We start from the raw sequence: 115,343 nt of genomic DNA on the forward strand, positions 1-115,343 counted from the left end.
AGGGCAGAGGTGGAAGTGCAGTAATGCATGGAGCTGACTGTTACTAATCGGTCGAGGGCTTATCCAGGAAGGTCAAGTGAAGATTCAAAGGTTGATGAAGTTCAATATGTGGTTTTGAAGGTATGTTACCTATGCACGAGTGGCTCAGTGGTGGAGTATCGCCTTGCCAAGGCGAGGGTCGCGGGTTCGAATCCCGTCTCGTGCTCGCTTTTTGAGGATATCCAGTGTGGGTATCCTCTTTTTTTGTGGAAAAAGAGTTTGCGATGCAGATGAAGTGTGGATAAGTAACTAAAATGAAAGGATCATCAAGTGGACAGCAGGTTTCTTGAGTGTTCGAGCCCTGCCGGGTTTGAACGGTTCGAATGTCTACGCTCCGCTCCGGTCGTCGCAACAATTTCAAATACTTGTAAAACATAAGATTGCATGGTATGATAAAATATGTTCGGAAATGCTGGTTGATGGCATAAATCCAATTCTGTTAATGACACGCAGGAAGGTTGGATCATTGCTTACGAGCTGATTAAAGAAAAAACAGACATGAAGAATATATTTGAGACGGATCCGGAAAGTCACTATCGATTTTCATGGGATTTCAAGGTGAGTGTCAATGTCTCCTGGCGGCAGTTTGCACAGGAAAAGTTCATGCAGGATGTGTGTGATATTCTGGAGGAAGAACATTTTCCTGCCTCCAATCTGATCCTGGAATTGACGGAGCATTGCCAGGCGCTGGATCAACAGATCCTGAAATGGCATATTGCGGAATTTCACAAATATGGAGTTGGGATTTCGGCAGATGATTTTGGAAGCGGATATTCCTCTTTCAATCTGATGAAAACTCTGGATTTTGACTGCATCAAGATCGATCAAAGCTTTATCCGAAATATTCTGGTGCAGCCTGCCGATCAGATCATGGTCCAGTCGATCATTAATTGTGCAAAGACACTTGGCGTATCGGTTTGTGTAGAGGGAATCGAAAGCGAAGGAATTTTTCGGTTTATCCGTGAGGCGGATCCGGGGATGTATCAAGGATATCTGTTTGCGCAGCCGTTAACGATCATAGAACTGGAGAAGCTTTTAAAATAAAAAAGAAACTTTTAACATGAATCATGAGAAAGGGGCATAGCTGTTCTAAGGCAGTTGTAAGCGTATGGGAAAACATAGGGATGGCTTTAAGAGCCGGACAGGATTTGTGCTGGCCTGCATTGGGTCAGCAGTCGGTATGGGGAATATCTGGAGATTCCCATATATGGTTTCAGAATGGGGTGGAATGACGTTCCTGCTTCCATATGTTCTGTTTGTCATTCTTATCGCTTCTACCGGAGTGATCGAGGAAATGGCACTTGGACGCGCGGCAAAGAGCGGACCGATCAGGGCATTTGGCAAATGCACGGAGATCCGCACCGGAAATAAGCGGACGGGTGAGGTGATCGGCGTGCTTCCGGTTCTTGGCTCTCTGGCACTGGCGATCGGATATACGGTGGTCGTAGGATGGATTTTTAAATACGCGTTCCTTGCGATCACAGGCGGGCTGTTCCGGATGGGACAGGATATGGACGCAATCGGAGGACTCTTCGATGGAACGGCATCGTCCTTCGGAAACAACCTTTGGCAGGTGGTCGCTATGATCGTGACGGGCGTGATCATGGCTTATGGAATCGCAGGCGGGATCGAAAAAGCGAATAAGGTCATGATGCCCCTGCTGTTTGTATTGTTTCTGGGACTTGGCGCCTACATTTTCACGCTGCCGGGTTCCGGACATGGATACCGGTATATTTTTACATTGAATCCACAGGGGCTGTTGAATCCGAGATTGTGGATCTATGCCTTCGGACAGGCATTTTTCTCCCTGTCCATCGCCGGAAACGGAACCGTTATCTACGGCTCCTATCTGAGTGACGAGGAAAATGTGGTGAGTTCCGCGAAAAATGTAGCGGTTTTCGATACTCTGGCGGCGCTGCTTGCGGCTCTCGTGATCATTCCGGGAATGGCAGCCGGCGGGGCAGAGCTTTCTTCCGGCGGACCGGGGCTCATGTTTATCTATCTTTTAAACGTATTTAACGGAATGCCGGGCGGACGGATCGTGGAGCTGGTATTTTATATCTGCGTCCTGTTTGCCGGTTTAAGCTCTCTGGTCAACCTTTATGAGGCACCGGTGGAAATGATGCAGGAGCGTTTGGGGTTAAACAGAAGAAATGCCGTGATCGTGATCGCCGTGTTCGGAGGCGCGATCGCGCTCATGATCCAGGGAATCGTCTCCGGCTGGATGGATGCAGTGTCGATCTATATTTGCCCGCTTGGTGCAATGCTGGCGGCGATCATGTTCTTCTGGGTTGCCGGAGAGGACTTTGCGCTTACCGCGGTCAATAAAGGAACTAATAAACCGATCGGTGGCTGGTTTATCCCGTTGGGGAAATTTGTGCTGGTCCCGGCGGCTTTTATCGCTCTTGTGGCGGGGGCACTGCTTGGGGGAATTGGCTGATAAGAGATACTTCCGTGTTTCGTCAGTAGAAATCTGAGGACGACATGTGAAAAATTTAGTGGAGGTAACTTACAAATATGAGCAGATTAAACGAATTGCTTCAACAGGCGGGCAATATTGGGCGGAATGAAGATGGTTCGATCACACGGCTGGGATTTTCAGAAAAATATTTCCAGGCACTTGAGTTTTTAAAAGGACGCATGCAGGAGCTGGGAATGCAGGTGGAGACTGACCCGGTGGGAAATCTTCATGGTGTATTGCAGGGGAGTGACCCGAAAGCAAAATCCATTGTGCTCGGTTCTCACATGGATACAGTTATGCAGGGCGGAGTTTATGATGGAATGCTGGGTGTGACCGGTGCGCTGGAAGTTGCAGCCCGCTTAAAGGAAGAAGGACGTACCCTGCGCCATCCATTGGAAATCTGGGGCTTTAATATGGAAGAGTCCAGTATTCTTGGCGGCACATTTGGAAGCAGATGCGTGACAGGGATGCTCGATCCGGACATTCCCGGATATGCGGAAAAATTAGCAAAGTTTGGCTGCAGTCCGGAAAAAGCAAAAGCAGCCAAGAGAGATATCAGCAAGTATGAGTGTTATCTGGAATATCATATCGAACAGGGCGATAAACTCGATCATACGGGAATCGATGTGGGCGTTGTCAGCGGAATCGTCAGCATCATCGACTATAAGGTAACGGCAAAAGGCATGAGCAACCATGCGGGCACAACGATGATGGCTAACAGAAAAGATGCGCTTGTCGGAATGGCAAAGCTGATCGTGGCAGCAGAAGAGCGGGCAAGAGAACTGAACGACACGCTTGTATTTACGGTCGGAAAGATCTCTGTATCACCCGGACAGGAAAATGTAATTCCGGGACAGGCTGTGGCGAACTTTGAGATGCGTCATATGGACAAGGCTGTAACAGATCAGTTCTATGCAGATATTCAGGCACTCGCAAAAGAGATTCCGAACTGTGAGTTTGAATTTGTAAATACCAGTGCCAAATATTCCACACCGTGTGATCCGAGATTGATCAAACTGATCGATGATGTCTGCACGGAAAAGGAAATCAGCCATGTCATCATGCCCAGCGGCGCAGGTCATGACGCAAATGCGATGGCCCACGAAGGAGTTCCGATCGGTATGATCTTTGTCCCGAGTGTCAAGGGCATCAGCCATCAGGGCGACGAATATACAAAACCGGAACATATCGATATGGGAGCGGATGTTCTGTATCAGACAGTGTTAAAACTGGATGAAAATGGATTTTAATTTTATAGATGATTGAATGAATGGCTAAATTTGGAAAACTATATAAACAAAGGGGAATTTAAAGAATATATACGGACGCTTGAGGACGTTATCAGTATTTAACCAGAAAACATCTCCACCGCCAGCTTCGTAAATTCTTCCATAGCCTTTGATACATATCTCTTTTTCTTCCACATAACAGCGATGTCACGGCTTACATCATCAGAGTCCAGCTTGTAAAAAATGACGGGTTCATCGTGGTCAGACATGCGGACAACGGTGTCAGACAGGAGTGTGACGCCGAGACCGGCACCGCAGGAGCGGTAGGCGGTGGCGAGCTGATCTAACTGCAGACGGATATTTGGGGCAAAGCCATTTTGAGAACAGAGCTTCACGGCGCGCTCGTAGGCAATGGTCTCCGGGCGTAGCAGCAGGAACGGAGCCTTTGCGAAGGAAGAGAGGGGGACGGAAGGCGCAGCCGGATCTAAATGAACACCGCGGCGGATCTCATCGGCGGTGAATGCCGCAGGAAGAAGGTCTTTTTTTATTCCCATAGAGGCAAAGAAATTTGGAGCATCTGGGACAGCGAGGAGAAAGTGGTCTTCAAAGAGGATAACAGAGTTGAAGGTGTCACCCTGCTGGTCCACCGGATCCACAAGGATATCGAGCGCCTCATTCGCGAGACGCTTTTGTAATTCGAGAGATGGCGCTTCCTGAACGTCCAGAGAGATTCCGGGATAGCGGCAGCTGTATTCGGCAACGACCGGGAGAACGATGCTGGAGAGGAAGAAGCTGGAGGCGCCGATCCTCAGAGCACCTGTTTTGAGGTTCGAGAGGTCGTTGCAGTAGACCTTCAGATCCTCTTCAATGCGGTGGAGCTTTTCCACGGCATCGATGTAGGCGCGGCCGGCGTCAGTTAAAAGAAGACGGGAGGAAGAACGCTCAAAGATGGGCTGGCCTAACTCCTGCTCTTCTTTTTTTACTGCAATGCTGATTGCGGGCTGGGTGATATAGAGGTTTCTTGCCGCGGCGGAAAAACTTCCGCAGCGGTAGATCTCGTAAATGTAGTCTTTGGATTGGAACATGTGGGGGACTCCTTTTGCACATAAATATATTTAATGAAAAATATCAATATTATAAATTTGATTATATATGAGATCCATGGTATATTCAAGATGATCAAGGGAGGGAATAAAAATTACTGTACACGGGTAGGAATTTTCTGAACTGAAAATTCCGTACAATACAGTGGTGGTAGTGGATTTTGCCGATTCGGAATGCGAAGCATCGGCAAAATCAGTTACTGTTTGCGCAAGGCGTGAACAGTAACGAATAAAAGGATTTATGTGCCGGGAAGAGAGCTTTTGACGGATCAAAATAACAGCAAATACAAACAGCAGCACAGTGGAGACAGTTTCCCGGAGATGATGAAAGAACGTGAGCTGTGCAAAAAGGGAGAAGGAAATGAGTTATTTAAAAACATTGCTTATCATCTGCCCGATCTTCTTTATTTCGGGTATCATTGATTCCATAGGCGGAGGCGGAGGATTGATCGCGTTGCCGACATACTTAATGATTGGATTGCCGGTCCGCTCGGCTTACGGCTGTAATAAGCTGCAGGCAGGTCTTGGAAACCTGGTCTCGGCGATCAAGTATTTTAAAAACAACATGGTCGATCTGAGGATCGCACTGGTCTCAGCCATCACGGCGATGACGGGGGCATGGATCGGAACAAAGATCATCTTTCTCCTTCCGGAGGAGAGCATCCAGAAGGCCATCACGGTGGCACTTCCGGTGATCGCCCTCATTATGGTTCTCAGAAAGACTGACGCGAGAAACGTGATCATGAGAAGCGAGATCTCAAAAAAAACGGTTGTTCAGGCCCTGATCGTCGGCGTGATTATGGGATTTTACAACAGTCTTTTCGGACCGGGGATCGGTACCGTAGCGATCATCGCATTTACGATGATCATGCATTATGATGCGAGATGCGCGTCCGGTAACGGTAAGGTCCTTATCGTACTTACGAACGCCATCGCCCTTGTAAGCTATGTGAAAACGGGAAATGTCGCTTACGAGATCGCGTGTCCGGCAGCACTCTGTGCCATTGCAGGAAACCTCGTCGGCGTCAATCTGGCGATCAGGAAGGGTGAGAAGATCATCAAACCGGTAATGTTAGTCGTAGTGATCCTCACTGTGATCAAATTTGCCTGGCAGAATCATCTGTGGGGTTAAATGCATAAAATTCAATAAGGTTTACCTGTTTTTGTTTACCCATATAAAAGGGCTGGTCTTACTGTGGACCGGCTCTTTTTATGTAACAGGAAATTCCGGGGAATTCTCTGTTACACAAAAGGCATGAACGTGCCAAGGATGCGCACAGGGTAAGACTGCCGGTATATTTGCAAGGGCCGGGTTCCTCAGGGGTTGTTTTTAAGGCAGGAATGAGATAAGATAGTGTTAAAAGAATTTCAGGAAAGAAGTGGAAGAACTATGTATGATGAGTTAACAAAAAATGATATAAAGAAGATGGAAGAGGAGATCGAATACCGGAAACTTGTGGTCCGGAAAGAGGCGATCGAGGCAGTAAAAGAGGCGAGAGCCCAGGGCGACTTAAGTGAAAATTTTGAATATTATGCAGCGAAGAAGGACAAGAACAAGAATGAAAGCCGGATCCGATATCTGGAGAGAATGATCCGGACGGCGAAGGTGGTATCGGATGAGTCGAAAGACGATGAGGTCGGTCTCTACAACACGGTGGACGTGTATTTTGAGGATGACGATGAGACAGAGACCTATAAGATCGTTACGACGATCCGCGGAAATTCCTTAAAGGGACTGATCAGTTCCGAGTCCCCGCTCGGAAGGGCACTTCTGGGGCATAAGGTCGGCGACCGGGTACATGTGCAGGTGAATGACAAAGCGGGATATGATGTGATCATCAAGCGTCTGGAGAAGACGGTAGATGATGGAAGCGATGCGATCCGGAGTTTTTAAAGAAGACAGAGAGAGGTTGAGTATGAAGGATTTTAAAGTGGCGGGGTTTCCGCTGCCATTGTATGTCCTCATTCTGGCACTGACGGCGGCATGCATGTTTACGGGCTGTGTCCCGAAGAGTCTGGTCCCGGCGTTTTTAGTGCTGATGGTATTCGGTGAGGGCTTAAATGCAATTGGAAATAACGTGCCGGTGGTGAAGACGTATCTCGGAGGATCTGTGATCTGTATTCTCGGTTCTGCGATCCTCACGGCAGGCGGACTGATTCCTGAGCAGACGCTTGAGACGCTCGATTATTTTGTCAATGACAGTGGCTTCTTGATCTTTTATATCGCGGCGCTGATCTGCGGCAGTCTCTTTAATATCGACCGGAATCTTCTGCTCAGGGCTACCGTGAAGCTTCTGCCGGTGGCGGTGATCTCTCTTTCTATGGGAATTCTGCTTTCAGGAATTATGGGGATCATCCTTGGGGAAGGTTTCTGGGGCGGGATCCTCTATATCGGAGTGCCTATGACCAGCGGCGGAATGACAGCGGGTACAGTTCCTCTTTCTGCCATGTACTCCCAGGCGCTCGGCGTGGAAGCAGCAGATGTGCTGACAAAGATGGCACCGGCCACGGTGCTTGGAAACTGTGTAGCGATTATTTTTGGCGGTCTTTTAAACAATTTCGGAAAAAAACACCCGGAGACGACCGGAAACGGTGTATTGGTGAATGATGGAAAAACGGTGAAAAAAACACCGCCATTGAAGCCGACATTTGCGTCTTTATGCACCGGGATGATCATTGCGTTCGCCTTTTATCAGCTTGGCGCGATCTTACACAGATTTGTTCCTGTGATTCCTACGTATGCGTGGATGATCATTGCGGTCGTGCTCGTAAAGGGAACCGGCATCATGTCCGAAGAGCTGGAGGATGCGGCAAGAGAGTGGGGGCAGTTTGCCATTAAGAGCTGGACGGCGGCGGCACTTGCGGGGATCGGTTTTACGCTGATCGATCTGAATACAATTTTAAAAACTCTGACACCGTTATATCTGATCACGGTGGTACTCATCGTGGGGATTATTACGCTTACGGCGTCAGTTCTTGGAAAGCTTGTCGGCTTTTTCCCACTGGAATCTGCCATCGCAGCGGGGATGTGTACAACAAATATGGGCGGTTCCGGCAATGTGGCTGTTTTGAGCAGTGCTCATAGAATGGAGCTTCTGCCATTTGCGCAGATCGTTACAAGATCCTGCGGAGCGCTGATGCTGACGCTTGGAGGAATATTAGTGCAGATGGTGGGGTAGAATCTGTATCCTGTATTGTGCGCAGCAGGCTTTTGCACCTGCTGCGCTTGTTTTAGCAAAGTATGGGATTTTTGCCCGTAACTGTGAGGCACTGAACAGTTACATCATGCATTAAAAATGGGGGAGTGGCAAAGATGGAAATATATCAGCTTCGATATTTTGCATATGCGGCGAAATATGAAAATATCACGATGGCGGCGCAGGAATTGAATGTATCCCAACCTTCCATCAGTAAGGCGATCCAATCACTGGAGCGCGAATTAAAAACAGAACTGCTTCGGAAAAACGGAAGATCCTGTGTGCTTACCCATGATGGGTATTTATTGCAGGAAAGGGTGGTTCCTTTGCTTGAGGAAATAGAACGGCTTCCGTTGGAATTCCGTAATAGACAGAAGAAGAAAATGATCCGTTTGAATGTTCTGACCGCAGGACAGCTTGTGCCGGAATTAATTCGTGAATTTCGGGAGGAAAATCCGGATGTATTTTTTCGAGTATTAGATCGCAGAGAGGCAACCCAATGGGATGTCTGTATTCGAAGTACACTGCCGCAGTATGTGTTCAGTAATGCGGTAAAGTTGATGGAAGAGCCATTGTGTCTTGCATTTCATAAAGATTCGTGGCTGAAAAATCTGGAAAAAGTCAAGTTATCGGATATCAGGAATGAAAAATTTGTTATGCTGAGAAGCGGAGGAAGTATCCGGACGATTTCAGATGCAATATTCGAAAAAGAAGGGATCATTCCGGATATTGCATTTGAATGTGATACCGTTGATATTTTGCGACGTATGGTACAGGAGGGGTTAGGGATTACTATCTGGCCAAGGTATTCCTGGAGAGATCACCTGAGAAGTGAGAGAGATTTTGAAAATGTCTGTTATCGGCCGATCGATAACAACGAATTCAAACGATCCCTGTATCTGATCCTGCAGAAAGATCTGAAAATGACAGAAGAATTGGAGAAATTCTGTAAATACACGGAAAAATATTTTAATAGTATCAAAGAAGAATAAATAAAACTGTGCCAAATTCATTCGAAATGAGAATATAAGTCATTCATGAATAATATTTGAACAATATATATAATTATTATATAATTGGCCTATAAAAGAAAGCGCACCTTTTTAAGAATCAGCCATATGCATCTATGGTGAAGGTCTGAGAGACCTTCTTAAAAAGGAGCGCTTTTGTCGTGTTTATATCATTTTTGTTACCAGTAGTTATTGATCACAAATGGAGGATGAAGCATGTATCAGGTATCAGAGCGGGTAAAAAAACAGTTTGAATATACAATGAGTATTCCGTGTGTAAAGGAAGCTATGAAATTTATACAGGAAGACGAGAGGAATACGATTGAAGAGCAGAAAGAACTGGTTCTCATAGAGGCTCCGACGGGAGAGGAAGAAAAACGAGCTGCGGTCATGATGGAAAAATTTAAAGCGCTTGGCCTTGAAAATGTTCACATCGACCGCGGTGGAAATGTCGTTGGCCTTCGAAGAGGAAGCGGCAAAGGGCCGAAAGTATTGATCGAGGGACATCTGGATACAGTCTTTCCGTTTGGAACGGTACATGGTGTAGAGGAGAGAGACGGATTCCTCTACGCACCGGGAATCGGTGATGATACGAGAGCACTGGCAATGCTGTTGGGACTTTTAAGAGCATTGAATAAGAACGAGATCAAGACATTCGGAGACATTATATTTGTGGCAACTACCCGTGAGGAAGGTATGGGCGGCCTCGGCGGAATGAAGGATTTCCTGAATGATAATGATGACATTGATATTTCACTTACAATTGATAACAATGACATGAGCGCACTGATCTTCGAGGCGACGAGCGGAGAGACCTACGAGGTCAACTTTTATGGTATCGGCGGTCATGCGTTTGGAGCGTTTGGTGAGATGGCACAGCCGATCCATGCAGCAGCCAGAGCAGTTGCGAAGATCGCTGATTTTACAGTTCCATCAGATCCGAAGACAAGCTTCTGTGTCTCCAATTTCCACGGTGGAACTGCGGCCGGAGTGCATGCGATCGCATCGCAGGCAACCATCAAATTTAATTTCAGGTCAAATTCACCGGAGGAGCTTGCAAAGCTTCGCACAAAAATCTTTGATGCGATCGAAGAAGCATGCCGGGAAGAAACAGAAAAATGGGGAAAAGATGAGATCACCTGGGATAAAAAACTGATCAGTCAGGTTCCGGGCGGAACTCAGGATTCCCATACACCACTGGTAGAATCAGCGTGGCTTGGTTTGAAGTCTCTGGATATTGAACCGGTATTCCATAAAGGCGGCTGCACAAATGCGAACGTAGCGGTTTCGAAAGGAATTCCATCGATCTGTCTTGGACGCGCGTTTGCACCGGATGAAAATAGAAAAAATGTAATGAATCATAGTGTCCATGAAAAGTTTCCGATCACCGACTCATATAAGGCAGTTCAGCAGGCATTTATGGTATTGATGATGGCAGCAGGAATCGACGGGGAGACTAATTCTGTTGTGGAGGGAAAATAGATTATGAAGAAAATGACACTGATCGCTACAGGAGATGCGTTTATCACAAGAAGATTTCCGGAAGGCGGTTATGAAGGATTTGAGCAGGTCAGAGACGTGATCAGTCAGTATGATGTGAAATTTTCGAATCTGGAGATGACATTCCACAATGAGGAAGGATATCCGGCAGCATTTTCCGGAGGAACCTGGGCAATGGCAGATCCAAGAACCCTTGATGATATGAGATCGTTTGGTTTTAATCTGTTTAATACGGCAAATAATCATTCCTGTGACTACAGTCATGGAGGCGTTCTTGCGACCATCCGGAATCTCGAAGAGAGAGACATGATCTTTGCCGGAACAGGAAAAAATCTTTCCGAGGCATCAAAACCATGCTATCTGGAGACGAAAAACGGACGTGTCGCAATGATTGCGGTCTCTTCAAGCTTCCATGAGTCAGGAATGGCTGGTGGACAGAGCGCGGAATTGATCGGAAGACCTGGATTAAATCCTCTTCGTTATGAAACGATTTACCATGTCACGGAAGAGAATTATAAGAAAGCAGAAGAACTGGCGGCGCTTACAAAGATCAACGCAACGATGGAGCAGTCTGTAAAAAACGGATATAAGAATCCGCCGGCTTCCGGAACACTGCCCTTTGGAACATACAAATTTGTTCTGGATGAAAAAGACTGGATCGAGAGCGTTCCATTCCCGGCTGATATGGAACGTGTCGAGAAGGAGATCATTGAGGCAAAAAAACAGGCAGATATCGTTCTTGTAAGCTTTCATGGGCACGAGACGGATGGGGAGGACACAACGGTTCCATCCATGTTCCTTGAGACATTTTCAAGAAGATGTGTGGATGCGGGAGCTGATGCGGTAATCGGACACGGACCGCATGAACTTCGTGGAATTGAGATCTATCACGGAGCGCCTATCTTCTACAGTCTGGGAAATTTCCTCTTTGAGACAGAAACTGTGGAAAAGCAGCCTTACGATGCATACATAAATAAAAAAATGCCGCTGGATACCAAGGTTGGTGCTTATATGGATGCCCGTAGTAAAAATGGCACAGCCGGATACGGAGTACTTCCGGAGATCTGGCTATCCGTGATGGCAGGCTGGACCATGGAAGATGGACATTTAACAGAAATCAAACTGTATCCGATTTCTCTTGGAATGACAGAAAAAAGGCCGCAAAAAGGAGTTCCGGTGTTGACCGGTGATGAGAACGTACTGTCATACCTGGCAGAGCTTTCAAAACCTTATGGAACTGAGATGGAAATTAAAGACGGCGTAGGAACGATCAGACTTTAAAGAAGATAGAAGGTGAGCGGATATGGAAGAGAGAAAGAGTAAAATCCTGAGCGAAATTGATCGGGACAGGGAAGAACTTGAATAAATCGATCAGAATCGATATAATCAATATGAAGACTGCGCACCTGTGTGAGAATCAGATCACCAGGTGCGCGCAGCGTAAAGGAGAGGAGTACCTATGAACAAAATCACAAATGCGTCAAGATTTCTTTTTGAGGAACTTGTATCCAGAATACAGGAACGTTCCAACGCAGTGGGAATCGCGGTTACGATCGTTGACCGAAATGGAAAGACGCAGTATGAAAAGTTTTTTGGATACCGGGATCAGGAGAAAAAACTGCCGATCGATGAGGATACGATCTTCGGATTAGCGTCCGTCACGAAATCCTTTGTGGCTTTATCGATCATGCAGCTAGTCGAAGCCGGAAAAGTAGATCTGGATGATCCGGTGAGCAAATATATTCCGGAATTTATAAACCGCAATCAGAAACCGATAAAGGTATGGCACTTTTTATGTCACACAGCGGGCTTTTATCCGATGCACCGCACAATCATCAATGAGATCGCGCAGAAGGCAGGACTGGATGAGAATGAGACAGGGGATTTTGCGTTCTGTGAGAAGATCGCATTGGAAGGAACAAAGGCAGTCGCTGAGCTGCTGGATGCCCAGACAAAGGAAAACGGCGGTCTGATCGGAGATCCGGGAAACTACATGAGCTATTGCAATGATGGCTTTGGACTTTTGTCGGAGATCGTGCGTCGTGTCGGCGGGGAGAATAGCTTTGCGGAATATGTGAAAAAACATATTCTTGAGCCTCTTCATATGGAGCGGAGCAGCGGAGAGTATGTAAGACCGGCAGCGGATGCGAACGCGGCAATTCTCTACAAAATGCAAAAAGGGGTTGTGATCTCCGGCAGAGATTACCACGACAATGCATTTTCCCTCGGAGGAGCCGGTTCCCTGAAATCTACGCTTGCAGACATGAAAAAATACATCTGTATGTATCTGAATTATGGAAAGGGGATCGATGGAACAAGGATCCTCTCCCAGGAGGGTGTCCGGACGATGTGCCGCCCAAGAATCGATTATCGCCCGGATAGCCATTATTGCTTTGGCCTTGCGCAGAAGAAGCTGGATGACCTGACGGTTATGGAGCATGGCGGAAGCCTGCCGGGAGTTTCATCGAATTTATCCTGGTCGTATGATGCCGGAGTGGGTGTTATGGTACTGTGCAACACATCAGGTGTACCGGTAAGCACGATCGCGGATGCAGCAATGCGGATGTACCATGGAAGGAATCCGATCGAGGACCGGTCCGTTTATCAGGAGACGGAGTGGGATGCGGAAAAGAGAAAGGCGATGTGCGGCACCTTCCGTTCAGATGAAGATAACAATATCACGATCTTTGAAAAAGATGGAAATCTGGCAGTCAAAGAGGGAGAGACGCTTCTTCGATTTGTGCCGGTGCAGGAATTTTTAGGGATTGTGCGAAATCCGGATAAGGATGGCTACGTTAGATTTTTTGAAAATGAGAATGGTGAGATCTTTGCAATCGGATACGGCGGAAGAATGCTGCCGAGAGTGAAAGACTGATTGGAGCAAGGTTTGAGTATGAAAAAATGCCGGGTGATCGGGAAGACCGATCATCCGGCATTTCGTGATTCTGATAGGAATATGTCAGCTTCGCTGACCAGAATCATGCGTAAAGTCTCACGGACGTTTCGACTTGAGTTTAACCGCCATACGGAATCCATGCAGTGCGTTTTATATGACGATCAATTAGTGGATAAAGCCTTCAGCCCACTTTTTAAAGTTTGCGAAGTCCTCTTCGTTCGGATGGGAGAGACCTTCCTGGTACGTATCGCGAAGAAGCTTTCCCTTTGCGTCCTCCGGGTCCTTTTCGAGCATTGCGGCAAATTTATCTGCGACTGCCGGCTGCATTTTCCCCTGGCAGACGAAGCCTGTCAGAACGGTGTTGTTTACGGGAATATTTGCCTCTGCCTGTTTTAAGATCGAGTGGATGTAATCAGGAGCTGCATATCCGGCTGTGCCGAAAAGAGCGATCTTTGTATTCTGAAGGTTCTTTAAGAAAACACGCGTCCTGTCATCGCAGCTTCCTTTATCGGTCCAGAAGCCGGCGAAGATAAGGTCCGCTCCAAGATCCGGGGAGTAATGGGACGTATCACCGAAATAAACACAGTGCTCATGCGGAAGGATATCATGGAGACGATCTGCAAGTGCTGCGGTATTTCCGGTCTTACTGGAATAAACGATTGCATATTTCATTGGCATTTCCTCCACTTACTGTAATGATGCGGCAATTGCGTCTGCAAGTGCGTCAAGCTCAGCCTCCTGATTGTCTTTCAGGGCAGATTTAATGGTCACATCTGACTCGAGCACATGGATATTTTTCATTGTACCGAGGATTTCCCCCATCTGTTTTGAGGTGGTTGCCGCCCAGGTTCCGTTCTGGATCAGGGCAGCGGTACGGTTTGTAAGACCGTGGGCTGCAAGCTGGTGGAGCAGTGTGTCCATATTGCAGAAGATACCGCCATTGTAGGTGATGGATGCAAAGACAATCGCGGAGGTACGGAACGCGTCTGCAATGATGTAGGACGGATGGGTCTTGGAAACGTCAAAGACGGAAATATGGCGGATGCCGCGGTCGGCAAGCTTTCCGGCAAGGATATCGGCAGCTTTTTCCGTATGACCGTAAACAGATCCGTAGGCGATCGTTACAGATTTCTCTTCCGGCGTATAGGAGCTCCATTTGAGGTATTTATCGATGAGCCATGGGAGATCTTCTCTCCAGATCACGCTGTGGAGCGGGCAGATCATCCGGATCTCGAGCCCGGCAGCCTTCTTTAAGAGACCCTGTACGGACATGCCGAATTTTCCAACGATATTTGTATAATAACGTCTCGCCTCAGAGAGCCAGGCAACCTTATCGTCGATCTCGTCAGCAAAGATATTTCCGTCGACAGCGCCGAAGGAACCGAAGGCATCAGCGGAGAACAGGATCTTTTCTGTCTTTTCATAGGTAACCATGACCTCCGGCCAGTGCACCATCGGGGCCATCACGAAGGTAAGCTCATGGGAGCCGAGAGAGATGGTATCTCCCTCTTTTACCAGAATCGCGCGGCTGTCCACATCAAAATCAAAGAACTGTTTCATCATTCCCACAGCCTTTGCGGTGCATACGATCTTTGCCTCCGGGTAAACGGCGATCACATCGGCGATGGACGCACAGTGGTCCGGCTCCATGTGGTTTACGATCAGATAGTCCAGAGTGCGGCCCTTTAAGGCAGCGGTCACATTTTCGAGAAAATCATGGGTGAAGGACGCGTCCACGGTATCGAAGAGTGCTGTCTTCTCGTCAAGAAGAACGTAAGAGTTATAGGACATTCCTGTAGGAACCGGATAAACATTTTCAAAGAGAGCGATGCGGCGGTCGTTGACGCCGACCCAGAAGAGAGAATCTGTAAGCTTTCTTATGTTATTCATGTTAGAAACCTCCTGATAATAATATTGCTGTGGCGCTTTCGAAATCTGCCAGAACGAGAACGGTAAAATACCGGAAAGGTACTGGCTTTTAAAAGAGTCACAAAAGGTCAAAAAATAAAATTATCTGGCCTTTATATATCTTAATTGTTGGCGAATTTTGAAGATATAAAAAATAAATTCAGACAAGACAGAAATATGGGCGCAGATATACTATCATTCTAAATGGAAAGTCTTTGGAAAGCAAGTAAAACCATCCAGTAAAATCTTAAAAAATTATTAAATACCAGTTGACAAGTGGTGTATGAAGTCATATAATTCATTTGAAATTGATATTCGTTATCAATACGACTGTTCCCACAAATGGTTTGGTGAGAGGTGATAGAAATGCTTACAGATGTAATTGTTTTGTTGCTGGTTGCCATGGCCGTGATCGGTGTGATAAAGAGCATCCGGAAACAGAAGAAGAGCGGTTCCTGCGGAGGTTGCTGCGGTTCCTGCTCCGGGTGCAGCGGATGCGGCAGTGTCCATTACGATACAGCTCCGAAAGCTCACAAAGCCTGAGCGGATGGGAGTGTAAAGAGGAGGAAACATGATGCCAATGACATTTTTACGTGCCGGTGAGACCGGTATGATCCAGCGTGTCGGCGGAGCGGAGGATACAAAGAGATTCCTCGCGAATCTTGGCTTCGTGGACGGAGCGGCAGTGACAGTGATCTCTGAACTCAACGGAAACCTGATCGTAAACATCAAGGATTCCAGAGTCGCGATCAACAAGGAGATGGCAAAGCACGTTATGGTGCAGTAGCTGTGAAAAAGGACAGTAACTGTTCAGCAGTTTGCATTATCCAGCAAGGAAGTGCAGACCGGGAAGAATGGGCAGTTATGGATGATGAAAGTTCAAGTGGGAGATTTCCCACTTTGCTTTTTCCTCAAAGGTTAGTATGCACTAATTAGCATCAACTAATCGGAAACTTTTGGAAAAAATTCACAAAAGGCAGGGGGAATGGATCCGGACCGCAGGAGCGGTTCACAAGGATAGAAAGGAGAAGACATGACATTACGTGAAGTTCCGGTACATACAACGGTTAAAGTTGTAAAGATCAACGGAGAGGGCGCATTCCGCCGCAGAATCATGGACATGGGCATTACCAAAAACAGCGAGATCTACGTTCGTAAAGTAGCGCCGCTCGGTGATCCGGTCGAGATCACGGTCCGTGGATATGAACTGTCTTTGAGAAGAGACGATGCGGAAAGTGTCGAAGTCGTTACAGTCTGATGACGGGATAAATGTTTTACCTGATGTGTATGCAAAACATTGGCAAAACACGGTTGCTGTCCCCGCGGAGTGTGGACAGTGACAACACAAGTGCAGGAAAATAGGAGGATGAAAAATGGCTATTAAAATCGCATTAGCCGGCAACCCGAACTGTGGTAAGACGACCATGTTCAATGCCCTCACAGGCGCGAACCAGTACGTCGGAAACTGGCCGGGTGTAACAGTAGAGAAAAAAGAAGGTAAATTAAAATCTTCAAAGAGCGGTGAAGAGATCATCATCACAGACCTTCCGGGTGTTTACTCCCTTTCTCCATACACACTGGAGGAAGTTGTAAGCCGTGATTATCTCGTTCACGAGAAACCGCAGGCGATCATCAATCTGGTAGACGCAACAAACATTGAGAGAAACTTATATCTGACGACCCAGATCCTCGAGATCGGTATTCCGGTTGTAATCGCGTTAAACATGGCTGACCTGCTTGCAAAGAGCGGGGATAAGATCGATGTGAAGAAGCTTTCCGAGATTTTCGGCTGTGAAGTCGTTGAAACCTCCGCATTAAAGGGCACAGGCCTTAAGGAGGTTGTCGAGAAGGCGATCGAGGCAGCAAAGAAGAATGAGTGGAAAAACCCGGCCGGCATCTTCTCCGGAAGCGTAGAAAACGCGATTGAGAAGGTTGAGGAGGCTGTCGGTGACGCTGTGGACGCAGACCAGAAGAGATGGTTCGCGATCAAGCTTCTTGAGAAGGACAGCAAGGTCATCGAGCAGTTACATCTTCCGGCATCCGCTATGGCAGCGGTCAACACAGAGGTGACCCGTCTTGAGAAAGAGACCGATGACGATACAGAGAGCATCATCACAGACGAGCGTTATACATACATCGGAAGCGTGATCGACAAGGCCGTTAAGAAATCCGGCAAGAAGCTCTCCACATCCGATAAGATCGATAAGATCGTCACAAACCGTATTTTAGGTATCCCGATCTTCGCGGCAGTGATGTGGTTCGTTTACTATATCTGCGTAAGCACACTCGGAACCATGGGTACAGACTGGGCGAATGATACATTCGGCGGCGGCATTCAGGAATGGGCAGGCGCGGCACTCGCGGCAGCAGGCGCAAGCGACTTCATCCAGAGTCTTGTTGTAGACGGCATCCTCGGCGGACTCTTCGCCGTATTCGGATTCCTGCCGCAGATGGCACTCTTATTCTTAATGCTTTCCATCCTTGAGGACTGCGGATACATGGTACGTATCGCATTCGTCATGGACCGTGTATTCCGTCACTTCGGACTTTCCGGTAAGAGCTTCATTCCGCTCCTTATCGCATCCGGCTGCGGTATCCCGGGTATCATGGCTTCCAAGACCATCGAAAACGATAACGACAGACGTCTTACCATTATGACAGCCACATTTATTCCGTGCGGCGCGAAGCTTCCGGTCATCGCTCTTTTAGGCGGCATCATGGTCGGCTGGACATCCGGAGATTACTCCGATGCGGGAAATACAGCATTCTTAATGTACGCGTTAGGTATCGCCTGCGTCCTTGTAGCAGCAATCATGTTAAAGAAGACAAAACCGTTCTCCGGCGAGGCTGCTCCGTTTGTTATGGAGTTACCGGCATACCACATCCCGTCTGCAAAGACCGTTCTCATGCACACCTGGGAGCGTCTGTGGGGCTTCATTAAGAAAGCCGGAACGATCCTGTTCCTTGCCTGCGTGATCATGTGGATCCTCTCCACCTTCGGATTCGAGAATGGTTCCTTCGGCATGGTAGAAGATACAGAGAACTGCCTGATGGCAATCCTCGGAAGCGCTCTTGCATGGATCTTCACTCCTCTCGGATGGGGCAAATGGCAGTGCGTTGCAGCGGCGATCTCCGGATTCTCCGCAAAAGAGGGTATCGTTTCCACAATGGGTGTCCTTGCTAATGTCAGCGAGGATCTCTCCGAGGAGACAGACGTTGTCGCAGCCGCGATCAGAGACTGGTTCCCGACAATGGCAGCAGCCTTCTCCTTCCTTGTATTCAACCTGTTAAACTCCCCGTGTCTGGCGGCTATTTCCACAATGGCCCAGCAGATGCAGTCCAGAAAGTGGTTCTGGTTTGCAATCATCTTCCAGAACGTATTCGCTTACTGTGTAGCACTGATGTTCTACCAGTTCGGACTTCTTATGGAAGGTGGTTCATTCGGAATCGGCACAGCAGCAGCTGTTGTTGTTCTTCTCGGATTCCTCTATATGCTGTTCCGTCCGGATCCTTATAAGAACCAGAAAAAGGCATCCCGCCGCTCTGTAGCAGCATAATTTTGGCAGTATTACTTCATTATTCCATAGAAACTCTATAAAAGATCCAGGTCAGAGGCGGACATCGCTTCGTGACCTGGATCTTTTCAGTTGGAAACCGCATAGCTTATAGAAGGAAGATTGCGAGAGCCGCGCCGGGGTCCGGACGGCCTTCGCGGATCAAAGGAGACAAAAACGATGGAAAATATCGGAAATATTATTCTTGGGATCATGATCCCGTTTGCGGGGACGACACTTGGGGCTGCGTGCGTATATTTTATGAAGAATGGAATCCGTCAGAATGTGGAAAAAGGTCTTCTGGGCTTTGCGTCCGGTGTCATGGTGGCGGCATCCGTGTGGTCACTTCTGATCCCGTCCATGAATCTTTCCGCGGATCTGGGACGTCTGGCGTTTCTGCCTGCGGTGACCGGATTCTTCTGCGGCATCCTGTTCCTGCTGTTCCTTGACGGGCATGTGCCTCATCTTCACATCGGGTGCGATGAACCGGAAGGTCCGTCCTGCACGTTAAAAAAAAATACGATGCTTGTCCTTGCGGTGACCCTTCATAATATTCCGGAAGGAATGGCGGTCGGTGTCATGTTCGCGGGCCTTCTTACGGCAAACAGCGGGATCACTTTAGCCGGTGCGTTTGCCCTGTCCGTCGGGATCGCGATCCAGAACTTCCCGGAGGGCGCGATCATTTCCCTGCCGCTCAAGGGTGAGGGAATGAGCAGCAACCGGGCATTTCTGTATGGAACGCTTTCCGGTGTTGTAGAGCCTGTCGCAGCGCTTTTGACTGTGCTGCTATACAGGGTCCTCGCTCCGGTCCTGCCGTATCTTCTCGCCTTCGCTGCAGGTGCCATGATGTACGTGGTCGTGGAGGAACTGATCCCGGAGACCGCGGAGGGAGAGCACTCGAATATCGGGACCATCGGGTTTGCGGTTGGATTTGCATTGATGATGATGCTGGACGTGGCACTTGGGTGATACAATAGGGACGACTGTGCATTCTCGCGGAGCGTTTAGCTCAGTCGGACCTGATTCCCACTGAGACGAGTTTGTTGTTACTCACTACCTGAAAGAGGTGAGAGTTTTCCCGGCTAAGATAATATTATAGGGAAGGGCGACGCCCCCTTGTCCTCTGTCCGGTGGAAAAAATGCAGAAAAATAAAAAGAAAAGTGGATATCCAGAGTCCATGATGTGACTCTGGGATATCCACTTTTTATTTTGTCAAACAAATTTTTCAACACGGATCAATCAAAGTGTCAAAATTACATCTATTATCGGAAATGTTTATTTAATTAGAATCTCTTCCACGTACCCCGATAGAAAAGCAGCAGCAGCGGGAAGAGCTCCAGACGTCCGGCAAGCATATCAAAGGTCAGGACAAGCTTGGAGAAGTTGGAGAAGAGCCCGAAGTTCTGGGCCGGGCCTACAAGTTCCAATCCCGGTCCGATGTTGTTTAAGGTCGCCGCGACGGCGGTAAAGTTTGTCACAAGATCGAAGTTGTCGATGCCGATGAGCAGCACGGAAATAGCGAAGATCAGGATGTATGCCGCCATGAAGACATTTACGGAGCGGAGGACCACATGATCCACCGCGCGTCCCTCAAAATGGATCTTGCGGACCTGATTCGGATGGAGACTCTGGGAGAGCTCTTTTGTCAGGGACCGGAATAACAGCACGACACGGGACACCTTAATGCCGCCGCCGGTACTTCCCGCGCAGGCACCGATAAACATTAAGAGCACCAGGATCGTTTTCGGGATCGTTGGCCAGAGGTTAAAATCCACGGTGGCGAAGCCGGTGGTCGTGATGATGGAAGCAACCTGAAACGCGACATGGTGGAACGCGAGGAACAGGCTGTCGAAGAAATCCCGGACGAAAAACGTGATGACAAGGATCGACGCGGCAATGATCCCGAGGTACCATCGCGCCTCCTCGCAGCGCAGTGCTTCCTTCGGCTTTTTCATATAGAAGAGGAAGTACACGTTAAAGTTGATGCCAAAAAGGATCATAAACACGGTAACTACGCCCTGCAGGTAGGTGGAATAGCTTCCGAAGCTGTCATTCTTGATACCGAAACCTCCGGTTCCCGCGGTGCCGAAAACGGTACACAGGGAATCAAACACCGGCATCTGTCCCACAAGCAGGAGAACAAACTCCATAACCGTCAGGAACAGATAGAGTCCATAGAGGATCTTTGCGGTGGACTGCACCTTCGGAACCAGCTTTGTGACAGAGGGGCCCGGGCTCTCTGCTTTCATGAGGTTCATATGATAGCCGCTTCCGGTAAGCGGAAGCAGGCAGAGAAGGAACACGAGAACTCCCATACCGCCGATCCAGTGTGTAAAGCTCCTCCAGAACAGGATGCCGTGCTGAAGCGGTTCCACGGCGGGAAGAATACTGGCACCGGTCGTCGTAAATCCGGACACAGTCTCAAACAGGGCATCCACCGGATTTGTGATGGATCCGCTTAAGAGGAACGGGATGGAACCCATGATACTCATGACGATCCAGCTTAAGGCAACCGTCACGGAACCTTCCCTAGCGTAGAATACCTTGTTTTTCGGCTGCTTGCGGACAAGGATCACACCTGGGATCAGGCAGAGGATGATCGTGATGAAGAATGCCAGCGCGCAGCTTTCATGGTAGATCAGGGAGACTGCCAGGGACGGCACGAGAAGCGCCGCCTCCACGTCCAGAATCCAGCCGATAATATAAAAGATCATCGAATAATTCATGGAATCGCTCCTTTATGATTTTAAGATATCCCGGATATCACCGAGACCGCGGTTTGTGGTCACGAGAATTACGGTGTCCCCGACCATGATCATATTCTGACCGCGGGGGGTAAGGATCTGACCGTTGCGGTTGATGCAGCAGATCAGAAGGTTATCCTTTAAGTTTAAGTCCATGAGCGGCACATTCGTGACAGCGGATTCCTCTTTGATGGAGAATTCCAGTGCCTCGGCACGGCCGTCCAGGATCTTATACAGCGTTTCCACGTTGCAGCCGATGGTGTTCTGGCGGGCGCGGACGTACTGTAAGATATAGTCTGCCGTCAGGTACTTCGGGTAGATGATGCTGTCGATACCGAAGCTGTCGATCACGTCATCGAAGGCGATCTTATTGACCTTCGCGATGAGCTTTGCGTTGGAGTGGAGCTTTCCGTAGAGGGCGAGGAAGATATTCTCCTCGTCAAGTCCGGTGAGGGCCACAAGGGAATCAGCGTAGGTCAGGCCTTCTTCCAGAAGAAGATCCCGATCACTTCCGTCCCCGTTTATGATGTCAGCGCCTGGGATCACCTCGCTTAAGTAATCGCAGCGCTCTTTCCGCTGCTCGATGATCCGGACACGGAACCCGATCTTTAAGAGGTCCTGGGCCAGATAGTGGGCGATGGTGCCGCCGCCGATGATCAGGGAATTTTTTACGGATTTTGAGCGGAGACCGATCTTTTCAAAAAACTGGGCTGTATTTTCAAGAGATCCCACGATAGAGAGGATATCCGTATCCTGAAGGACAAAGCTTCCGTTCGGGATCACGACCTCGGATCCGCGCTCAACGGCACAGATCAGGACATCGCATTTTAACTGTCGCATGATATCCATGACAGTTTTTCCGCCGAACCCGATCTCCGGCTTTAAGCGGAAGCGGAGAAGCTCGACACGTCCCTTTGCGAAGGTATCGATCTTGATGGCGGACGGGAATTTTAAGAGCTTTAAGATCTCTCTGGCCGCCGTCAGCTCCGGGTTGATGATCATGGAGAGTCCGAGCTTTTCCTGAATGAAACGGATCTCCTTATTATAGAGCGGATTTCTTACGCGGGCGATGGTGTCACAGTGTCCGGTCTTCTTCGCCATCAGGCAGCAGAGGAGGTTTAATTCGTCCTCGCCGGTGACAGCGATAAAGAGGTCCGCGCTTTCCACTCCAGCCTCCTGCTGGATATTGAAGCTGGCGCCGTTTCCAACGATTCCCAGGGCGTCAAACTGGTTGGAAAGATGTTCCACTTTCTGCGGATTCATATCGACCATAACGAGATCGTGGCCCTCGGCGCTTAAGCGCTCCGCAAGGCTCACGCCGACTTTTCCGCAGCCGACAATGATGATCTTCATATGTTTACCGGTCCTTTCAATTAATTACGCTTCCCAGCGTCCGGAAGCGCCGCACGGGAGTACAAGTTTGGAACTTGTAACCGGAAGTCCGATCTCCTCGGAGCTTACAGTTCCGCCGAACTGCGGAACAACGGCTGTTCCGAGCATATAAGTCAGCACGGCCGGGGCGAGACCGGTGGTGTAGGAGTTGATCAGGTAGAATAACGGCTTGTCGGAGAGGAGCTTTGCACACAGCTTTACTAACGGGTAGATCGCGTCCTCGATCTTCCAGATCTCACCCTTTGGGCCTCTTCCGTAGGAGGGCGGGTCCATGATGATCGCGTCATAGTGGTTTCCGCGGCGGATCTCACGCTCTACAAATTTTACGCAGTCATCCACGATCCAGCGGATCGGCGCGTCCTCAAGGCCGCTGGACTTCGCATTCTCCTTTGCCCAGGCGACCATGCCCTTGGAGGCGTCAACGTGGGTCACGGAAGCTCCGGCTTTCGCGGCTGCCAGTGTCGCTCCGCCGGTGTAGGCGAAGAGGTTTAAGACTTTGACCGGGCGTCCCGCGTTTTTGATCTTTTCGCCAAACCAGTCCCAGTTTGCCGCCTGTTCCGGGAAAAGACCGGTATGCTTAAAACTGAAGGGCTTTAACTGGAAGGTCAGGCCTTTGTAGTTGATGCTCCACTGCTCCGGGAGACTGAAGAATTCCCACTCGCCGCCGCCTTTTGAGCTTCTGTGGTAGTGGCCGTTCATCTTTCTCCACTGTGGTGCCTTTTTATCGGTATCCCAGATAACCTGGGGATCCGGACGGACCAGAATATATTTTCCCCAACGCTCCAGCTTTTCACCGCCGGAACAGTCGATGACTTCATAGTCCTTCCATCCATCTGCTATCCACATAATTGTATTCCATCTCTTTCTTTAGACTTTTTTTGCGTAAAAACGGATCAGGGGCATAAAATGCCTATGATATACCAGTATAATAGATTCGGGGGATACTGTCAAATAGGAGTGGGGATGGAATGCGGGATGTTGGCGGAAATATGGGGAACATGAACGGAAAATGTGTCTTTCTGTGGCGGGAATGCGGCAGAACTGTGGTGGGGACTTAAGAGAATTGACAGGTATTTTCTGTTGAATAATCAGGGAGTTACTGGTAAAATAAAATCAGATGTATTGCGAAATGAAAAATACGGCCGGAAGGCAGAAATCCCATCGGCGAAGCTGATCCGGAATGGATGTTGGCGATAGTTATGCGCCTTTTGGGGTACAGGAAGGAGACGGAGCGAGTGAAGAAAAAAGGGTTAAGAATACTGGCAGCAGCGGCGGTCCTGACTTTCGGATGTCTGACGATGAACGCCTACGCAGCGGAAGGCTGGGCGCTTTCCAATAATATATGGACGTATCTTGATAAAAATGGAAACCGCGTGACGAATGAGTGGAAAAAGGGCGCGGACAATCTCTGGAGATATTTAAACAACAGCGGTGAAATGGCGGTCAACAGCTGGGCCGACAACGATTACTATGTGGATTCCAACGGGATCATGGTGGCGGATAAGTGGATGCAGATCGTGTCCCCGTACAGCAGAGACAGTCAGACCTACTGGTTCTACTTCGGGGCCAGTGGAAAAGTCACAAAGGACACCTGGAAGAAGATCGATGGAAAAAGTTATTACTTTGACGCTGACGGAATCATGCAGACCGGCTGGACCGAAGATGGGGATTACTATTTAAGCTCCAGCGGAGCGATGGTGACAGGATGGAGATATCTGGAGCCGAAGGATGAGGACAGCAGCCTTTACGGAACGGAAAGCGATGATGGAAAGTACTGGTTCTATTTTTCCGCAAGCGGAAAGAAGCAGAGCCCGTCGACCAGCGATGACGGCGGAGATTATAAGGTAACAAAGATCGATGGAAAATACTACTGCTTTGACGCAGACGGACGGATGCGCACCGGCTGGGTGTATTTAGACGGTGATCCGGAAAATTCGAGTAAGAATTCGATCGCGGATTGGAGATATTTCGCGGAGAGCGGGATCCAGAACGCTACGGTCGGCGCGGCGATCCCCGGCTGGCTTTCCTTAAACCCGCCGGAACAGCTTCAGGACAATGTGGATGAGCCGGTGGTATGGTATTATTTTGATAAAAACGGTGAGCCAAAGACCGGACCGGAGGACGGAAAAGCGTCCACGAGCGATTTCGTCCGCATCAATGGAAAGACATATCTCTTCGACCAGAAAGGAAATCCGGTCAAAGGATTAAAGAAGGTACGGATCGGATCGACCAATGAGTATACTTCCTACTACTTTGATAAATCCTCCAGAACCTCCGTTAAGGGAAAAATGACCGTCGAGGAAGGTGACGGAAACAAGACCACGTTTTATTTTAATGAAGGGACCTACGCAGGCCGCGGAACAAACGGCGTGAAGAACGGATATCTTTATTATATGGGAAAACTTCAGCAGGCAGACAGCTCCAGCCGTTATGCTCTGATCAGTATCCCGAATGGAAACGGCGGTTATCAGACGTATGTGGTAAACAGCTCCGGACGTATCTCTAAGAATACGACGGTTAAGGATCGCGATGGAAACAAATATAAAGTGAATTCCAGCGGAATCCTGACGCATATCAATGACGAGGCAGCAAGCTCCACGGAAGATTACGGTGAGCCGACCGAGCCGGTATTTGAGAATGACTGATGTGAATTCAGGGTAAAGATAAAGAATTTTCAGAAAGACCAGGGGCAGAGATGTTCCTGGTCTTTTCTTTTGCATTTTGTGCAGAATTTTGACATCTTGTGTCGAACTGATTGACACGCCTTGTTTTTTAATGATAATCTGGTGACAGAGGCGTGAAGATAAGAGGGAGGCGGATCGCATGAGATATAATTTTAGAAGATGGATGGCAGGATTATTGACGGCAGTGATGGTGGGCTCCACGATCATATCACCAGTCTATGCGGAATCAGCTATGATTCGGCCGGATACTGATTTTGAAGTATATACGGCGAGTGATGCAGTGAAGGAGAAAGCGACACAGTCAGACACGGTGAGAAAACCGCAGAGGGCGAAAAAAGATGAATTATCGAAGCTTAAGGCATCGGACTCCAATGCGCTTCTCAGGACATTGAGTGTCGCAGCGGAGTATGATCTGAAGAATGGGGAAGTGATCATTGATCGGGACGGCGATTACACGATCAGCGGCACATATGAAAAGACGACTGGAACGGCCCATATAACGGATCATGTGATCACGGTGAAGAAGGATGTTTCTGCGACGATCACTTTAAAGGGTGTGTCAATTAAAACCGCAAATGCGAATACAGTTAAAATGTCCTGTATTGAACTTGAAGAGGGAGCGGATGTGACGCTGGTTCTCTCCGGAAAGAATAACCTGTATACAGTCAGCAATTCCGGCGCGGCGATCCATGTGCCGGAAGGAAGCAGCCTGACGATCCGGGCAGGATCTGATAAGGATGTCCTGTATGCGTTTGCGTGCGCTTATGGAGCGGGAATCGGTGGAAACAGCGGAGAGGGACATGGCAAGATCACGATCGAAAGCGGAACGGTGGCAGCTTGTTCCGGAATGAGATTGACAGAAAACGAGCCAGAAAATTCAACGGTATCACACAGTGGAGCCGGAATCGGGTCCGGCGCAGATGGAACTGGCGGCAGCAGGATCGTGATCACTGGTGGTTCGATCTATGCGGCGGCATCTGTCGGTTCCGGAATCGGCGGCGGATCGAATGGAACATCAGGATCGATAGAGATCTCCGGCGGTGAGATTGATGCGTGGGGCGGTAAGGATAATAATACTGTGACGACTGCTGCAATTGGTCCGGATACGGTCGGAGGAAAAAATAACATTTTTACACTCAGGGCCGGAGAGACCCAAAAAGCAACGGCAGAATTTCTTGGAGTTGATCCAACCAAAACATACACGGTCAATATTGGAAATGAGCAGACCATCAAGTATCCGGGAAGACGTGTGAAGATCAGCTATGGAGAACAGACACGAAATGGGAGGCTTACCGTTACTCCGGAAGAAGGTGTTACCTATTCTGGAAGCGGAAGAGTTGAGATCGCCGGAACTGGTCCATATACAGTTACAATGAATGATTCTGGGACAGCGACAAGTGAATTTATTGAGATCAAGAGCAGCTGTACCGTTACTTTGAAACAGCTCAATATTTATCCGAAGGCACCGAAGGTTCCTGCAATTGATATCGATGCAGGACTTGAAAAGGTGACCTTAAAGCTGGAAGATAGAAATATTCTTAAGGGCGCTGAGCTTGCGGCGGCGATCGACAATCATGGGACTCCGCTGGAGATAACAGGAAGCGGAAGTCTGGATGCCACAGCCGGCTCCGGGTCTGCGGCGATCGGTGGCAGCTGCTATGTAAATTCTGTGCCGGTAGGCAAAAATATTACGATCTCCGGCGGTGATCTGACCCTGCGGTCAAATGGAGATGGAACCTGTCTGGGAGCTGGTGCTGCCAGCAGCACAAGTACGGGGAGTGCAGATAACCTGGTCATTTCCGGTGGAAATGTAAACCTGATCAAGAGCGGGGGCGGTTATTGTATTGGATCGACAGACTTTTATGTTAATTCGGAACCGAATATCCGGATCACAGGAGGAAATGTCACAGCGACGGTGTCCGGAGACACAGGAAAAATCTGTCAGAGTCCTATCACGATAGCGCCTGAAAATGGAAAAACAGCGACACTGTATACAGGAAATTCAGCTCCGGGAAGTGCGGCTCTCGGGCTGCGCGGGGAAGGAAAATATGAGCCCGTGTCAGAGAAGTATATGCGTGTAAAGTTTGGAACACCGCATAAGCTTACTGTTACGGGAGGAACGATCACCTCAACAGAGTCCGAATTTGCGGAAGGTGAGAAAGTGCCGGTCAGTGCGAGTGCCGAGATCACGGATGGAGCCGGAGGAACCTTGTATTTTGCAGGATGGACGGTTGAAAATGGAAGCGGAACGTTTGCGGATCCGGTGGCTTCCGGAACAACATTTACGATGTCCGATGTGGATACAGAGATCAAGGCGAACTATACAGGTGGATATTCTGTTACAGTTGCTGACGGAACCATCACCCCGGGACAGGAAAACTATGCGCCGGGCAGCACTGTCACGATCACAGCGAAAGATAAATCTTCGGAAAAATTATGTTTCGATCACTGGGAGATCACGAACGGAAACGGAGAATTCTTAAACGGAACGGCCAGTCAGAAAACGGCACAGCTTAAAGTAAACAGCAGACTGTCCGTAAAGGCGGTCTATGTTTCCGGGCACAGCCTCACAGTAAATAATGGAACTGGAAGCGGAGCTTATAGAACTGGGGATATAATCGAGATCACGGCATTTCTACCGGCGGGATCAGAATTTTCATCATGGACGCTGGATTCTGGCTCAGGAACCTTTGAAAACTGCTACAGCAGCACGACAAAATTCACGATCGGATCAGAAGATGCTGTGGTCACAGCCCAGTATAAGGGCGAAGGACTCACCGGTGACTTCATCGTGAGCGGCGGAACCCTGGGAACAGATTATAAATATGAGAACGAAACACTGACCATAACGGGCAGCGGAAAATACGAGATTTCCCTGAAAGAGGGCATTGAGACGACTGGAAATCAGATCACGGTTCAGGGCGGAAAACCTGCAATTACGCTCCATAGCGTAAAAGTGAATGGAAACTATGCGCTCAGTATCAGGAATGAAGCAAATGTGACGTTGATTCTGGATGGGGAAAATTCCATGTGTTCCAAAGAATCGAACTGTGTGTATGTGCAGGACAATTCTTATCTCACGATCACGAGCATTCAGGGCGATGGAAGCTCTGCGGGAACACTGCGTGCAGAAGGAAATAAGTCTGGCGAGATCAATCATGCCGGAATCAGAGGCGGTTCCATTACTGTAAAAGGCGGAACAGTTATCGCTAAAGGTGAATATGAAGCGGCAGGAATCGGCAAAGACGCGCGTGAACAAAAAACAAATTTCTCCATTTCGATCGAAGGAGGTACCGTGGAAGCTGACGGCGGCTGGGGAGGTGCCGGCATCGGAAGCGCAAGCCGGGCAGGCGGAAATGTCAATATCAATATTTCCGGCGGAACCGTAAAGGCTGTCGGAGGCCAGGGCTCTGCCGGCATCGGAATCGGATATAATAGCTGGGCGAAGAGCAGGATAACGATCACCGGCGGAAGGACAGACGCAAGGGGAGGAAGCAGGAGCTCTGGCGAAAATACGACCAGCGGTGTCGGGACAGGCTCAAAAAATGCTGATGTGGAGTTTTTTATTGATGAGAAAGCGCTGATCATGCACGGACTGAGTTCCGCAGATGAGAAGGTTACAGCGCAGGCGATCAATCAGAAGACCACAAGGATGGGACGCTGCGCGGTCATTTATTTCCAGGCCGATGAGAGCGGAGAGGCCGCTTCGATCTCACTGACGCCGGAGACGGAGGTAATGTATCCAGGAAGTTCAAAACAGTTTACCGCAGATGTTCAAGAAGCAAAAGATCCGACGGTGGACTGGCGGGTATCCGGAAATACCAGCAGCGATACAAAGATCAGTTCTCTGGGAATCCTGACGGTGGGTGCGGATGAGAAAACGGAAACGCTCAGCGTGACAGCGGGCTTAAGGTCATATAATAAAACTGCATCCGCCGTGGTAACAGTGAAACAGATCCAGACAGGTCTTGCGGTTACTTCAGAAGAAATTGAAGTTGGAGATTCTGTTTCGGCTGTGATGACGGTTCCGGAAGGAATGAGTGGACAGATCCGGTTTTATGTAGATAAAGCCGCGGTGGGAAGTCCGATCACATCAACGGGAGGCGAAACATCGTTTAAGATCGAAAAAGAACTTCTCCCGTTGGGAACACATGAGATCTATGCGGAATATTACGGAAACGGATTCCGGGTCAAGAGTGGACAGATCTCAGTGGCTGTAAAAAAACGTAATCCACAGATTGTAAAATGGCCGGAAGCTATAAGGGAGATCCATTATGGTCAACAGGCATCAAGTGCCGGACTGCAGGGCGGAAAATCTGGAGATATACCTGGAGACTTTGGTTTTGATGTCGCATGGCCGGAAGTGGGAACAGATGAAGCTCTGTGCCACTTTACGCCAAAGCCAGAGTACCGCGATACGTATGAGACGATCTACCATGAAGTTAAGATTAAAGTTTTACCGGCAACTCCGAAAGTCGAGGAGAATCCTGCGGTAAATATTCAGTATGGACAGTCCCTGAAAGATGCGGTGATCTCTGGAGGAAAGGTGATCAATCCAAATTATATATTAGGGCAGAAGCGGATGATCGTGGATGGAAAATGGAGCTTTAAGGATCCAGATTCTGTACTTTATCCAGATACATCCTGCGCAGTAGTATTTACCCCGGAGGATACGAAAAACTACACGGGAGCGACTGAAAAAGAAGTTTCGGTTACTGTTTCGGCGGCAAAACCAGATCTCACTATGGAGCTTGACCGGGAGACGCAGGTTGCAGGAAAGCGGATAACTGTTTCGGCAAAAGCGAAAAATGCGTTTTCTCCTGCACTTGAGGATGTACCGGAGATCCGAATTTCTTATCAGATCGGGGATGGAGCTGAGCAGACTGCTTCAGGAAATGAGATCCAGATCCCTATTGGGACCGCTGTCGGGACGATCATCACGATCACGGCGAAAACAGCTGCTGTTGATGGCAGATATATTGAAACTTCCGAGACAAAAACGGTGACAGTGGCAGACAAAACGATCGTGGATAAGCAGATATCTGTGACGGTACCTGATGTGGAATATGGCAGCTCACCAGTTCCGGAGGGAACATTTGCGGGAAATATGGATGGAGATGAGACATGGGCTTACACGTACAGTGTGGATGGTGGAAATACATGGAGTACGGAAGCACCGAAAACAGTGGGAAGTTATCTTGTAAAAGCTTTTTATGAGGATGACTCACAGAAAGGAGAGAATATTTCTTCCTGGAATATTATTCCCAAAACGGTGATTGTGGCGGGCATTGTACTGGAGGAAAAAATCTATGACGGAAGAACTGACGTGAATGTGAGATCAGTAAGCTTTGGCGGTCTTGCAAACGGAGATACTCTGGAGTCAAAGGATTATTCTGCAGCAGCAGAATTTGAAGATGCAAATGCGGGAACAGATAAAAAAGCTTTTGTAGAGGTTTCCTTATCCGATACGGAAAATGCAAAGAATTACGTTTTGGATCAAGCAGGAAAGTTCATTCTTGATGGACAGAGCATCAAAAAAGCCGAAGCGCCCTCTGTTCCGGAGATCTCTGAGGCGTACAGCTATGGAATAAGCGGAGAGCAGGAGATCGTTCTTTCCGGATTCTCGGAAGACTGTGGAGAGATTTCTGGCGGAAATGCCGATATTATATCTGATGAGTCCGGCATCCTGGAAGAGAAAATTGCCGTAGAGGGGACGCAGTTAAAATTCGCGCTGAAGAAGAATGACAGATCACAGATCGGAGCATCAGCAGTGATCCGGGTCAGTGGCGTTCTTACGGAAAACTATGAGATACCGGATATTCAGGTCGTAATCTCTCTGAATGACAAGAATGAGCAGCATCCGATTGCGGGAACGATTACGTTCCAGCTGAATGGTGATGAAAAAACATTCACAGCTGAGATCGGGGCTGTTGAGGGCGCAGAGTACAGTTTTGACGGTACCACCTGGTCAGACAACAACCGGAAAGATGACTGCCAGCCGGATACCCTGTATCACGGATGGATCCGTCTGAAGGAGACGGAGACAGAAAATGCGGGACCTGCGGCGGAGGTTTCCGGAAGAACTCCGAAACTGGCAGAAAAGCCGCCTGTGGACGGACCGGAGAAGCCCGGAGATGGCGGGAATACTGGAGGAGACAACGGCACAAAGCCTGGAGATGGCGGAAATGCTGGAGAAGATAACGGCACAAAGCCTGGAGATGGTGGAAATTCCGGAGAAAACAATGGCTCAAGACCAGGAAGTGGAACTGGTTCATCCAGTTCAGACTATTCCAAACCGGAGATCAGTGAAAGAAAGCCGGATATCAGCCGTGACAGTAAAAAGGGATATATTGATCCTGTAAAGGGAATTATCCCGGGCGCTGCGAACAAAGCGGTAAACGATGGACACAGCCATTGGATGAAGGATAAGAATGGCTGGTGGCTGAGATACAGCGATGGCAGTTATGCGGCAGGAAAGATGATCGTGGGAGAGCACGATAATATGCAGACGGTTGAGCATCAGTGGGAACTGATCAACGGAAGCTGGTATGCATTTAATGAGCAGGGATATCTGCGTGTTGGACTTTTCTATGATGCCGGTTATAGGGGCTGGTTCTATATGGACGAAAATTCCGGAATGCAGACTGGCTGGGTACTCATCAATGAAAGATGGTATTTCTTCAATCCGGTTTCTGATGGAACAAGAGGGATGATGTTTATCGGAAGAAAAACGCCGGATGAGTATTTTGTGACGGAAGATGGCAGCTGGGACGGAAAGACAAAATAATAAATAAGAGAACAGCCAGGTGAAGTGAGAAAACTCCCTCTTTGCAGTTTATGGGATAAACGCGCAGAGAGGGAGTTTTTATCATTTATGAACCTAAAAATTCAGAGAAATAATCAATGAAAGGCAGTCTCATTAAACTTCTTTACCATTGATCAAAACGTGCTGGATCACACCTGTCACATCAAACGGACAGCCGTCAACAATGACAACATCGGCGTCTTTTCCCTCTTCAAGGGAACCGACACGGTCAGCGATACCGATGTGCTCGGCCGGATTGATGGTTACGGCGCGGAGCGCGTCATACTCGTCCATACCGGCTTTGATTGCGAGACCAGCGCAGAGTGGCAGGTAGTGGAGCGGAGTTACCGGAGCGTCCGTGATGATGGAAACATGACATCCGGCTTTTGCGAGAATGCCCGGTGTCTCCCAGGTCTTATTCTGGAGCTCAAATTTGGAGGCATGTCCAAAGGTCGGACCTACCGCGAGCGGGAGATTTTCCTTCGCGAGTTCATCCACGATCATATGGCCCTCTGTCACGTGCTCCAGAGTCAGGCCGACACCGAACTCTTTCGCGATGCGGATCGCAGTGAAGATATCGTTTGCCTGATGGGCATGGGCTTTTAACGGGATCTCATGATTTAATACCGGGATCAGAGCTTCGGATTTCTGGTCGTAAGCCGGAAGCTTGGAGGCGTCATCACCGGCAGCCTCGATTTTTGCCTTGTAAACCTTCGCTTTATTTAAAGCCTCGCGGATCTTTGCGGCATTTGTCATACGGCTGGAGATTCCCTGTTTCTGGTAGCAGCGTTTCGGGTTTTCACCGAAAGCGCATTTCATAGCGACCGGGAATTTAACGATCATATTGTCAACACGGGTTCCAACCGGTTTGATGGCAGCGAAGGTTCCGCCAATGGAGTTGGAGCTGCCTGGGCCGGTTGCGAAGCAGGTAACGCCGGCTTTCGCGGCCATTTCCATACACGGGTCAAACGGGTTGATTCCGTCGATCGCCTGTACCTGTGGCGTTACCGGGTCATTCAGTTCATTGTAGTCATGTCCCTCGTAGCCGATTCCGTAGCCGTCAAGACCGATATGGCAGTGAGCCTCAACAAATCCCGGATAAACATGGAGTCCGGTAGCGTCGATAACCTCAGCGCCGTCAGCAGAGAGACCTTTTCCGATCTTCACGATCTTCCCGCCGTCGATCAGGATGTCAGCGATAAAAGTTTCCTTTGATACCGCTGTGTGAAGTGTTCCGTTCTTGATACAAATCATTGGAATTCCTCCTCTTTTCAAATCATAGTTCCATCATACATGAATTGCGAGAATATTTCAAGGATTCTTTCTGTACAGTAGTTAAAAAACGGTTACGATTCATGCTTTGCGCAAACAGTAACAAAAAAAGGAACTATATCATCTTAAAAGATGAAAAGTTCCTTATATTTGAGTTATGAAACTACATTCACCGGTGTTCCCTCAAGGAATCCCTTTACATTTTCGGCAAGGATGGAAACGAGACGCTGTCTTGTCTCGAGCCCTTTCCAGCCCATATGCGGGGTGAGGATCACGTTGTCGAGGGTGTAGAGCGGGTTGTCGGCTTTCGGCGGCTCAGTTTCCTGAACGTCAAGGCCTGCGCCTGCGATCTGGTGCTTTTCAAGCGCTTCGATCAGAGCCGGTTCATCGATGAGAGCACCGCGGGAAGTGTTGATCAGGAAGGCGGTCGGCTTCATGAGCGCAAGAGTCTCTTTATTGATCATATGCTTTGTCTGCGGAGTTAACGGGCAGTGCAGGGAAACATAGTCACTGTTCTTTAAGACTGTCTCAAGATCTACATAGCGGATGCCGTCCTCGTCGGCTCTCGGTGTTCTTGTATACACGAGAATATTCATATCGAGAGCTTTCGCAATCTTCATAACAGTCTTTCCGATATGTCCGGCGCCGATGATTCCTAAAGTCTTTCCGTTTACCTCAACGTGCGGAACCTGAAGATTTTTCGTAAAGTTATCATGGTTTCCGTTTGCCAGCATCTTCATCTGGACCTGCATGGTGGAGCTTAAATTTAAGATCATCATGACTGCTGTGTGGGCTACGCGCTCAGAGCTGTATGCCGGGATATTGCAGACGGTGATCCCCATCTCCCTTGCGGCATCGAGATCCAGATTGTTGTATCCGGTACCGGCCTCGCAGATCAGCTTCACGGAAGCCGGGAATTTGCGGATCAGGTCACCGTTTACCGGCATCTCCTTAGTGACGATAATATCAGCTCCCTCAATGCGCTCTAAAAGCTGTTCCGGGGTAGTATCATCGTAGACGGTCACATCGGAAGAGAGAACGGAAAAGTCGAGATTTCCGTCGAAGTTCATTTTTTTTGCATTTAACACAATGGTCTTGGCGTTCATGGGTCAATCCTCCTGAGAAATTGATAATAAGAAAATTGTGCGTGCTTTGGCGCTGTATTTATTATATAACGGTTTTTGGAGTGTGACAATGAAGAGTTTGGCAGATTTGAATAATAAAAAAATGAGCCAACAAGGGGGGACTTGTTGGCTCGTCAGGATTGACAGTTTTTTAAATGAGTGATTAGCCTTATGACGTATGGACCGCTGTCCGGTCATGAATTTTACATTTGGAATAGAATTTAAAGTAGTATTGTGCTAAAATAAAGGGAAAAGGAAAGAAAACAGTCATATTTTATCAAAATCTGGATTTTAACGACACTTGCAATAACACAGAAAGAGATGAAGAGCAGGGACCGCTGGCGGTACTATTACGGGAAAGGAAGGGAAGACAATGTCGGAATTAAACCGGGAGATCGGAGGACTTATAAGAAACTACAGAAAAGCGAAGAATCTTACGCAGGACGAACTTTCGGAAAAGATCTGCAAAAGTAAATCAACGATCTCGAAATATGAAAAAGGAGAGATTGCCGTGGACATTGAAACGCTCTACGAGATCGCGGACGCGATCGGTGTCCATGTAGAGCAGCTTCTCTCACAGCGATCATTTGAACGAAAGGAAATGCAGAACGAGTTTTGTCCGGCATTCTTTCGGGGAAGAAACCGTTTTTATGGATATATATTTGATGGAAGGAGCAATCAGTTAATACGCTGTGTATTTGACCTTCTCTCAAAAGACGAAAGAAACCGTGATAAAGTTATGATGTATATGAATTTTAAGGATTACGCGCACTACCAGAAATGTGAAAATACATACTGGGGATACATGGAACATTATAACGCAGTTACTAATATCCACCTTGTAAATCAGGACTCTCCGATGGAGAAGGCAAGCGCCCAGTTACTGGCGTCATATCTTGATTCAGATACAAAATGGGGACTGTTTAATGGGTTTTCATCCAGACCTATGATGCCGATCGCAGCAAAGATGCTGTTCTCAAAAGAAAAACTGAAAGAGGATGATGCACTTTTATCCTCTTTAAAAATATCAAAAGAGGACATCCGGGTGATGAAACTTTACAATATGATGGCGATCACCTGACGGAAAAAACAATGCCGGATAGTATGAAAAATGTAACTGGCAGGTTTCCTAAAAATCATATTCTAAAAAGAATCAGGGGATTTTTTGGTGAGAAGGATATAATTTTGGAGGATTGGTCAAAAAAGTTTATTTTCATTCAAAAATAAATATAAAAAATCCACTCTGAGGAAACAATAGGCGTTTTGACAGAGGGGATGCTGATTGGTACAATGTGTTCATAGCAAAGCATATTGCACAAAAAGAGATCAGCATCCCCTTTTTTTGTGCAAAAAACGACAAGAGGAAAGGAGAAAACGAATGACAAAGCTTTCCATGAAAACGATACATTTCCATATGATCACAGGAGTCTGTATTGGTATGATCTGGATGATATTTTCCCACGACCGGATCGGAGTTATGTACTTTGGAAAGCTTGTAGAGATGGCAGATGCGGATGAGCTGTTCCGTTGCCCGCGGCATCCGTATACACGGTCACTTTTATCAGCGATCCCGGAACCGGATCCGATCAAGGAGAAGAAAAGGGTAAAAATCCATTATGACCCATCGATTCACAATTACAGTGATGAGAACAGACCATCTTACCACGAAGTAAGCCCGGGTCACATGATCTACTGCTCAGACAGTGAGTTTGAAGATTATAAAAAGATCAGACAGGCTGTAATGATCCAGTAGATAAATAGGAATCATTACAGTAAAAATAATGAAATTGCGAGGAAAACGATATGTATAATTTTGATGAGATCATTGACAGACGTCATACGAATGCAATGAACACGGATGGTTTCCGTGACTATATCTTCCATGCGGATGAGACAATGAAATTTCCGTATCAGGATGAAGAGTTTATTCGTATGTGGGTGGCGGATATGGAGTTTGCCACACCGGATGTTGTCATCGACGGAATTAAAAAGAGACTGGAAAAGCGTATTTTCGGTTACACAAGAGTTTTTGAGAAGAGCTATTATGACGCATTCGCGGCATGGTGCAAGAGCAAATACGACTGGACATTCGACCGCAAAGAACTGGTAATGTCCAACGGTATTATCCCGGCTCTGTTTGAGATGGTTGAGTATATCTGCAAACCGGATGAAAAGGTCCTTTTCCTGACCCCATCCTATGCATATTTTAAATATGCGGCAGATGCCAGCCACCGCGAGTCTGTTTGCTCCGATCTGATCAACACAGATGGATACTATACCATTGACTATGAGGATCTTGAAAAGAAAGCGGCAGATGAGAAAACAACGCTCTTTATCCTCTGCAATCCTCACAACCCAAGTGGACGTGTATGGAAGGAAGAGGAGTTAAAGAAAATCGGTGAGATCATTGAAAAGAACGATATGTGGGTGATTTCTGATGAGATCCACTGTGATCTGCTCCGGCTTGATCAGAAGCATATTCCGCTGGGAAAGGTTATGCCGGACTATAAAAAGCTTGTAACATGCATGGCGCCGAGTAAGACATTCAACCTTGCAGGTCTCATGATCTCCAATGTCATGATCCGTGATGAGGGATTAAAAAACATTTGGCTTTCCAAACATTATAACTTTGATAACCCATTGAGCATTGCAGCTGCCCAGGCCGCATACGAGGGCGGAGATGCATGGCTTCAGGAGTTACGTGCTTATCTTGATGGAAACTTTGAATTTACGCAGGAATACTTAAAAGAGCATCTTCCAAAAGCAACCTTCCGTATTTCTGAGGCAACGTATCTTGCCTGGGTAGATCTCAGCAAATATTTTGAACCGGATGAAGTTCTTCCGCTGTTCTTTGCATACAAGGCAGGCGTTCTTCTCGAAGGCGGAAATATGTTTGTACAGCATTCAGATGGATTTATCCGCCTGAACCTTGCATGCCCACGCGCAACTCTTGAGGAAGGTTTAAAGAGGATCTGCGAGGCAGTCAATACGAAACATACAGAGAAGTATCATGGAGAAGAGAAGTAGTTAATACATAAATACAAAAAGCGGTTCTTCCCGCAATGGGACGAGCCGCTTTTTGTGTGATGGGTTTCTATCTGAAATTAAGGATTGTTGATGGGCTGTTTTACTGCGCTTTCCGCTGCATTTTCGCAACGAGGGCGCTGGTCCTCTGACGGTAGTCGTCGAGTTCGGTGACGATTCCCATGAAAGAGGAGATGAGATCTAAGGAGGCGCGCAGAGAACTCTGCTCACCCTGTACGACTGCGCGTTTTGTGAGGCGCATAGCCTGCTGCGGCGCTGCCAGAAGCTTTTCCATATACTGCTCCACAAATGCGTCAAGCTCTGCATCCGGGACGCAGTGGGTAACGAGTCCCATATCCGCGGCTTCTTTTCCCTTTAAGGTCCGGGCTGTCCAGAACAGGTCTAAAGCTTTGTCCCGGCCGACGAGACGGGGCAGGAAATATGCTCCGCCGTCACCAGGTACAATTCCGGCATTAAAATAGCTTTCCGACATGGAAGCATTCTCCCCGGCGATCCGCACATCGCACATGAGAGCCATGTCAAGACCGGCACCGACTGCGGCACCATGGATCTTGGCAACCACCGGTTTATCGATTTCTTCTAAAAGAAGCGGAATTCTTTGGATTCCCTTCCAGAGTGAATTCTTTCTTGCGAGGGCTGTGGAGGAGATATCTTCATGACTTTCGAAGAATCCGTCACCGGCTGCCATTGCCTTGACGTCACCGCCTGCGCAGAACGCTTTTCCGTTTCCGGAAAGCAGAAGCGCATATACATCATCGTTGTCACGGACATCTTCCAGTGCTTCTGTCCAGAGACGGATCATCTCCTCGCTGAAACAGTTGAGCTGTTTCGGACGATTCAGTGTGATGCGTGCAAGGTGGTTGTGTACTTCGTAGATCAAGTCTGCCATAGATTATCTCCTCCCCTATTTACTCTCTCAATATACCATATTGTGGAACTGATTTCATTATATGGAATTTCACACAGAATGTCAAGCCCTTGAAACCGGTTTTAACGTAAAATTTGCAAAAAAATATTGTCCAGAATCAAAAAATCCTGAACAATATCACGAAGCGAAAAAATATTATATTTTATACCACAATATGAAATTGCATTGCAGACGTAACGCTTCAGCCGTCTGCACACTTGCTTTAGAGAGAGATCAGTGCCCACCCCGCCGCGCACAAAATTATGAGAAATACGAGATTGTACAGGGTAAATACCATCATGTACGTTCCAGACTTTGCTTCCGGAATTTCAGCGTAGGCCCGGTAGGAGATCACGCTTGCCATGGATGCGATCAGGGTTCCGAGACCGCCGACATTCACGCCAAAAAGCAGAGGACGTACCGCGTCGGTAAAGCCGGAGAGCAGGATCGCCGCGGGGACATTGCTGATGCACTGGCTCAAGAGAATACCTGCCGGAAATTCATGACCGGAGATCAGCTTTGTGAGAAGTCCGGAGATCGCAGGGATCCGTTCCATATTGCCGATAAAGATAAAGAAGCAGACGAATGTCAGGAGCAGAAAGTAGTCGACCCGGATAAACAGCGAGCGGTCTTTTATGAGAACAGCGGTCAGGATGATGAAAAACATGACCGGCCAGGAATAGATCCGAACGACGCAGCCCAGACAGACAAGAAAGAGTGCCAGGTAGAAGATCAGAGAACTCTTCGTGGGGCAGCCGTCCTGGTGAAGGGAGGTCCGGCTGAGGGTGATGGCTTTATTTTTCATCAGAAAAACGGCAGCTACAAGCAGCAGGGCAGAGAGTACCGTTAACGGCAGCATGTATCCCACAAGCTCTCCGGCAGAGAGGCCAAAGGAAGAGTAGAGATACAGGTTCTGCGGATTCCCGATGGGGGTTGCCATACTGCCGAGGTTCGCGGCGATGGTCTGAAGGACGATCACGGGGATCATGAGCTCCGGAAGTCCAGCCATATTGAGGATCAGTATGGAAAACGGAACGAAGGTGATCAGGGACACATCGTTTGTGATCAGCATGCTGGAGAAAAAGCAGAGCGCTGTCAGGGTGAAGGCAAGCTGGCGTGTGGAATGCATTCCGGCGAGCAGGGATGATCCGAGATAACGGAACAGACCGATCTCCTTCAGCCCTGCGACCACCGTCATCAGGGAGAAGAGGAGGGCCAGAGTGCGGAAGTCAATGTAAGAAAGATACTCCGGTGACGGAGCGACAAAAAACATGGAGAGGACCGCCAGAACCGCTGCCGCGGAAAGGACTGGTTCTTTTTTTATGAATGACATGGATTGATTTCCTTCCTTATATAAATAATATTAATCTTATGCATACGGCAGAAGACTGAAAAATGTATACAAAGTACTGCCCTGTAATTCAAGTCGAACATCCGAGAGAACTGGCGCGTGATTCTGGTCAGCGATGCTGACAAATCCTATCAGAGTCACTGCGTATCCTCGCGGGATAGGAACAACCGTGTTACTGTACACGGGTAGGAATTTTCTGAACTGAAAATTCCGTACAATACAGTGGTGGTAGTGGATTTTGCCGATTTGGAATGCGAAGCATCGGCAAAATCAGTTACTGTTTGCGCAAGGCGTGAACAGTAACCAACCGCAAAACTTCTGTAATTATTATAAACAGTGGCTTTACGAATGTAAAGAAGAAGAGTATACTGTACATGTTTGGTCACTGCGCAAGGCGTAAACAGTAACCATGTTTGGGCTTCTTTCATGCCCGTATAGACAATGATGTCAGAATAATGAAAAGCGGCAGCTCTGGATGAAAATTCCTGGGTGCCGCTAATTTACGCGGAATGGCAGCGCATAAACAGGACCGGGATGTCTGCCGTTTCTGTTTTAGGGAGGAATATTATGGGGAACAACAAGTTTTCAATCGCCAGTGTTGGAAACCGGCGGGCATTCCGGGATGGAGCCCGGGACGGGGTGCCGATCGCGCTCGGGTATTTTGCGGTATCTTTTTCACTGGGAATCGTGGCGCGGAATGTCGGGATGACACCGATTCAGGGAATGATCACAAGCGCACTCTGCAACGCGTCCGCAGGGGAATACGCGGGCTTTACGATGATCGCCGCGGGGGCAGCGTATATTGAGATGGCGATCGTGACACTGATCGCGAATGCGAGATATTTACTGATGAGCTGTGCTATGAGCCAGAGAATGGATCCGGACATGCCGTTTTTCCACAGGCTTCTTATGGCCTTTGACATTACCGATGAGCTGTTTGGAATTACGATCGCAAGACCGGGATACCTGAATCCATGGTATATGTACGGAGCAATCGCCCTGGCACTTCCGGGCTGGGCAGTAGGAACAGCACTTGGAGCACTGGCAGGAAACCTGATGCCGTGGCGTCTCGTGAGCGCCTTCAGTGTGGCACTTTATGGAATGTTCCTGGCAATCATCATTCCGCCGGCGCGAAAGAGCCGGATCCTTGCGGGGCTTATCGCCATCAGCTTTGCGGCGAGCTATCTTGCTGAGAATCTGCCGGGGATCTCATCGATCTCCAGCGGCACGAGAACGATCATTCTGACCGTTGTGCTCTCATCTGCAGCAGCAATTCTTTTCCCGCATCCGGCGGAAGACAGTGAGACGGAAAAAGCCGAAGCAGAGCAGATGGAAAAAAATAACTCTTCTGCAGACGCAACAAAACAGGGAGCTTAACTGTATATATGGTAGAAGGCTGTAAGAGGAAAAGCAGACACAGAAAATATTTTAAAGAAAGTATATATGAAAATCTGAGGTTTGCAGAAAGCAGCTCTACTTGCAAAGAAAAAGAAGTATTTACGAAAACTGTATCGTTAAATTAAGAGGAAATACATAAAAAACATGGAAAAGAATATTTATCTCTATATTGCGGTGATGGCGGGGGTCTCTTACCTGATCCGTGTCCTGCCGCTCACATTGATCCGGAAACCGATCAAAAATCAGTTTATCCAGTCATTCTTATATTACGTCCCATATGTGACGTTAGCTGTTATGACGTTCCCGGCGATCCTCTCCGCCACAAACAGTACGGTGTCGGCGGCGCTGGCGCTGGTCATCGGAATCATCGCGGCGTGGTGCGGAAGAAGTCTCCTGTCCGTTGCGGTGATCTGCTGTGCGGTGGTATTCGTCACAGAATTTTTCTTAGTGTAGTAAAAACACATAAAATTCATAAAACACATATATTTAATAAAACAAAAGTAGCTTCGGCATCTGATCATTCATCAATCATATGACCGTGCTGCTTTTTTACTTTATAGAAGACCGCTTATGGCGTTCTCGCAGGGCGTGAAAAACCAAGAAAAAAAGCAGTACATGGCGCAGAATAACGGAATGCGGCGGTCTGCCAGACCAATGCTTTAACGTCGTAAAACAAATGAGATAAAATCCCATTGTCTGAAATTTCACAATACGAAATATATTCCATTTTGGCAAAAGTGCTGATTTTCTGAGCGGAAATTTGGCAATTATTTGGAAGAATCATACTTGTATTTGTGCGGGAAAGTTGTTATAATCAGTAGCCGTGTTGAGCGAAAAAAAAGAGTAATGGCTCATAAAAGCTGATTACATGGAGGTTTACCCATGAAGAAATTATTTGCATTCTGCGCAGGACTTCTGGCGGTCTTAAACCAGACTTCAGTTACAGCGCTTGCGGCAGAATCAGAGGCTGCCGGGGCGGCAGCACAGACGCCGTTATGGCTTTGTATTCCATTTGCAGGACTCCTGCTCTGCATCGCGGTTCTTCCGCTTGTGAAAGCAGAGTGGTGGGAGGCGCACCAGCCGCACGCGGTCGTGTTCTGGTCCCTGCTGTTCCTGATCCCGTTTGCCGTGAAGTACGGTGTGCCGAAGGCGGCGGAGACGACACTGGAATGTATCATAAACGACTACCTGACATTCATCGTCCTTCTTTTCGGATTGTTCTGTGTGTCCGGTAATATCACCCTGTCAGGTGATCTCGCTGGTTCCCCGAGGATCAATGTGGGACTTCTGGCGCTCGGAACCCTGTTATCCAGCTGGATCGGTACCACCGGTGCCAGTATGCTGATGATCCGTCCGATCATCAAGATGAACGCGTGGAGAAAGAGAAGACGCCACATCGTGATCTTCTTTATCTTTATGGTTTCCAATATGGGCGGCTGCCTGACTCCAATCGGTGACCCGCCTCTGCTCATGGGCTTCATGCGGGGCGTTCCGTTCTTCTGGAGCTTAAAGCTTTTACCGATCCTGCTCTTTAATATGGTGGTTCTTCTGTTTATCTTCTATCATTTTGATATGAAGGCATACAGAAAAGATATCGCGGCAGGATTAAAACCGGATATCAGTAAACCGGGTACTGAGGTGAAGATCCGCGGCGGACACAACCTGATCTTTATCATTATGATCGTGATCGCCGTTATCTTAAGCGGTACACTGCCGTCCATGCCGATGTTTCAGGATGCCGCAGGAAATGTCCTCGGAATCCATGTATTTGGAGAAGTTACATTATCCTATCCGGCGATCATCGAGTGCGTGATCATTCTTGTATCCGCATTCCTGTCCTTTAAGACGACGGATGGATCGATCCGTCGTGAGAACCACTTTACCTGGGGCGCGATCCATGAGGTTGCAGTTCTCTTCGTCGGTATCTTCATTACAATGCAGCCGGCTCTTATGATCTTAAAGGCAAACGGAGCGGAGCTTGGAATCACAGAACCGTTTGAGATGTTCTGGGCGACCGGCCTGTTATCCAGCTTCCTCGACAATACGCCGACCTACCTGGTATTCTTGACAACAGCAGGTGCTCTGGGATTGTCACAGGGAATGGTGACGGCTCTCGGAACCGTTCCGGTCAAGATGCTGGAAGCGATCTCCTGCGGTGCCGTATTTATGGGTGCAAATACCTATATCGGCAACGCACCGAACTTTATGGTCAAATCCATTGCGGATGAGAACGGTATCCGGATGCCTTCGTTCTTCGGATATCTGATCTGGTCCTTTGGAATTCTTATTCCGGTATTCCTTGTGGATATGCTGGTATTCTTTTTATAGGAAGGGGGAGGAAATATGGCTGCAACGAAAGAAGAAATCAAAGAACTGGCAGAACATATCTACGATCTGGACGCGGAGGTCTATGTCCATCTTGGTTCCTCCCTGGGACGTGTTTTCAACCGTGACAGAGAGCGCTGTGTAAACGAACTCACCGAGCTCCTCACAACAAGACCGCAGGGACATTTAGTCCGCAGTGAGCTTGGACTGATCGCGAACATGGCCCGCACCATCGAGGATAAGGAAGAACGCGCGATGTGTATGACCGAGTACAACCGCATCCTCAATGAGGTCATGAGTCTTCCGACAAGCTTTGCCAGCGGCGATGTGATTGATCCGATTCTCGCGAAGTTAAACAGCTTCAACGTAGCGAACCGTTTCTCCAACGACGACCACCTGATCATCTGTATCAGCTGGACATACGGAAGCGGTGGAATCGATGTCGGTTTCAAGCTTGCGGATAAGCTTCATATTAACTATTACGATGCTGATATTTTCGAGGCAGTATTAAAACGTCTCGATGCGGAGAAAGATAAGACGATCCGTGACGCGGCGGGATATGCCCACGTCTCTGAGGAACTGCAGCAGAGTCCGGCGAGCGAGTTTGAGGCAGTGACCCATATGTCCCTGAAGGATCATATCAAATATTTCAGCCGTTACCACGGCCTGAGCCGTCAGGATGCCGTCTTCTTCAACCAGAGCGACCTGATCTGTGATATGGCGAAAAAGGAAGACTTTATTATCATGGGCCGCTGTGCCGATGCGATCCTTACCAATAACGGGATCCCGCACATCAGCATCTATATCACCGCACCGATCGAGCAGAGAATTCACCGCGCGATCGAGGTAAACGCCGGATTAGACCGGAAAAAAGCGCGTCATTTCCTGAAAAAACTTGACAAAAAACACGCGCATTATTACAATTTCTATACCGGTAGAAGCTGGGGAAACGCGAACAACTACGATCTCTGTATCAACAGCGCAAGCTATGGAATTGACGGTACTGTCGATTTTATTCTGAGAATGATCGGGCGTGACCATGAAAAAAAGAACGATAAGAAATCAGAATAGTGACCTGGGCAAAACACCGCCGGTGAATCGACCGGAGGCGGAAAATACAGGTTCCATGCCTGGCTTTCACAGAGCCAGGCATATTCTTTTTACGCGAACAACGAGCCAAAGTCCGCGCTTACGCGAGAACTTGGCGACTGTCGCCTGCAGAAATTTCCCACTGTATGAGTAGGCATGATCTGGCGGAAATAGTATCAGATAAAACCGGAAATGTAACTATGATTAAGAGGAAAGGACCAACAACCATGCAGCTTGATATGACAAAGGGAAGACCATTGCCGGTGATCCTGCGGTTTACGATCCCGCTGGTCATCGGAAATGTTTTCCAGCAGCTTTACAATATGGCGGACACGATCATCGTGGGCAGATATGTCGGCGCGGGAGCGCTGGCGGCGGTCGGCTCAACCGGAACGATCATGTTCCTGACAACGGGATTTGCACAGGGGATCACGGCAGGATTCTCGATCCTGACTGCGCAGAGATATGGTGCCAATGATGCCAGAGGCGTGAAACGCAGTGTGGCAAACGGAATTCTCCTGTCTGTGATCGCAGCGATCATCATGACGGTGTTCTGCGTGTGCATTATGAATCCGCTGCTCCATCTGATGAACACACCGGCAGATATTTTTCGTGATGCCTATACCTATATTATGGGGATCAGCATTGGACTTACGGCGAATATTTTCTATAACCTGTTTTCTTCGTACCTGCGTGCGGTCGGAAACAGTCAGGTCCCGCTGTTTTTCCTGATATTTTCCGCCTGTCTGAACGTGGGACTGGATCTGCTTTTTATCATCCGAGGCGGTATGGGCGTAGCGGGGGCTGCCTGGGCGACGAATCTGTCCCAGGCGATCTCGGCGGTGCTCTGCGTGGGATATATCTGGGTTAAGGTTCCATCCTTAAAGCCTGATAGGGAACACTGGAAGATCCACGGAAATGACACGAGAAACCAGCTTGCGGCCGGGATCCCGATGGCGTTCCAGTTCGCGATCACTGCATCGGGGACTATGATCATGCAGTCCGCCATCAACCTCTTCGGCTCCGTGGCGGTTGCGGCCTATACGGCTGCGGCGAAGCTCCAGAGTCTTGTGATCCAGGGCATGATTGCCATGGGACAGACGATGGCGACCTACGGTGGTCAGAATTATGGAAGCGGAGATGTCAAGCGGATCAAGTCAGGCGTGCGATCTGCGCTCCTCGCGGAATTTGTCTACTCCGTTGCCGCAGCGGCACTGATGTGCGCACTCTTAAAGCCGTGTCTCGGGCTCTTCTTTACAGGAGATGTAGACCTTGGGGCTATGATGCCGTGGGCAAAAACATACTGCTACATGACGGCGGTCTTTTTCCTGCCGCTCTGCACGATCTTTATTTTCCGCAACATTATGCAGGGCTGCGGTTACGGATTTCTTCCGATGATGGGCGGTGTGTCGGAACTGATCGCGAGACTGCTGGTCTCAATGGCGGCGATCCGGCTTCTGAGTTATCCGCTGGCGTGCTTCGCAGATCCGGCGGCATGGATCGCAGCAGCTTTATTTACAGGAATTTCTTATTTATTTGTTATAAAGAAGATCGAAAAAGAACTTTCGTGACAGCTACAGTTTTGAAGAAATTAAGAAGACCGGATCCGGATGCTCCAAAGACGGGAGATGAAACATACCGGAATTTCTGGTTCCTGATGATGGGGATCTCGGCTGCGGGAATCCTCTTTATGACCAGGAAAAAAGAACAAGAGTGAGGAGTCTGCAGGACCGTGGATATCCAGGACTGCAGGTGGATCAGAACATGGGGAGCTAAGAAATGAAAAGAAAGAAAAATCCGTTGTGGTATCGGATCGGAGTCCTTATTTTCGGCGGGATCTTCTGTTTCTCCTCCTATATGGCAGGTCGTGATATCTTCGAGGCACGAAAGGAGGCGGCGGCATTCAGGAAACTGAGTGAAGCCGCTTCTGACTATATGGAGACTGCGGAACAGAAGGACTCCATCGTGGATCCGGTGGATGATCACACGACAGAAGTGGAAAATGCGGCGGAGGCAGAAGAAAAACAGGAACTCCTGAGGGAGGCCGCCGGTTATGCGTCTCTGGCGGAGCAGAACCCGGACTATGTCGGATGGCTGAAAATCCCGGGAACGCGGATCGATTATCCGGTAATGAGCAGAGCATCCGATCCGGAATATTACCTGCATAGAGCGTTTGACGGATCCCGCTCGTCGGGTGGAACCCCGTTCCTTGGGCAGTTGTCGGATAAGGACAGCACCTGTATGATCGTGTATGGACACAACATGAAAAATGGTTCCATGTTTGGGACCCTGGATGACTACAAGTCGGAGAAATGGCAGACGGAACATCCGGTCATTGAGTTTTTTGTGGATGGTGAAGTGCGGGAGTATGAGGTGTTTGCAGCTGCGGAGAGCAGAGTCCTCTACGAAGATGAGGAAGGATTCCGCTATTACCGGTCCGGAGGGGATCTTTCAGAGGAGGAATACGGGAAGCTGATCACATGGCTTCAGGAAAATTCTGACTATGAAACGGGGATCATCCCGGAATACGGGGAGCAGATCCTGATGTTGTCCACATGCAGTTATCACACGAAGGATGGTCGGTTTGTGGTGGCAGCCAGGAGAATCAGTGAACCGTGAGAAATCTCCATAATAGTAGATTGGAAGAAAGAAAATGCTTTTTGGGAGAATGCCCGGAAAGCATTTTTTGATCAGGGGATCGTCGGGAGAAAATGGCTTGACATGCCGGGTGATCTGGGGTATCCTCAGAATCAGATAGATCCGGATTCGGAGAAAGGAAAGGGAGTTATGGCAGAAAAAATTTTGATCGTTGTGGACATGCAGAAGGATTTTGTGAATGGAAGTCTCGGCAGTAAGGATGCGGAGGCAATCGTTCCGGCTGTTGTCAAAAAGGCGGAAACGTTTGACGGGGAAGTGATCTTTACGAAGGACACACATTTCGAGAACTATATGGATACTCAGGAGGGACATTTTCTTCCGGTTCCTCACTGTATTAAGGGGACAGACGGCTGGGACCTGATCCCGGAGCTTGAGAAGATCGCCATAGAGCGTGACGCAGCGACTTACGAGAAGATCACCTTCGGATGTCCGGAGCTGGCGGAAGATCTTCTTGAGAGAAATAAGAAGACACCGATCGAGTCCATCGAGCTTGTGGGACTCTGCACGGATATCTGTGTGGTTTCAAACGCGCTCCTGATCAAAGCGTTCCTTCCGGAGACACCGGTCTTTGTGGATTCCGCATGTGCGGCAGGCGTTACGAGGGAAAGACATGAGGCGGCTCTGGAGACTATGAGAAGCTGCCAGATCGTTGTGAAGTAAGAAGAGCAAAAATCCTATCGGCAAAGCCGATTTGGACTGGATTTTTGCTCGTAACTGTGAGGCACTGAACAGTTACGAAGTAAGAATAATACAGACGGAAAAGGTATGTGCAGATCTGAGTTCTTTACGGAAAGTTCTCGGGTCTGCACATTTGTTTTTTTCGAAACAGGAAATTCCGGGGAATGATACACATCCGCGCGTATAAATTTTCATCTCCTGTAATAAGATGGTAAAAATATCATCGAGGGGCAACCCCTATGAAGGAATATATTGAAGAGCGGGCGATTCAGATCGCGAACTATATTATTGATGAGAATGCGACGGTGAGACAGACAGCGAAAAGGTTTGGAATCAGTAAAAGTACGGTGCACAAGGACGTTGCCGATCGTCTGCTCCATATCGATCCTGATCTTGCAGCTCGGGCTAGGGTCGTTCTTGATATCAACAAGGCGGAGCGCCATATTCGCGGCGGACTTGCGACGAAAGAGAAGTACGAGCATGAACATCTTCTTCAGGCATGCAGCCAGCCAGATGAATGATATGGATCTGCCAGGCTACATTCGCTTATATTCTGTTGAATAATTGCGAAAGTTTTTTTTACTCATGAAGAAAATTCTGAAAATGAAAAAAATATAATTGAATTTATATAAGGTCTGCGATAAAATGGGAACAGAATTGCTGATTTCAAGGCATGACTGGTTTACAGTTAAAAACGAACGGAGGAAAGAATGATGAGCAAGACAGATACAATGATCGAAAAAGTAAAAGCGCTTGTAAATTCGCCGTCCTGCTGTGCGGAGGCAAAAGAAGCAGGAAATAACTGGCTGGAGGCAGTCAATACCGAGAAGCGGGACGAGGCTGCAGAGAAACTGATCGCTGAGATCGAGGCAGATATCATCCCGATCGACGGGCTGATCAAATTCGCAGGATCTGAGGACGGACTGAAGGTCTTCGGTGCAGAGAAGGCAGCCGGGATTGAGGATCACGCGAAAAAGATCAAGTCAGAAGGCGCAAAGTACTGTGACTGCCCGGCATGCACAGCAGTTGCAGCGATCTTAGCGGATAAGGAAGATTTATACGCTCCGACCTACAGCCTGACATGGACAGTCACTGATGATATGACTGCAAAGCGTATCGGCAGCGCCGGTTCGAAGATCCTTTCCACCCCGAATATGGTAGCTCTGATGGAGGATGCGGCTCTGGAACTCGCAAAGTCTTACCTTGAAGAAGGACAGACAACCGTCGGCGCGGAGATCCGCTGCCGCCACCTTGCACCGACACCGGTCGGTATGAAAGTGACAGCAACTGCAAAACTCCGCAGCATCGAGAGAAGAAAACTCTGGTTTGACATCGAAGTGAACGATGAAAAGGGCAAATGTGGAGAAGGTTCCCACCTTCGCGTGATCGTAAATTCGAAAGCGATGAGTGAGAAAGCGGAGAAAAAGGCAGAATAAAGCGGCGGGATGTGAAGAAAACAGCCCGGATCAGCATAAATGCTGACAGACACAGCAGGCTGCTGCATGAAACATCATACAGCCCGAATGACAGCAAAAGGAGGAGAGACACATGGAAAAACACACGATTGATCCAATGGTCAGTGCGGAGCATCTCGCAGGAGCGGTGCGCTTTGCGACGGTATCCAACGCAGACAATTCACTGACAGATTATACAAAATTTGACGCATTTCATGAGTATTTACAGGAGACATATCCGCTGGTACATAAACACCTGACACTGGAACATACGGATCAGGCAGGACTTCTTTTCCACTGGAAAGGAACCGGGAAATCAGGAGCGGCTCCACTTCTCCTTATGGCACATCAGGACGTTGTCCCGGAAGGTGACCCTGAAAAGTGGACATATCCGCCGTATTCCGGAACTATTGCAGATGGAAAGATCTGGGGACGCGGTTCCAGCGACTGTAAGAGCAATCTGATCGGGCAGCTGGAGGCTGTTGAGGCACTTCTGGAAAAAGGCTATGAGCCGGATTATGATCTGTATCTTTCTTACGGATATATGGAAGAGGTCGCAGGCGGAAAGATCCCTGCGGAGACCCTCAGAGGGACCGGAATCCGCTTCGGTGCTGTTCTCGATGAAGGCGGCGGAGTCCGCCCGGGAAGCGACTACGGGATCGATGACAAGGCACTCTGCACGATCGGGCTCTGCGAAAAAGGTTACGTCGATTTTGAACTTTCCTACACAGCAAAGGGCGGTCATTCCAGCCGTCCGGGTGAGAATTTCGCAACGACCATGATCGCGAAGGCACTGATCGCGATCCAGGAACATCCGATGCCGTACCGTGTAACTGATACGATCCGACGCCGGTTCGAAGTTCTTGCCTCGTACATGGCGAAGGAGAATCCGGAACTTGCGGAGCTGTTAAAGAACCCGGATGAGAATCTGGAAAAGCTGGTTCCGTATCTGAAAAAGGATCCGGCGCTGGATGCCATGTTCCACACGACGGTTGTTCCGACGATGCTTTCCGGATCTGCCCAGGCGAATATTCTTCCTGCAAAGGTGACTGCTGTTGTGAACAGCCGTGTCCTTGAAGGAGATACGGTTGAGAGCGTAAAGAAACATCTGGAAGAGATCGTGCCGGATGAGGTGGAGGTTCGTGTACTGAAGGGCAGCGATGCGTCACCGACATCTCTGTATGACGGCGCAATGAAGGATCTGCTTGTCGAGATCGGCGGTAAGATCTATGGGGATGTGATCCCGTGTCCGGAGATGATGCTCGGAGGAACGGATGCGCGCTTCGTCTATGATATGAGTGACCGCGTTTATCGTTTTTCCACAATCTATGCGAGAGAAGACCACCATGTCCATGCAGCCAATGAGTTTACGGGAGTAGAAGAGTTGGCGGACAGCATCGATTTTTACATGGAACTTCTGACAAGATACGGGGAGACTGCGAAATAAAGGCGAAGATTGCAAAAAACGCTTCTGAGGGAGATTCTCATGTTGGAATCTTCTCAGAAGCGTTTTTTCACTTGTTTAGGCATCCTGACACTTCCGGACCTGTTCCTGATACTGCTCACCCCACGTCCACATGGCATCCATGATCGGTTTCAGGCTGCAGCCGAGGTCGGTCAGGGTATATTCCACGCGCGGCGGGACCTCCGCGTACACTTTACTTCCTGGTAAGCAAAAAGATGATACCAACTGAATTTCAACACAGATAATTTCTCATAGACTTCAGCGCATTCTTCTCAAGTCTCGACACCTGCGCCTGGCTGATCCCGATCTCGCAGGCAACTTCGGTCTGGGTTTTCCCCTCAAAAAAGCGCATATCGATAATGTGGCGTTCTCTGGTCGGAAGATGTTTCATCGCCTCGCTCAGCGAGAGCTGTTCGACCCAGTTTTCCTCCCTGTTTTTTTTATCACTGATCTGGTCCATGACGCAGAGCGGGTCGCCGCCGTCGGTGTAGACAGGTTCATAGAGGCTCACAGGGCTCTGGATCGCGTCCATTGCGTAAGTGATCTCTTCTTTGCTGATCCCGACCTCATCGGCGATCTCCATGATCGTCGGTTCCCGTAAATTTTTCTTTGTGAGAAGTTCTCTTGCTGACAACGCTTTGTAGGCGGTATCCCGGAGCGAGCGGCTGACCCGGATGGAATTGTTGTCCCTGAGGTATCGTCTTACCTCGCCGAGTATCATTGGAACCGCATACGTGGAAAATTTTACATTCTGCGACAGATCGAAATTGTCGATTGCTTTGATCAGACCGATGCACCCGATCTGGAACAGGTCATCCACGTTCTCACTGCTGCTCGAAAATCGCTGGATCACACTCAGGACAAGTCTCAGATTTCCCTTAATATATGTTTCTCTTGCGTCCGTATCTCCATTCTGGATCCGTCTGAAAAGGTCGGTTTTTTCCTCATTCGTCAGAAGCGGGAGTTTAGAAGTATTTACCCCGCAGATTTCAACCTTATATCCTGCCATGATAAGAACCTCCGCAATTTGTTTTCATAGAAAAATGATTCACGAAAACAGGCCAGTTTATACATGAAAAAAACGGGAGTTATTTCCTGAGAATCATTCCTGATTTCGACATCTTATGCGGAAATTTGACATCTTGTGCAGAAAGAATTGCGGGTGGAACAGCAAAGCCGTATAATAAAACCAACTATGAACCGTGGAATGGTCTGAAATTTTGCAAGTATAATCCGAAAAAAACCTGTCATAAAGGGGGAAATGAATATGAGAAAGAGAAAATGGTATGAACGTATGTCCGCAGCAGTCCTGATTGCGGTCCTTCTGGTCAATCATGGCGATATGGGAATTATGGCGACAGCAGAGACGATCCCTGCGCTGGAAGAAAATCTGGAAGAAGAGAATAAAAAAATCGAGGCCGAGACAGCCAGCGCGTCCAATGCGGACGAGAAGCGGGATACAACTGTGGATTCAAACGAGACGACCGAGTCCGACCTTGAGAAGGAGACCGCGACAGCATCAAATGGGAAAGAGACCCCGGAGACGAAGAGGAAAATGGCTAAGCGTGCGATGAATGCGGAGCCGGTTACGGAAGGAACGTATACGATCAGCCAGACAACAGAAGGGAAGTTTAAGGTTGTCGGTGGAAGTCTGACAGAAGACGTGGGGGATATAAATAGTCTGACAGAAGTGTTCGACAAGATTTTGAGTTCCGGTACAGATACGAACATAAATATTAATTTTGATAATGTCAATATTAGTAGCGGAGCGCCGAAACTTACGAAAGGCTGTGAGTTGACTTTGAAAGGCAAATATACGAGTGCAGCTGAAGCATTTATTATTGGCTCAAATGACACATTTATTATACACAATGAGGCTGATATAACAACAAGTTCGTACGTTATTCTTAGGTCGTCGAATGCTAAGAATTCTACAGTTATTTTTGAACAAAATGACGGTACTGTTGAGTCTGAAGATGGCTTTTTTATGTATGAAAATGATGTGATTTCTCTAAAAGAAGGCACAATTAATGGAAATGTCTTTGGAAACAGAAAGGGTCGTGTTGAAATAAAAGGCGGTACATGGAATGGACAACTGGCACATATAAAAGATATAGATATATATGGGGGAAAACTCAACAATATAAAAGATGATATGAGTACGATTGCTGCAATTAAAGAATGTGAAGAGGTCTCTATCAGCGGAGGAAGTGTTTTCGCAGAAAATACAAAAGGAAAAGCTTTTGCAATTTATATGATAAAAAATACGCAGCTGACTTTAGCTGGAAATATTGATGTATCCGCATCAGGAACAACAAGTGGTTCTATTTATTACGGAGGGGCTTCGACATATCCAGTTATCAATGCGGAAAATGTACAAAGCATTGGAGAAAATTTTTTAGTAGTTCCAAGTGATGCAACTATGGTAGTGAATCCTGTGTCTAACTGGATTAAGGGATCGAAAACCAATATTGAATATTTGTGTAATAAAATAAAATTAAAGGTTGTTAATGCGTATGATAATGGTAATGGTAGTGCAGATAAGTATACAAATTATATTCTGAAAGCAGTAGGTAATTATATTCGCTTTGTTGATGAAAATGCACCTGCAAGTCCGCTTAAATCTGGGGCGATTAAACGCGCGGATATTACATTGTCTCCGGATGGAACAAGCTATAATGTCTATTATAAGGTAATAACAGACGAAGGAGAGTATGAAGGAACAGTTACATATTCTGCTCAAAATCAGAAGGTATCCGATATTTTAAACGATATTGTTTCAGTAAATACAGGTACTACAGGTCCAGAGATTACAATAGGAAGTATAGAAACACCAATTGATGAAGACATAACGATTGATACTGGAAGTGCGGATGAAAATAAGACAACGACTTTAAAGGGTGCAATTACTGGAAAAGTTAATGTAACAGGAAGCGGAACCTTGCAGTCAGAGATTAACTGCAGTGGATTTTATGGACGAACTAACAGTGAGATCCATATTACGGATGGACAGATCACTGGGAAGGAAGATGCAAAAGATGCTGTAATTGTAGTGGATGCTGCTAACCTTACAGTAGAGGGTGAAAACACAAAAATTTGGGATAAATCAGCGTCTGGAGGTGATCGTTATGCAATCCAGGCAATAGGTGGTGTATCAGTAACAATTAAGGGCGGTGAAATCAAATCAGATAATAATACGGCTGTGTATATATATAGAAGTAGCGGGCTAAAGAAAGACCATGCAACGTTCACGATGGAAGGTGGAACGATTACAGGCGGAGTGAATGGTTTAAGACACGCTCACCTTAATGAAATCAACTTGTCAGGCGGAACAATCAAAGGTGGCGAAAATCAGCCAGATATTTATATGGCGGGAGAAGTAAATAGTGTCAGCGGGACTGCAAAATTTACGGTTGAAGGAAACTTCCCGTTCACATCTGTGCAGATCGAAAGTGCATATTCGAAAAATGAAATCGATTTTACAAAGGCAGCGGTAACAGGAGATAAAAAGATTCTGATCAGCTCTCCGCTGGATGCCAATACCAAAGAGTCGTATGTGAAGCTTTTTAAGGCATCGACCTCAAATTATCAGAATCTCATCAAACATATTGAGCTGACTGGCGGATCTAATCCAATCTGCGTAGTTTATAATGCAAATCCGGTCTCTGCAGATCCAACAACCACTGAGATTTATGCATTCAGCGCACCGAATCTTTATACAGTTCATGTGAAGTATTATACTGGAAAAGATGAAAATAATCCATTTTACGAGGAATATCTTCTGAATCTCAATGATGGCAATCGGAGCTACTTAGGCAATATCAGTTTACCGGATGGCGAAGATTATAAGGTATGGAGATATAAAGAAAATTCAAACAGGAATGGCACTGCGGCAGATGTTACAAAAAAGGTTAATGAACTTGTTAATGGAGAACTGTATCCAATGAGCATGGTCTCTGAAATTGAACTTTACGCAGGTTATAGTGTTTCTATCGATGCGTCAGTATCCGAAGAAGATATTACTAAGGAATCAGCTATCATAAAAGGAAATACAGCCGGAACAACTGTATATTACACAAATAAATCTGGCTACCAGATATATACAGGTGAAGAACTCAGAAACGCAGCCAAAAGTAGAGAAAAACAGAGTGATTTCACGCCGGTTAAAGTAGAGAAAGATGGTACATTTTCAATTCCACTCACAGGCCTCGATCCGCTGAAGAAATATACCTATTATTTAGTCGCAGAAAATTCCAATATGGATGTTTCTGATAGCTGTGCAGTAACATTCACCACAAAAGCCCGTGTTCTGACGGCAGCTGATTTTCAGATTGTAGGTGATAAAAAATTTACATATGACGGCACTGTACATAGTGTGGAAGTAATACCGAAATCGGAGAATACAGGATTATTTGGAATTGATGGTGGTGTTGCTCAATACAAAAAGAAAAAAGGCGAGGTGTACACTGATGAGTTCGTTCAGCCGCATTGGGCGGGAACATATGGGGTATATGTGTCCACCAATTCAGAATATCCAGGTATTAAGCGTGCTGAACAATTATGGATTGATGATATTACAATCGAAAAAGCAGATTTTAATCCGAAGTGGTTTATCACAAAGTCAAGTATTAAGTATGGTGAGGACGATAATGAAACATTAAGTCCGATTATAAAAACTGAGTACAGTACCGCAGGCAGTAATACAATCATTACCGGTTACGGAAAAATAGAATTTGAGTTTTATAAAGACAAAAATTTGACAGAAGTTGTTTCACGAAATATCTTTGGCCATTATGATGTGCCGGAAGCAGCCGAGAATGGTCAGAGTATCTATTATATTGGAATCACCTGCACGGAAGGCGAAAATATTAAGGCACAGACAGATCCAGTACTTCTGTCTGAGATAAATGTCTCTCGCGCACAGTATACCAGTGTGGATGTTACCTGTGATAATATTCGATATGGTGAGACTCCGAGTCCGAACGCATCACTGAAAAACATTGATAGTACAAATGAATACATAGCAGATGGTAACCCGGTCAAATTTGTTTACAGCCAGGATCCTAATGGTACATTTGAAGAGTGGAAAAATACGAACAAACCTGGAAAATGGTATGTAAAGGCAATCGTAAACCAGAGCCAAAACTACAATGAGGCAACAAGTGATTCGGTTGAATTTGAGGTATCCAAAGCAAAGCTTGTTCCTTCTGTAAGTGCGGTTAAATCAAAGATCTATGACGGCAATACAGATGCAGAGGGAACGCTCACGCTCAGCTCCACTGACGGAAACCCGATCCTCTCAGAGGATGCGGCGGCATTAGAGGCAAAGGGAACCTTCACATGGATATCCAAGGACGCTGGAACAAACACTGTGAATGTTACAGACATTGCGTTGGATTCCAAATTTGAGGATCGCTATGAACTTACAACGAGTGAGCTTTCCAATGTCTCCTGCAGCGGTGCAAAGATCGAAAATGCCAAAATTCAGAACGTTTCTGTACGGCAGCTGATGGAATTGATCTACATTGGAAAGGAACAGCAGCCGGAAGTCGCGGCAACGGGAAGTACGATCGGTGGCACGGCTATCACCTTCCGCTACGGCCTCACCGCAGAACAGGCCGCGGACGAAACGCAGGCATTAAAAAATGCTCCTGCCTTCACCGACGCCGGCATCTATACGGTATATTACACTGCGTCTGCAGCAAATCATGATTCCGTATCCGGCAGCTTTGAAATCAAGATCAAAAATGCCTCGATCACAGGCGTCGACGCAGCCGGATATACAGGAATCTACGACGGGCACTCTCACGGAATTAAAATCACCCTTACCGGAAAAGCTGAAAACGGTAAGATCCTTTATGGTGAGTCCGAAGATAACTGCACGCTCACAGAAAGCCCTGTATACAAGAACACAGGCAGCTATACCGTCTACTACACGGTGACAAAGAAAAACTTTGACACTATAAGCGGCTCCGCAACCGTTGCGATCACCCCGGCACAGCTCACTGTGACGGCAGAGTCCAAAAACGTGACCTATAAGGACGAACCGCCGGTATACAGCAGCACGTTCGAAGGTTTCGTAAACGGAGAAAACACAGAAGTCCTCGGCGGAACACTCTCCTACGAGTGCGATTATGCGGCCGGCAGCGATGTGGCTGAGTACGAGATCATTCCGTCGGGACTTACCGCTGAAAACGGAAATTATAAGATCACATATCTGCCGGGCAGATTGACTGTAGTTCAGGCGAAACCGAACTTCGAGCTTCGGAATCTGGCTGAGTTAAACCGCGCCTATGACGCGAAGAACACCGCGCCGGAGGTATGGACGGACAGCGATGGAAACATGACCGTGACGATCAAAAAGGGCAGTGAGATCTTAACGGAAGCGCCGATGAATGCCGGAATCTACACGGTGGAAGTTCATACGGAAGCCGGAAAGAACTACGAGGCTGGAAGCCAGACATTCTCCTTTGAGATCAAAAAAGCTCCGCTCAGCGTAAAAGCAGTGGATCAGAATGTCACAGTCGGAGATGCGATTCCGGAGTACACAGTCCTCTATGAAGGATTTGCAGGAACAGATACCGCGGATGTGCTGAACGGCAGCCTGCAGTTTACCTGTGAATATGCGCCAGACAGCGCGGCGGGTGATTACGCGATACAGCCGTCCGGTCTGACATCTGGAAATTACGAGATCTTTTTTGAGAACGGAACACTTCACGCAGTCCGCAGAGCAAGCAGCGGATCCGACAATTCCGACAATTCCGGCGGTTCCGGCAGCACAAAGAACCCGGCGGCAACGAACTTCGGAAAGAATGTTTCTAACAGCAGCTCTTCCGAAAACGATGCACAGGGAACCTGGAAACGCGATGAAAAGGGCTGGTGGTTCGAATTCAGGGACGGCACCTATCCGGCAGGAGAAAAGACCAGTGATCAGAACGGTGAAAAGCTGGGCTGGATCCAGAAAGACGGAAAATGGTGGGCCTTCGGTTCTGACGGCTATCTGAAGAGCGGATGGGCGCAGGATAACGCCAGCGGAAAGTGGTATCTGATCGACGAGAATACCGGAATGAAGAAAGGCTGGCATTACGATGAGTCAGACCAGCATTGGTACTATCTCGATCCGGCGAGCGGAACTATGCTCACAGGATGGCAGTTCATCAATGGAAAATGGTACTATTTGTCAAAGACATCCGGAGCTGTGCCGCTTGGCTCCATGTACAGAGAAATCATGACACCGGATGGATATTATGTCGACAAAGACGGTGCATGGGATGGACTTGAAACAAAAGAAAAATAAGACATGAACAAAAAAGATCCGCAGGATCCTGAAAATGGGAACCTGCGGATCTTCATGTTTATACGGATAATACGTAAAACGGAACGCGGAAGCCTTAACCAAAGATCCGGAAAACTCCGATAAAGGAAAGCACAACGCTCATCACAATAAAGCTGACAGCCGCAAGCAGCAGCTGGTTGTAAAGCTTGTCCTTATCAACAGACTCCGGCGCGCAGCCGACACAGATGCCGCCGACCGTGGACAGCGGACTGATGACGACGCCGTTGGTTCCGACGATGACACCGCAGGTATTGACGACGCTGATCGGGACGGACATGCCGCAGATCAGGATGATTAAAGACGCAACTGCAATCATGATGTTAGAACCTCCTTTTTCTGCAATCGAAATTGCCCGGAAACATTTTATTATTTCTATCATGACTCCGCAGACGGAATTAAGATCACCGATGCGTAGAACATCCCGTTCTTCCATTCAAACCGTGCATCTCCACGGTGCCGTTCAGCGATGAGACGGATAGACTGGGTGCCTATGCCGGGGCCACTGTGCTTTGTGGAGAGAAAACGCTTTCCTTCAAGAACTGGCGGCTTCCGGCAAGGATTGTCCACTGTGATGGCTATGAGGGAGGTGCCGGTCTGGCGGATGTGGACCTTAATAGCGCCGCTTTCATCGTTTTCCCGACATGCGTCCACCGCGTTTTCCAGTAAATTTCCCAAAAGGACGCAGAATTCCGGCTCCGGGACCGGTATTTTCTTTTCCATCTGTGCCTGGATCTCCAGAGCAGTTCCGGCTTTTTCTGCAATCTGCGCGTAGTAGCCAAGGATCGTGTTGACGGCCTGATTTTCACAGTAAGCAGGCAGCCATTCCGGCATCATATGTTTCCGGAAGGACGCGAGATAGTCTGAGATCGCGTTAAGATCTTTGTTCGCTGCGTATCCTGAGAGAACCGTGAGATGCTGACGGAGGTCATGGCGGGCGATCCGTGTCTCGTCGATGGAGCGCTGGAGATTGCGGTACTGGGCGCTCTGGAGCTGCAAAAGCTCATTTTCCCTCAAAAGTCTCGTGTTCTGGTTCATCTCCGATGCCATCAGGTAGAACATAAAATAGAAGAGCAGGAGGAATGTCAGGAGCGCCAGAATTAAAATCGGGTAAAACTTCATGACCCGGTTCGTGTAGAGCGTCTCATAGTAGCGCGGACGAATCAGGCGGTTCAGCAGAAAGAATGCCGCCGGGAATACCCAGAATATATACCAGGTCTTCGCCATTTCGATATCGTCCACCAGCCATTTTGCGGCATGGGTTGCCGGATACCATACGATGGCCACGATGAGAACGGAGAGCAACAGGTGGATCCCCGAACCCGGAAGCGTGAACAGACCGGAGGTGTTCGTCCGGTCAATGAGGGCATCCGCGAAGAGCGTCAGGTTTGTGATGCAGGAGAAGACCGCGCAGACGGAGAGCAGGATACTGAACGGCTTCCAGAGGGCAAGATCACAGACCCGATGGAAGAATACTGCAAACAGGATAAAGGACGGCAGGATCCAGAAGTCCATGGAAATCCCGAAGTCTGTGCAGACGAGGCCTCCGGCGAAAGCCCAGAGGAGCGAGAGCGGGATACCAGTGAGAAAAAGGTTCAGCGGTTTTCTGCGAAGCCGGTCCTGGACCGGAAGAAAGCAGAGAACCGCGCAGGGCACCATGGAAAAAAACTCCAGAAAATACCGCATGACAAGGGACCAGAATGAGTTGTTCATACTCAACATTCTCCTCTCGTTTCTATATGATCCATTATAACAAAGTTTTCCTGTTCTGAAAGTACAACTCATGCAGGATTTTGACATCTTGTGCAGGATGAGAAGTTTTAGGATATACTGAAAAAAGGTATTCTTTTTCACATCGCGGGAATTTTTGTTAAGAAGGAGAATAGACATGATCATGGTGAGCGGCAGAAATCTGGTGAGTGGAATATCATCGGATTCTGCCGCAGATTTTTTTCAACATGAAATTTTTATTTCTTAGTGAAACGCCTCTTTCGCATACTGCTCCAGCTCATCCCTGAAATCCGGGTGCGCGATCGCGATCATGGCTTCGGCGCGCTCTCTTAAGGTCTTTCCGGAGAGGTCTGCAATGCCGTACTCGGTCGCAACGCTCTGGATCATGGTACGCGGAGCGGATACGGTGGAGCCGCCCGGGATGAACGGAACGATGTTGGATTTTAAGGTGCCGTCCTTTGCCTTTCTCGCGGAGTTGATGCAGATGTAGCCTTTTCCTCCGACGGAACGATAAGCGCCCTCAAGGAAGTCCATCTGACCGCCGATGCCGGAGAGCTGGCGGGTTCCCGCGGACTCGGCATTCTCCTGTCCCATCAGGTCAAGCTGTACACCGCCGTTGATGCTGATGACGTTCTTCATGGTTCCGATGCGCTGCGGATCATGGACATAGTCAAGATCAGCCGGGTGGAAAAGCTTCGGATTTTCCACGATCCAGTCATAGAACTCCTGGGAGCCCATCGCGAGGTTCCAGGTGGAGAGACCGGTGTCAAATTCTTTCTTTGCATTTGTGAGCTTTCCGGCTTTCCAGAGATTTAAGTAGGCATCGCTGATCGTACCGGTGTGGCAGCCGAGATCCTTGAGATCGGATTCCGCCAACATGTTCGCGACAGTGAACGGAACGCCGCCGACGCCGAGAGAGAGAACCGCGCCGTCCGGAATCTCGTTTACGACGAGCTTTGCGATCTGGATATCTGTCTCAGACGGAGCCTTGTAGGTTCTTACCGGAAGCGGCTCATGAGCGCCCTCTACGATATAATCCGCCTCAGAGAGATGGACACGGTGGGAACCGTCCACACCCTGAAGCTTTGGATAATGCTCATTGATCTCAAAGATCACAGTTCTTGCACTCTCAAACATGGTTCTCCATGCGAAGTTTGAGATGCCGAGACCACAGTAGCCGTTTTCATCCGGAGCAGATACCGGGACGAAGGCAACATCTGTCCGGATATAGCGCTGGCGGTAGAGCGTCGGGAGAAGGCGGAGTACTACAGGCATGAATTTTACGAGACCGCGGGTCTGAAGCTTGCGCTCATAGTCGCCGATATGCCAGCTGTAGTAGGAGAAGCTCTCCTGCTCCGGATCAGCCTCAACGACCTCGATGCGCGGGCGGATCACAAGACCGCCGCGGACTTTCACATCTTTTAAATGACCTTTTCTTGCGGCGAGCGCCTTGTCAAGAAGCTCCGGATATCCGCCGCCGAATCCATAGTCGACCCAGTCACCGTCTTTTACAGCAGCCGCAACGGCAGCTTCTGCAGTCACAAATTTACTTTTAAAATTTTCCATATGTAATCCCTCACTATATATAATATTTTCGGTAAAACATGAACGATACCATATATGTTCATTATAGGAGTTTTTTCGGTATGAAACAAGTAGATTATTGAGAGTTATGATATTGAATGGATATGGATCATATCAGAAAAAAATATATTTTATTCTGAATGCATGATCCGATCCTTCACATTTCGGATCGGAAACAACTTTATTTTTCGTCCAAGATGTAATATAATAAATTTATATTGCAGGCGGCAGAAATTACCGTTTCTGCCAAAAGAAAATAATGCATGAGGGGAGTCAAAACATGAAGGATTACATGAAGATCTACCAGGAATGGCTTGCCAATCCGTACTTTGACGAAAAGACGAAAGAAGAGCTTCGCGCAATTGCGAACGATGAAAACGAGATCAAAGAACGTTTCTATATGGACCTGGAGTTTGGTACCGCAGGACTTCGCGGAATCATCGGAGCAGGGATCAATCGTATGAATATCTATACGGTGCGCCGTGCGACCCAGGGACTTGCCAACTATATTATCAAACAGGGCGGAGCAGACAAGGGCGTTGCGATCGCGTTTGACTCCCGTCATATGTCTCCGGAATTTGCCATGGAGGCGGCAATGACTCTGGCAGCTAACGGCATCAAGGCGTATAAATTTGAATCCCTGCGTCCAACACCGGAGCTGTCCTTCGCAGTCCGTGAGTTAGGCTGCATCGCCGGCATCAACATCACCGCGAGCCATAACCCGCCGGAATATAATGGATACAAAGTATACTGGGAGGACGGCGCGCAGTTTACACCGCCGCACGACAAAGGTGTGACAGCCGAAGTTCTTGCGATCGAGGATCTCTCCACCGTGAAAACGACGACCGAGGAAGAGGCGTTAAAGAGCGGAAAATTCCAGGTGATCGGAAAAGAGATCGATGACAGATATATCGCCCAGGTAAAAGCCCAGGTAGTCAACCAGGAAGCGATCAACCGCATGCAGAAGGACATCACGATCGTCTACACACCGCTTCACGGAACCGGAAATATCCCGGCCCGCCGCGTGATGAAGGAGATCGGCTTCGAGAATGTCTATGTGGTTCCGGAGCAGGAACTTCCGAACGGAGATTTCCCGACTGTCAGCTATCCGAACCCGGAAGCTGCCGAGGCATTTGAACTCGGATTAAAGCTTGCAAAAGAGAAGAACGCGGACCTTGTTCTTGCAACGGACCCGGATGCAGACCGTCTCGGTGTTTATGTAAAAGATACAAAGTCTGGTGAATATATCCCGCTTACCGGAAATATGTCCGGCTCCCTGTTATGTGACTATGTGTTAAGCCAGAAACAGGCAGCAGGAAAGATCCCATCTGACGGCGAGGTCGTAAAGTCCATCGTTACCACAAATCTGGTTGACGCCGTTGCGAAACACTATGGCTGCAAGCTTGTCGAGGTTCTGACCGGCTTCAAGTATATCGGTCAGCAGATCTTAAAAGAAGAGACAACCGGTAAGGGCACCTATATGTTCGGAATGGAGGAGAGCTACGGTTGCCTGATCGGCACATATGCCCGTGATAAGGACGCGATCTCCGCAACAGCTGCCCTCTGTGAGGCTGCTGCTTACTATAAGGAAAAAGGAATGACCTTATGGGATGCGATGGTCGCCATGTACGAGAAGTACGGTTACTATAAGGATACCGTAAAATCCATCGGCTTAAAGGGCATTGATGGACTCGCAAAGATCCAGGAAATTATGGAGAACTTCCGCAAGAACCCGCCGAAGGCACTTGGCGGTTACGAGGTAACTTCTGTCCGTGACTACAAGAAGAACACGATCACAGATGTCGCAACAGGCGAAGTAAAGGAGACAGGTCTTCCGGAGTCCAATGTTCTCTACTACGATATGAACGACGGCGCATGGCTCTGCATCCGTCCGTCCGGAACTGAGCCGAAGATCAAATTCTACTATGGCGTTAAGGGAACCTCCCTTGATGATGCTGAGGCGAAGTCCAAAGCCGTCGGTGATGAGCTGATGGGCATGGTGGATAAGATGATGTAAGATCCCATAGTGTGGGGATAAGCGCAGGGAAGATGCTGCGAAACAATTAAGATCGAGTGCCTGAGGATCTGGCTGTGAAAAGCAGTGAGACTTGGGCAGAAAGGAAAAGCTCCCGGATGGGAACCGCATGTTATAGATATGATGTGGTTCTTTTCGGGAGCTTTTTTATCGCAAACGACTGCACCCGGTACGCGAAGGTGCCAGGCTTTGTTTCCTTTACAGGCGGGAGAGTTCAGCAAGGTACATCTGGGCTGCCGGGGAGAGGCGTACACGATTGCGGAAGATGCAGGAAGCAACAAGCTCACGATCGTGCCTGCTCTCGGGCCACAACCACTCCGGAACCGGGAGCGCGGTGATCTCAGGGGGATTTTCACGGTCATGAAGCGGAGCAATGCCGATCCCGATCGAATCCGTCTGCTCGACGATGCTGTAAAAAGAAGCACGGCTGTTCACATAGGTAATCCCGGAGAGCTGATCCTGACGGATAAGAGACTGGATTCCGTTCAGAATGCTGCTTTCTGCAGAAATCTGGGATGCCGCTTCGGCGGAATGCAGAACAAAACTGTATTGATCGAAAAGCTCCGGAGTCAGTGCATTTGGATCCTTCAGAACCGGATGGGCATTCCGGCAGAAAAGCTGAAGGGGAGAGTGAAACAGGATCTGTTCTTCCAGACTGTGAAGAGCCAGAAGCTCCTGTACCTTTTCGGTTTGGGATTCCGGATACACGATGAAACCGATATCTGCATGTCCGGCATCGAGTTCCCGGATGACTTCGTGTCCTGCCAGCTCGCGGTAAAAAAGGCGGAATGTCCGATCGTGCTGATCAGAAAAGGCATGGATCGTCTTACTCAGGGCATCATTCTCGGGAAAACAGCAGTCTGCAGCAATCCGAAGACGGCAGGAGTCCAGGTGCTCCCGGAATGTCTGGCGGAACTGCTCTGCATGTTCAAGGAGATCCCGGCTCATATCGAGAAACAGACGTCCGGATTCCGTCGGGATGATCCCTGTTTTTCCGCGGGTAAAGATCGTGATCCCGTATTCTTTTTCTGTCTCACGGAGAACTTTACTCAGGTACGGCTGGGTCACAGACAGCCGCTTTGCGGCCGCCGACAGAGAGCCGGAGTCGGAGATCTCGAGGAGATATTGCATGTTTTGAAGGTTCATTTGGAGATAGCTCCTTTGTTGTAAAAAAATCATAAAAATAGTATAATTAAGTCTATACGAAAACAATGAATCTGTCAAACAGGAGAGATGTGGAAAGTCAGCAGTAAAGTCTGCTGCTACCGCTGCAACAGATGGAAATACGACTTGAAAAATTTTTGCTCGTGAAGAGCAGTCAGACAAAAAACAATGAAAGGAAGATCCGGATCCCGGACAGAAGCGATGGATAAAAAAGAATTTGTTTTAAAAGCAGTTGCGGACAAAAAAGACCTGATCGTCGAGGTGAGTGACAAAATTTTTGATTATGCGGAGACAGGCTTTCATGAATTTAAGACCGCAAAACTCTACGAGGATGTTCTGAAAAAAGAAGGATTCCAGGTGGAAATGGGAGTCGGCGGCATGCCGACGGCATTTAAAGCTACATATGGAACAGAAAAGCCGGTGATCGGATTTTTAGCGGAATATGACGCTCTTCCGGAGCTGTCCCAGGAAGGCGGCTGCACGATGAGAAAGAAAGCCGAAGGGGAGAACCCGGACGGACATGGCTGCGGCCACAACCTGCTCGGTGCGGGAGCCATGGCGGCAGCGCTTGCAGTGAAAGCGTATCTTGAGGAGCATCCGGAAGCGGGAAGCGTGGTCCTTTTTGGATGCCCGAGCGAGGAAAAAGGCGACGGCAAGGCGATCATGGCAAGAGAGGGAATCTTTGACGGCGTGGATGCGGCGTTCACCTGGCATCCGGGCGATAAGAACGAAATCTGGTCGGAGTCCACTCTGGCGAATGTCAGCGTCTTCTTTAACTTCAAAGGTGTGACCTCCCATGCAGCGGCAGCTCCGGAACTCGGGAGATCTGCGCTGGATGCGGCGGAACTCATGAGCGTCGGCGTCAATTATCTTCGGGAACATATCATCTCTGACGCGAGGATCCACTACGCGTACCGTGATGTCGGAGGAATCGCCCCGAATGTTGTCCAGGGACACAGCCGCGTCCACTATTTCATCCGCGCGCCAAAGTCCTGGCAGGTAAAGGAAATCTACAGGCGTGTGGTTGATGTGGCAGAAGGCGCCGCAAAGATGACAGGGACTGAGATGACATATGAGCTCTATGCAGGTCTTTCCGATTACATCCCGAACCATGTACTCTCGGAAGTTCTTCATGAGTCCATGGAGGAGATCGGCGCTCCGGCTTACGATGAGGCGGATTTTGCGCTGGCATCCAGATTCTTCCATGAGACCGCGACGCCGGAGGAACTGGAGGCAAAGCGAGCGTCCCTGCGGAAACTCTTCGGTGCAGATCATCTGGATGAGATCGAAGCCCGCCCGCTCCACACCCGGATCTCTCCGCTTGTATGGACTGGAAAGGTCCAGGCGGGGTCCACCGACGTCGGCGATGCCAGCTATGTGATCCCAACGGCGATGTGTACCACGGCGACAGCGACTCTCGGCACTGCCGCCCACACCTGGCAGATGACCGCACACGGCAACACGGAGATCGCCCACAAGGCAATGTTAAATGCGGGTGAGGCTATAGCATTGGCTGCCTTAAAGACCATGGAAAGCCCGGAAATCTTAAAGAAAGCCCACGACGAATGGCTGGCCGAGACAAACGGCATCTACGAATGCCCGATCCCGAAGGAGATCGGACCGAGGCTGGAGGATTAAGGGAGCTGCGTGCACAATCGAAAATAGAGGAGCAATACAATGAGACAGGAAACCATAGACAGGATCCGAAAATTCACCGATGACCGCGACTGGGACCAGTTCCATTCTGCTGCCAATCTGGCAAAATCTATTGTCATTGAGGCAGCAGAACTTCTGGAATGCTTTCAGTGGAGTGATGAGGAGTATGATCTTCAGCATGTGAAAGAAGAGCTGGCAGATGTGATCGTCTACTCACAGAACCTTTTAGACAAGCTGGGGCTGGATGCAGATGAGATCGTGAATATGAAAATGGGGATGAATGAGAAAAAGTATCCGGTGGAAAAGGCGCGGGGGAAGTCTGCGAAGTATGATCAGTTGTAGGGACTAGAGAAGAATGCTGCAGGGCAGCCATACAGCGTGGATTGGCTGCCGGCGGATCTTGGAGTTGTGGGGAAGATTGAGAAGTGGATGGAGAAAGAAATCTGATAAATTTTTGTGCTTTCGATATGCAAGACCAAATTATAGGACACCTAATGTGATATACTGTGTCTCAAAGAGGTACAGAAAGTCAAACATATGGAAAATAGGAGGACTATGAAATGGAAAAAGACAAAACATGCAGGGATATTTATTTTGAAATGCGATCCATGAACCGGCATCTGCAGAGAGTGGGAAATATTGGGATGCTGGCGTTGCTCTTAAAGTTGTCGGAGGGCCTGGAAGATGACAAAAACGGAAAGCGTCTTTTAAAGGCGGCTGCGATTCTTGTCGGTGTTGTGGAAGTGCTGCTCTTTCAGGAGGCAGTAACGGATTGTATAAAAAAGAGGAATGGCGAAGCAGACGACTGAGTGCCAATGGAAAAATATCCATAGGATCCTGCGAATCTGCGGATAACCCGATCGGGCAGATGGTGATGGATTCAGAAAATATGGAAAGAAAAATGCAAAGGAATCTCTGAATGAAGAAACACAAAGTATACCTGCAGGACCTGCTCAATGAGTATCCGGAGTCGGAAGACTATCAGAAATTCTATACATATGTGATGGAGCTGATCAGGAGAGACGAGCTTGTTCCGATGAAAAATGCGAAGAGCAACGGCCGGAGACCGGCGCTTCCGCTCAGCTTCTGGAAATATGAAGACAAACCGGATTATACGGATATCTATGAGGAACTGAAGTATAAGTATCATCCTCTGATCAATACTTCCTATTACAGGAACCATCCGGAATGCTATGAGACGGACAAGGAGAAACTGCAGATTCTGAGTGATTATCTGAAAGATCATTCCAAACTGCTTGATACCGAGGAGACGATGAATGAGCGGAGCTTCGAGATCTTCCGTCGGGAAAAGTTTTTCCAGAGAGAGGGCGGTCTCGAATTTTGCAGGAAAATTGGGATCAGTCGGGAACAGCTGGCATTTTATGAGACTTCTGAGCCGCTTTCTTATTATTCCCGGTCCAAACAGACCCCTCAGAACATTCTGATCGTGGAGAATAAAGACACATTTTTTGATATCCGGCGCTGTATGAATGCGGGGCATGACCGGATCCTTGGAAAACAGTTTGGTACTGTGATCTACGGGGCAGGAAAAGGAATCTGGAAGACGTTTGCGGATTATGTGAATGGGGCAGAATCCTATTTCCTTGGGGATAATGAATTGTTCTATTTCGGAGATCTTGATTATGAGGGGATTCTGATCTATGAACATCTTCTGGAGCAGAAAGAGTACCAATGGGACAGGCAGGGAAATGGCAGTGCCGGAATGATCCAACTTTTCCGGAAAGCATACGAGGCGATGCTGGATAAGGCGCTTCAGATCGGTTTTTCAACTCTTCCTGACATGAAGGAAAAGCAGAATTCGAATATTGGAACGGTATTTCTGGATGTGTTTGATGAGGAGAGAAGGAGACAGATCCATGAAATCCTGTCAGCAGGAAAATATATTCCACAGGAAATTCTAAATGAGCATGACTGGTAGCCAACCGACAGAAGAGATACGGAAAGGTTATGATAAATGAACAAAACTGGTGATAAAAGATGATCGAGAAAGATTTTTTAAAGAATTTTGAGCAGCGAATGAAATTTGTCGGGAGGTATGCGTTGCTCTGCAGCAACAGCTTTGGAAAGCAGCAGTGGAAGGATTACGGCATAGAGACGCGGGATGAGCAGATGAATATGTTGTTTACACTGCTGCTTTTTATCATGGAGTATTCTTTGCGGGAAGAAAACTGCACGATGGACGATATTGCGGCGTTCGTGGAGGACATCAGTTACGAGTACCATGCGAAAAAGTTGAGCTTTGAGCAGAGTCGGGACTTTGCGAGATTTATGGTGGAGGATATCCTTGGAAACAGCGGTTCTTCCATGTATTTTAAGGCTTTTGACTATGAAAAACGGACATATAAGGAAATCAACATCCGTTATATCGACAACAAGGTCGTGTATCTGGAGAGTGGCGTCAGAAGAACATCCTATTACCTGACGGACGAGGGTTACAATATGATGCTCTCCACGATGGAAATGGAAAATAATCTGAAACTTTCGGTCCATGAAATGCTCTTTAAGCTGCATCTGGAAAAGGCAGATTATAACAGGGCTGTGGAAGATATCAAAAATATCTTCAGTCAGCTTAGAAAACAGAGCCAGAAGATCGAGGAGGCAATCCTGTCGGTCCGGAGAAATGCGTTGGCTTATTCAGTAGAAGAATATGGGCAGCTGGTGGAGGACAACATCAACACTGTAGTCGAGACAAGAGAAAAATTCAATCTTCACAGGCAGTTTATCGACGAGAAAATTGAAGAATTTGAAGAAAAACAAATGAATGCGGAAACATTCACGGAAAAAGAAAAGGGCAACCTGAACAATCTTCGTGTGATCGGAAGATATCTGACGCAGACTCTGGATGAACACCAGAGAATCCTCGGTCAGCATTTTGATCTGAAGAAATTATATGATGAAGAGCTGGAAAATTACTCGAACATGACACTGGTCCAGCGGTTTCCGTTCCGGAGCGATGTGTATGATAAGGTATTAAAAGATGTCTCGCTCCTGAAAAATGTTGATAAAATTTTTAGTCCGTTATTTACCGGACGGGTGGGGAAGATCTTTAATCCGGAGAAAATGCTGGAATATCAGAAAAAGTTAAAAAAAGCGGATGTGGAAGACGAGACCGTGGAGCTGGATTTTGATGAAGAGGAGTACAACCGGGAGAAAGAAGAGCGCAGGAAAGAACGGATGAAAAAATATGAGGGCTGTGTGAAGGGAATCCTGGAACAGCTTCTCAAATATAAAGAAATGACGCTGGAAATCTTAAATACGGTGTGTACAGAAGAAGAACGGACACAGCTTCTTCCGACTGCAGAGATTTTTCGCGAGGTGATCATCGAATTCCTGACAGCGGGCACAATCGATATCGGAGCACTTCAAAATGAACAATCGGATTATCTCATGGATGCGTCAGATGGGTTTGTACTGAATGAGATGTTACTTGGTCTGATGGAAGACCGGGAATTCCGGAAAATCGGAAAGATGTTTATTTTCCCGATGGAAGACAGTGCGCATGTGTACTTTAAGAATGTAATGGATGAAAACGGAAACAGAAGAAATTTCAGATGTTCCAACGTGGGATTCCGGTATGAGGAGAGATAGAAGATGGCATACGAAGCAGAGATGATCACATACAGCCAGAAAATATTTTATTATCTTCTGTGCCACGGGGCACTGAGTGACCTGGATGCGGGAGTCAATGATCTGTACCGCGCGTATGTGGAACATGAAGAGGTCATGAATCTCGTGAAAAATCAGGCGGAAATTGCAGACTGCAGAATCGAGCGGTACGGGACGACGATCTATCTGATGCCGGATATCGACAATAAATACCTCGGTTTTACGAAGGCAGACCTGAAAAAAGAATTATGTAAACCGAATGCTACAGACCGGGATTATTATCTGGCACAGTTTGTAATCCTGACGCTGTTGGTGGAATTTTATGACGGACAGGGAAGTACCAGTAAATCCAGGGAATTTTTAAAACTCGGGGAGCTGCAGAATCTTGTATCAGAGCGTCTGAAAGCTGGACTTGCGCTTGAACAGGAGCGGGAACAGGATGGAACAAATCTTTACACGGAAATGTATGAAAATGTCCTGGATTACAAGAGTATGAGCGAGGCCTATGAGTCCTTAAAAAGCGCGGAAACGGGAAGTCGGTCAAAGTATACAAAGGAAGGCTATGTGAGCATTATCTGTGAGTTTCTCGATCGGCAAGGGTTGATCGTTTTCGTCCGGGAAGATGAGATGATCAAGACGACGGCAAAGCTGGACAACGTGATGGAGTATAAGATCCTGAATAAAGAAAACTATGCAAGGATCATGGAGGCATTGGGGGAAACATATGAGTAAGATAGCGAGGATCCGTATTTTAAACCTGAACTATAACAATAACACCATCAAAATTGATGACGAGATGTTTGACTTCAATGGTCAGAACACACTCATCTCCCTGAGAAACGGCGGAGGAAAAAGCGTGCTGGTACAGATGATTGTGAGCCTTTTTGTCAACCGCTCATATCGTGATTTCGGAGACCGGCCGTTTAAGAGCTATTTTACGACGAACCGGCCGACATTTATCATGACAGAATGGATCCTGGATAATAAAGCCGATCGTTTCCTGGCAGGTATGATGGTCAGGAAAAGCCAGCGGGAAGACAATGACGCGGAAGAGCTGGAAATGTACACTTTTACCGGCAATTATTCAAAAGCCTGCAGCTATGATATTGAGAATCTTCCGGTCATCAGACAGGAAGGTAGCAAAAAGATCCTGAGGGGATTTTCTGAATGCAAAAACCTGTTGGAGGAGATCAGTAAAAGTGAGTCGAGAAACTTTCGGCTGTATGACATGACCAGCTCCTATGGAAGAGGCCAGTATTTTAATAAACTTCGCGAGTATCAGGTCAACAATAAAGAATGGGAGAGCATCATCCGAAAGGTAAACCAGAAGGAGTCGGGACTTTCAGAGCTTTTCCAGAATGCCAAAGATGAGAAGAATCTGGTGGAAAACTGGTTCCTTCGCCCTATTGAAGATAAATTAAACCAGGAAAAGAATAAGACGGATGAGTTCCGGAAACTTGCGTTCCAGTTTATTGAACAATACAAGAGTAATCAGTCGAAAATTCAGCGAAAAGGGATCATTGAACGGTATTTTGAGGACACGAAGCCATTGAAAGTCCAGATCGATGATTATGTTCAGAAAGATCATGATGCAGCGGCTCTCAGAACAGAGATGATCCTTTATGTGAAGGCGCTGCAGAGAGAATTGAAGCGGCTGGAGACGGAAATTGCTGCCGGACAGGAGAAAATAGACCAGATCAAAAGGGAACAGAGACGGATCGTTTATGAGAAGCTCTCATATGGAATTTACATTGATGAGGACCGGAAGACAGCACTCCTTGCGAAGAGAACACAGCAGGAGACGGCGATCACAGAGCTGACCTATCGGAAAAATCAGTTGACACGGGAGATCGACCGGTATGATCTTCATAAGCTCTATCAGGAATTAAAGGATTTTGAACGTCAGAAGGCCGAGGTAGATGCAAAGCTGCAGGTGCTTTTACAGAAGACGGAAGAATCAAAGGATGAGATCGGAAAGATCGGAAGTCAGCTGTATGCGCTGTATTCCGGGAAGGCAGAGAAGCTGGAGAAACAGAAGAAGCGGGAAGAAGAAAATCGTGTCGAGACTGAAAATACGAAAAAGGAAGTAGAGAAGGAATTCGGTGAAAATGAGCAGAAGATCCGAAAATTAGGCGTAGATATCGGTGCATTGACTTCAAGAGTGAAAAGCTTTGATGAGGTGGAAGACACCTTTAACAGAGAATTCAGTGCAGATCTGAGACGAAATATCGTAGGTCTTTATGTGGATGGTGCACTGGAGATTTTTCGGAAAGAAATGGAAGCAGGGCTTCAGGAAAAGAAAAATGAATCGGCAAAATATGCCGGAAAACTTCTCGAGCAGGAACAGACACAAAAAAGACTTTCCCGGGAAATAGTGGATGGAAATTTAAGAGCCAACGATCTCGCACATCAGCTGGACAGTCTTTCTAAGAAACTTCTGGATCTGGAGAAACAGAAGAATGAACGCCTGAGAATCATGAAGTATGTCGGCATGGATGAAGCCCATATGGATCAGAAAAATCTGATTCTGGATCAGCTGGACGGAAAGATGAAAGAGCTGGACATGGAAAGAGACAGTCTGATCCAGAAAAAAGCTGCTCAGGAGAAACAGTTCCGGCAGCTGAAGGAAGGAAAAACGACAGAGCTTCCGGAAAATATCAGGATCTACCTGGAACAGAACGGAATCGACCCGGTATACGGAATGGAATGGTTCACGAAAAACGGACGGACGGCGGCAGAGAATGTGGAGCTTGTAAAGAAAAATCCGTTTATTCCGTATTCTGTTGTGATGGAGCGGGCGGATTTTGAACGGTTCAGAAAGAATGAGGAGAAACTGTATACGAGCTTTCCGATCCCGATCATCATAAAAGACGAACTGGAACAGGAGCGGCAATCTGTGGATGCGAGATTTGCAGTCTATGGAAATGTGCATTTTTATGTCATGTTCAATACACATCTTCTTGATCGGGAGGAGCTGGAAAAGATTCTGGAGACGATCAGGAGGAAGATTGAAAGTCTGAAAAAGTCAATCGGGGACAAGGAATCGGACCTGGAAACTTACCGAAACTACAGGAGTACAATTGAAAGTCAGACGTTCAGTACCACTTTGTATCAGCAGACAGAAAAAGAGATTACGGATCAGAAAAAAGAGAGTGAATCAGTGAAAGAACGTCTCCAGGAGATCCGGCGGGAGCAGGGCAGACTGGATGAAGAAAAAGAAGAGACGAAAAAGCTTGCGGAGACGGTGGAACGGCAGATCGATAAGCTGAACAGGGAGAAGCACCAGTTTGATATTCTCTGCAAAAAATATGAGCAGTACGAGACAGAGCGGACGAGTCTGGAACGCCTGAACAAAGAAAATACAGAATTGACGGCGAAAGAAAGTGCTCTTAAGATCAGAATGATAGAGCTTCAGGAACAGGAGATTGGACTCCGGGCGCTGGTGAAGGAAATTTCGGAGCAGATCGACCGTGTGCAGAAACAAAAAGAAAAATTTGAAACTTTTGCTGAAACAGCCGGAAATCATGAACGTACCGGTCAGGAATCTGCGGATCCGGCAGAACTGGAAGCGAGATATTATGCACTGACGAAAGAAATATCGGATAGTGTCGATGAACTTCGAAAAGCGCAGAATGACTGGATCGGAAGAATCCAGGGGAAAAAGAAAGATATTCAAAAGAAAAATGAGGACAGCCGGATTCCGGAGGAGGAGTACCGGGAACTGATCTGCCCGGAAGAACAGTATGACAGCTGGAAACGTCAGAAAAAGCAGACAGAAAAAGAGCTGAATCAGGCAGTTGAAAAGAATGTCAGTCTGGGAGAACAACTGGGTGTTTTGAAACATCAGATCGAGACCAATATGAAAAACCTGAAAAAGGAAACGGGATTTGATCAGCCGGTCGATCGAAAGACGATTACAGACATAAACTTTGAAGAACGCTGGAATTTACAAGAATATGATCTCAGGACAGAGCTGCAGAAGCAGTCGCGTCTTCAGGAGAGAAATATCCAGCTGTCTGCACAGGTTGCGGTTGTAGCGGAATATGAGGATGAGATGCTTCCGGAAGCTGAAATGCTCACGCAGACAGAAGAGGGGCAAGAGGATGCCTTGACGGCCATCCAGGCACAGATTCCGGATATCCGAAATGCGGAGATCGAGGCTGTTAAAACGTATCAGAAAGAGATTCGCAGAAAAATGGCGGAGATTTCCAAAGCTCTGGATCAATGCAGACTCAGCATGTCAGAAATGATCCGCGAGATTGCGTCCGGTAAAGAGTACGCGGATGATTATTTCAGGAAAACGTTTGACAGCCTGCTCTCGCAGACTGCCAGTCCGCAGAATCTGTCCCGCCAGTTTGAGCTGAACCGCCAGGCATACGAAAATCAGCTGGAAAAACTGAAGATCGACCTTGCGCATATCGATGATGAGCAGAAAAATCTGGAAATGATGTTCCTGGAATACATTGAGCAGATCAATGTGAATATCGGCATGATTGACAAAAATTCTACGATCTCTGTGCGCGGCAGAAGTCTCAAAATGCTGCGAATCCAGGTACCGGACTGGGAGACGGAAAAAGAGCATTTCCGCCTGAAGCTGCATGATTATTTTGAACATGTGGTGAAAATGGGAATCGAGACGATCGAGAAGAATGAAAATCTGACGGAGTTCCTGGGACGGGTGATCACGACGAAAAAGCTGTATGATGACATCGTAGGAATCCAGAATGTGAAGATCCGGTTGTATAAAATCGAGGCGGAACGGGAGGTTGCGATCTCCTGGTCCGAGGTATCGGCAAACTCCGGCGGCGAAGGTTTCCTGTCCGCATTTGTGATCCTGACCTGTCTCTTAAGCTATATGAGGCGGGATGAGACCGACATCTTTAATTCCGGCGAGGAAGGAAAGGTCCTAATCATGGACAACCCGTTTGCGCAGACAAACGCGGAACATCTTCTGAAACCGCTGATCGAGATGGCGAAAAAGACGAATACGCAGCTGATCTGCCTTTCCGGTCTCGGAGGCGATTCCATCTATAACCGGTTTGACAACATCTATGTACTGAAACTCATCGAATCCAGCATCCGAAATGGAGTGCAGAGAGTTGACGTGACCCACGTGAAAGGCGATGATCCCAAAAGGATGGTATTATCGGACTTCAAGATGGAACAGATAAGTATGTTTGATATGGATTTTGAAGGGTAGGGATTTTCTGCACTGAAAATTCCGTATGATACTGTCGCGGCAGCAGATTTTTCCGATTCAGGATGCGAAGCATCGGCAAAATCCAGTTCCAGTACACAGGCGAAAAGGGCGTGTGTGCTGGAACTGTTTGATATGGAGGCTGAGGAGTAGGAAACAGCGCGTTGCTTTCCGTAGTATCGGTTTTCTGTTATGATACTGGTAACGGAGGTGCACGAAATGGAGACAAGATGTTGGAAGCATAGATAGCTTTCTTATGCAAAGCATGTCAAAAGAAAGAAGCACCAGAACCGGTGATATGCCGGAAATGGTGCTTCAAGTCTATTTTGAGGTTTATACTTCCCTGTCGTTAAGATATTCTGCAAGGCTGTAATACAACTCTCCCTCTCTTCCGCGTGTCTGTTTTGCAGCCGTCATGGAATTTAGGATCGCTTCCTGTTCGGCTTCCGCTGCAGCGAGAAAAGCCCGGTTGATCACATGCTCCGGGATTGCTGATAACTGGAGAAGTTCCTCCTCGCGACCGGACGGGATACGATTTGCGGTTGTAAAGCCGATCATGACTTCTCCGCTTCCATGTCCCGTATAACCGCCGGTTCGTGCGATGCCAACCCCTGTTCTTTTCAGAATCCGTTTGAGCTGACGGCTTGTCAATGGGAGATCGGTAGCCAGAATGCTCATGATCGAACCTTTATCTTCTTCGGATGCAGCCATATCATTCTTTTCTTGCTTCCATTCCAGAATTTTTGGACCAACAGCCTCTCCGTTCAGTACAAAGTCTTCGGTTGCACCAAAGTTTGACTGAACCAGAACGCCGATGGTGTATTCCTTTTCACCAATACAGATCACGCGGGATGAAGATCCGATTCCACCCTTCATGCCGTAGCAGATGGTACCGGCACCGGCACCGACATCCCCCTCTTCGAACTCCTCGGCAGCAGTCTCAAAAGCCTGCCGCACTTCTTTTTCACCAACTGCACGTTTCTGAATCTGGTTGATCCGGCAGTCATTACACTCACCAACGACCGGATTGATGCTCATGGGTTCCAGCCCATCGTTCTGGCACTGTTCGATCACGATACCGGCAAGTGCATCCCAAACCTTTCCGACATTTAACGTATTTGTAAGGGCAATCGGTGTTTCAAGAGTCCCAAGCTCTTCTACCTGTACCAGACCGGCACTTTTCCCAAAGCCATTGTGGACATAGGCTGCTGCCGTATAGTGATTTGCAAATGCATTATCCGGTCCAGGGACGATCACGGTCACACCGGTATGATTTTCTTCCGTGTTCACAGTACAGTGTCCTACCAGTACACCAGGCACATCCGTAATCGCATTTCTTTTTCCTGTTTTCACTCTTCCGGGTACAATTCCGAAGTCCCGAATCCGTTTTTTCTCCACGTTAATTTCCTCCTTGGATTTTGTCGGCTATTTTTAATGATTGTATCATAGTTTTTGAGAAATAAAAACAGGATGGGGGAAATTTGCGATTACAGCAAGAATGGCAAGCGAAATGGCAGCACAAGCCAATAGTATAAAAGCTATGTGTAAAATGCCTGCAATCGAAACATAATCATGCAGAGGAAACTGTGTTGAACGAATTGATTTATAGATAATTGACAATGCAGTACGTACCTGTTACACTCCGTGCAACAGGTACGTACTGCAAGAAATAGTGGAAGCTTGTATTCTTTTTTCGAAAAGGAATCTTGACAGCCACAATAAAAGCTGTATAATGATAGTAACAGAACCCACCACGCCTCTGATTTTTCATGCGCAACCCGGTGGGACTTTTTCATTTATGGGGTGCTTTATGTATCAATATCCAAAACAAATTTTAACAATAGCACAGCAGGTACAATCATATATTGATGCAGGAATGGTAATTACTTCTCGTGCGGACGTAGAAAAGTCATTAAAGTCCGTTGGATTTTATCGTTTGCGTGGATACTCGTTCCACTTATATGATAATGCTACAAAGAAGTATGTTCCAGGAACAAAGTTTGAAGATATTTTAAAGTTGTATCAATTTGATCAGGAATTATCTGCTTTGATTTTTTCAATGATTTCCAAGATTGAAGTGGCTTTGAGAGTACGATTGGTGGAAGCGTTACTAATACACGGAGAGCCACTTGTTTTGCAGGATTCATCGATTTTTAAAGAGAAAAAACTGTATTGGCAGAATATGTCTGCTGTAGCGTCAGAAATTGCTCGCTCTAATGATGTGTTTATCAAACATAATTTTGACAATCATGATGGAGAGGTGCCTGTATGGGCAGCTGTTGAAGTTCTTTCATTTGGTACGCTATCGAAGATAATTAAGAATTTGAAAACAGGTACGGGAAGTTCGTATTCTATATTGGCCACTAATTACCAGTATAAATCGAAAAAAGGGAATTTGGTAAATCCATCACAGAAAATGCTTGCTTCATGGATACAGGGCGTTTCAGTATTGCGTAATATGTGCGCTCATAATTCCAGAATTTACAATCGCACAATACATACGACACCGGAAATTCTGGATGCAGATAAGGTCACACCACCGCCAGCACATAACGGTTTGTATCAAATCCTACTGGCAATGAAGTATCTGCGTTCATCCGATGAGGAGTGGACAGTATTTGTTGATGCTTTTGATAAGCTGATTCAAAATAATATTGGTGTAGTCAGTCTTACAGCAATGAATTTTCCGGCGGATTGGAAAGCACATCTAAGTGTATAAATGAAGCAGAGCTGCATAAAATAGTAAAGCAGACCTAACCAAGCATTTTTTGCTCAAACCGGTTAGGCTTTCGGCGGAGTGTTACGATAAGCACTTCGCCATTTTTATTTTGATAAAAACATTCAAAAAAGCAATCGTAAAAAAATACGATTGCTTTTTTGCGTATTTCTGCATATAATATATTCAATAAGAGCAAAATGGAGGCGATTGATATGCGTGAAACAAGAATATTGGAGTTCAAGGAAACGATTACGAACACATTTTTAAAAACAGTCAGTGCCTTTTCAAATTATGATGGCGGAACCATTCTTTTTGGTGTAGATGATGATGGAAATATAAAAGGTTTGCCGGATGTCAAGCAAGCTTGTCTGGATATTGAAAATAAAATCAATGACAGCATTACACCGCAGCCGGACTATACGCTTGAAATACAGAATAATGACCAGACGATAAAACTTACTGTGAAAAGTGGACTTCAGAAGCCGTATCTATATAAATCGAAAGCCTACAAGCGGAATGATACAGCAACGATAGAAGTAGACACTCTGGAGTTTTCAAGGCTGGTACTGGATGGAAAAAACATTCGATTTGAAGAATTGACTTGCAAAGATCAGGAACTGTCCTTTGAAATTTTACATCGTAAACTGAAAGAAACTGTCCGGATTGAAAATTTTGATAAGGATACGCTGAAAACATTGAACTTATATGACGATGTAAATGGATTCAATAATGCGGCCGGACTTTTGGCAGATAAAAATCATTTCCCCGGAATTGATATTGTCAAATTCGGAGAAAACATCAGTATCATTCAAAAGAGATCAACCTTTGATAATATATCGGTTTTAGAGGTATATGAAAAGGCAATCGAGGTATTCAGAGACTATTATCAATACGAAGTAATACAAGGTGCTGATCGAAAGAAAATGGAGAAAATACCGGAAGCTGCTTTTCGAGAAGCAATCGCCGATGCTCTGATTCATAGAGTATGGGATGTGGATTCACAAATCAGAGTTTCGATGTTTGATGATCGAATCGATATTGTTTCTCCTGGTGGATTACCGTCCGGAATCACAGAGGAAGAATATCTGTCTGGAAAGCTTTCTGTTTTAAGAAATAGAAATCTTGCCAATGTATTTTATAGATTAGGATTCGTAGAGATATTTGGAACGGGAATTACAAGAATAAAACAACTCTATGCGGAAGCTTTGATAAAACCGGATTTTGAAGTTTCGGAAAATGCTATAAAAATTGTGCTTCCGATATTTGAAAAAAATGCTGATCTGACAGAAGATGAAATTGTAGTTTATAAGCTTTTGAGCAAGACGATGCTGAAGCCGATCAGAGAAGTTGCACCGTATGTACCTTTTGGTAAATCAAAGACAACAAAGCTACTGAAAGAAATGTGTCAAAAAGGTGTGATCACAGTGGAAGGAAAAGGCAAGGGTACAAAATATATTATTAGTTAAGACATGGGTTCCTGAAACAGTGTTTCGGAAATTCAAAGAAAGCAACAGGTAGTAACAACTTGCTCAATCTTGCTCTGATTTGCCACAATCTGTAATTTCAGACCATATCACCATAATCCCCGAAATCCCTTGCAAAACAGGACATTCCGGGGTAAAACAAGGAGAAACAAAACTATGATAAAAGTATTATTCATCTGCCTCGGCAACATCTGCCGAAGCCCACTCGCCGAGTTCTACTTTAAAGACCTCGTAGCAAAACACAACCTTTCCGCTGAATTTTATATCGAATCCGCGGCGACCTCCTATGAGGAGACCGGAAACCCGGTACATCCCGGAACAAGAAAGAAGCTGGCAGCGGCAGGCATCTCCTGCGCGGGGAAGACTGCGAGATGTATGGAGAGGGAGGATTACCGGAAATTCGATTATCTGATCGGGATGGATCAGGCAAATATCCGGAATATAACACAGATCGCGGGCGGTGATCCGGAGAAGAAGATCTATAAGATGCTGGAATTTGCCGGAGATGGCTGGAAGGAGCTTAAAGCAGGAAAGCGGAACCTGGACAAGGTGCCGGATGTGGCGGACCCGTGGTATACGGGGAATTTTGATGATACCTGGCGGGATGTGACGGCCGGGTGTGAGGGATTATTAAAGTTTTTGGATTAGTTATTGAAACGGGTTTTCATCTGCAAAATCCTGTTGTGGTGCATGGGAAAGGAGTGACCATGTACTGTAACTCGATGAGAGGCAGAATGGTGTACTCGATATGGAAAACGATAAAGGATGGTATAGTGTAGCCAGCTGTTAGTATGTAGATCAGACTCTGCGGAACAGCTAATCGTGAATCGTAATAAGAAAGGAAAAACATATGGTAAAAAAGATCATTCATGACCCCATGTTCCTCAGGCAGAAGTCTGTGGACGCGACCGAAGCCGATAAGCAGGTGGTGACAGACCTTTTAGACACCCTGCGGGCGAATCTGGACCGGTGTGTCGGGATGGCGGCGAATATGATTGGGGTGAAGAAGAATATTATTGTTGTGGCAGTGGGACCGTTTCAGTTTGCAATGATCAATCCGGTGATCACAAGGAAGAGCGGACCGTACGAAACGGAAGAGGGATGTCTTTCGCTGAGCGGTGTGAGATCGTGCACGAGGTACCAGGAGATCGAGGTGGATTACCTGGATCAGAATTTTGTCAAGAGGCATGGAAAATATTCCGAATGGACAGCGCAGATCATTCAGCATGAGATCGACCACTGCAATGGGATCCTCATATAAACATATAATCGAGAAAGAACCTGGCGGCTGCCAGGTTCTTGTTTTCCCTCCCTTACTTCTCAACCTCCGGATCCGTCGGATCCCAGTTCTGCTCAGCCGGAATCTTTTCTGCCGCCGGGCGCTCAAACGGGGCGGCGAGGTTGTCGCCAACGGTGACGACTGTTCCGGATGCGCAGTGATCGTAGATCCATTTGCAGTCAGCTACGGTCATGCGGATGCAGCCGTGGGAGGCAGGTTCCCCGAGCTTGTTGTATTCCTCTGCCGGAATATTATAGATGCTGGTGGTCTTTCCAGGAACGCTGTGGAAAAGAATGCTGGTATTTCCGAGTCTTGAGCAGTACTGTCCGTAAGTGGATTCTACCAGAGCATGCCAGAGGTACTTGTTCGTGAGTTTAAAGGTTCCGACCGGAGTCGGAGTGCTCGATTTTCCCGGGGAGCAGATAAAGGTGCGGTACGGGATAATGTAACCGTTGTCTCCATCCGGTGCATATACGGTAACCTGGCAGCGGGAACGGTCAACAGTGATCCGGAAGGACGGTGCGGCGAGAATTCCTTCAAGATCCTGGATCAGTGAGCAGGAAGTTTCGTCAAAATAAAATTTGTATCCATCGATATACTGCCAGCCCTTGACGGCATATCCGTCGGAATCAAAGTAGTACCAGTTGTTGTTTGCATTCTGCCAGCCATTTTTCGTGAGCTCACCGCTTTCATTCCGGTAGATCAGACCGTCAGCCGTCTCATGAATCCCGGTCGTAAGGTCCTCCGGCGGAGTCTCCCGCTGTTTCACCATGCCGTTTACAGTCCAGCGGCCATCGGAATCGACCTGGAAGCCGTCCGGAGTTCTTGTTCCGGCCAGCAGCTGGCCTTTTTTATCAAAGTAGTAGCATTCTTCCATGCCGTCCTGGTCGGAATCGATCCAGTACCAGCCGTCTGCGGCGTAGGAGCCGTCTCCTAGATCGTATTTCCACTGGTTCGGCCCTCCCTGATTGGACCATGTTCCTGCATAGGAGGCCAACGGGTTGATGAGCAGTGCTGCGAAGGCTGCGCCGAGGCAGGTGCGGAGTGTATATTTTGTTTTCTGATTCATAATGGGGTTCTCCTGAAGGTAAAAATAAAATTCTTTTTCACATGAATATAGCTGCCTCGCGTTCCACACAGAGGAACCGAAACAGCTTCGCTTTTTATTCTAAGTATATCACTGAAAAAAATCAATCCTTTTTCTGAAAATCCTGTTACATCCTGTTACATGGACCTCATGCAGTCCCCATTCGTTCGAAAATCTTTACTTTTCGAAAAAAATGACTATAATAGATCAGGGCTCAAAATCCGGGGATCCGATATCTGTTTACAGATGCCGGATCCCTGAATTCCCAGCCTCGATAAAACATGAATAAGCAGCCATTTTTATTAACAAAATGGTAACAGTTACGCAAAGTGAGCGGATTATGAATGTTCTGCAAAATGCAGTTCATCAGATAAAAGACAGCGGGTAAGATTCAGGACCCGAACAACAAGACATCAAAGGAAGTGAACTACAATGAATATCGTAGACAAATTCGGAAATATCGTGGGAACAGAGGCCATGAAGGATCCGGAGAAAGCACGGCGACTCCTCCTCACCGGTTACCGCATGCAGGAGAAAAAGCTGCAGCTTTTCCCGGACCGCGCACTGCCGGAATCCGGACAGTATGTGGCGAAGATTGTCATGAAGAACATCATTGAAGCGCTTGCAAAACCGGAGCAGGCGGCGATGGTCAGCATTTTTGTCCCGGGCGAGCTCGTGACGGCAGCAGGCCTTACCCCGTACTCGGTGGAGGCGCTGTCCTGCTTTATCGCCGGAACGAAATGCGAGCAGGCATTTTTGAGAAGAACGGAGGAAGAGGGATTCCCGGAGACCATGTGCTCGTACCATAGGGTGTTCCTCGGAGCGGCGCTCAGCGGACTTCTTCCGAAACCGAAATGCACGGTCTACACGAACCTTGCGTGTGACGGCAATATGATGACATTTCCGTATCTGAAAGATAACTTCGGATGCGAGGGCTTTTATATCGATGTTCCGTATGAGAAAAATGAGGACTCCGTAAAATATGTTGCGGACCAGCTGAGAAAGCTGAAGGGATTCCTGGAGGAAGTGACAGGAAAGAAGATCACAGAGGAAGCAGTCGCAAAGGCGGTCGCGAACAGCAGGAAGGCATCTGAAAACTATCGGGCGCAGCTTGCCCTGAGAAAGGACCACGATCCTGTCACATCCCTGACGAATGAATTGTATGCACTCTTCATGTGCCATCTGATGGCCGGATCGGAAGAGGCAGTGAAATACACGAAACTTCTCCTTGAGGATGTGAAGAAAGCCCCGAAGGGCGAAGGACTCCATGTTCTCTGGATGCACATCATGCCGTTTTTGCAGGAGCCGGTGAAGGAAGTATTCAACTACAATCAGAAGATGCACATCCGCGCCTGCGATTTCATCGCCGATGGATTCCAGGAGATGCATCATGAGGATCCGTACGAGGCGATGGCGGAGAAGATGGTAAACTGCATCTATAACGGGAATGTGAACCAGAGGATCGAGGCCGCAAAGAACCTCGCAAGGGAGACGGATGTGGACGGCGCGGTCCTGTTTGCCCACTGGGGATGCAAGGGAACGATCGGCGCGTCGAGCCTGATCAAGAGCTCCCTGGAGAAAGACGGACTGCCGACCATGATCCTCGACGGGGACGGATGCAATCCGGCCAACACCAGCGACGGTCAGGTTTCAACGAGACTTCAGGCATTCATTGAAATGCTGGAGAAGGCGAAAAGTGAGTAATCGATTCTGAATGAAACACACATTTGACAAGATCAGACAAGCAGCGAAAGAGGATTGCGAACATCCTTTGACTTGCAAAAAACGAATTGATTACAAAAAGGAGAAAATTTCATGATACATTATGTCTGTAAATACACCCCGATCGAGCTGTTTGCGGGCTTCGGGGAAACATGCGCGGTCCTGGAGGAGATGCCGGAGAACTTCGAGATGTCGGACCAGATCGCCCATGCAAATCTCTGCGGATTCGGAAAATCCGTGATCCAGGCAGTTCTGCAGGGAAAAGCGGATGAGCTTGTCATGGTGAACTGCTGTGACTCCATGCGCCGCGTGTACGATATCGTTGCGAGCACAGGAAAATGCAAATTTCTGTATATGCTGGATCTCCCGCATGACGACAATGAGTGCGAGAAGGAAAAGTTTGCGGCAGCGATCCGCCGCCTGAAAGAGGCGTATGAGAAGTATTCCGGGAAAACATTTGATAAAGCTGCATTTTTCCATTCTTTCGCGAAACTTCGCACAGAGACGAAACCATATATTGGCGTTCTCGGCGTGCGTGTCAGCGGTGTCCTGGAAGACATGATCCGGGAAAACATCCGGATGGATGTGGATAACCTCACCTGTACCGGAGGAAGACGGTTGACAGTGACTCCGGAGGAACTGGAAAAGATGGATGAGGACGCGATGTTCCTCGCCTATGCGGACGGACTTTTGGGGCAGATGCCGTGCTTCCGCATGAACCAGAGTTCAAGGAGAACAGCTCTCTATCTGGACCCGAATTTAAAGGGGATCATTTATCACACGATCAAATTCTGCGATTACTATGGATTTGAGTACGCGAGCATCAAGAAAAACATCAAAGTCCCGCTTTTGAAGATCGAGACGGACTTTACGAGCCAGAGTGCCGGACAGCTTCTGACGAGGATCCAGGCATTCTCGGAGACGATCGAAGGTTCGGAGGACATGGACCCGGGAAAAGGAATCAGCGAGGAGGCAAGAGAGAAGATGGCATCAGGAGTTTATTATGTAGCGGGAATTGACAGCGGATCTACAAGTACCGATGTTGTGATCCTGGATCAGGACGGAAAGATCAAGTCCACGATGATCATCCCGACCGGCGGCGGAGCGACCATGAGCGCGGAGAAGAGCCTGGAGCTGGCCGTGGAGAAAGCGGGAATTAAAAAGGAAGAGATCGTCCGCATTGATACGACAGGATACGGACGTGCCTACATCGACAGTGGTGACGACAGCATCACGGAGATCACCTGCCATGCGAAAGGCGCCCATTATCTGAATCCGAATGTCCGCACTGTCATCGACATCGGCGGACAGGACATCAAGGCGATCAGCATCGATGAGAACGGCGCGGTCAAGAACTTCCTGATGAACGATAAATGTGCGGCCGGAACGGGACGTTTCCTGGAGATGATGGCGAGAACACTGGGACTTTCCCTGGAGGAGATGAGCACGAGAGGTCTGAAATGGAAGAATAACGTGGTAATCTCCAGCATGTGTACCGTGTTCGCGGAGTCGGAGGTCGTATCGCTCGTTGCACAGAATAAAGATGTGGCAGATATCATTCACGGTCTGAATGTGTCCGTTGCGTCCAAGGTCGGTGCGCTGGCAGCCCGCCTCGGACAGAACAATCCTGGCGAGTACATGATGACCGGCGGCGTTGCGCAGAACCAGGGAATCGTTGAGGCACTGGAGGAGAAACTCGGCGCGAAACTCTATATCTGCGATGAGGCGCAGCTCTGCGGAGCACTCGGTGCGGCATTGTTTGCGTATGAGAAGTGCCAGGCTGCGAAGTAAGGAGAAAGAGTAAAAAATCCGTCATTCCGTCATGAAAACTAATTTCATGGCGGAATGGCGGATTTTGTCTCAGCCAGATAAGCTTTTTGTGGGAGTAGCTGCAAGCGCATCTCAGATGTAATTTATGAATGTGATAAATGGTCTGTGCGGATGCTCGTCCCCCGGAACAATGGATTTATCATTGGAATGTAATTCTTTTACCCGATCTTCTTATCTTCCTGAACCGGCTCGCATGTAACATCGATGCCGAGTTTCTTAAAGATATTTTTATCAACATTGGAGAGCATAACGGTCGTGTGGACCTGGCAGCCGCGGAGTTTCGGGAGCTGCTCTAACGCGATCCGGGCGTTGTCATCAGTAGCGGCACAGGTGGAGAGTGCGATCAGCACCTCGTCAGTGTGCAGTCTCGGGTTGACGCTGCCGAGATAGCGGACCTTTAACTCCTGGATCGGAGCGATGGACTCCGGGGAGATCAGGTCGATGGAGTGGTCGATCCCGCCGAGTTCTTTCACAGCGTTTAAGAGAACAGCTGCGGAAGCACCGAGGAGTTCCTTTGTCTTTCCGAGAACGATCTTTCCGTTCGGAAGCTCCATTGCAACTGCCGGAGCGCCGGTTTCCTTCGCAAGTTCGATGGCAGCCGGAACAACCGGGCGGTCATTCGGGGAGATCTTTGCCTGCTTCATGATGAGCTCGATCTTGTATGCTTCGTTCTGGCAGGAATCGTCTTTTACGACTTTTTCAAGCGCCTGGTAGTAGCGGCGGATGATCTCCTGGCAGGAAGCTTCCCGGCACGCATCATCATCAAAGATGCAGAGTCCGGCCATGTTGACGCCCATATCGGTCGGGGACTTGTACGGGCATTCGCCGAAGATCCCTTCAAAGATCGCGCTCAGCACTGGATAGATCTCAACGTCACGGTTGTAGTTGACGGTAGTCTTTCCGTAAGCTTCCAGATGGAACGGATCGATCATGTTTACGTCGTTTAAGTCAGCGGTAGCGGCCTCGTAAGCTAAGTTTACCGGATGCTTTAACGGGAGGTTCCAGATCGGGAAAGTCTCGAATTTTGCGTATCCGGCCTTTACGCCGCGTTTGTTTTCATGGTAGAGCTGGGAAAGGCAGGTTGCCATCTTTCCGCTTCCCGGTCCCGGAGCTGTGACAACGACGAGCGGACGTGTTGTCTCGACATAATCGTTCTTTCCGTACCCTTCATCGCTGACGATGAGCGGGATATTGCTCGGGTAGCCGTCAATCTCGTAGTGGCGGTAAACCTTAAGACCGAGCTTTTCCAGTTTGTGTTTGAACTGCTGGATCGCCGGTGTGTCAACGTAGCGGGTGATCACGACGCTGCTGACATAGAGTCCGCGGTCGGTGAATACTCGGATCAGGCGCAGCACGTCGAGGTCGTATGTAATGCCCAGATCGTAGCGCACTTTGTTCTTTGTGATATCAGCGGCGTTGATCGCGATGACGATCTCCGCCTGGTCAGCGAGCTGCATCAGCATGCGGAGTTTGCTGTCCGGTTCAAAACCCGGAAGCACGCGGGATGCATGGTAATCATCATACAGCTTGCCGCCGAACTCCAGATATAATTTATCGCCGAATTTGCTGATTCTCTCACGGATATGGTCAGACTGCATGGCGAGGTATTTATCGTTGTCGAAACCCTGCTTAATCATTTGTTCTCTTCTCCTCTTAATCATGATAAATGAAAGATCCGGTTCAGGGCATTCCTGAAAGACATCCGGGCGGACAAAGCCGTCATGGGGTGGACGTCTGGATCGGTTTCATATTGTTTTATCGTACCCGTCTATCTATTATCCACCAAAAACATCATTTTGAACAGTAGTTTTTTAATTTTTCTTTTCAAAATCCATATACTTATGCTATGATGATGGTAACTATGGGAGAAGAACAGGAAGGACAAATATGAAAAAAATGCTATTTGCGTTCTCCATGGCGGGGATCCTGCTGTTATCAGCATGCGGAAGACCGGCAGCGGAGGAGACAGAGGCGGCAGAGACAACAGCGGAAGCGGAACGTGCGCAGGAGACCAGCGGTGTCCTGGTGATCGAGGATGCCGGAGAAGATAAGAACAAAACAATCTCCGTGCGGATCGTGGATTCCTCGAACCCGGCGCTTCCCGGGCGTGAGGCGAAGAAAGTCCGCGGCATCTACATCACAGGTCCTGTGGCCGGAAATGAGGAAGTCTTAAACGGAGTTCTGGACGGCGCCCTGGCGGCTGGGATCAACGCGGTGGTCATCGACTTTAAGGAGGACCAGGGGAGGATCACATGCCCGGTGAGCGCTGTGACCGTGAATGAGATCGGTGCCAGCATTCCTTACGTCCGTGATATGAAAAGCCTGATCGAAGGCCTGAAGGAACGGGATCTCTATGTGATCGCGAGAGTTGCGGCTTTCCGGGATTCTTACCTTGCGGAGAAGAAGCCGGAGTGGAGTCTGACACTGCCGGACGGAAGTCTGTACCGGGATCGCCAGGGGATGGCCTGGGTGGATCCGTACCGCCACGAAGTCTGGGATTATCTTCTGGAAGTTGGGAATGAGGCGAAGGAACTTGGCTTTGATGAGGTCCAGTTCGATTATCTGAGATTCCCGAATGAGGCATCGGCCGGACAGGTCGTCTACGATGATGCGGTGATCCGGGGACGTTCCAAGACGGATACGATCCTGGAGTGTGCCAATTATTTATATGAAAATCTCGCATCCCAGGGACTTTTCGTGTCGGCGGATGTGTTCGGCACGATCATCGGGAGCGGAGTGGATTCCAGCGCTGTCGGCCAGGATTATACGGAGATGGCGAAGATCCTCGATTATATCTGTCCGATGATCTATCCGTCCCACTACAGCTCCGGAAACTTCGGGCTGGAGCATCCGGATATGGAACCTTATAAGACGATCTTCGGAGCGCTCCAGAAGTCCGGAAAAGTCCTGCTGGACGCGTCGAGAGCTGATAACCATGAGAGCCGCCAGGCAATTGTGCGCCCGTGGCTTCAGGACTTTACGGCGACATACCTCGGAGAGGGCAATTATATCACCTACGGGGCCGCTGAGGTCGCAGAGGAAGTCCGCGCGGTGCAGGATGCCGGATATGAGGAATGGATGCTGTGGAGCGCTGCGAATAAATACCACTTAGAGGGACTTTCTACGGACGGAAGCAGCGCGGCTGCGGCGGAAGTTTCGACAGAAACTTCTGAAGAAGGCGAGACAGCGGCTGAAGATGCAGACGGGACTTCTGAGGCTGAGTCCGCGGCAGAAACCGCGCAGCAATAGAAAAGAAAAGTATAAGAGTAAAGTCATAGAACCTTATGCCAAAGGAGACACCGTCCTGAAAGGGGCGGCCGGACCCGGCAGAATGGAGAAAAAAATGGAACAGATTCGTAAAACACCAGTGCCGGGAGAATTCTACCGGCACTTTAAAAATAAGTTATACCAGATCGTTGCGGTCGCAACTCATTCGGAGACCGGAGAGGAGATGGTCGTCTACCAGGCTCTGTACGGGGATTTCAAGGTGTGGGTGCGCCCGTTATCGATGTTTTTGGAGGAGGTCGACCGGGAGAAATACCCGGATGCGGCGCAGAAATACAGGTTTGAGAGAGTACGTCTCGTGAAACCGAAAGATGCGGGTCAGTCCGGAACGAAATCAGCTCTTGAAAATGCCCAGCCGGAAAAAAATGATGCGAAAACCATTGATCAGGACGCAAAAAATCCGGCAGCGAAACAGTCAGCAGCGGCCAGCGAAAGCGGGAACGTGCAGATGACAGCCGGACAGGCGCCGGAGGAAGAACCGACGGTCAGCCAGGACCTTCTGGACTTCTTTGATGCGATGGACGAGAAGAATTACGACCGGATGCTGGAATGTCTGACGAAGCTTTCCGCGCATGCGACCCGGAAGGAACTCGATGATATCTGTCTGGTCCTGGACATCAATCCGCCGGCGGGCTGTGATGATATCTTGTCTCAGATCATGTTCATCAAGCGCCATCTGGCGATGATCAGAAAGTTTGACGGGGAGAGATTACGTTGACAGAAAAGGAAAATTCTTATGAGCGCCCGACCTTTAATATAGAAGAAGAGCTGAAAAAACTCCCAGCATCGCCGGGAGTTTATCTCATGCATGATAAGCACGATGAGATCATATATGTAGGAAAAGCGATCAGCTTAAAGAACCGTGTGCGCCAGTACTTCCAGAGCAGCCGCAACAAGACTGCGAAGATCGAAAAGATGGTCTCGAGGATCGCCCGGTTTGAGTACATCATCACAGATTCGGAGCTGGAGGCACTCGTTCTGGAGTGCAACCTGATCAAGGAACACAGACCTCGTTATAATACGATGTTAAAGGATGACAAGACGTATCCTTATATCAAGGTCACGACGGACGAGCCGTTCCCGAGAGTCCTGTTCTCCAGAACGATGAAGAAGGACAAATGCCGGTATTTCGGACCGTACACCAGCGCCGGGGCGGTAAAGGACACGATCGATCTGATCCACAAGCTCTGGAAGATCCGGACATGCAGCAGGAACCTTCCGAAAGATATTGGAAAGGACCGCCCGTGTCTGAATTACCACATTAAACAGTGCTCGGCACCCTGCCAGGGCTATATCTCCGAGGCAGAATATAAAAAGTCCGTCTCCGAGGTCATCGAGTTCCTGGACGGAAAATATACGCCGGTCTTGACGATGCTGGAGGAGAAGATGATGGCGTCCTCCGATGCGATGGAGTATGAGCAGGCCATCGAGTACCGGGAACTCTTAAACAGTGTGAAGCAGGTTGCCCAGAAGCAGAAGATCACGAGCCAGAGCATGGAGGACCGCGATGTGATCGCCATGGCGCGGGATGAGGCGGATGCGGTGGTCCAGGTATTTTTTGTCCGCGACGGAAAGATGATCGGACGGGAACATTTCCGTGTCTCCGCGTCTACGGCGGACAATAATTATCAGATCATCGGAAGCTTCGTAAAGCAGTTCTACGCGGGAACTCCGTTTATCCCGAGAGAGATCTGGGTTCAGGAAAAGTTCCCGGAGATGGACCTGATCGCGGAATGGCTCACGAAGCGCCGCGGACAGGCAGTAAAATTCCTGGTCCCGAAAAAAGGGCAGAAAGAGCGCCTGGTGGAGCTTGCGGAGAAGAACGCGAAGCTTGTGCTCGATCAGGATAAAGATAAGATCAAGCGGGAGGAGCTCCGGACCATCGGCGCCATGAACCAGGTGGGCGAGTGGCTGGGACTTGGAAAAGTCCGCCGGATGGAGGCCTACGATATCTCCAACATCAGCGGGTTTGAGTCGGTCGGCTCCATGGTGGTGTTTGAGGATGGAAGACCGAAGAGGAATGACTACCGGAAATTTAAGATCAGGACGGTCCAGGGCCCGAACGATTACGCGTCCATGGAGGAGGTCCTGACGCGCCGGTTTACCCACGGGATGGAGGAGCTGGAAGAAGAAAGGAAGAACCGGGAAGACGGAGAGGAAGCACTGGACGGAAGATTCGGAAGCTTTACGAGATTCCCGGATCTGATCCTCATGGACGGCGGACGCGGACAGGTGAATATCGCACTGAAGGTCCTCGATGAGCTGCGGCTCGATATCCCGGTCTGCGGCATGGTAAAGGACGACAACCACCGGACGAGAGGTCTCTATTATAATAATGTGGAGATCCCAATCGACCGCCATTCCGAGGGATTCAAGCTTGTGACGAGGATCCAGGATGAGGCCCACCGGTTTGCGATCGAATATCACAGGAGTCTGCGAAGCAAAGCACAGGTCCATTCGATCCTGGATGATATTGAAGGAATCGGTCCGGCGAGAAGAAAGGCGCTGATGCGGAGATTTAAGTCACTGGAAGCGGTGCGGGACGCCTCCCTGGAGGAACTTGAGAGTACAGAGGGAATGAATAAGCGCGCGGCGGAGAGTGTGTATACGTATTTCCGTGAAAAAGACCGTATGCCTCAGATCTCAGAGTAGATGAAAATTTCGTGCCCCCAAAACTGTATCATACGGAATTTTCAGTGCAGAAAATTCCTACCCGTGAGAAGTAACAATTTCGTGACATTCTGCCTGTGATATGATAGGATGAAGATAACTGTGCGCAGAGAGAAAAAGACTGGAGAGAAGTGTTCAAAGTCAGCACGATGCGAAGCCGTCAGACTCTGCGGGACTGCCGGTTTGGAGTTAAAACAGGAACAAAAAGAACAATCGCAGGTTATGTATGTCAGCAGACAGATACAGAAAGGAGAACTTCATCATGTACGGAGTTACCATAGCCGAATTAATAGAAAAAATGGATTTCAAAAACCTGACACCGGAGCTGGATTCCGAAAAGATCGTCGTTTCCCACCCGGATGTCAATCGTCCGGCGCTTCAGCTCACCGGATTTTACGCGCATTTTGACAACGAGCGCGTGCAGATGATCGGAAATGTGGAGATCGCATATCTCTCCGGACTTTCCAGAGAGCGCAGGATTGCGATGTATGACAAGCTGATCTCCAGCAAGATCCCGTGCCTCGTATTTTGCAGAAATCAGATTCCGGAGCCGGAGGTTACAGAACTCTGCAGCCACTACGGTGTTCCATGTCTTCTCTCCTCGAAACCGACATCCGACACGATGGCGGAGGTCATCCGCTGGTTAAAGGCAAAGCTTGCTCCGTGCATCAGTATCCACGGAGTCCTTGTCGATGTATTCGGCGAAGGCGTCCTGATCACAGGTGAGAGCGGGATCGGTAAGAGTGAGGCGGCTCTGGAGCTGATCAAACGAGGTCACCGTCTCGTCAGCGACGATGTGGTGGAGATCCGCAAGGTCAGCGATGAAACACTTGTCGGCTCTGCCCCGGATATCACAAGATACCTGATCGAGGTGCGCGGGATCGGCATCATCGATGTAAAGACCCTGTTTGGCGTCGAGAGCGTCAAGGACACCCAGTCCATCGACATGGTCATCAAACTCGAAGAGTGGGATAAGAATAAGGAATATGACCGCCTCGGTCTTGAAGACCAGTACACGGAATTCCTTGGAAATAAAGTGATCTGCCACAACATTCCGGTCCGTCCGGGACGTAACCTGGCAGTCATCGTAGAGTCCGCAGCGGTCAACTACCGTCAGAAAAAGATGGGATACAATGCGGCCCAGGAACTCTACAACCGCGTGCAGGCGAACATCGCGAAACGCAGCGAATGATCGTACAGCCTGCTCTGGATAAAAGTGCAGGTGGAATTATATAAGAAGGAGAAACATTCATGGAAATCAGAACAAATGAGCCGATGGCGCGGCACACATCGTTCCGCGTCGGTGGCCCGGCAGACCGGTTCATGATTCCGGAATCAGAGGAAGAACTCCGCGAGGCAGTCCTGGACTGTAAAGCGTCCGGAAAGCCGTGGTACATGGTCGGAAACGGGAGCAACCTTCTCGTGGGAGATAAAGGTTTTCGAGGCACGATCATCAGCACGGAGCGGCTTACGGAGCTGGAAGTTCAGAAAAACGAAAACAGTATCATCGCCGGAGCCGGTGTGATGCTCTCAAAGCTTGCGAACACGGCGGCGAGAGAGAAGCTTACCGGTCTGGAATTTGCAGCGGGCATTCCCGGGACCGTCGGCGGCGCAGTCATGATGAACGCGGGCGCATACGGTTCCGAGATGAAGAACGTGCTCCTGTGGGCGGACGTGATGGACCGGGACGGGACGGTAAAGCGGCTGAAGAATGAGGAGCTGGAGCTCGGATACAGAACGAGTGCGCTGGAGCGCCGTGGGCTCTTCACAGTGCGCGCAGCGTTTAGCCTGACAACGGGGGATCCGGGCGCGATCCGGGCAAAGATGGAAGAACTCGCGGCAAAGCGAAAAGAAAAACAGCCGTTAGAGTATCCGAGTGCCGGAAGCACCTTTAAGCGGCCGGAGGGATATTTTGCCGGAAAGCTGATCGAGGATGCCGGATTGAAGGGATTTTCTGTCGGAGGCGCAGCAGTTTCCGAAAAACACGCAGGTTTCGTGATCAATAAGGATCATGGAACGGCGGCGGATATCCTGGAACTCTGCAATGAGGTGAAACGACGGGTGAAGGAAAATTCCGGCGTGGATCTGGAGATGGAAGTAAAATTATTAGGGGATTTCTAGGAGAGTTTACGGGTAGGAGTTTTCCGAATGGAAAATCCTGCGGGATATAGTTGCGTTCGCAGATTCTGTGTACAGCAGCTTTCTAAGAATACAGGGAGGAAGATCTCGTTGAGACTTGTAATCGTGACCGGAATGTCGGGAGCCGGAAAGACAACGGCATTAAAAACACTGGAAGACATGGGCTTTTACTGTGCCGACAACCTGCCGGTCCTTTTGATCGAAAAATTCGCGGAGCTGGTCATGAACGGACAGAGCGAAAAACAGGATATCGCCCTCGGGGTAGACGTGCGCAGCGGTGAGGAACTGCCGTATCTTGAGACGATCATCCGGAAATGGAGAGAGAACAAATATCCGTTCTCGATCCTGTTTCTGGACTCCTCCGATGAAGTCCTGATCAAGCGTTTTAAGGAGACGAGACGGAGCCATCCGCTCTCAAGGACGGGGCGCGTGGAAAAAGGGATCGAGCTGGAGCGGGAAAAACTCGCTTTCCTGAAAAAAGAGGCCGACCAGGTCATCGACACCAGCAGACTTCTGACAAAGGAGCTGCGCCATGAGCTGGAGAATCTTTACCGGGGAAACGACGGACACAGCAGCATGTTTATCACGGTCCTGAGCTTCGGCTTCAAATACGGGATCCCGGCGGACGCGGACCTCGTGTTTGATGTGCGGTTCCTCCCGAATCCTTACTATGTGGAAGAACTGCGGTTTCACACGGGAACAGAAAAAGCGGTGCAGGACTATGTGATGCAGGGCGGTACCGGGGAAGAATTCCTGAAGAAACTGAATGACCTTCTGGAATTTGTGATCCCGAAGTATGAACAGGAAGGAAAAACGCAGCTTGTGATCGCGATCGGGTGCACCGGCGGACGTCATCGTTCGGTGACGATCGCAGGAGAAGTATTTAAGCGTCTGACGGAGTCCGGGCGGTATGAGATCCGGCTGGAACACAGAGACGCGGGGAAGGATGGAGGAAAGTAGTCATGTCTTTCTCTTCCAGGATCAAGGAAGAACTTTCCAGGCATATGAGCGCAGCAAGGCACTGCCAGATCGCTGAGATCGCGGCGATCTTAAGTCTTTGCGGTCGGATCCAGATCTCCGGAGACGATCATTACAGCATCAAGATCCATACAGAAAATGTGACGGTTGCCAGAAAGTGCTTTACATTATTGAGAAAAACATTTAATATAGAAACTGACATTTCTATACGGAGGAACGCGCATCTTGGGAAAAACAGGATCTATTCAGTCTGTGTCAAACAGCATGAGGACGCGCTCCGTGTATTGAAAGCCACAAAACTTCTATCGGAAGACGGAGAGATTGGGGAGAATCTTTCTGTGGTGGGAAATGTGGTCGTCCAGAACCCCTGCTGCCGCAGGGCATTTTTGCGCGGCGCTTTTCTCGCATCAGGATCGATCAGTGATCCGGAGAAGTTTTACCATTTTGAGATCGTCTGCGCGACAGAGCCCAAAGCGCGCCAGATCCAGTCCATTATGGCGACGTTTGATATCGATGCAAAAATTGTCATCCGCAAACGCTACTATGTGGTATATATTAAAGAGGGAAGCCAGATCGTAGATATCCTGAATGTGATGGAAGCCCATCTGTCACTGATGGAGCTGGAGAACATCCGCATTTTAAAAGAAATGCGCGGAAATGTAAACCGCCAGGTCAACTGCGAGACGGCAAATATTAACAAGACAGTGTCTGCTGCCGTGAAACAGATCGAGGATATCGAATTTATCCGCGACACGGTGGGATTTGAAAGTCTCCCGGATGGTCTTGCGCAGATCGCGCGGGCAAGACTTCTGAAACCTGAGGCGACACTGAAGGAACTGGGCGAAGACCTGGAACCGCCGGTTGGAAAATCCGGTGTCAATCACCGCCTGAGAAAGCTTGGTGAGATGGCGGAAAAACTGCGGGACCAGGGGACAGATAGCTGAATGGAAATTGGTTACTTCCATTCTTTTGTGCAATTGAGGAGGATTATTATGATAAAACGTACGGTGACCATTGAACTTGCTTCTGGTCTGGAGGCTCGTCCGATCGCAATGTTAGTACAGCTTGCGAGCAGCTACGAGAGCACGATCTACGTCCAGAGCGATAACAAAAAGATCAATGCGAAGAGCATTATGGGCATGATGACCCTTGATCTTCCGGTCGGCGAGCAGGTGATCGTGACAGCGGACGGAGTGGACGAAGAAAAAGCAGTAAACGATATTGAAAAATATCTGAGTAATAACTAAGGAATAAGTCAGGACATGCACTGGTTTGTAATAAAAAACGCGTTGCAAGATTGCTTGCATAAGAGTTTTTTGTTACAAACCAGTATACGGACGACGTCCGTGCTTCTTGTACGCTTGAAAGGCGGACAAGAAGATGCATGTCAATGAAGAGATATATCCAAACAACGGGACTGCCGCCTTTCGGGGCGGCGGTCTTTTTCTGATAAATGAGAAAGAAACGGAGGAGACAGATGGCATTTACACACTTGCACGTCCATACAGAGTACAGTCTTCTGGACGGATCCAGTAAAATCGGAGAGCTGGCGGCCCGGGCGAAGGAACTCGGCATGGACAGCATGGCGATCACTGATCACGGTGTCATGTACGGTGTGATCGATTTTTACCGTGCGGCCCGCGCGGCGGGGATCAAACCGATCATCGGCTGCGAGGTGTACGTCTCCCCCGGATCGAGATTTGACCGGGAGACCGTTCACGGTGAGGACCGGTATTACCATCTGGTCCTTCTCGCGGAAAACAATACCGGTTACCAGAACCTGATGAAGATCGTCTCCAAAGGCTTTGTGGACGGCTTCTACTACAAACCGCGGATTGATGAGGAGGTCATGCGGGAGTATCACGAAGGGATCATCGCGCTGAGCGCCTGCCTGGCCGGTGAAGTTCCGAGATATCTGGAAAAAGGACTTTACGAGGAGGCGAAGGAGGCGGCAAAACGTCACCTGGAGATTTTCGGTGAGGGAAACTATTTCCTGGAACTCCAGGACCACGGTATCCCGCTGCAGCGCCAGGTCAACCAGGGGATCATGCGCCTCTCAAAAGAACTGAACATCCCGTTAGTGGCGACAAACGACTGCCACTATATCAACGCCGATGACTGGGAGGCCCACGACATCCTGCTCTGCATCCAGACGGGAAAGAAAGTCTCCGATGAGAACCGTATGCGCTACGAGGGCGGACAGTACTATGTAAAATCCGAGGAGGAGATGCGACAGCTCTTCCCGTATGCCCCGGAAGCGATCGAGAACACCCATAAGATCGCGGAACGCTGCAACGTGGAGATCGAGTTCGGCGTCACAAAACTGCCGCGGTTTGATGTGCCGGATGGATACGATTCCTGGGGCTATTTAAACCACCTCTGCGATGAAGGATTTGCACTGCGCTACCCGGATGATGACGGGACACTCCGAGCCCGCCTCGACTATGAACTCGGAACCATCAAGAGCATGGGATATGTGGACTACTTCCTGATCGTGTGGGACTTCATCAACTTCGCGAAATCCCACGGGATCGCGGTGGGACCGGGACGAGGTTCCGCGGCGGGAAGTATCGTGGCATACTGCTTAAAGATCACGGACATCGATCCGATCCGCTACCAGCTTCTCTTTGAACGTTTCTTAAACCCGGAACGAGTCTCCATGCCTGATATCGACGTGGATTTCTGCTACGAGCGCCGTCAGGAAGTCATCGACTATGTCGTGGAAAAGTACGGAAAAGACCAGGTGGCTCAGATCGTGACCTTCGGTACCCTGGCGGCCCGCGGTGTGATCCGCGATGTGGGCCGTGTCATGGACCTTCCGTACAGCCTGTGTGACCAGGTGTCGAAGATGGTGCCGGCAGAGCTCAACATCACGCTCGATCTGGCGCTGCAGAAGAATCCGGAGCTGAAAGCGCTCTATGAGTCGGATGAGCAGGTGAAAAAGCTCATCGATATGAGTAAGCGGCTGGAAGGACTCCCGCGCCACACCTCGATGCACGCGGCTGGCGTCGTGATCTCAAGGACCTCCATCGATGAGTACGTCCCGTTATCGCGAGGCGCCGACGGAACGATCGTGACCCAGTTTACAATGACGACGCTGGAAGAACTGGGACTTTTAAAGATGGACTTCCTGGGACTGCGCACGCTCACCGTGATCCAGGATGCTGTGAAGATGATCGAGAAAGACTATGGTGTGAAACTTGATCTGGAACACATCGATTATGATGATAAAAAAGTCATGGATTCTCTCGGGACCGGAAAGAACGAGGGCGTGTTCCAGCTGGAAAGCGGCGGCTTCAAGACCTTCATGAAGGAACTGAAGCCGACAACACTGGAAGATATCATCGCCGGAATCTCCCTCTACCGTCCGGGCCCAATGGATTTCATCCCGAAGTATTTAAAGGGAAAAAATGACCCGGCATCCATCACCTACACCTGCCCGCAGCTGGAGCCGATCTTAAAGCCGACCTACGGCTGTATCGTCTACCAGGAGCAGGTTATGCAGATCGTAAGGGACCTGGCCGGATATACGCTCGGTCGAAGTGACCTTGTGCGCCGTGCCATGTCGAAGAAAAAAGCGGCAGTCATGGCGAAGGAGCGCCAGAACTTCGTCTACGGAAACGCCGAGGAGGGCGTAAAGGGCTGTATCGCGAACGGCATCGATGAGAAGACCGCGAACCAGATCTACGATGACATGACGGACTTCGCGAAATACGCCTTCAATAAGTCCCATGCAGCAGCTTACGCGGTGGTCGCTTATCAGACGGCATTTTTGAAATTCTACTATCCGAAGGAATTTATGGCAGCGCTCATGACCTCCGTGATGGACAACACGACGAAGGTCTCCGAGTATATCCTTGCCTGCCGGAACATGGGAATTCCGATCCTGCCGCCGGATATCAACGAGGGATACAGCGGGTTCTCCGTATCGGGGAACGGCATCCGCTATGGCCTCTCCGCGATCAAGAGCGTGGGGCGCGCCGTTGTGGACGTGATCATTGCCGAGCGTGAGAATGGAGGACTTTTTAAGAGTCTTGACGATTTTGTGTCGAGAATGTCGAACAAGGAAGTCAATAAGAGAACACTTGAGAGCTTCATAAAATCGGGTGCGCTGGATACGCTTCCGGGAACGAGAAAACAGAAGCTCATCGTCTCAGGCGACCTGCTGGAGAGCAAAGCCAGGGAGAAAAAGACGGTCATGGAAGGTCAGCTGAGCTTCTTTGATCTCGCTGCGGAGGAAGAAAAGGACAATTTCCAGATCACATTCCCGAACGTGGGAGAGTACGACAAGCAGACGCTGTTAGCCTTCGAAAAAGAGACGATCGGCATCTATGTCAGCGGCCATCCGATGGAAGAGTACCGGGAACTCTGGGAGAAAAATGTGACGGCAAAAACCTCCGATTTTGTCGTTGACGAGGATGGAAAGACCGTTGTGGAGGATAATTCCAATGTGGTCATCGGCGGAATGATCACGTCAAAAAAGGTAAAGACTACAAAGACAAACCAGCTCATGGCATTCATCACGATCGAGGATCTTGTGGGCACAGTGGAAGTCCTCGTGTTTCCGAAGATCTACGAGAAGAACCGTCCGTCATTTACCGAGGAAAACAAGGTATTTGTCCGCGGCCGGGCATCCATCGGCGACGATCCGGTCGGAAAGCTCATCTGCGAGGAAGTGATCCCGTTTACGGACATCCCGAATGAACTCTGGCTCCAGTTTGAGAACCAGGCATTCTACGAGAGCCATATCGATGATGTCATGGCGGCGCTCCGGGATTCCGATGGAAAAGACAGAGTGATCATGTATCTGAAGGAAGAGCGGAAGATGCGGAGACTTTCCGAAAACTGGGCAGTTCTTGCAGGGCCGGATCTCCTCGGCCGCCTGTACCGGATTCTTGGTGAAAAAAATGTCAAGGTTGTGCAAAAGGTCATTGAAAAGAAGGGGAAAGTGTATTAAAATATGTACGTATATGGCGAATGATCGACAGAATCTTTTTTGGAGGAAAACCAGTATGGCAAAGAAAGAAGTCAGAACGATCGGAGTATTGACCAGCGGCGGCGATGCCCCTGGAATGAACGCGGCAATTCGTGCGGTTGTAAGAACCGCTATCAATAAAGGACTGAAGGTAAAGGGGATCATGCGTGGTTACGCCGGACTCCTTCAGGAAGAAATTGTAGATATGGACAGTGTGAGCGTTGCGGATACGATCAACCGCGGCGGTACGATCCTCTACACGGCCCGCTGTGAGGAATTCACGACCGAGGAAGGTCAGAAGCGCGGCGCCGAAGTCTGCAGAAAACATGGAATTGACGGGATCGTCGTGATCGGAGGAGACGGTTCCTTCCGCGGTGCCGGAAAGCTTTCCGCCCTCGGGATCAACACCATCGGTCTTCCGGGAACGATCGACCTCGATATTGCCTGTACCGACTATACGATCGGTTTCGACACCGCGGTGAATACGGCGATGGAAGCGATCGATAAAGTCCGTGATACATCCACATCCCATGAACGATGCAGTATCATCGAGGTTATGGGAAGAAATGCCGGATATATCGCTCTCTGGTGCGGTATTGCAAACGGTGCGGAGGATATTCTTCTTCCGGAGCGCTATGACGGAAACGAGCAGTACCTGATCAACCGGATCATCGAGAACAGAAAGCGCGGCAAAAAACACCACATTATCATCAACGCTGAGGGAATCGGACACTCCACTTCCATGGCGAGAAGGATCGAAGCGGCAACCGGGATTGAGACGAGAGCTACGATCATCGGACATATCCAGAGAGGCGGAACCCCGACCTGTAAGGACCGTGTGTACGCATCGATCATGGGAGCCCGCGCGGCGGAGCTTCTCGCGGAAGGAAAGAGCAACCGGATCGTTGCCTACAAAGACGGAAAATTTGTAGATTTCGATATCCAGGAAGCGTTAAATATGAAGAAAGACATCCCGGAGGAGCAGTACGAGGTGAGCAAACTTCTCGTGCGCTGATCACTGCGGGAGATGACTGCCGGCTGCGGGATGCGGGCGGCAGCAGTAAAGGAGCAGGAACATGAGTATCAGAGAGGACGAAAAGATCGCCCCGCACTGTGAGTTTATTCATGTCCACGACAAGGTGGTAAAACAGGTGATGGACGTGATGCCGGAAGGCGAGGAACTCCAGAATCTTGCGGAATTTTTCCGGATCTTCGGAGATTCCACGAGGATCAGGATCCTGTATGCGCTCAGCCAGTCGGAGTTATGTGTGTGTGACATCGCAAGTCTTCTCGGAATGGGACAGTCCGCGATCTCCCACCAGCTTCGGATCCTGAAACAGATGCGCCTTGTCAAGTTCCGCAGGGAAGGAAAGAGTGTTCTCTACTCTCTTGCGGACGGTCACATCCAGACGATCCTCGCGCAGGGTATGGAGCACATAGGAGAATAAGATATGAAATTCACAAAGATGCAGGGCATCGGAAATGATTATGTATATGTAAACTGTTTTGAAGAGACAGTGGAAGATCCCTGTGAGACGGCAAAGATGGTCAGCGACCGTCACTTCGGGATCGGTTCAGATGGTCTGATCCTGATCAAACCGTCAGATGTAGCGGACTGCCAGATGGATATGTATAATCTGGACGGATCCCGTGGTGCCATGTGCGGAAACGGGATCCGCTGTGTAGGAAAATATGCCTATGATCACGGGATCGTAGATAAACCGGAGATCGACGTGGAGACTCCGTCCGGGATCAAGCACCTGTCCATGAAAGTAAAGGATGGAAAGGTGGAACTTGTGACGGTGGATATGGGACGTCCGGTTCCGACGTCTGAAATCGGAGAACCGATCACGGTCGACGGAAAAGAGTACCGCTTTACCGGCGTTTCCATGGGAAATCCGCATGCGGTAGTATTTATGGACGGGATCAAGGATCTGGAGATCGAAAAGATCGGTCCGGCCTTTGAGAGTCATGAGAGATTCCCGGACCGCACCAATACAGAATTTGTGGAGGTTGTGGACCGCGGACATGTCAATATGCGTGTCTGGGAGCGCGGCTCCGGAGAGACTCTGGCATGCGGAACAGGTGCATGTGCGACTGTGGTCGCGTGCATCTTAAATGGTCTTACCGATGACGAAGTCCGCGTGACTCTGCTCGGCGGCGATCTTCTGATCCGCTGGGACAGAGAAAAAGACACGGTATTTATGACAGGACCGGCAACGGAAGTATTTCACGGAGAGATCTGAGTACGCTCGTGCCTGCAAAGACGCGCACGGTAAGCGCGGATAAAACACGAACCCAGTAATTGAACGGTGGTCATATACCGCAGCAACGCGGAGCCGCTGGGCGGTTATCTGTATATAGAGAAGAAGTTCCGGACATGTGACACAATACAAAAACCTGAAAACCGGGACAAAGGAGAGAATTATGGATCATATTGATCGCGAAATTCTGCAGATCCTGCAGCACAATGCGAGAGCATCCCTGAAAATGATCGCGGAGAAGACGTTTCTTTCTTCCCCTGCGGTTTCGGCGCGAATTGAAAAACTGGAGAAAGATGGGATCATCACGTCCTACCAGGCACAGATCGACCCGATGAAACTCGGATATCACATCCTTGCGTTCATCAACCTCAATGTGCTTCCGGAGGATAAGCAGAAATTCTATCACTATGCGGAAGGGATTCCAAATATTCTGGAATGCAGCAGCGTGACGGGAGAATTTTCTGTGATCATGAAAGTTGCTTTTGAGAGTACGATGCAGCTTGACAGCTTCCTTGGTCAGCTCCAGAAATTCGGAAAGACCAGCACACAGGTGGTATTCGCCACCCACGTAGGTCCGAGAGGCGTGCAAGTACAGGAATAGGAATACATACGAAAGAATAAAAAAAGACATCCGGATGGGAGATACCATGTGTATTTCTCATTCGGATGTCTTTTTGGCTGTCGTATATTACAGGACTGCGACCAGCGCTGCCACGACAGGGATCGAGATCATGGAAAGCAGAGTGGAGATGCAGATTCCTTTTGAAACAAGAGTTACATCCCGGTTGTATTCCATACAGAGCATCGACACGTTTCCGGCGATCGGGCAGCCGGAGAGAATCGTGGAAATCGCTAAGAGCGTGCGGTCCTTGATGAAGAATCTCAGGACAAAGAACGTGATCAGCGGAAGGACCAGGAGTTTCAGGAAGGAAAAAAGGTATAATTCCTTGTCGGTAAATACCGTGGAAAACTTTACCCCTGCCAGCGTGGAACCGATGACGATCATCGCGAGCGGTGTCGTTGTGGCGCCGACGGTGGAAAAGAGGCTCACTGCATGCTGCGGGAGGCGGATATCCAGAAGATAGATGCCGATCGCGAGAAATGCAGAGAGGATTCCGGGGGAGAGCAGCTTTTTGACACTGAAACCGGATGTTTTTTGACCGGATTCTGAAGCGGAATCTGGACTCTGCGAGAGTACTTTTCCTGAAGCTGCAGCGGCAGGAATGGATCTGTTTTCGGAGGCATCTCTTGATAACAGATATACCCCGTAGCTGAACAGGCTCAGATTGAAGGTCATCATGAAGATCGATACATGAAGCACATATTCCCCACCGTAGAGTGTGGAGATGATCGGGATTCCCATGAAGCCGAGGTTGCTGTAGTTCAGCATGAGCTCATAGGTCGGATTCCAGCGGATGATCTTCTGGATAAAATGGCAGACCACATGGGCCACCAGGAAGATGGAGACCGCTGCAATAAAGATCGGCAGCATCTCCTGATCATGGGGCATGTCTGATCCGGTAACCGCGTTTAAGATTGTTGCAGGCAGGGAGATATTGACGATAAAACGGGAAACCTTCGACTCAAAGGTCTTATCGATCACGTCGAAGCGATTGGCAAGATAGCCGGTGAGCATTAAGAGAAAGAGACTTATCATCTGGTTGAATACGATTAGCATAGTAATGAGATCCTTTCGTGAGATTGCCAGAAAAAGTTTTAAGACATGGATGGCGCAGGTCTGGTAATTTATGAATATGATATCATAAATCCATGAAAAAGGGAGAATAATTTTGGCAAAGCAGAACAGTGTCATTATTGATCCGGGACATGGCGGAAGTGATCCGGGAGCGGTATATGGGAACAGACGGGAGAAAGACGATACGCTGGCATTGGCCTATGATATCGGAAATGCTCTGGAACAGCGCGGAATCCGGGTGGAGTACACGAGGATCGGTGATATATACAACAGTCCATATGAGAAGGCGGAAATCGGGAACAGGTCTGCGGCAGATTTGTTTTTATCCATTCACCGGAATGCCATGCCGGTGCCGGGAACAGGTTCCGGGACGATGAGTCTGATCTTCGGGAGGGGCGGCGATGCAGAGACGTTTGCGAGGAATATCAATAAGGAACTTGCAAAGACAGGCTGGAAAGACCTGGGGATCAGCGAGCGGCCAAATCTCGTAGTCCTCAGGGACACGGCGCTTCCGGCGGTTCTCGTGGAGGTTGGATTTATCGATAATGAGAACGACAATGATTTCTTCGATGCAAATATGAGACAGACCGCAGATGCGATCGCGGATGGAATCGTGCGGACGTTTGCGGAGCAGGAAAAGCAGACGTCAGATGTAGAGGAACCGGGATTCTATATGGTGCAGACCGGCATCTACCGGGTGCGGACCAACGCGGAAAGGGAGATGGAACGGCTGAAAGCTCAGGGATTCCCTGCGTTCATGACTTTTAAGGATGGATTTTACTATGTCCGCGCAGGGGCATTCCGGAACATGGAAAACGCTGTGCGGCAGGAGCAGGAGCTTCGAAAGCTGGGATATCCGACATTACTTGTTAAAACTTGAAAAACACTGAAAACATCGCAAAAAAGACTTAAAATTCCTGCGGAGATATGTTAAAATACAGATAGAATAAAAAGTATTCCCGCGTTTTTTTAGGTACAACTGCCGAAAGGCAGAAGGGGAAGAAGGAGGCATCTATGGCTGAGAATAAAAAATTTGTGATCACGGTCGGAAGACAGTACGGAAGCGGCGGAGCGGAGATGGCGAAGCGTCTCGGTGAGCGTCTTGGGCTCCATGTTTACGATAAGGAGATCTTAAAGATGACCTCCGAGGAGAGCGGGATCCGCGAGAGCTATTTCCACCTTGCTGATGAAAAAGCCGGAAATAAGCTGTTATACCGGATCATCCACTCCCTGATTCCGGAAAACGGAACCCCGTCTCTGGGATCTGACCTGATCTCCTCCGACAACCTGTTCCGGTTTCAGTCATCGGTCATCCGAAAACTGGCGCAGGAGGAATCCTGCATTATTATCGGTCGGTGCGCCGACTATGTTCTCGACGGGACGGAAAATCTTGTCCGAATCTTCGTGTACGCAGAGATCGAGGAGAGGATCAACAAGGTCCGTGAAAAGGGATATTTCCCGGAGGAAGATATCTTAAAGAATATCAAACGGATCGACCGGGAACGCCGTGATTACTACCGTTATTATACCGGAAAGAGCTGGGAGAATCTGGAAAACTATGATCTGATGATCAATACCACAAAACTTTCCTACGATGAGATGGTGGAGTGCGTGATCGACTATCTGAAAATGCGCGGACTTATTGCAAAATAGAGGGAAATACGATAGAATATAGGCGGCTTGATCGTAGGCCGCCTTTTTCTTTTCTGTGCCATGTATCTGCAGGGAACTGCCGGTGGCGGGTTCTGCAGGTAATCATGCGTTGGAGATAAACGGTTGAAAAATTGCTCCGGAAATGAGAAAAGGGCAGACATTTGAAAAAAGCAGGATCCACAGGCGGAATTGTTTGATACGGAGCTTTCGAATTGGAAAATCTGATTTGTGGAATGTAACAGGAGAGGAACAATAAATGAAGATCACACGCCCGATCCGCGCCGTCCTTTTTGATATGGACGGTGTCATGGTAGACAGTGAATTTGTATATATGAAGTATCTGCTGGAATTCGCGAAGGAGAAGAATCCGGCGGTGAAAATGGAAGATATCAACCCGATGGTGGGACGGAGCAGACAGGACAGCTGGACTGTCATGGAGCAGGCCGTCAATAACGGGGAAAACTGGGAAAAGCTGATCAGAGAGTGGGCGGACCGGGATATCTACAGCCAGATCGATTACCGGAAGATCTTTCGCCCGGAGATGAAGACAACGGTGCAGGAATTAAAACGCAGGGGATATATTGTCGCACTTGTATCGTCGACCGGACCAAAGCTGATCTCCAGGATTGTTGAAGAGGTTGGCATGCGCCCGGAATTTGACCTCATCGTCAGCGGAAAACAGTTTAAACAGAGCAAACCGAATCCGGAGATCTATCACTATACAGCGGATACTCTGGGAATCCGTGAGGACGAGTGCTTTGTTGTGGAGGATTCTACCGTGGGCATCGAGGCGGCATACCGCGCCGGAATGTCGATCGCAGGCCTTAAAGATGACCGGTTCGGATTCGACCAGAGTAAGGCGGATTATCATATCGATTCGATATCTGATATTTTAAAATACCTGTAAGTTTCGCGAAACAACTAAGCTTAAAAAAGACTGGACAGGTAATATAACAATATAAAAATCACACTATATGACAGGAAACGGAGCAAACATATATCATGGCAGAAAACAATAATAAACAGGAAAACATCATCCTCTGCGGCGCAAACTCATACCAGCAGAAATATTACTTCAACGAAAAATTCAAACTTCTCCCGGAAAACATCAAAAAGGAACTTCAGATCATGTGCGTCCTCTTTACTGAGGATGTGGGCGGTATCCTCTTCCTCGAATTCACCCCGGAAGGAAACCTCGAGTTCCGTGTGGAAGCGGAGGACCAGGATTATCTCTTCGATGAGATCGGCAGCGGCCTTAAGATCCGCCAGTACCAGAGAGAAAAAAAAGAACTTTTAGAATCCCTGGAGTTATTCTACCGCGTGGTATTTCGCGGCGATAAGCTGGAAGACCAGCTGGAAAAAGAGGGAGAATAAAATTTGTATTTGCTTTCGAATCCCCACGGCAACTGTTAATGGTTGGTTTTACTGGTGTAGAAGCGAAACAAATATCCCGTATCGGAGGACACGGTATGAGAAGAATGGATCGAAAAAACAGAATAAATAAGATCAGAAACAATACAGCATGTCTGAATCATAAAAACGCGTGGAAAGATATGAAGACAGCGGTTATCAAGAATGTCGGCGCCGCGCTTTTCGGCATAACAGTTCTGAGTGCTGCGAGAATGACTCCCTATGCTTTCAACATTGGTCCGGGCATGGAGGATCATGATATCATATATTATCATGAGCAGCCGGAAAACAACCCGGCCTACAACAACGGCTGGACTTCCAATGTCGGTCCCGGAGCGTCCGGTTCCAATCCGGGCGGCGGTCTTGACAGCGAGAAAGATTACGTGTACTCGAAAGGCCCGGGAAACGAGGCGGCACAGCAGTACGCAAAAACAGAAAACAGCACGATCTACATCCACAATACCTACCGCGGCGGCAGCTGGAGACAGCGCGCTGACGGGAAATGGGCCTTATATAAGCCGGACGGAAATCCGGTCTCGAGTCAGTGGGGCTATGTAGATGGAAAGACATATCTGCTGGATATGTATGGAATCATGCAGACCGGCTGGCAAAATGTCAATGGAAACTGGTACTATTTAAACAGCAAAGGAGCTATGCAGACGGGCTGGCTCTTGAAAGAAGGAAAATATTATTTCCTGAACACGGACGGAACGATGGCATACGGATGGGTCAACTCTCAGGGCAGCTGGTATTACTTCCAGAAACCAGACGGAGACATGTTAACCAACGCTTATGCGCCGGACGGACGGTACGTAAACGCAGAGGGAGTTTTGATTCAATGACGTTAAAAATCGGAAATGTGGAACTTGAAAACAATGTGATCCTCGCCCCGATGGCGGGCGTGACGGATATGCCGTACCGGATCCTCTGCAGGGAGCAGGGAGCAGGTCTGGTGTGCATGGAGATGGTGAGCGCGAAGGCGATCCTCTACAAGAATAAAAATACTCAGGAGCTCTTAAAGGTGGATGAGCGGGAACGTCCCGTGTCCCTGCAGCTTTTTGGCTCTGATCCGGATATTGTAGCGGATATCGCGGCGAGCCTGGAGGATGGTCCATACGATATTTTTGATATCAACATGGGCTGCCCGGTGCCGAAGATCGTTAAGAATGGTGAAGGCTCTGCCCTCATGAGAAATCCGAAGCTGGTGGAGGAAATCCTTACGAAACTCGTGAAAGCGGTGAAAAAGCCGGTGACTGTGAAATTCCGCAAGGGCTTTGACGATACCTGCATCAACGCCGTGGAGATCGCAAAGATCGCCGAGAGTGCCGGTGTGGCGGCGGTGGCTGTCCATGGTAGAACGAGAGAGCAGTATTACTCTGGAAAAGCTGACTGGAATATCATCCGCGAGGTCAAAAAAGCTGTGAAGATCCCGGTGATCGGAAACGGAGATGTCTTTACACCGCAGGATGCGAAGCGCCTTGTGGAGGAGACGGGCTGTGACGGGATCATGGTGGCCCGGGGTGCGAAGGGAAATCCGTGGATCTTTAAGCAGATCACCCACTATCTCGAAACGGGCGAGCTTCTCCCGAGACCTTCCGTGGAGGAGCTGAAAGCCATGATCCTGCGCCATGGCCAGATGATGATGGAGTTTAAAGGCGAGTTGGCGGGAATGCGGGAGATGCGGAAGCACGTCGCCTGGTATACCGCCGGGTATCCGAATTCTGCGGCATTAAGAAATGAGATCAATTCGGTTGCGACACTGGAGGAGCTGACGGAGCTGATCGGGACGAGACTATAAAATCCTACTAAAGTAATTTCAACCTGTTTACATGACATACGGACAATAAAAACAGTTGTCATCACAGCAAATTTTGAAAGAACAAAGAAAATCCGAATCTGGTTCCTCAGAAGATACCAGATCCGGATTTTGTGGTTTTGAGTGTTTAAAGAGTCATACGGTGTGCGAGGTTGTTTGTCTCGGCGTTTGCAACAAGACGGAACGCGGAAGCTTTTGATTGTTCAAGGTGGTAGATGAGCTGCTCTTTTGCCTTTTCCCAGTCACCTTTCAGGCACGGTTCTACGATTGCCATGTGTTCCTTGAAGGTCGCCTCCAGACGGAAATTCGAAACATTTCCGGTCATATATCGGAAACGCTCATTCTGTGTCTGGATCGTATCGTAGCTTCTGTTGATAAATTCATTCGGGCAGGCGGACATGATCAACGCATGGAAGCGATAATCGAGGTCGTAGAAGGAATCCTTGTCCCGATAGATTTCTTTGTTAGGATCCCATTTCTTGAAAATATCATAGAATTCATTCAAAGCGGAGACGGAAAGATTTGCTCCGTAATGGGTCAGGACATAAGGCTCATACATCATTCGGACTTCAAAGATCATATCAATGTCATTTAATGTCAGAGGACGAACGAGAATTCCGCATTTCGGGCGGATTTCCAGAAGACCTTCCTGTTCGAGACGTCCAAGCGCGTCCCGCACCGGGGTACGGCTTAGAGATAATTCAGTGGTAAGCTGTTCTTCATTCAAAAAAGTACCCGGCGCATATTGACAAGTGACGATCTTGGAACGGATCGCATTGTACGCCAGGGTTTTCAGGTTAATTTTAGGCATAATGGACTCCTGTCTTTTTCTTCTCAATAAAAGAATATATAGATTCATACTAACACAAAACAAAATCGTTTTCAAGCAGATGTCGACGGTTTTTGCTAAAAACGTCAATTGGCGTTTTGCACAAGCCAAAAAGCTCGATTTTGTTGAAAAAGTCAAAAGTGGTGCAAATTTCTTAACACTTATTGACATTGGTGTAAAAAGTACTATAATCTGTTGTATACAACAAAGAATACAACAGATTTGATTTTAGAAAATTATACAGAAGGCAAAAATCGTAAAATTAAGGAGGAAACAACGATGAAAGCAATGTATATTGACGCACCGGGTCAGGTTTCTATTAAAGATGTAGAGATGCCGGTAAGAAAAGAAGGAGAAGTTTTATTAAAGATCCTTTACGGTGGAATCTGCGGAAGCGATCTTGGTTCCTACCGTGGAACATTTGCATATTTTGATTACCCGAGAATCCCGGGTCACGAGTTCTCCGCTGAGGTTATCGAGGCAGATGAGAACAACGCGTACGGCATCAAGCCGGGAATGATAGTAACATGCAACCCGTACTTCAACTGCGGACACTGCTATTCCTGCGAGCACGGTATCGTAAACGCATGTATGGACAACCAGACAATGGGATGTCAGAGAGACGGTGCTTTCCAGGAGTACATTACAATGCCGATCGAGCGCGTATATGACGGTAAGGGAATGGACGCAAAGACTCTTGCAGCAATCGAGCCGTTCTGCATCAGCTACCATGGTGTAAGCCGTGCAAACGTAAAAGAGGGAGACAAAGTCCTCGTAGTCGGCGCTGGTACCATCGGTGTTCTCGCAGCGATCGCAGCGAAAGCGAAGGGCGCTACCGTTTACATCTCCGATGTATCCGCAGGTAAGCTTGAGATGGCAAAAGACTTCGGTGTTGATGGAACCTTATTAAATGATTCTCCGGAAAACTTCGAGAAAGGTGTTGCTGAGATCACAAACGGAAACGGCTTTGATGTAACGATCGAGGCAGTTGGTCTTCCGTCCACATTCCAGAACTGTATCGATGCATGCTGCTTTGGCGGCCGCATGGTCCTGATCGGAGTCGGCAAGAAGAACCTTGACTTCAACTTCACACTGATTCAGAAGAAGGAATTAAATGTATTCGGTTCCAGAAACGCATTAAAGAAGGACTTCTTAGAGCTGATCGATATCGTGAACGCAGGCAAGGCACCGCTTCACAAGATCATCACAAATACATATGCATTTGATGATGCTGCAAAGGCATTCGATGACTTTGCTCACAACCCGGGCGATATGTTAAAGGTTGTATTTGATTTTTCCAAGATTTCCAAATAATCAAAAATCATGAAGCTTTCCCCGGGAAACGGGGTGCGAGGTCTTCTGTCAGATGGGGATCGGGCAGAGGACCGGATAAATGTTTTTAAAACAAAAACGGAGGGAAACATTATGAAACTCAAAAAAGTTATGGCATTAACCATGGCAGGTGCTATGGCAGCAACAACACTTACCGCTTGCGGAAGCAGCTCTTCCACAACAGAGACAACAAAGGCAGCCGAGACAACAGCAGCTGCAGCAGCAGATACAACAGCAGCCGCAGCAGATAACGGTTCTTCCGATGCTGAGACAGTTCTCCAGGTTGCTTTCGAGAACTCCATTTCCGAGCCGGTTGGACAGGGCTGGGAGAAAGCTCAGGAGATCATCAAAGAGAAATCCGGCGGCAAGATGGCAATCGAGATCTACCCGGATTCCCAGCTTGGCGATAAGTCTTCCTTAATCGATTCCATGCTTCTCGGCGAGAATGTCTGCACACTTGCAGACGGTGCTTTCTACGCTGACTACGGTGTACCGGATTTCGGTATCGTATTCGGACCGTTCCTGTTTGATTCCTGGGATCAGGTTTGGAAACTGGTTGATTCCGACTGGTACAAAGAGCAGTGCGGCAAGCTTGAAGAAAAAGGCTTAAAGATCATCGCTTCCAACTGGATCTACGGTGAGAGACATACTCTTACAAACGTTCCGGTCAACACAGTTGATGACTTAAAGGGATTAAAGATCCGTGTTCCGTCCAACGAGATCCAGTCCAAGGGCTTCGATGTACTTGGCGCAACATCCACAGGTATGGCACTTGGTGATGTTTATCAGGCTCTTCAGACAAAGACTATCGACGGTGCTGAGAACCCGCTTGCAACTCTGTACGGCAGAAAGCTTCACGAGGTTGCAAAATACTTAATCCTTGACGGACATGTAAAGAACTTCACAACATGGGTTGTATCCGCTGACTGGTTCAACAGCCTTCCGGAAGAGCAGCAGACATGGTTACTTGAGACAGCAGAAGAAGCTGGTGAGTACAACAACGAAGTTCAGCAGGCTGCTGACGCTGAGTACCTTCAGAAGATGAAAGACGAAGGCGTAACTGTTGTTGAGCCGTCTGAGGAAGTTCTTGCCGGATTCAAGGAGAAAGCACAGCCGTTCTATGAGATGGGTGCTGACTTTGGCTGGAGCGATGGCCTCTATGACACAGTTAAAAAGGCTATGGGTGCTGAATAATCCATTTTGCAGTAAATGCATAAAGTAGCTGTTCCCGGCGGATTTATCCGCCGGGGCAGTTTCCCTGATAGGAGTCTGAAAATCTATGGAGAAGAAAGAAAATAAAGCTTCAGCGATCCTGATGAATCTTGATATCGTTGTTGCTTCCATTATTCTTGCGATTCTGATCGTCCTGACATTCCTTGGCGTTGTATGGAGATATATCTTCAACGCACCATTTACATGGCTTGAGGAGGTTCAGACCTCATGTATGGTCTGGATCGTATTTGCAGGCGCAGGCGCAGCATTCCGCTCCGGCAACCATGTTGCGATCGAGATGATCGTTGACCTGATGCCGAAGAGCATGCAGAAGATCATGGAAATCCTGATTTCCATCGTAGTTGTAGTCGTAATCGGATATCTGTTCATGCAGAGCATCGGTTTCATCCAGGTGTTCGTAAAGAGCGGACGTTCCACAAGTATGTTAAAGATCCCGTATTCCTGGGTATACGGTATTGCGATCGTATCCTATTTCGATATGATCATCAGCTATTTCTACGCCCTGTTCCACGGCGTAAAATCTGAGGCAAAGGAGGCAGCAAGCAGCAATGAGTAATGTGTTAATGTTATCTGCAATTGTGATGCTGGTCCTTCTTTTCTTTAAGGTTCCGGTATTCATCGCTGTCCTCGGCGGTTCCATGGTTTATTTCGTTATGAACCCGGGAATCAATACCGTTATCTTTGCCCAGCAGGCAATCATTGGTACTGAGAAAATTTCCCTTATGGCGATCCCGTTCTTCGTCTGTGCCGGTATCTTCATGAACTACACCGGTGTTACAAAGAGGATCATGGATTTCTGTGAGGTTGTAACAGGACGTCTTCCTGGCGGTCTCGCACAGGTAAACGTACTTTTATCCACCGTTATGGGCGGACTTTCCGGATCCAACATCGCCGATGCAGCGATGGAGTCCAAAATGATGGTTCCGGAGATGACGAAGAAGGGCTTCTCTCTGGAGTTTTCCAGCGTTGTAACAGCCGCTTCCTCCATGATCACACCGCTGATCCCGCCGGGAATCGCAATGATTCTTTACGGATGTATCGCAAATGTTTCCATCGGTAAGCTGTTTATTTCCGGTCTTGGTGTCGGAGGTCTCCTCTGCGTTTCTATGATGATCCTTGTAGGCGTTGTCTCCAAGAAACGTGGATATGGTATCTTAACAACAGAGAAATTAACCTGGTCCAAGTTCTGGACCGCTTTAAAACCAGCAATTCTGCCGCTGCTCCTTCCGATCATCATCATCGGCGGTATCCGTATCGGTATCTTCACAGCTACCGAGGCCGGAGCAGTTGCAATTCTTTACGCTGCATTTCTGGGAATTATCTACCATGAGATGCACGTCAAGGATATGATCCAGGGCTTAAAGGAGACTGTCTGCACGACAGCTTCCATCATGCTCATCGTATCCGCTGCGTCCGTATTCTCCTGGATCCTCACAAAAGAGAGAATCCCGCAGGCGCTGACAGCATGGATGCTTGCAAACATCCACAGCAAATATGTATTCCTGATCGTTGTAAACATCTTCTTACTGATCGTAGGTATGTTCATCGAAGGTAACGCTTCCATGATCATTCTGGTTCCGCTTCTTGCGCCGATCGCTGCACAGTACGGAATCAACGAGATCCAGTTCGCAATGATCTACATCTTCAATAACGCCATCGGCGCATTATCACCGCCTATGGGAACCCTGATGTTCGTAACCTGCTCTATTACAAAGTGTAAGACCGCGGCATTCATCAAAGAAGCAGTACCGTTCTACATCCTGCTTATTATCAACCTGATGCTCCTTACCTGGGTCGAGCCGTTTACCACATTCCTTGTAAATCTGTTCTATTAGGGTAAACTTGCTGCCAGATGGGGATCGGTATGATGCCCCGTCTGGCAGTTTTGATTTATATACCATGAATTCTTTTATATGAAGAAAGGAAATTATTATGGAACGCTTAAATTATGATGTTCTCAAAAAATCTGGTTATGATGGATATGTATTAAAGGACGCACCGGAGAAGGTTCTTCAGTTCGGAGAAGGAAACTTCCTTCGTGCTTTCGTAGATTACTGGTTCGACCTTGCAAATGAGAAAGCAGGCTGGAATGGAAAATGCTGTCTGGTACAGCCGATCGCTCCGGGTCTTGCAAAGATGATCAACGAGCAGGAAGGTCTCTACACACTGTACCTTCGCGGAAGCGAGAACGGACAGAAGGTAGACGCAAAGAGAGTGATCTCCAGCGTAAACCGCTGCTTAAATCCGTATGAAAAAGAAGATTACGAGAAAATGATGGAAGTTGCTGCAAGCGACGACCTTGAGATCATCGTTTCCAATACAACAGAGGCTGGTATCCAGTATGATCCGTCCTGCAAACAGGATGACTGCCCGCCGTCCAGCTTCCCGGCAAAATTAACTCAGGTTCTCTATCATCGTTACAAAGCAGGTAAGAAAGGCATCATCATGCTTGCCTGCGAGCTGATCGACAACAACGGTAAAGAGCTCTTAAAGTGCGTAAACCAGTACATCGAGCAGTGGGGACTTGAGGACGGCTTCAAGAAGTACGTAAACGAAGACTGCACCTTCTGCGGTTCCTTAGTAGACCGTATCGTTCCGGGCCGCATCAAAGACGCAAACGAGGTTGCTGAGCTTGAGCAGAAGAATGGCTACGCTGACCCGCTTACCGATGTCGGCGAGGTATTCGGCGTCTGGGTCATCGAAGGCGATGAGAAGTTAAACGACATTCTTCCATTCAAGAAAGCAGGACTTCTCGACAAAGTATTCGTAACACCGGATATGAGCCCGTACAAGAAGAGAAAAGTTAGAATCTTAAACGGCGCTCACACAGGTTTCGTACTCGGCGCTTACCTTGCAGGCGAGAACATCGTTCGTGACTGCATGCATGACGAGGTCATCAAGGGCTTCATGAACAAGATGCTCTACGATGAGGTTATCCCGACACTTCCGCTTGACAAGAACGACTTAATGCAGTTTGCTTCCGCAGTACAGGATCGTTTCAACAACCCGTTCGTTGACCATGAGTTAATGAGCATCTCCTTAAACTCCACATCTAAGTGGAAAGCAAGAAATATGCCGTCCTTCCTTGAGTACATCAAAGAGACAGGCAAGCTTCCGGAGTGCCTGACCATGTCCTTAGCTGCATATATCGCATTCTACAGCAATGACATTCAGGCTTTGACAGACGCAGGTCTTGTTTGCAAGCGTCCGGCCGGCAACGAGTACACGGTAAGCGATGACAGATGGGCACTTGAGTTCTACTATGCGCACAAGGATGACTCCGCAGAGGCTCTTGTAAACGCAGTTCTCACAAACGAGAAGATGTG

The 115,343-nt window shown here is 48.4% G+C and carries 90 protein-coding genes, 1 tRNA gene and 1 pseudogene (1 of these 92 running past the window's edge); 71 read left to right on the forward strand and 21 right to left on the reverse strand.

Annotated features, from left to right (window positions below; translation table 11 throughout):
- Window positions 1–133: 133 nt before the first annotated feature.
- The 4 genes from FN001_RS15320 to FN001_RS15335 all read left to right on the forward strand — a co-directional run bounded on the left by FN001_RS15320 (window position 134) and on the right by FN001_RS15335 (window position 3,750).
- A tRNA-Gly gene (locus FN001_RS15320) sits at window positions 134–205 on the forward strand.
- A 332-nt stretch (window positions 206–537) separates the two neighbouring features.
- Window positions 538–1,083, forward strand: a complete 546-nt coding sequence (locus FN001_RS15325) for an EAL domain-containing protein (protein ID WP_142412416.1) — start codon at window positions 538–540, stop codon at window positions 1,081–1,083.
- Window positions 1,084–1,147: 64 nt separating this feature from the next.
- Window positions 1,148–2,479, forward strand: coding sequence for a sodium-dependent transporter (locus tag FN001_RS15330; RefSeq protein ID WP_142412417.1), 1,332 nt, complete (start codon window positions 1,148–1,150; stop codon window positions 2,477–2,479).
- Window positions 2,480–2,556: 77 nt separating this feature from the next.
- Window positions 2,557–3,750, forward strand: a complete 1,194-nt coding sequence (locus FN001_RS15335; protein ID WP_142412418.1) for a Zn-dependent hydrolase — start codon at window positions 2,557–2,559, stop codon at window positions 3,748–3,750.
- Between the two features lie 98 nt (window positions 3,751–3,848).
- Here the strand turns inward: FN001_RS15335 and FN001_RS15340 are convergent, their stop codons facing one another.
- Window positions 3,849–4,814, reverse strand: coding sequence for a LysR family transcriptional regulator (locus tag FN001_RS15340; protein WP_142412419.1), 966 nt, complete (start codon window positions 4,812–4,814; stop codon window positions 3,849–3,851).
- Window positions 4,815–5,193: 379 nt separating this feature from the next.
- On the opposite strand from FN001_RS15340, the gene FN001_RS15345 reads away from it, so the two are divergent.
- The 7 genes from FN001_RS15345 to FN001_RS15375 all read left to right on the forward strand — a co-directional run bounded on the left by FN001_RS15345 (window position 5,194) and on the right by FN001_RS15375 (window position 13,414).
- Window positions 5,194–5,964: a sulfite exporter TauE/SafE family protein gene (locus FN001_RS15345; RefSeq protein ID WP_021905198.1), complete on the forward strand. Its 771-nt coding sequence runs from the start codon at window positions 5,194–5,196 to the stop codon at window positions 5,962–5,964.
- Between the two features lie 258 nt (window positions 5,965–6,222).
- Window positions 6,223–6,726 carry a transcription elongation factor GreA gene (gene greA, locus FN001_RS15350; RefSeq protein ID WP_117503379.1) on the forward strand — a complete coding sequence of 168 codons (504 nt, stop codon included), beginning with the start codon at window positions 6,223–6,225 and terminating at the stop codon, window positions 6,724–6,726.
- Window positions 6,727–6,748: 22 nt separating this feature from the next.
- Entirely contained in the window at window positions 6,749–8,011 is a 1,263-nt protein-coding gene (locus tag FN001_RS15355; protein WP_142412420.1) for a 2-hydroxycarboxylate transporter family protein, read from the forward strand.
- A gap of 134 nt (window positions 8,012–8,145) precedes the next feature.
- Complete coding sequence (locus FN001_RS15360; RefSeq protein ID WP_142412421.1) at window positions 8,146–9,021, forward strand: LysR family transcriptional regulator; 876 nt, start codon at window positions 8,146–8,148, stop codon at window positions 9,019–9,021.
- Window positions 9,022–9,255: 234 nt separating this feature from the next.
- On the forward strand, window positions 9,256–10,521 hold the full coding sequence (locus tag FN001_RS15365; protein ID WP_142412422.1) for a M20/M25/M40 family metallo-hydrolase: 1,266 nt from the start codon (window positions 9,256–9,258) through the stop codon (window positions 10,519–10,521).
- A 3-nt stretch (window positions 10,522–10,524) separates the two neighbouring features.
- Window positions 10,525–11,820, forward strand: coding sequence for a CapA family protein (locus FN001_RS15370; RefSeq protein WP_142412423.1), 1,296 nt, complete (start codon window positions 10,525–10,527; stop codon window positions 11,818–11,820).
- 178 nt (window positions 11,821–11,998) lie between these two features.
- Entirely contained in the window at window positions 11,999–13,414 is a 1,416-nt protein-coding gene (locus tag FN001_RS15375; RefSeq protein WP_142412424.1) for a serine hydrolase domain-containing protein, read from the forward strand.
- Window positions 13,415–13,600: 186 nt separating this feature from the next.
- On the opposite strand, the gene bilS is transcribed toward FN001_RS15375, so the two are convergent.
- A complete protein-coding gene (gene bilS / locus FN001_RS15380) occupies window positions 13,601–14,107 on the reverse strand; it encodes a flavodoxin family protein BilS (protein WP_158553017.1) in 507 nt (168 codons plus the stop codon).
- A gap of 15 nt (window positions 14,108–14,122) precedes the next feature.
- Window positions 14,123–15,325, reverse strand: coding sequence for an FprA family A-type flavoprotein (locus FN001_RS15385; RefSeq protein WP_142412425.1), 1,203 nt, complete (start codon window positions 15,323–15,325; stop codon window positions 14,123–14,125).
- Window positions 15,326–15,709: 384 nt separating this feature from the next.
- Here FN001_RS15385 and FN001_RS15390 point away from each other — a divergent pair, with 384 nt between their 5' ends.
- The 5 genes from FN001_RS15390 (at window position 15,710) to FN001_RS15410 (ending at window position 19,866) form a co-directional block, all read left to right on the forward strand.
- A complete protein-coding gene (locus FN001_RS15390; protein WP_015552721.1) occupies window positions 15,710–15,886 on the forward strand; it encodes a FeoB-associated Cys-rich membrane protein in 177 nt (58 codons plus the stop codon).
- A gap of 28 nt (window positions 15,887–15,914) precedes the next feature.
- A complete protein-coding gene (locus FN001_RS15395; protein WP_117470097.1) occupies window positions 15,915–16,130 on the forward strand; it encodes a FeoA family protein in 216 nt (71 codons plus the stop codon).
- A gap of 246 nt (window positions 16,131–16,376) precedes the next feature.
- Window positions 16,377–16,601, forward strand: coding sequence for a FeoA family protein (locus FN001_RS15400; RefSeq protein ID WP_015552719.1), 225 nt, complete (start codon window positions 16,377–16,379; stop codon window positions 16,599–16,601).
- Between the two features lie 115 nt (window positions 16,602–16,716).
- Window positions 16,717–18,900 carry a ferrous iron transport protein B gene (gene feoB / locus FN001_RS15405; RefSeq protein ID WP_142412426.1) on the forward strand — a complete coding sequence of 728 codons (2,184 nt, stop codon included), beginning with the start codon at window positions 16,717–16,719 and terminating at the stop codon, window positions 18,898–18,900.
- A 177-nt stretch (window positions 18,901–19,077) separates the two neighbouring features.
- Complete coding sequence (locus FN001_RS15410; RefSeq protein WP_142412427.1) at window positions 19,078–19,866, forward strand: ZIP family metal transporter; 789 nt, start codon at window positions 19,078–19,080, stop codon at window positions 19,864–19,866.
- Window positions 19,867–20,181: 315 nt separating this feature from the next.
- Here FN001_RS15410 and FN001_RS15415 read toward each other — a convergent pair whose 3' ends face one another.
- From FN001_RS15415 to FN001_RS15425, 3 genes are read right to left on the reverse strand one after another with little or no spacing between them, the layout of a single operon-like run.
- A complete protein-coding gene (locus tag FN001_RS15415) occupies window positions 20,182–21,624 on the reverse strand; it encodes a TrkH family potassium uptake protein (RefSeq protein WP_142412428.1) in 1,443 nt (480 codons plus the stop codon).
- A gap of 12 nt (window positions 21,625–21,636) precedes the next feature.
- Window positions 21,637–22,995, reverse strand: coding sequence for a Trk system potassium transporter TrkA (trkA, locus tag FN001_RS15420; RefSeq protein WP_142412429.1), 1,359 nt, complete (start codon window positions 22,993–22,995; stop codon window positions 21,637–21,639).
- Window positions 22,996–23,019: 24 nt separating this feature from the next.
- Entirely contained in the window at window positions 23,020–23,880 is an 861-nt protein-coding gene (locus tag FN001_RS15425; protein WP_015552713.1) for a class I SAM-dependent methyltransferase, read from the reverse strand.
- Between the two features lie 389 nt (window positions 23,881–24,269).
- Between FN001_RS15425 and FN001_RS15430 the strand changes: the two genes are divergently transcribed.
- Window positions 24,270–25,679: an N-acetylmuramoyl-L-alanine amidase family protein gene (locus FN001_RS15430; RefSeq protein WP_142412430.1), complete on the forward strand. Its 1,410-nt coding sequence runs from the start codon at window positions 24,270–24,272 to the stop codon at window positions 25,677–25,679.
- Window positions 25,680–25,857: 178 nt separating this feature from the next.
- Window positions 25,858–32,505, forward strand: a complete 6,648-nt coding sequence (locus tag FN001_RS15435; RefSeq protein WP_142412431.1) for an InlB B-repeat-containing protein — start codon at window positions 25,858–25,860, stop codon at window positions 32,503–32,505.
- A 132-nt stretch (window positions 32,506–32,637) separates the two neighbouring features.
- Here the strand turns inward: FN001_RS15435 and FN001_RS15440 are convergent, their stop codons facing one another.
- Both FN001_RS15440 and FN001_RS15445 read right to left on the reverse strand, forming a co-directional pair.
- Window positions 32,638–33,777 carry an amidohydrolase gene (locus FN001_RS15440; protein WP_185911964.1) on the reverse strand — a complete coding sequence of 380 codons (1,140 nt, stop codon included), beginning with the start codon at window positions 33,775–33,777 and terminating at the stop codon, window positions 32,638–32,640.
- Window positions 33,778–33,950: 173 nt separating this feature from the next.
- Complete coding sequence (locus FN001_RS15445; RefSeq protein WP_142412432.1) at window positions 33,951–34,901, reverse strand: 2-hydroxyacid dehydrogenase; 951 nt, start codon at window positions 34,899–34,901, stop codon at window positions 33,951–33,953.
- Between the two features lie 391 nt (window positions 34,902–35,292).
- Here FN001_RS15445 and FN001_RS15450 point away from each other — a divergent pair, with 391 nt between their 5' ends.
- From FN001_RS15450 to FN001_RS15460, 3 genes are all read left to right on the forward strand, one after another.
- Window positions 35,293–36,000 carry a helix-turn-helix domain-containing protein gene (locus FN001_RS15450; RefSeq protein ID WP_117552781.1) on the forward strand — a complete coding sequence of 236 codons (708 nt, stop codon included), beginning with the start codon at window positions 35,293–35,295 and terminating at the stop codon, window positions 35,998–36,000.
- A gap of 297 nt (window positions 36,001–36,297) precedes the next feature.
- Complete coding sequence (locus tag FN001_RS15455; RefSeq protein WP_142412433.1) at window positions 36,298–36,672, forward strand: ABC transporter ATP-binding protein; 375 nt, start codon at window positions 36,298–36,300, stop codon at window positions 36,670–36,672.
- 50 nt (window positions 36,673–36,722) lie between these two features.
- Window positions 36,723–37,946, forward strand: a complete 1,224-nt coding sequence (locus tag FN001_RS15460; protein ID WP_118532367.1) for a MalY/PatB family protein — start codon at window positions 36,723–36,725, stop codon at window positions 37,944–37,946.
- Window positions 37,947–38,046: 100 nt separating this feature from the next.
- Here FN001_RS15460 and FN001_RS15465 read toward each other — a convergent pair whose 3' ends face one another.
- Window positions 38,047–38,853, reverse strand: a complete 807-nt coding sequence (locus FN001_RS15465) for an enoyl-CoA hydratase/isomerase family protein (protein WP_117552777.1) — start codon at window positions 38,851–38,853, stop codon at window positions 38,047–38,049.
- A gap of 241 nt (window positions 38,854–39,094) precedes the next feature.
- Window positions 39,095–40,204 (reverse strand): SLC13 family permease, encoded by a 1,110-nt coding sequence (locus FN001_RS15470; RefSeq protein ID WP_142412434.1) that lies wholly within the window; start codon window positions 40,202–40,204, stop codon window positions 39,095–39,097.
- A 585-nt stretch (window positions 40,205–40,789) separates the two neighbouring features.
- Between FN001_RS15470 and FN001_RS15475 the strand changes: the two genes are divergently transcribed.
- The 11 genes from FN001_RS15475 (at window position 40,790) to FN001_RS15530 (ending at window position 51,271) form a co-directional block, all read left to right on the forward strand.
- Window positions 40,790–41,599, forward strand: coding sequence for an AzlC family ABC transporter permease (locus FN001_RS15475; RefSeq protein ID WP_142412435.1), 810 nt, complete (start codon window positions 40,790–40,792; stop codon window positions 41,597–41,599).
- 165 nt (window positions 41,600–41,764) lie between these two features.
- Window positions 41,765–42,073 (forward strand): AzlD domain-containing protein, encoded by a 309-nt coding sequence (locus FN001_RS15480; RefSeq protein ID WP_117484723.1) that lies wholly within the window; start codon window positions 41,765–41,767, stop codon window positions 42,071–42,073.
- A gap of 429 nt (window positions 42,074–42,502) precedes the next feature.
- A complete protein-coding gene (locus FN001_RS15485) occupies window positions 42,503–43,948 on the forward strand; it encodes a sodium:proton antiporter (protein ID WP_142412436.1) in 1,446 nt (481 codons plus the stop codon).
- 15 nt (window positions 43,949–43,963) lie between these two features.
- Complete coding sequence (locus FN001_RS15490; protein ID WP_142412437.1) at window positions 43,964–45,016, forward strand: cytidylate kinase-like family protein; 1,053 nt, start codon at window positions 43,964–43,966, stop codon at window positions 45,014–45,016.
- 218 nt (window positions 45,017–45,234) lie between these two features.
- Window positions 45,235–46,605, forward strand: a complete 1,371-nt coding sequence (locus tag FN001_RS15495; RefSeq protein WP_486463528.1) for an MATE family efflux transporter — start codon at window positions 45,235–45,237, stop codon at window positions 46,603–46,605.
- The gene (locus FN001_RS15500) at window positions 46,602–46,751 is read left to right on the forward strand and encodes an LPXTG cell wall anchor domain-containing protein (protein WP_142412438.1); all 150 of its coding nucleotides are present in this window, start codon (window positions 46,602–46,604) and stop codon (window positions 46,749–46,751) included. The genes FN001_RS15495 and FN001_RS15500 overlap by 4 nt, the downstream gene beginning before the upstream one ends.
- A gap of 62 nt (window positions 46,752–46,813) precedes the next feature.
- The gene (locus tag FN001_RS15505) at window positions 46,814–47,653 is read left to right on the forward strand and encodes a class B sortase (RefSeq protein ID WP_142412439.1); all 840 of its coding nucleotides are present in this window, start codon (window positions 46,814–46,816) and stop codon (window positions 47,651–47,653) included.
- A gap of 168 nt (window positions 47,654–47,821) precedes the next feature.
- Window positions 47,822–48,352, forward strand: coding sequence for a cysteine hydrolase family protein (locus FN001_RS15510; protein WP_142412440.1), 531 nt, complete (start codon window positions 47,822–47,824; stop codon window positions 48,350–48,352).
- A 257-nt stretch (window positions 48,353–48,609) separates the two neighbouring features.
- Window positions 48,610–48,891, forward strand: coding sequence for a sporulation transcriptional regulator SpoIIID (spoIIID, locus tag FN001_RS15515; protein ID WP_142412441.1), 282 nt, complete (start codon window positions 48,610–48,612; stop codon window positions 48,889–48,891).
- Between the two features lie 189 nt (window positions 48,892–49,080).
- The gene (locus FN001_RS18795; protein ID WP_486463529.1) at window positions 49,081–49,806 is read left to right on the forward strand and encodes a thioesterase family protein; all 726 of its coding nucleotides are present in this window, start codon (window positions 49,081–49,083) and stop codon (window positions 49,804–49,806) included.
- 112 nt (window positions 49,807–49,918) lie between these two features.
- A complete protein-coding gene (locus FN001_RS15530) occupies window positions 49,919–51,271 on the forward strand; it encodes a M20/M25/M40 family metallo-hydrolase (protein ID WP_142412442.1) in 1,353 nt (450 codons plus the stop codon).
- A 75-nt stretch (window positions 51,272–51,346) separates the two neighbouring features.
- Here FN001_RS15530 and FN001_RS15535 read toward each other — a convergent pair.
- Window positions 51,347–51,487: pseudogene (locus FN001_RS15535) on the reverse strand (winged helix-turn-helix transcriptional regulator); the annotation flags it as partial.
- 34 nt (window positions 51,488–51,521) lie between these two features.
- Window positions 51,522–52,298, reverse strand: coding sequence for an RNA polymerase sporulation sigma factor SigG (gene sigG, locus FN001_RS15540; protein ID WP_118298917.1), 777 nt, complete (start codon window positions 52,296–52,298; stop codon window positions 51,522–51,524).
- A 258-nt stretch (window positions 52,299–52,556) separates the two neighbouring features.
- Between sigG and FN001_RS15545 the strand changes: the two genes are divergently transcribed.
- The gene (locus tag FN001_RS15545) at window positions 52,557–58,586 is read left to right on the forward strand and encodes an MBG domain-containing protein (protein WP_142412444.1); all 6,030 of its coding nucleotides are present in this window, start codon (window positions 52,557–52,559) and stop codon (window positions 58,584–58,586) included.
- Window positions 58,587–58,680: 94 nt separating this feature from the next.
- Here FN001_RS15545 and FN001_RS15550 read toward each other — a convergent pair whose 3' ends face one another.
- The 3 genes from FN001_RS15550 to FN001_RS15560 all read right to left on the reverse strand — a co-directional run bounded on the left by FN001_RS15550 (window position 58,681) and on the right by FN001_RS15560 (window position 61,919).
- A complete protein-coding gene (locus FN001_RS15550) occupies window positions 58,681–58,941 on the reverse strand; it encodes a hypothetical protein (protein ID WP_142412445.1) in 261 nt (86 codons plus the stop codon).
- A gap of 59 nt (window positions 58,942–59,000) precedes the next feature.
- On the reverse strand, window positions 59,001–60,335 hold the full coding sequence (locus FN001_RS15555; RefSeq protein ID WP_185911965.1) for a sensor histidine kinase: 1,335 nt from the start codon (window positions 60,333–60,335) through the stop codon (window positions 59,001–59,003).
- A gap of 261 nt (window positions 60,336–60,596) precedes the next feature.
- Window positions 60,597–61,919, reverse strand: a complete 1,323-nt coding sequence (locus tag FN001_RS15560) for an acetyl-CoA hydrolase/transferase family protein (RefSeq protein WP_142412447.1) — start codon at window positions 61,917–61,919, stop codon at window positions 60,597–60,599.
- A gap of 298 nt (window positions 61,920–62,217) precedes the next feature.
- On the opposite strand from FN001_RS15560, the gene FN001_RS15565 reads away from it, so the two are divergent.
- Window positions 62,218–63,954, forward strand: coding sequence for a phospho-sugar mutase (locus FN001_RS15565; protein WP_142412448.1), 1,737 nt, complete (start codon window positions 62,218–62,220; stop codon window positions 63,952–63,954).
- 216 nt (window positions 63,955–64,170) lie between these two features.
- Here FN001_RS15565 and FN001_RS15570 read toward each other — a convergent pair whose 3' ends face one another.
- A complete protein-coding gene (locus FN001_RS15570; RefSeq protein WP_185911966.1) occupies window positions 64,171–65,118 on the reverse strand; it encodes a LysR family transcriptional regulator in 948 nt (315 codons plus the stop codon).
- 219 nt (window positions 65,119–65,337) lie between these two features.
- Here FN001_RS15570 and FN001_RS15575 point away from each other — a divergent pair, with 219 nt between their 5' ends.
- From FN001_RS15575 to FN001_RS15605, 7 genes are all read left to right on the forward strand, one after another.
- Complete coding sequence (locus tag FN001_RS15575) at window positions 65,338–66,774, forward strand: amidohydrolase (protein WP_118298961.1); 1,437 nt, start codon at window positions 65,338–65,340, stop codon at window positions 66,772–66,774.
- A gap of 39 nt (window positions 66,775–66,813) precedes the next feature.
- Window positions 66,814–67,134, forward strand: a complete 321-nt coding sequence (locus tag FN001_RS15580) for a nucleotide pyrophosphohydrolase (RefSeq protein WP_118298923.1) — start codon at window positions 66,814–66,816, stop codon at window positions 67,132–67,134.
- A 218-nt stretch (window positions 67,135–67,352) separates the two neighbouring features.
- Entirely contained in the window at window positions 67,353–67,601 is a 249-nt protein-coding gene (locus tag FN001_RS15585) for a hypothetical protein (protein WP_118298924.1), read from the forward strand.
- A 110-nt stretch (window positions 67,602–67,711) separates the two neighbouring features.
- On the forward strand, window positions 67,712–68,731 hold the full coding sequence (locus tag FN001_RS15590; RefSeq protein WP_142412450.1) for a Wadjet anti-phage system protein JetD domain-containing protein: 1,020 nt from the start codon (window positions 67,712–67,714) through the stop codon (window positions 68,729–68,731).
- Between the two features lie 59 nt (window positions 68,732–68,790).
- Window positions 68,791–70,401 carry a hypothetical protein gene (locus tag FN001_RS15595; protein WP_118606767.1) on the forward strand — a complete coding sequence of 537 codons (1,611 nt, stop codon included), beginning with the start codon at window positions 68,791–68,793 and terminating at the stop codon, window positions 70,399–70,401.
- Window positions 70,402–70,404: 3 nt separating this feature from the next.
- The gene (locus FN001_RS15600; protein ID WP_118298927.1) at window positions 70,405–71,151 is read left to right on the forward strand and encodes a DUF6063 family protein; all 747 of its coding nucleotides are present in this window, start codon (window positions 70,405–70,407) and stop codon (window positions 71,149–71,151) included.
- The gene (locus tag FN001_RS15605) at window positions 71,144–75,619 is read left to right on the forward strand and encodes a coiled-coil domain-containing protein (protein WP_142412451.1); all 4,476 of its coding nucleotides are present in this window, start codon (window positions 71,144–71,146) and stop codon (window positions 75,617–75,619) included. Before FN001_RS15600 ends, FN001_RS15605 begins: the two co-directional genes overlap by 8 nt.
- A 330-nt stretch (window positions 75,620–75,949) precedes the next feature.
- Here the strand turns inward: FN001_RS15605 and FN001_RS15610 are convergent, their stop codons facing one another.
- The gene (locus FN001_RS15610) at window positions 75,950–77,014 is read right to left on the reverse strand and encodes a P1 family peptidase (RefSeq protein ID WP_142412452.1); all 1,065 of its coding nucleotides are present in this window, start codon (window positions 77,012–77,014) and stop codon (window positions 75,950–75,952) included.
- Between the two features lie 334 nt (window positions 77,015–77,348).
- Between FN001_RS15610 and FN001_RS15615 the strand changes: the two genes are divergently transcribed.
- From FN001_RS15615 to FN001_RS15630, 4 genes are all read left to right on the forward strand, one after another.
- Window positions 77,349–78,335 carry an Abi family protein gene (locus FN001_RS15615; RefSeq protein ID WP_243016225.1) on the forward strand — a complete coding sequence of 329 codons (987 nt, stop codon included), beginning with the start codon at window positions 77,349–77,351 and terminating at the stop codon, window positions 78,333–78,335.
- Between the two features lie 212 nt (window positions 78,336–78,547).
- Window positions 78,548–79,801 carry an ATP-binding protein gene (locus FN001_RS15620; RefSeq protein ID WP_142412453.1) on the forward strand — a complete coding sequence of 418 codons (1,254 nt, stop codon included), beginning with the start codon at window positions 78,548–78,550 and terminating at the stop codon, window positions 79,799–79,801.
- 174 nt (window positions 79,802–79,975) lie between these two features.
- Complete coding sequence (locus tag FN001_RS15625; RefSeq protein ID WP_118298931.1) at window positions 79,976–80,467, forward strand: low molecular weight protein-tyrosine-phosphatase; 492 nt, start codon at window positions 79,976–79,978, stop codon at window positions 80,465–80,467.
- Between the two features lie 202 nt (window positions 80,468–80,669).
- Window positions 80,670–81,080, forward strand: a complete 411-nt coding sequence (locus FN001_RS15630) for a peptide deformylase (protein ID WP_142412454.1) — start codon at window positions 80,670–80,672, stop codon at window positions 81,078–81,080.
- Window positions 81,081–81,132: 52 nt separating this feature from the next.
- Here the strand turns inward: FN001_RS15630 and FN001_RS15635 are convergent, their stop codons facing one another.
- Window positions 81,133–82,167, reverse strand: a complete 1,035-nt coding sequence (locus FN001_RS15635; protein ID WP_142412455.1) for a L,D-transpeptidase — start codon at window positions 82,165–82,167, stop codon at window positions 81,133–81,135.
- A 450-nt stretch (window positions 82,168–82,617) separates the two neighbouring features.
- Here FN001_RS15635 and FN001_RS15640 point away from each other — a divergent pair, with 450 nt between their 5' ends.
- Together FN001_RS15640 and FN001_RS15645 are read left to right on the forward strand one after the other, a co-directional pair.
- Window positions 82,618–83,889, forward strand: coding sequence for a 2-hydroxyacyl-CoA dehydratase subunit D (locus FN001_RS15640; RefSeq protein WP_142412456.1), 1,272 nt, complete (start codon window positions 82,618–82,620; stop codon window positions 83,887–83,889).
- A 111-nt stretch (window positions 83,890–84,000) separates the two neighbouring features.
- Entirely contained in the window at window positions 84,001–85,698 is a 1,698-nt protein-coding gene (locus tag FN001_RS15645) for an acyl-CoA dehydratase activase (RefSeq protein ID WP_142412457.1), read from the forward strand.
- 197 nt (window positions 85,699–85,895) lie between these two features.
- Here FN001_RS15645 and FN001_RS15650 read toward each other — a convergent pair whose 3' ends face one another.
- The gene (locus FN001_RS15650) at window positions 85,896–87,374 is read right to left on the reverse strand and encodes a DUF1846 domain-containing protein (RefSeq protein WP_486463530.1); all 1,479 of its coding nucleotides are present in this window, start codon (window positions 87,372–87,374) and stop codon (window positions 85,896–85,898) included.
- Window positions 87,375–87,624: 250 nt separating this feature from the next.
- On the opposite strand from FN001_RS15650, the gene FN001_RS15655 reads away from it, so the two are divergent.
- The 13 genes from FN001_RS15655 to FN001_RS15715 all read left to right on the forward strand — a co-directional run bounded on the left by FN001_RS15655 (window position 87,625) and on the right by FN001_RS15715 (window position 102,649).
- On the forward strand, window positions 87,625–88,986 hold the full coding sequence (locus tag FN001_RS15655; RefSeq protein WP_142412458.1) for a putative glycoside hydrolase: 1,362 nt from the start codon (window positions 87,625–87,627) through the stop codon (window positions 88,984–88,986).
- A gap of 94 nt (window positions 88,987–89,080) precedes the next feature.
- A complete protein-coding gene (locus FN001_RS15660; protein WP_142412459.1) occupies window positions 89,081–89,740 on the forward strand; it encodes a DUF1653 domain-containing protein in 660 nt (219 codons plus the stop codon).
- Complete coding sequence (uvrC, locus tag FN001_RS15665; RefSeq protein ID WP_118532314.1) at window positions 89,737–91,674, forward strand: excinuclease ABC subunit UvrC; 1,938 nt, start codon at window positions 89,737–89,739, stop codon at window positions 91,672–91,674. The genes FN001_RS15660 and uvrC overlap by 4 nt, the downstream gene beginning before the upstream one ends.
- 280 nt (window positions 91,675–91,954) lie before the next feature.
- Window positions 91,955–92,884 (forward strand): HPr(Ser) kinase/phosphatase, encoded by a 930-nt coding sequence (hprK, locus tag FN001_RS15670; RefSeq protein ID WP_118532421.1) that lies wholly within the window; start codon window positions 91,955–91,957, stop codon window positions 92,882–92,884.
- Window positions 92,885–92,943: 59 nt separating this feature from the next.
- Entirely contained in the window at window positions 92,944–93,813 is an 870-nt protein-coding gene (gene murB, locus FN001_RS15675) for a UDP-N-acetylmuramate dehydrogenase (protein WP_142412460.1), read from the forward strand.
- Window positions 93,814–93,921: 108 nt separating this feature from the next.
- Window positions 93,922–94,791, forward strand: coding sequence for an RNase adapter RapZ (gene rapZ, locus FN001_RS15680; RefSeq protein WP_118298941.1), 870 nt, complete (start codon window positions 93,922–93,924; stop codon window positions 94,789–94,791).
- A 2-nt stretch (window positions 94,792–94,793) separates the two neighbouring features.
- Window positions 94,794–95,753, forward strand: a complete 960-nt coding sequence (gene whiA / locus FN001_RS15685) for a DNA-binding protein WhiA (RefSeq protein WP_118298942.1) — start codon at window positions 94,794–94,796, stop codon at window positions 95,751–95,753.
- A 48-nt stretch (window positions 95,754–95,801) separates the two neighbouring features.
- Window positions 95,802–96,056, forward strand: coding sequence for an HPr family phosphocarrier protein (locus FN001_RS15690; protein WP_142412461.1), 255 nt, complete (start codon window positions 95,802–95,804; stop codon window positions 96,054–96,056).
- Window positions 96,057–96,286: 230 nt separating this feature from the next.
- Window positions 96,287–99,766, forward strand: a complete 3,480-nt coding sequence (locus FN001_RS15695; protein ID WP_142412462.1) for a DNA polymerase III subunit alpha — start codon at window positions 96,287–96,289, stop codon at window positions 99,764–99,766.
- A gap of 55 nt (window positions 99,767–99,821) precedes the next feature.
- Window positions 99,822–100,799: a 6-phosphofructokinase gene (gene pfkA, locus FN001_RS15700; RefSeq protein ID WP_118532310.1), complete on the forward strand. Its 978-nt coding sequence runs from the start codon at window positions 99,822–99,824 to the stop codon at window positions 100,797–100,799.
- 61 nt (window positions 100,800–100,860) lie between these two features.
- Window positions 100,861–101,232, forward strand: coding sequence for an ArsR/SmtB family transcription factor (locus FN001_RS15705; RefSeq protein ID WP_118298946.1), 372 nt, complete (start codon window positions 100,861–100,863; stop codon window positions 101,230–101,232).
- A 3-nt stretch (window positions 101,233–101,235) separates the two neighbouring features.
- The gene (gene dapF, locus FN001_RS15710) at window positions 101,236–102,030 is read left to right on the forward strand and encodes a diaminopimelate epimerase (RefSeq protein ID WP_142412463.1); all 795 of its coding nucleotides are present in this window, start codon (window positions 101,236–101,238) and stop codon (window positions 102,028–102,030) included.
- A 181-nt stretch (window positions 102,031–102,211) separates the two neighbouring features.
- Window positions 102,212–102,649: an Lrp/AsnC family transcriptional regulator gene (locus FN001_RS15715; protein WP_118532306.1), complete on the forward strand. Its 438-nt coding sequence runs from the start codon at window positions 102,212–102,214 to the stop codon at window positions 102,647–102,649.
- Between the two features lie 87 nt (window positions 102,650–102,736).
- On the opposite strand, the gene FN001_RS15720 is transcribed toward FN001_RS15715, so the two are convergent.
- Complete coding sequence (locus FN001_RS15720; protein ID WP_185911967.1) at window positions 102,737–103,726, reverse strand: AEC family transporter; 990 nt, start codon at window positions 103,724–103,726, stop codon at window positions 102,737–102,739.
- Between the two features lie 112 nt (window positions 103,727–103,838).
- Between FN001_RS15720 and FN001_RS15725 the strand changes: the two genes are divergently transcribed.
- The 6 genes from FN001_RS15725 (at window position 103,839) to dusB (ending at window position 108,605) form a co-directional block, all read left to right on the forward strand.
- Complete coding sequence (locus tag FN001_RS15725; RefSeq protein ID WP_142412465.1) at window positions 103,839–104,624, forward strand: N-acetylmuramoyl-L-alanine amidase; 786 nt, start codon at window positions 103,839–103,841, stop codon at window positions 104,622–104,624.
- 134 nt (window positions 104,625–104,758) lie between these two features.
- A complete protein-coding gene (locus FN001_RS15730) occupies window positions 104,759–105,397 on the forward strand; it encodes a cytidylate kinase-like family protein (RefSeq protein WP_118298951.1) in 639 nt (212 codons plus the stop codon).
- 256 nt (window positions 105,398–105,653) lie between these two features.
- The gene (locus FN001_RS15735; protein ID WP_142412466.1) at window positions 105,654–106,304 is read left to right on the forward strand and encodes an HAD family hydrolase; all 651 of its coding nucleotides are present in this window, start codon (window positions 105,654–105,656) and stop codon (window positions 106,302–106,304) included.
- 95 nt (window positions 106,305–106,399) lie between these two features.
- Window positions 106,400–106,771, forward strand: a complete 372-nt coding sequence (locus FN001_RS15740) for a DUF6145 family protein (protein WP_142412467.1) — start codon at window positions 106,400–106,402, stop codon at window positions 106,769–106,771.
- A 95-nt stretch (window positions 106,772–106,866) separates the two neighbouring features.
- Window positions 106,867–107,649 (forward strand): hypothetical protein, encoded by a 783-nt coding sequence (locus tag FN001_RS15745; protein ID WP_185911968.1) that lies wholly within the window; start codon window positions 106,867–106,869, stop codon window positions 107,647–107,649.
- Entirely contained in the window at window positions 107,646–108,605 is a 960-nt protein-coding gene (gene dusB, locus FN001_RS15750; RefSeq protein ID WP_015552585.1) for a tRNA dihydrouridine synthase DusB, read from the forward strand. The genes FN001_RS15745 and dusB overlap by 4 nt, the downstream gene beginning before the upstream one ends.
- A gap of 145 nt (window positions 108,606–108,750) precedes the next feature.
- On the opposite strand, the gene FN001_RS15755 is transcribed toward dusB, so the two are convergent.
- Window positions 108,751–109,434, reverse strand: coding sequence for a GntR family transcriptional regulator (locus FN001_RS15755; RefSeq protein ID WP_142412469.1), 684 nt, complete (start codon window positions 109,432–109,434; stop codon window positions 108,751–108,753).
- Window positions 109,435–109,731: 297 nt separating this feature from the next.
- On the opposite strand from FN001_RS15755, the gene FN001_RS15760 reads away from it, so the two are divergent.
- The 5 genes from FN001_RS15760 to FN001_RS15780 form a co-directional block, all read left to right on the forward strand.
- A complete protein-coding gene (locus FN001_RS15760) occupies window positions 109,732–110,766 on the forward strand; it encodes a zinc-binding alcohol dehydrogenase family protein (protein WP_021905262.1) in 1,035 nt (344 codons plus the stop codon).
- 111 nt (window positions 110,767–110,877) lie between these two features.
- A complete protein-coding gene (locus FN001_RS15765; protein ID WP_142412470.1) occupies window positions 110,878–111,978 on the forward strand; it encodes a C4-dicarboxylate TRAP transporter substrate-binding protein in 1,101 nt (366 codons plus the stop codon).
- An 85-nt stretch (window positions 111,979–112,063) separates the two neighbouring features.
- Window positions 112,064–112,573 (forward strand): TRAP transporter small permease, encoded by a 510-nt coding sequence (locus tag FN001_RS15770; RefSeq protein WP_142412471.1) that lies wholly within the window; start codon window positions 112,064–112,066, stop codon window positions 112,571–112,573.
- Window positions 112,566–113,852, forward strand: a complete 1,287-nt coding sequence (locus FN001_RS15775; RefSeq protein ID WP_142412472.1) for a TRAP transporter large permease — start codon at window positions 112,566–112,568, stop codon at window positions 113,850–113,852. The genes FN001_RS15770 and FN001_RS15775 overlap by 8 nt, the downstream gene beginning before the upstream one ends.
- Window positions 113,853–113,949: 97 nt before the next feature.
- Window positions 113,950–115,343, forward strand: partial view of a tagaturonate reductase gene (locus FN001_RS15780; protein WP_015552574.1) — the 5' portion only. Its footprint extends 106 nt past the window's final position; 1,394 of the gene's 1,500 nt are visible here — the first part of the coding sequence; the start codon lies at window positions 113,950–113,952; its stop codon lies beyond the right edge, outside the window.

The organism is Clostridium sp. Marseille-P7770 (assembly GCF_902143525.1).
Taxonomy (GTDB): domain Bacteria; phylum Bacillota; class Clostridia; order Lachnospirales; family Lachnospiraceae; genus Pilosibacter.

What these genes read in the sequence shown, in the direction of transcription:
- FN001_RS15325 (WP_142412416.1), top strand. Translation starts at nt 538, where the DNA reads ATGAAGAATATATTTGAGACGGATCCGGAAAGTCACTATCGATTTTCA.
- FN001_RS15330 (WP_142412417.1), top strand. Translation starts at nt 1,148, where the DNA reads ATGGGAAAACATAGGGATGGCTTTAAGAGCCGGACAGGATTTGTGCTG.
- FN001_RS15335 (WP_142412418.1), top strand. Translation starts at nt 2,557, where the DNA reads ATGAGCAGATTAAACGAATTGCTTCAACAGGCGGGCAATATTGGGCGG.
- FN001_RS15340 (WP_142412419.1), bottom strand. Translation starts at nt 4,814, where the DNA reads ATGTTCCAATCCAAAGACTACATTTACGAGATCTACCGCTGCGGAAGT.
- FN001_RS15345 (WP_021905198.1), top strand. Translation starts at nt 5,194, where the DNA reads ATGAGTTATTTAAAAACATTGCTTATCATCTGCCCGATCTTCTTTATT.
- greA (WP_117503379.1), top strand. Translation starts at nt 6,223, where the DNA reads ATGTATGATGAGTTAACAAAAAATGATATAAAGAAGATGGAAGAGGAG.
- FN001_RS15355 (WP_142412420.1), top strand. Translation starts at nt 6,749, where the DNA reads ATGAAGGATTTTAAAGTGGCGGGGTTTCCGCTGCCATTGTATGTCCTC.
- FN001_RS15360 (WP_142412421.1), top strand. Translation starts at nt 8,146, where the DNA reads ATGGAAATATATCAGCTTCGATATTTTGCATATGCGGCGAAATATGAA.
- FN001_RS15365 (WP_142412422.1), top strand. Translation starts at nt 9,256, where the DNA reads ATGTATCAGGTATCAGAGCGGGTAAAAAAACAGTTTGAATATACAATG.
- FN001_RS15370 (WP_142412423.1), top strand. Translation starts at nt 10,525, where the DNA reads ATGAAGAAAATGACACTGATCGCTACAGGAGATGCGTTTATCACAAGA.
- FN001_RS15375 (WP_142412424.1), top strand. Translation starts at nt 11,999, where the DNA reads ATGAACAAAATCACAAATGCGTCAAGATTTCTTTTTGAGGAACTTGTA.
- bilS (WP_158553017.1), bottom strand. Translation starts at nt 14,107, where the DNA reads ATGAAATATGCAATCGTTTATTCCAGTAAGACCGGAAATACCGCAGCA.
- FN001_RS15385 (WP_142412425.1), bottom strand. Translation starts at nt 15,325, where the DNA reads ATGAATAACATAAGAAAGCTTACAGATTCTCTCTTCTGGGTCGGCGTC.
- FN001_RS15390 (WP_015552721.1), top strand. Translation starts at nt 15,710, where the DNA reads ATGCTTACAGATGTAATTGTTTTGTTGCTGGTTGCCATGGCCGTGATC.
- FN001_RS15395 (WP_117470097.1), top strand. Translation starts at nt 15,915, where the DNA reads ATGATGCCAATGACATTTTTACGTGCCGGTGAGACCGGTATGATCCAG.
- FN001_RS15400 (WP_015552719.1), top strand. Translation starts at nt 16,377, where the DNA reads ATGACATTACGTGAAGTTCCGGTACATACAACGGTTAAAGTTGTAAAG.
- feoB (WP_142412426.1), top strand. Translation starts at nt 16,717, where the DNA reads ATGGCTATTAAAATCGCATTAGCCGGCAACCCGAACTGTGGTAAGACG.
- FN001_RS15410 (WP_142412427.1), top strand. Translation starts at nt 19,078, where the DNA reads ATGGAAAATATCGGAAATATTATTCTTGGGATCATGATCCCGTTTGCG.
- FN001_RS15415 (WP_142412428.1), bottom strand. Translation starts at nt 21,624, where the DNA reads ATGAATTATTCGATGATCTTTTATATTATCGGCTGGATTCTGGACGTG.
- trkA (WP_142412429.1), bottom strand. Translation starts at nt 22,995, where the DNA reads ATGAAGATCATCATTGTCGGCTGCGGAAAAGTCGGCGTGAGCCTTGCG.
- FN001_RS15425 (WP_015552713.1), bottom strand. Translation starts at nt 23,880, where the DNA reads ATGTGGATAGCAGATGGATGGAAGGACTATGAAGTCATCGACTGTTCC.
- FN001_RS15435 (WP_142412431.1), top strand. Translation starts at nt 25,858, where the DNA reads ATGAGATATAATTTTAGAAGATGGATGGCAGGATTATTGACGGCAGTG.
- FN001_RS15440 (WP_185911964.1), bottom strand. Translation starts at nt 33,777, where the DNA reads ATGATTTGTATCAAGAACGGAACACTTCACACAGCGGTATCAAAGGAA.
- FN001_RS15445 (WP_142412432.1), bottom strand. Translation starts at nt 34,901, where the DNA reads ATGAACGCCAAGACCATTGTGTTAAATGCAAAAAAAATGAACTTCGAC.
- FN001_RS15450 (WP_117552781.1), top strand. Translation starts at nt 35,293, where the DNA reads ATGTCGGAATTAAACCGGGAGATCGGAGGACTTATAAGAAACTACAGA.
- FN001_RS15455 (WP_142412433.1), top strand. Translation starts at nt 36,298, where the DNA reads ATGACAAAGCTTTCCATGAAAACGATACATTTCCATATGATCACAGGA.
- FN001_RS15460 (WP_118532367.1), top strand. Translation starts at nt 36,723, where the DNA reads ATGTATAATTTTGATGAGATCATTGACAGACGTCATACGAATGCAATG.
- FN001_RS15465 (WP_117552777.1), bottom strand. Translation starts at nt 38,853, where the DNA reads ATGGCAGACTTGATCTACGAAGTACACAACCACCTTGCACGCATCACA.
- FN001_RS15470 (WP_142412434.1), bottom strand. Translation starts at nt 40,204, where the DNA reads ATGTCATTCATAAAAAAAGAACCAGTCCTTTCCGCGGCAGCGGTTCTG.
- FN001_RS15475 (WP_142412435.1), top strand. Translation starts at nt 40,790, where the DNA reads ATGGGGAACAACAAGTTTTCAATCGCCAGTGTTGGAAACCGGCGGGCA.
- FN001_RS15480 (WP_117484723.1), top strand. Translation starts at nt 41,765, where the DNA reads ATGGAAAAGAATATTTATCTCTATATTGCGGTGATGGCGGGGGTCTCT.
- FN001_RS15485 (WP_142412436.1), top strand. Translation starts at nt 42,503, where the DNA reads ATGAAGAAATTATTTGCATTCTGCGCAGGACTTCTGGCGGTCTTAAAC.
- FN001_RS15490 (WP_142412437.1), top strand. Translation starts at nt 43,964, where the DNA reads ATGGCTGCAACGAAAGAAGAAATCAAAGAACTGGCAGAACATATCTAC.
- FN001_RS15495 (WP_486463528.1), top strand. Translation starts at nt 45,235, where the DNA reads ATGATTAAGAGGAAAGGACCAACAACCATGCAGCTTGATATGACAAAG.
- FN001_RS15505 (WP_142412439.1), top strand. Translation starts at nt 46,814, where the DNA reads ATGAAAAGAAAGAAAAATCCGTTGTGGTATCGGATCGGAGTCCTTATT.
- FN001_RS15510 (WP_142412440.1), top strand. Translation starts at nt 47,822, where the DNA reads ATGGCAGAAAAAATTTTGATCGTTGTGGACATGCAGAAGGATTTTGTG.
- spoIIID (WP_142412441.1), top strand. Translation starts at nt 48,610, where the DNA reads ATGAAGGAATATATTGAAGAGCGGGCGATTCAGATCGCGAACTATATT.
- FN001_RS18795 (WP_486463529.1), top strand. Translation starts at nt 49,081, where the DNA reads ATGATGAGCAAGACAGATACAATGATCGAAAAAGTAAAAGCGCTTGTA.
- FN001_RS15530 (WP_142412442.1), top strand. Translation starts at nt 49,919, where the DNA reads ATGGAAAAACACACGATTGATCCAATGGTCAGTGCGGAGCATCTCGCA.
- sigG (WP_118298917.1), bottom strand. Translation starts at nt 52,298, where the DNA reads ATGGCAGGATATAAGGTTGAAATCTGCGGGGTAAATACTTCTAAACTC.
- FN001_RS15545 (WP_142412444.1), top strand. Translation starts at nt 52,557, where the DNA reads ATGAGAAAGAGAAAATGGTATGAACGTATGTCCGCAGCAGTCCTGATT.
- FN001_RS15550 (WP_142412445.1), bottom strand. Translation starts at nt 58,941, where the DNA reads ATGATTGCAGTTGCGTCTTTAATCATCCTGATCTGCGGCATGTCCGTC.
- FN001_RS15555 (WP_185911965.1), bottom strand. Translation starts at nt 60,335, where the DNA reads ATGAACAACTCATTCTGGTCCCTTGTCATGCGGTATTTTCTGGAGTTT.
- FN001_RS15560 (WP_142412447.1), bottom strand. Translation starts at nt 61,919, where the DNA reads ATGGAAAATTTTAAAAGTAAATTTGTGACTGCAGAAGCTGCCGTTGCG.
- FN001_RS15565 (WP_142412448.1), top strand. Translation starts at nt 62,218, where the DNA reads ATGAAGGATTACATGAAGATCTACCAGGAATGGCTTGCCAATCCGTAC.
- FN001_RS15570 (WP_185911966.1), bottom strand. Translation starts at nt 65,118, where the DNA reads ATGAACCTTCAAAACATGCAATATCTCCTCGAGATCTCCGACTCCGGC.
- FN001_RS15575 (WP_118298961.1), top strand. Translation starts at nt 65,338, where the DNA reads ATGGATAAAAAAGAATTTGTTTTAAAAGCAGTTGCGGACAAAAAAGAC.
- FN001_RS15580 (WP_118298923.1), top strand. Translation starts at nt 66,814, where the DNA reads ATGAGACAGGAAACCATAGACAGGATCCGAAAATTCACCGATGACCGC.
- FN001_RS15585 (WP_118298924.1), top strand. Translation starts at nt 67,353, where the DNA reads ATGGAAAAAGACAAAACATGCAGGGATATTTATTTTGAAATGCGATCC.
- FN001_RS15590 (WP_142412450.1), top strand. Translation starts at nt 67,712, where the DNA reads ATGAAGAAACACAAAGTATACCTGCAGGACCTGCTCAATGAGTATCCG.
- FN001_RS15595 (WP_118606767.1), top strand. Translation starts at nt 68,791, where the DNA reads ATGATCGAGAAAGATTTTTTAAAGAATTTTGAGCAGCGAATGAAATTT.
- FN001_RS15600 (WP_118298927.1), top strand. Translation starts at nt 70,405, where the DNA reads ATGGCATACGAAGCAGAGATGATCACATACAGCCAGAAAATATTTTAT.
- FN001_RS15605 (WP_142412451.1), top strand. Translation starts at nt 71,144, where the DNA reads ATGAGTAAGATAGCGAGGATCCGTATTTTAAACCTGAACTATAACAAT.
- FN001_RS15615 (WP_243016225.1), top strand. Translation starts at nt 77,349, where the DNA reads ATGATAGTAACAGAACCCACCACGCCTCTGATTTTTCATGCGCAACCC.
- FN001_RS15620 (WP_142412453.1), top strand. Translation starts at nt 78,548, where the DNA reads ATGCGTGAAACAAGAATATTGGAGTTCAAGGAAACGATTACGAACACA.
- FN001_RS15625 (WP_118298931.1), top strand. Translation starts at nt 79,976, where the DNA reads ATGATAAAAGTATTATTCATCTGCCTCGGCAACATCTGCCGAAGCCCA.
- FN001_RS15630 (WP_142412454.1), top strand. Translation starts at nt 80,670, where the DNA reads ATGGTAAAAAAGATCATTCATGACCCCATGTTCCTCAGGCAGAAGTCT.
- FN001_RS15635 (WP_142412455.1), bottom strand. Translation starts at nt 82,167, where the DNA reads ATGAATCAGAAAACAAAATATACACTCCGCACCTGCCTCGGCGCAGCC.
- FN001_RS15640 (WP_142412456.1), top strand. Translation starts at nt 82,618, where the DNA reads ATGAATATCGTAGACAAATTCGGAAATATCGTGGGAACAGAGGCCATG.
- FN001_RS15645 (WP_142412457.1), top strand. Translation starts at nt 84,001, where the DNA reads ATGATACATTATGTCTGTAAATACACCCCGATCGAGCTGTTTGCGGGC.
- FN001_RS15650 (WP_486463530.1), bottom strand. Translation starts at nt 87,374, where the DNA reads ATGATTAAGCAGGGTTTCGACAACGATAAATACCTCGCCATGCAGTCT.
- FN001_RS15655 (WP_142412458.1), top strand. Translation starts at nt 87,625, where the DNA reads ATGAAAAAAATGCTATTTGCGTTCTCCATGGCGGGGATCCTGCTGTTA.
- FN001_RS15660 (WP_142412459.1), top strand. Translation starts at nt 89,081, where the DNA reads ATGGAACAGATTCGTAAAACACCAGTGCCGGGAGAATTCTACCGGCAC.
- hprK (WP_118532421.1), top strand. Translation starts at nt 91,955, where the DNA reads ATGTACGGAGTTACCATAGCCGAATTAATAGAAAAAATGGATTTCAAA.
- murB (WP_142412460.1), top strand. Translation starts at nt 92,944, where the DNA reads ATGGAAATCAGAACAAATGAGCCGATGGCGCGGCACACATCGTTCCGC.
- whiA (WP_118298942.1), top strand. Translation starts at nt 94,794, where the DNA reads ATGTCTTTCTCTTCCAGGATCAAGGAAGAACTTTCCAGGCATATGAGC.
- FN001_RS15690 (WP_142412461.1), top strand. Translation starts at nt 95,802, where the DNA reads ATGATAAAACGTACGGTGACCATTGAACTTGCTTCTGGTCTGGAGGCT.
- FN001_RS15695 (WP_142412462.1), top strand. Translation starts at nt 96,287, where the DNA reads ATGGCATTTACACACTTGCACGTCCATACAGAGTACAGTCTTCTGGAC.
- pfkA (WP_118532310.1), top strand. Translation starts at nt 99,822, where the DNA reads ATGGCAAAGAAAGAAGTCAGAACGATCGGAGTATTGACCAGCGGCGGC.
- FN001_RS15705 (WP_118298946.1), top strand. Translation starts at nt 100,861, where the DNA reads ATGAGTATCAGAGAGGACGAAAAGATCGCCCCGCACTGTGAGTTTATT.
- dapF (WP_142412463.1), top strand. Translation starts at nt 101,236, where the DNA reads ATGAAATTCACAAAGATGCAGGGCATCGGAAATGATTATGTATATGTA.
- FN001_RS15715 (WP_118532306.1), top strand. Translation starts at nt 102,212, where the DNA reads ATGGATCATATTGATCGCGAAATTCTGCAGATCCTGCAGCACAATGCG.
- FN001_RS15720 (WP_185911967.1), bottom strand. Translation starts at nt 103,726, where the DNA reads ATGCTAATCGTATTCAACCAGATGATAAGTCTCTTTCTCTTAATGCTC.
- FN001_RS15730 (WP_118298951.1), top strand. Translation starts at nt 104,759, where the DNA reads ATGGCTGAGAATAAAAAATTTGTGATCACGGTCGGAAGACAGTACGGA.
- FN001_RS15735 (WP_142412466.1), top strand. Translation starts at nt 105,654, where the DNA reads ATGAAGATCACACGCCCGATCCGCGCCGTCCTTTTTGATATGGACGGT.
- FN001_RS15740 (WP_142412467.1), top strand. Translation starts at nt 106,400, where the DNA reads ATGGCAGAAAACAATAATAAACAGGAAAACATCATCCTCTGCGGCGCA.
- FN001_RS15745 (WP_185911968.1), top strand. Translation starts at nt 106,867, where the DNA reads ATGAGAAGAATGGATCGAAAAAACAGAATAAATAAGATCAGAAACAAT.
- dusB (WP_015552585.1), top strand. Translation starts at nt 107,646, where the DNA reads ATGACGTTAAAAATCGGAAATGTGGAACTTGAAAACAATGTGATCCTC.
- FN001_RS15755 (WP_142412469.1), bottom strand. Translation starts at nt 109,434, where the DNA reads ATGCCTAAAATTAACCTGAAAACCCTGGCGTACAATGCGATCCGTTCC.
- FN001_RS15760 (WP_021905262.1), top strand. Translation starts at nt 109,732, where the DNA reads ATGAAAGCAATGTATATTGACGCACCGGGTCAGGTTTCTATTAAAGAT.
- FN001_RS15765 (WP_142412470.1), top strand. Translation starts at nt 110,878, where the DNA reads ATGAAACTCAAAAAAGTTATGGCATTAACCATGGCAGGTGCTATGGCA.
- FN001_RS15770 (WP_142412471.1), top strand. Translation starts at nt 112,064, where the DNA reads ATGGAGAAGAAAGAAAATAAAGCTTCAGCGATCCTGATGAATCTTGAT.
- FN001_RS15775 (WP_142412472.1), top strand. Translation starts at nt 112,566, where the DNA reads ATGAGTAATGTGTTAATGTTATCTGCAATTGTGATGCTGGTCCTTCTT.